87 protein-coding genes (1 of these 87 running past the window's edge) are annotated in these 115,343 nt (G+C 39.9%); 44 read left to right on the top strand and 43 right to left on the bottom strand.

Annotated elements, in window-relative coordinates:
- From BLS33_RS05640 to BLS33_RS05615, 6 genes are all read right to left on the bottom strand, one after another.
- A protein-coding gene (locus tag BLS33_RS05640) for an ABC transporter permease (protein ID WP_089887082.1) crosses the window boundary here: on the bottom strand, window positions 1–1,389 show its 5' portion. Its footprint begins 1,011 nt before the window's first position; the window shows 1,389 of its 2,400 coding nt (coding positions 1–1,389); its start codon is at window positions 1,387–1,389; the stop codon falls past the left edge of the window.
- Window positions 1,390–1,487: 98 nt separating this feature from the next.
- Entirely contained in the window at window positions 1,488–3,890 is a 2,403-nt protein-coding gene (locus BLS33_RS05635) for an ABC transporter permease (protein ID WP_089886426.1), read from the bottom strand.
- A 115-nt stretch (window positions 3,891–4,005) separates the two neighbouring features.
- Window positions 4,006–6,438: an ABC transporter permease gene (locus BLS33_RS05630; protein WP_089886425.1), complete on the bottom strand. Its 2,433-nt coding sequence runs from the start codon at window positions 6,436–6,438 to the stop codon at window positions 4,006–4,008.
- A gap of 36 nt (window positions 6,439–6,474) precedes the next feature.
- Window positions 6,475–7,170, bottom strand: coding sequence for an ABC transporter ATP-binding protein (locus tag BLS33_RS05625; protein ID WP_089886423.1), 696 nt, complete (start codon window positions 7,168–7,170; stop codon window positions 6,475–6,477).
- Window positions 7,171–7,317: 147 nt separating this feature from the next.
- On the bottom strand, window positions 7,318–8,568 hold the full coding sequence (locus BLS33_RS05620) for an efflux RND transporter periplasmic adaptor subunit (protein ID WP_089886421.1): 1,251 nt from the start codon (window positions 8,566–8,568) through the stop codon (window positions 7,318–7,320).
- A 142-nt stretch (window positions 8,569–8,710) separates the two neighbouring features.
- Window positions 8,711–10,054: a TolC family protein gene (locus tag BLS33_RS05615; RefSeq protein ID WP_218129541.1), complete on the bottom strand. Its 1,344-nt coding sequence runs from the start codon at window positions 10,052–10,054 to the stop codon at window positions 8,711–8,713.
- Between the two features lie 292 nt (window positions 10,055–10,346).
- Here BLS33_RS05615 and BLS33_RS05610 point away from each other — a divergent pair, with 292 nt between their 5' ends.
- The 6 genes from BLS33_RS05610 to BLS33_RS05585 all read left to right on the top strand — a co-directional run bounded on the left by BLS33_RS05610 (window position 10,347) and on the right by BLS33_RS05585 (window position 16,536).
- Window positions 10,347–11,708, top strand: a complete 1,362-nt coding sequence (locus BLS33_RS05610; protein WP_089886416.1) for a sigma-54-dependent transcriptional regulator — start codon at window positions 10,347–10,349, stop codon at window positions 11,706–11,708.
- Between the two features lie 72 nt (window positions 11,709–11,780).
- Window positions 11,781–13,133: a sensor histidine kinase gene (locus tag BLS33_RS05605; protein WP_089886414.1), complete on the top strand. Its 1,353-nt coding sequence runs from the start codon at window positions 11,781–11,783 to the stop codon at window positions 13,131–13,133.
- A gap of 33 nt (window positions 13,134–13,166) precedes the next feature.
- The gene (locus BLS33_RS05600) at window positions 13,167–13,760 is read left to right on the top strand and encodes a Crp/Fnr family transcriptional regulator (protein ID WP_089886412.1); all 594 of its coding nucleotides are present in this window, start codon (window positions 13,167–13,169) and stop codon (window positions 13,758–13,760) included.
- An 81-nt stretch (window positions 13,761–13,841) separates the two neighbouring features.
- Window positions 13,842–14,720, top strand: coding sequence for a pirin family protein (locus BLS33_RS05595; RefSeq protein ID WP_089886409.1), 879 nt, complete (start codon window positions 13,842–13,844; stop codon window positions 14,718–14,720).
- 16 nt (window positions 14,721–14,736) lie between these two features.
- Window positions 14,737–15,453: a pirin family protein gene (locus BLS33_RS05590; RefSeq protein ID WP_089886407.1), complete on the top strand. Its 717-nt coding sequence runs from the start codon at window positions 14,737–14,739 to the stop codon at window positions 15,451–15,453.
- Between the two features lie 156 nt (window positions 15,454–15,609).
- The gene (locus BLS33_RS05585; RefSeq protein WP_089886405.1) at window positions 15,610–16,536 is read left to right on the top strand and encodes a DUF5996 family protein; all 927 of its coding nucleotides are present in this window, start codon (window positions 15,610–15,612) and stop codon (window positions 16,534–16,536) included.
- A 17-nt stretch (window positions 16,537–16,553) separates the two neighbouring features.
- Here the strand turns inward: BLS33_RS05585 and BLS33_RS05580 are convergent, their stop codons facing one another.
- Window positions 16,554–17,645 (bottom strand): alkaline phosphatase family protein, encoded by a 1,092-nt coding sequence (locus BLS33_RS05580; protein WP_089886403.1) that lies wholly within the window; start codon window positions 17,643–17,645, stop codon window positions 16,554–16,556.
- Entirely contained in the window at window positions 17,642–19,225 is a 1,584-nt protein-coding gene (locus BLS33_RS05575) for a purple acid phosphatase family protein (RefSeq protein ID WP_089886401.1), read from the bottom strand. The genes BLS33_RS05580 and BLS33_RS05575 overlap by 4 nt, the downstream gene beginning before the upstream one ends.
- 15 nt (window positions 19,226–19,240) lie before the next feature.
- Here BLS33_RS05575 and BLS33_RS24805 point away from each other — a divergent pair, with 15 nt between their 5' ends.
- Window positions 19,241–19,408 carry a hypothetical protein gene (locus BLS33_RS24805; RefSeq protein ID WP_176801341.1) on the top strand — a complete coding sequence of 56 codons (168 nt, stop codon included), beginning with the start codon at window positions 19,241–19,243 and terminating at the stop codon, window positions 19,406–19,408.
- Between the two features lie 90 nt (window positions 19,409–19,498).
- On the opposite strand, the gene BLS33_RS05570 is transcribed toward BLS33_RS24805, so the two are convergent.
- From BLS33_RS05570 to eat, 7 genes are all read right to left on the bottom strand, one after another.
- Window positions 19,499–21,007, bottom strand: a complete 1,509-nt coding sequence (locus BLS33_RS05570; RefSeq protein ID WP_089886399.1) for a SusD/RagB family nutrient-binding outer membrane lipoprotein — start codon at window positions 21,005–21,007, stop codon at window positions 19,499–19,501.
- Window positions 21,008–21,017: 10 nt separating this feature from the next.
- Window positions 21,018–24,212 carry a SusC/RagA family TonB-linked outer membrane protein gene (locus tag BLS33_RS05565; RefSeq protein ID WP_089886397.1) on the bottom strand — a complete coding sequence of 1,065 codons (3,195 nt, stop codon included), beginning with the start codon at window positions 24,210–24,212 and terminating at the stop codon, window positions 21,018–21,020.
- A gap of 408 nt (window positions 24,213–24,620) precedes the next feature.
- A complete protein-coding gene (locus BLS33_RS05560; RefSeq protein ID WP_089886395.1) occupies window positions 24,621–25,985 on the bottom strand; it encodes an aldehyde dehydrogenase family protein in 1,365 nt (454 codons plus the stop codon).
- A 47-nt stretch (window positions 25,986–26,032) separates the two neighbouring features.
- Complete coding sequence (locus BLS33_RS05555; RefSeq protein WP_089886393.1) at window positions 26,033–26,815, bottom strand: gamma-glutamyl-gamma-aminobutyrate hydrolase family protein; 783 nt, start codon at window positions 26,813–26,815, stop codon at window positions 26,033–26,035.
- 9 nt (window positions 26,816–26,824) lie between these two features.
- Window positions 26,825–27,967 carry an iron-containing alcohol dehydrogenase gene (locus BLS33_RS05550; protein WP_218129540.1) on the bottom strand — a complete coding sequence of 381 codons (1,143 nt, stop codon included), beginning with the start codon at window positions 27,965–27,967 and terminating at the stop codon, window positions 26,825–26,827.
- Window positions 27,968–28,016: 49 nt separating this feature from the next.
- Entirely contained in the window at window positions 28,017–29,372 is a 1,356-nt protein-coding gene (locus BLS33_RS05545; protein ID WP_089886389.1) for a glutamine synthetase family protein, read from the bottom strand.
- 8 nt (window positions 29,373–29,380) lie between these two features.
- Window positions 29,381–30,694, bottom strand: a complete 1,314-nt coding sequence (eat, locus tag BLS33_RS05540; protein ID WP_089886387.1) for an ethanolamine permease — start codon at window positions 30,692–30,694, stop codon at window positions 29,381–29,383.
- A 201-nt stretch (window positions 30,695–30,895) separates the two neighbouring features.
- Here eat and BLS33_RS05535 point away from each other — a divergent pair, with 201 nt between their 5' ends.
- Window positions 30,896–31,372: an Lrp/AsnC family transcriptional regulator gene (locus BLS33_RS05535; RefSeq protein ID WP_089886385.1), complete on the top strand. Its 477-nt coding sequence runs from the start codon at window positions 30,896–30,898 to the stop codon at window positions 31,370–31,372.
- Window positions 31,373–31,441: 69 nt separating this feature from the next.
- On the opposite strand, the gene BLS33_RS05530 is transcribed toward BLS33_RS05535, so the two are convergent.
- A complete protein-coding gene (locus tag BLS33_RS05530; protein ID WP_089886383.1) occupies window positions 31,442–31,891 on the bottom strand; it encodes a 3-oxoacyl-ACP synthase in 450 nt (149 codons plus the stop codon).
- Window positions 31,892–33,616 (bottom strand): IlvD/Edd family dehydratase, encoded by a 1,725-nt coding sequence (locus BLS33_RS05525; RefSeq protein ID WP_089886380.1) that lies wholly within the window; start codon window positions 33,614–33,616, stop codon window positions 31,892–31,894.
- A gap of 217 nt (window positions 33,617–33,833) precedes the next feature.
- On the opposite strand from BLS33_RS05525, the gene BLS33_RS05520 reads away from it, so the two are divergent.
- The 3 genes from BLS33_RS05520 to BLS33_RS05510 all read left to right on the top strand — a co-directional run bounded on the left by BLS33_RS05520 (window position 33,834) and on the right by BLS33_RS05510 (window position 36,623).
- The gene (locus BLS33_RS05520; RefSeq protein ID WP_089886378.1) at window positions 33,834–34,997 is read left to right on the top strand and encodes a toll/interleukin-1 receptor domain-containing protein; all 1,164 of its coding nucleotides are present in this window, start codon (window positions 33,834–33,836) and stop codon (window positions 34,995–34,997) included.
- Window positions 34,998–35,157: 160 nt separating this feature from the next.
- Window positions 35,158–36,165 (top strand): hypothetical protein, encoded by a 1,008-nt coding sequence (locus BLS33_RS05515; protein WP_176801340.1) that lies wholly within the window; start codon window positions 35,158–35,160, stop codon window positions 36,163–36,165.
- A 29-nt stretch (window positions 36,166–36,194) separates the two neighbouring features.
- Window positions 36,195–36,623: a hypothetical protein gene (locus BLS33_RS05510; protein ID WP_089886373.1), complete on the top strand. Its 429-nt coding sequence runs from the start codon at window positions 36,195–36,197 to the stop codon at window positions 36,621–36,623.
- A gap of 41 nt (window positions 36,624–36,664) precedes the next feature.
- Here the strand turns inward: BLS33_RS05510 and BLS33_RS05505 are convergent, their stop codons facing one another.
- The 7 genes from BLS33_RS05505 to pdxA form a co-directional block, all read right to left on the bottom strand.
- A complete protein-coding gene (locus tag BLS33_RS05505) occupies window positions 36,665–37,780 on the bottom strand; it encodes an NAD(P)/FAD-dependent oxidoreductase (protein WP_089886371.1) in 1,116 nt (371 codons plus the stop codon).
- 291 nt (window positions 37,781–38,071) lie between these two features.
- Window positions 38,072–39,424, bottom strand: coding sequence for an acetyl-CoA carboxylase biotin carboxylase subunit (accC, locus tag BLS33_RS05500; protein ID WP_089886369.1), 1,353 nt, complete (start codon window positions 39,422–39,424; stop codon window positions 38,072–38,074).
- A gap of 95 nt (window positions 39,425–39,519) precedes the next feature.
- Window positions 39,520–40,011 carry an acetyl-CoA carboxylase biotin carboxyl carrier protein gene (gene accB / locus BLS33_RS05495; RefSeq protein WP_089886368.1) on the bottom strand — a complete coding sequence of 164 codons (492 nt, stop codon included), beginning with the start codon at window positions 40,009–40,011 and terminating at the stop codon, window positions 39,520–39,522.
- 48 nt (window positions 40,012–40,059) lie between these two features.
- Window positions 40,060–41,055, bottom strand: a complete 996-nt coding sequence (locus tag BLS33_RS05490; protein ID WP_089886366.1) for a beta-ketoacyl-ACP synthase III — start codon at window positions 41,053–41,055, stop codon at window positions 40,060–40,062.
- Between the two features lie 243 nt (window positions 41,056–41,298).
- The gene (gene rpmF, locus BLS33_RS05485; protein WP_089886364.1) at window positions 41,299–41,496 is read right to left on the bottom strand and encodes a 50S ribosomal protein L32; all 198 of its coding nucleotides are present in this window, start codon (window positions 41,494–41,496) and stop codon (window positions 41,299–41,301) included.
- 6 nt (window positions 41,497–41,502) lie between these two features.
- Window positions 41,503–42,036 carry a YceD family protein gene (locus BLS33_RS05480; RefSeq protein ID WP_089886362.1) on the bottom strand — a complete coding sequence of 178 codons (534 nt, stop codon included), beginning with the start codon at window positions 42,034–42,036 and terminating at the stop codon, window positions 41,503–41,505.
- 140 nt (window positions 42,037–42,176) lie between these two features.
- A complete protein-coding gene (gene pdxA, locus BLS33_RS05475; protein ID WP_089886360.1) occupies window positions 42,177–43,223 on the bottom strand; it encodes a 4-hydroxythreonine-4-phosphate dehydrogenase PdxA in 1,047 nt (348 codons plus the stop codon).
- A gap of 58 nt (window positions 43,224–43,281) precedes the next feature.
- Here pdxA and BLS33_RS05470 point away from each other — a divergent pair, with 58 nt between their 5' ends.
- Window positions 43,282–43,875, top strand: a complete 594-nt coding sequence (locus BLS33_RS05470) for a riboflavin synthase (RefSeq protein WP_089886358.1) — start codon at window positions 43,282–43,284, stop codon at window positions 43,873–43,875.
- 270 nt (window positions 43,876–44,145) lie between these two features.
- Here the strand turns inward: BLS33_RS05470 and BLS33_RS05465 are convergent, their stop codons facing one another.
- The 3 genes from BLS33_RS05465 to BLS33_RS05455 all read right to left on the bottom strand — a co-directional run bounded on the left by BLS33_RS05465 (window position 44,146) and on the right by BLS33_RS05455 (window position 47,496).
- A complete protein-coding gene (locus BLS33_RS05465; protein WP_089887080.1) occupies window positions 44,146–44,511 on the bottom strand; it encodes a DUF2237 family protein in 366 nt (121 codons plus the stop codon).
- Window positions 44,512–44,587: 76 nt separating this feature from the next.
- Window positions 44,588–45,676 (bottom strand): acyltransferase family protein, encoded by a 1,089-nt coding sequence (locus tag BLS33_RS05460; protein ID WP_089887077.1) that lies wholly within the window; start codon window positions 45,674–45,676, stop codon window positions 44,588–44,590.
- An 8-nt stretch (window positions 45,677–45,684) separates the two neighbouring features.
- Window positions 45,685–47,496, bottom strand: a complete 1,812-nt coding sequence (locus tag BLS33_RS05455; protein ID WP_089887075.1) for a sodium:solute symporter family protein — start codon at window positions 47,494–47,496, stop codon at window positions 45,685–45,687.
- Between the two features lie 138 nt (window positions 47,497–47,634).
- Between BLS33_RS05455 and BLS33_RS05450 the strand changes: the two genes are divergently transcribed.
- From BLS33_RS05450 to BLS33_RS05410, 9 genes are all read left to right on the top strand, one after another.
- Window positions 47,635–48,327: a sulfite exporter TauE/SafE family protein gene (locus BLS33_RS05450; RefSeq protein ID WP_394330897.1), complete on the top strand. Its 693-nt coding sequence runs from the start codon at window positions 47,635–47,637 to the stop codon at window positions 48,325–48,327.
- 67 nt (window positions 48,328–48,394) lie between these two features.
- The gene (locus BLS33_RS05445; protein WP_089886353.1) at window positions 48,395–49,783 is read left to right on the top strand and encodes an AGE family epimerase/isomerase; all 1,389 of its coding nucleotides are present in this window, start codon (window positions 48,395–48,397) and stop codon (window positions 49,781–49,783) included.
- A gap of 468 nt (window positions 49,784–50,251) precedes the next feature.
- Window positions 50,252–51,523: a Kelch repeat-containing protein gene (locus tag BLS33_RS05440; RefSeq protein ID WP_176801339.1), complete on the top strand. Its 1,272-nt coding sequence runs from the start codon at window positions 50,252–50,254 to the stop codon at window positions 51,521–51,523.
- Between the two features lie 637 nt (window positions 51,524–52,160).
- Window positions 52,161–53,360, top strand: a complete 1,200-nt coding sequence (locus tag BLS33_RS05435; RefSeq protein ID WP_089886349.1) for a Gfo/Idh/MocA family protein — start codon at window positions 52,161–52,163, stop codon at window positions 53,358–53,360.
- Window positions 53,361–53,441: 81 nt separating this feature from the next.
- A complete protein-coding gene (locus tag BLS33_RS05430; protein ID WP_089886347.1) occupies window positions 53,442–54,227 on the top strand; it encodes an SDR family NAD(P)-dependent oxidoreductase in 786 nt (261 codons plus the stop codon).
- 9 nt (window positions 54,228–54,236) lie between these two features.
- The gene (locus BLS33_RS05425) at window positions 54,237–55,148 is read left to right on the top strand and encodes an ROK family protein (protein ID WP_089886344.1); all 912 of its coding nucleotides are present in this window, start codon (window positions 54,237–54,239) and stop codon (window positions 55,146–55,148) included.
- A gap of 1 nt (window position 55,149) precedes the next feature.
- Window positions 55,150–55,950 (top strand): sugar isomerase domain-containing protein, encoded by an 801-nt coding sequence (locus BLS33_RS05420; RefSeq protein ID WP_089886342.1) that lies wholly within the window; start codon window positions 55,150–55,152, stop codon window positions 55,948–55,950.
- Window positions 55,910–57,298, top strand: coding sequence for an FAD-dependent oxidoreductase (locus BLS33_RS05415; RefSeq protein WP_218129539.1), 1,389 nt, complete (start codon window positions 55,910–55,912; stop codon window positions 57,296–57,298). The genes BLS33_RS05420 and BLS33_RS05415 overlap by 41 nt, the downstream gene beginning before the upstream one ends.
- 4 nt (window positions 57,299–57,302) lie before the next feature.
- A complete protein-coding gene (locus BLS33_RS05410) occupies window positions 57,303–58,274 on the top strand; it encodes a phosphotriesterase family protein (protein WP_089887073.1) in 972 nt (323 codons plus the stop codon).
- Here the strand turns inward: BLS33_RS05410 and BLS33_RS24635 are convergent.
- On the bottom strand, window positions 58,269–59,009 hold the full coding sequence (locus BLS33_RS24635; RefSeq protein ID WP_143017577.1) for a GntR family transcriptional regulator: 741 nt from the start codon (window positions 59,007–59,009) through the stop codon (window positions 58,269–58,271). The two genes, BLS33_RS05410 and BLS33_RS24635, sit on opposite strands and share 6 nt — an antisense overlap.
- Before the next feature lie 112 nt (window positions 59,010–59,121).
- Here BLS33_RS24635 and BLS33_RS05400 point away from each other — a divergent pair, with 112 nt between their 5' ends.
- The 7 genes from BLS33_RS05400 (at window position 59,122) to BLS33_RS05370 (ending at window position 66,602) form a co-directional block, all read left to right on the top strand.
- Entirely contained in the window at window positions 59,122–60,150 is a 1,029-nt protein-coding gene (locus BLS33_RS05400; protein ID WP_089886337.1) for a cobalamin-independent methionine synthase II family protein, read from the top strand.
- Complete coding sequence (locus BLS33_RS05395) at window positions 60,147–60,992, top strand: MBL fold metallo-hydrolase (RefSeq protein WP_089886335.1); 846 nt, start codon at window positions 60,147–60,149, stop codon at window positions 60,990–60,992. The genes BLS33_RS05400 and BLS33_RS05395 overlap by 4 nt, the downstream gene beginning before the upstream one ends.
- A 112-nt stretch (window positions 60,993–61,104) precedes the next feature.
- The gene (locus tag BLS33_RS05390) at window positions 61,105–64,044 is read left to right on the top strand and encodes a PVC-type heme-binding CxxCH protein (RefSeq protein ID WP_245731297.1); all 2,940 of its coding nucleotides are present in this window, start codon (window positions 61,105–61,107) and stop codon (window positions 64,042–64,044) included.
- Window positions 64,045–64,061: 17 nt separating this feature from the next.
- On the top strand, window positions 64,062–64,934 hold the full coding sequence (locus tag BLS33_RS05385) for a sugar phosphate isomerase/epimerase family protein (protein WP_089886333.1): 873 nt from the start codon (window positions 64,062–64,064) through the stop codon (window positions 64,932–64,934).
- Window positions 64,935–65,177: 243 nt separating this feature from the next.
- Window positions 65,178–65,354 (top strand): hypothetical protein, encoded by a 177-nt coding sequence (locus tag BLS33_RS24800; RefSeq protein ID WP_176801338.1) that lies wholly within the window; start codon window positions 65,178–65,180, stop codon window positions 65,352–65,354.
- Between the two features lie 47 nt (window positions 65,355–65,401).
- A complete protein-coding gene (locus BLS33_RS05375; RefSeq protein ID WP_089886329.1) occupies window positions 65,402–66,286 on the top strand; it encodes a phytanoyl-CoA dioxygenase family protein in 885 nt (294 codons plus the stop codon).
- Between the two features lie 82 nt (window positions 66,287–66,368).
- On the top strand, window positions 66,369–66,602 hold the full coding sequence (locus tag BLS33_RS05370; protein WP_089886327.1) for a hypothetical protein: 234 nt from the start codon (window positions 66,369–66,371) through the stop codon (window positions 66,600–66,602).
- Window positions 66,603–66,815: 213 nt separating this feature from the next.
- Here the strand turns inward: BLS33_RS05370 and BLS33_RS05365 are convergent, their stop codons facing one another.
- From BLS33_RS05365 to BLS33_RS05355, 3 genes are all read right to left on the bottom strand, one after another.
- Entirely contained in the window at window positions 66,816–70,343 is a 3,528-nt protein-coding gene (locus BLS33_RS05365; protein WP_089886325.1) for a VCBS repeat-containing protein, read from the bottom strand.
- A gap of 199 nt (window positions 70,344–70,542) precedes the next feature.
- Window positions 70,543–72,039 carry a RagB/SusD family nutrient uptake outer membrane protein gene (locus BLS33_RS05360; RefSeq protein ID WP_089886323.1) on the bottom strand — a complete coding sequence of 499 codons (1,497 nt, stop codon included), beginning with the start codon at window positions 72,037–72,039 and terminating at the stop codon, window positions 70,543–70,545.
- 18 nt (window positions 72,040–72,057) lie between these two features.
- Window positions 72,058–75,246 (bottom strand): SusC/RagA family TonB-linked outer membrane protein, encoded by a 3,189-nt coding sequence (locus BLS33_RS05355; RefSeq protein WP_089886321.1) that lies wholly within the window; start codon window positions 75,244–75,246, stop codon window positions 72,058–72,060.
- A gap of 319 nt (window positions 75,247–75,565) precedes the next feature.
- On the opposite strand from BLS33_RS05355, the gene BLS33_RS05350 reads away from it, so the two are divergent.
- From BLS33_RS05350 to BLS33_RS05325, 6 genes are all read left to right on the top strand, one after another.
- Window positions 75,566–76,501 carry an amidohydrolase family protein gene (locus BLS33_RS05350; RefSeq protein ID WP_089886319.1) on the top strand — a complete coding sequence of 312 codons (936 nt, stop codon included), beginning with the start codon at window positions 75,566–75,568 and terminating at the stop codon, window positions 76,499–76,501.
- The gene (locus tag BLS33_RS05345; RefSeq protein WP_245731295.1) at window positions 76,498–77,664 is read left to right on the top strand and encodes a PKD domain-containing protein; all 1,167 of its coding nucleotides are present in this window, start codon (window positions 76,498–76,500) and stop codon (window positions 77,662–77,664) included. Before BLS33_RS05350 ends, BLS33_RS05345 begins: the two co-directional genes overlap by 4 nt.
- Before the next feature lie 46 nt (window positions 77,665–77,710).
- Window positions 77,711–78,682 carry an RraA family protein gene (locus BLS33_RS05340; RefSeq protein ID WP_245731292.1) on the top strand — a complete coding sequence of 324 codons (972 nt, stop codon included), beginning with the start codon at window positions 77,711–77,713 and terminating at the stop codon, window positions 78,680–78,682.
- A gap of 55 nt (window positions 78,683–78,737) precedes the next feature.
- On the top strand, window positions 78,738–80,129 hold the full coding sequence (locus BLS33_RS05335; protein WP_089886316.1) for a mandelate racemase/muconate lactonizing enzyme family protein: 1,392 nt from the start codon (window positions 78,738–78,740) through the stop codon (window positions 80,127–80,129).
- A gap of 54 nt (window positions 80,130–80,183) precedes the next feature.
- Complete coding sequence (locus BLS33_RS05330) at window positions 80,184–82,163, top strand: DUF8034 domain-containing protein (protein WP_089886314.1); 1,980 nt, start codon at window positions 80,184–80,186, stop codon at window positions 82,161–82,163.
- A 228-nt stretch (window positions 82,164–82,391) separates the two neighbouring features.
- Window positions 82,392–84,413, top strand: coding sequence for a NosD domain-containing protein (locus tag BLS33_RS05325; RefSeq protein ID WP_089886312.1), 2,022 nt, complete (start codon window positions 82,392–82,394; stop codon window positions 84,411–84,413).
- A gap of 109 nt (window positions 84,414–84,522) precedes the next feature.
- Here BLS33_RS05325 and BLS33_RS05320 read toward each other — a convergent pair whose 3' ends face one another.
- A complete protein-coding gene (locus tag BLS33_RS05320; protein ID WP_089886310.1) occupies window positions 84,523–86,718 on the bottom strand; it encodes a PQQ-dependent sugar dehydrogenase in 2,196 nt (731 codons plus the stop codon).
- Window positions 86,719–87,435: 717 nt separating this feature from the next.
- On the opposite strand from BLS33_RS05320, the gene BLS33_RS05315 reads away from it, so the two are divergent.
- Window positions 87,436–88,644 (top strand): site-specific integrase, encoded by a 1,209-nt coding sequence (locus BLS33_RS05315; protein ID WP_089886307.1) that lies wholly within the window; start codon window positions 87,436–87,438, stop codon window positions 88,642–88,644.
- On the opposite strand, the gene BLS33_RS05310 is transcribed toward BLS33_RS05315, so the two are convergent.
- A complete protein-coding gene (locus BLS33_RS05310) occupies window positions 88,633–89,700 on the bottom strand; it encodes a hypothetical protein (protein WP_089886305.1) in 1,068 nt (355 codons plus the stop codon). The genes BLS33_RS05315 and BLS33_RS05310 overlap by 12 nt on opposite strands.
- Before the next feature lie 65 nt (window positions 89,701–89,765).
- On the opposite strand from BLS33_RS05310, the gene BLS33_RS05305 reads away from it, so the two are divergent.
- From BLS33_RS05305 to mcrC, 9 genes are all read left to right on the top strand, one after another.
- Window positions 89,766–90,758, top strand: coding sequence for a type IV toxin-antitoxin system AbiEi family antitoxin (locus BLS33_RS05305; protein WP_089886302.1), 993 nt, complete (start codon window positions 89,766–89,768; stop codon window positions 90,756–90,758).
- The gene (locus tag BLS33_RS05300; protein ID WP_089886299.1) at window positions 90,733–91,590 is read left to right on the top strand and encodes a hypothetical protein; all 858 of its coding nucleotides are present in this window, start codon (window positions 90,733–90,735) and stop codon (window positions 91,588–91,590) included. Before BLS33_RS05305 ends, BLS33_RS05300 begins: the two co-directional genes overlap by 26 nt.
- Before the next feature lie 87 nt (window positions 91,591–91,677).
- Window positions 91,678–94,875: an Eco57I restriction-modification methylase domain-containing protein gene (locus tag BLS33_RS05295; protein ID WP_089886297.1), complete on the top strand. Its 3,198-nt coding sequence runs from the start codon at window positions 91,678–91,680 to the stop codon at window positions 94,873–94,875.
- Between the two features lies 1 nt (window position 94,876).
- A complete protein-coding gene (locus BLS33_RS05290) occupies window positions 94,877–96,007 on the top strand; it encodes a Shedu immune nuclease family protein (protein ID WP_089886295.1) in 1,131 nt (376 codons plus the stop codon).
- A 70-nt stretch (window positions 96,008–96,077) separates the two neighbouring features.
- The gene (locus BLS33_RS05285) at window positions 96,078–96,929 is read left to right on the top strand and encodes a hypothetical protein (protein WP_143017576.1); all 852 of its coding nucleotides are present in this window, start codon (window positions 96,078–96,080) and stop codon (window positions 96,927–96,929) included.
- A gap of 410 nt (window positions 96,930–97,339) precedes the next feature.
- Complete coding sequence (locus BLS33_RS05275; RefSeq protein ID WP_089886289.1) at window positions 97,340–99,235, top strand: AAA family ATPase; 1,896 nt, start codon at window positions 97,340–97,342, stop codon at window positions 99,233–99,235.
- The gene (locus tag BLS33_RS05270; RefSeq protein ID WP_089886287.1) at window positions 99,232–100,149 is read left to right on the top strand and encodes a hypothetical protein; all 918 of its coding nucleotides are present in this window, start codon (window positions 99,232–99,234) and stop codon (window positions 100,147–100,149) included. The genes BLS33_RS05275 and BLS33_RS05270 overlap by 4 nt, the downstream gene beginning before the upstream one ends.
- 131 nt (window positions 100,150–100,280) lie before the next feature.
- Entirely contained in the window at window positions 100,281–102,911 is a 2,631-nt protein-coding gene (locus BLS33_RS24630) for an AAA family ATPase (protein ID WP_143017575.1), read from the top strand.
- Window positions 102,912–103,949, top strand: a complete 1,038-nt coding sequence (gene mcrC / locus BLS33_RS05260; RefSeq protein ID WP_089886285.1) for a 5-methylcytosine-specific restriction endonuclease system specificity protein McrC — start codon at window positions 102,912–102,914, stop codon at window positions 103,947–103,949. It abuts the gene before it with no gap.
- A gap of 355 nt (window positions 103,950–104,304) precedes the next feature.
- Here the strand turns inward: mcrC and BLS33_RS05255 are convergent, their stop codons facing one another.
- The 10 genes from BLS33_RS05255 to BLS33_RS05205 all read right to left on the bottom strand — a co-directional run.
- Complete coding sequence (locus BLS33_RS05255; RefSeq protein WP_089886283.1) at window positions 104,305–104,862, bottom strand: hypothetical protein; 558 nt, start codon at window positions 104,860–104,862, stop codon at window positions 104,305–104,307.
- A 205-nt stretch (window positions 104,863–105,067) separates the two neighbouring features.
- Entirely contained in the window at window positions 105,068–105,562 is a 495-nt protein-coding gene (locus tag BLS33_RS05250; RefSeq protein ID WP_089886281.1) for a competence protein CoiA family protein, read from the bottom strand.
- Between the two features lie 33 nt (window positions 105,563–105,595).
- Complete coding sequence (locus BLS33_RS25410; protein WP_143017574.1) at window positions 105,596–105,685, bottom strand: competence protein CoiA family protein; 90 nt, start codon at window positions 105,683–105,685, stop codon at window positions 105,596–105,598.
- Between the two features lie 1,045 nt (window positions 105,686–106,730).
- Complete coding sequence (locus BLS33_RS05240; protein WP_176801337.1) at window positions 106,731–109,469, bottom strand: CHAT domain-containing protein; 2,739 nt, start codon at window positions 109,467–109,469, stop codon at window positions 106,731–106,733.
- A gap of 293 nt (window positions 109,470–109,762) precedes the next feature.
- Window positions 109,763–110,890, bottom strand: a complete 1,128-nt coding sequence (locus BLS33_RS05235) for a tetratricopeptide repeat protein (RefSeq protein WP_089886276.1) — start codon at window positions 110,888–110,890, stop codon at window positions 109,763–109,765.
- Window positions 110,887–111,357 carry an RNA polymerase sigma factor gene (locus tag BLS33_RS05230; protein WP_143017573.1) on the bottom strand — a complete coding sequence of 157 codons (471 nt, stop codon included), beginning with the start codon at window positions 111,355–111,357 and terminating at the stop codon, window positions 110,887–110,889. Before BLS33_RS05230 ends, BLS33_RS05235 begins: the two co-directional genes overlap by 4 nt.
- 214 nt (window positions 111,358–111,571) lie before the next feature.
- Window positions 111,572–112,561, bottom strand: a complete 990-nt coding sequence (locus tag BLS33_RS05225) for a DUF4407 domain-containing protein (protein WP_089886272.1) — start codon at window positions 112,559–112,561, stop codon at window positions 111,572–111,574.
- Window positions 112,562–112,574: 13 nt separating this feature from the next.
- Window positions 112,575–113,144: a hypothetical protein gene (locus BLS33_RS05220; protein ID WP_089886270.1), complete on the bottom strand. Its 570-nt coding sequence runs from the start codon at window positions 113,142–113,144 to the stop codon at window positions 112,575–112,577.
- Window positions 113,145–114,080: 936 nt separating this feature from the next.
- Window positions 114,081–114,554, bottom strand: coding sequence for a DUF6730 family protein (locus BLS33_RS05210; protein WP_089886266.1), 474 nt, complete (start codon window positions 114,552–114,554; stop codon window positions 114,081–114,083).
- 11 nt (window positions 114,555–114,565) lie between these two features.
- Window positions 114,566–115,343: relaxase/mobilization nuclease domain-containing protein (locus tag BLS33_RS05205; RefSeq protein ID WP_089886264.1), on the bottom strand; the 778-nt coding region annotated here is incomplete at its 5' end.

Raw genomic sequence — 115,343 nt, 5'->3', positions numbered from 1 at the left:
ACCTTCTTTATCATAACCCACGGGTCGATTCTTGGCATGATTAATCTGCTGCATTACGATGATGGTTCCGATGATAAAGGCGACCGAAACCGTGAATTGAAGTACGACCAAAATCTTTCTTGGCAAGCCAGCGTGCTTTCCGGCTTTAAAAGTTCCTTTCAACACATCAACGGGTCTAAAGGAAGATAAATAAAGGGCAGGATAACTACCCGCCACCAGAGCCGTAAGTAGAATAAATACCACCGAGATCAACCAAAAAATACCACTACCCCAAGGAAAGGATATCTCTTTTTTGGATAAATCGTTAAATCCGTTCATGGACAATAAGACAATTACTACGGCAATAATAAACGCGAACAATACCACCAAGAAAGATTCGCTCAAAAACTGGTTGATCAATTGATTTCTTTGCGACCCTATTGATTTACGAATACCGACCTCTTTGGCGCGCTTTTCAGACCTCGCTGTACTTAGGTTCATAAAATTTATACAGGCCAAAAGCAATACGAAAGCGCCTATAATGCCGAAGAGCCAGACATACTTTATACGCCCACCTACTTGTTTTCCATTTTCAAAACTACTACGCAGATACCAATCTTTCATAGGAAATAAGAAAAGCTGCGGATTGAACTCTGCAGTATCTTCGTTTAAATTCTTTTTAACGTCTTTTATGGTTGCCGTAACCTTTTCAATAGTCGTATTATCGGCAATTTGTACGAACATCTGAAAAGAGTTGTTTCCCCAATGGTCAATTGCATTTCTCATCCATTCTTGGGTAGCGACCAATTTATCCCAAGGCATAAGAAATTCGGCATCGTTAAAGGAGTTATTGAAAGGAATGTCTTCATATACCGCAGTAACCATTACATCATATTGATTATTAACCTCAACCGTCTTTCCTATAGGTTCTTCGTCGCCAAAAAGTGCCTTGGCTACAGATTCAGAGAGCATAACGGAGTTTAGTTCGCGTAAGCCATCTTTTTCTCCTTTTAGGATATTCAATTCTAACATTTCTGGAGCTTCCCGCTGCATGAAATTCCCTGTTTTGGAAAGACTTTTTTCTTTGTATCCCAGATATCTGGAAATGTTCCATGAAGACATCACCAAGTGCTTAAAGTTGTCTGCATAACCATCGCGTAGTGCTTTTTCCAAGGGCCTAGGTATGGCAGGGCCCGTGCTGGTTTCTTGATTAAATGTTTGTGATTGGAAAACTTGGGCAATTCGATTATTGTTTTTAAAATAGCCGTTATGGGTAAGCTCATCTTGGATCCAGAGACCGATGATTAGCGTAACGGCCATACCTAAGGCAAGCCCACCGATATTAATTGCGGTATAGCCCTTGTTCTTCCAAAGGTTCCGCCAAGCGATTTTTAGATAGTTTTTGAACATGGTTTCTATGTTTTTAGTTGACCGTTGATGGTTATCCATTTATTGTTCACAGATGAATTCTGCCTACCGCCGAATGTTCATTGTTCATTGTTTATTTTTTATTCCGTACGCAAACTCTTTACCGGATTGGCATTCCCGGCCTTAATCGAATGAAAACTTACCGTGACCAAAGCTATCACCGCCACTATAAGTCCTACCCCAATAAAAGTCAACGGATTTATCGCTATTCGATATTCATAGTTCTGAATCCAATTTTGCATGGCATACCAGGCCAAGGGCATCGCAATTAATAAACTTATCAAGACCAACTTTAAAAAGTGCAGTGAAATCATCGAAACAATTTCATTTACTGAAGCCCCCATCACCTTTCGAATACCAATTTCTTTGGTACGCAATTCGATAACTAACATAGAAATAGCAAAAAGACCCATACAGGATAAAAAAATGGCGATTGCAGATGCGATTCCGAAAACTCTGGTCAACGTACTTTCCATCTCGTACCAGGCCTGAAGGTTTTCATCCAAAAATGAGGCATTGAATAACGATCGGGGAGCTACTTTTTCCCAAACCGATTCAAGCCGCTCCATAACTACCTGCGGATCATTGGTGCCGACTTTTAGAAATATATAATTAATGGTTTCATCATTCGAAAGATGGATAAGGATCGGTAGTTCTTTTTCAGACGGGGAGTAAGCGTTAAAGTCCGGTACCATGCCAATTATTTGATCGGCACCCTCGCCGCCAAGATATTTTCCAATGGGATCAGACTCCCCCATGGCCTTTGCAAAACTTTCGGTAACTACCACGGCATTTATGGTATCGGTGGCGAAGTTGGGATCAAAATCCCTTCCTTTTATAATTGGGATTTGTAATGTTTTCAGATAATCGAAATCTGCCAAGAGGCTGTAGGCCGAAATTTGGTTTTGATTGTAATCTAATCCGGTTATTGATGTCGAAGTTGTCCGATCCCTTCCCCTACCCAGATTTCCCCCTGCTCCTGCAATGGAGATTATATTCGGGTCTTCAGCAAGTTCGTTCCGCATTCTCGCCAAAACCGTTCGGCCATCTTCTTGGTAGCCTACAGGAATACTGATTACCTGCTCCCTTTCAAAGCCGATCGGTATTTCGCGTAAAAAATCAAGTTGTTGACTGGCTATCCAACTCACGCAGATCAAAAGACTCGAGATTGCGAACTGACTTACCAACAGTGTATTTCTCAAAGCCCCTGGTTTCTTTGTGGAGACATTGCCCTTCAAAATTTCGACCAATCCGAAATTGGCCATTTTAAGCGCAGGATACCCGCCGGCTATCAAAGTGACGACTATAAAGACAATGAGCATGATGACCAAAAAAGCAGGTTGGAATAGCGTTGCAATTTCGATTCCACCCCCAAACTGCGCACTAAAGGCCGGTACTAGCTGATAGGCAAGTCCCATACCCATTATAAACCCGAAAAAATAGAGTAGAAATGCCTCTCCCCACAATTGTAGAAAAAGCTGCCCTTTGAAAGCTCCCAGCGTTTTTCTTACTCCAAGTTCACGGCTTCGTTTAAAGGATTGGGCCATATTGAGGTTCACAAAATTGAAGCAGGCGATCAACAGGATAAAAGCCCCCAACGCCATGATGGCATAAACCAAAGCAATTGAGGCGCTCCGTTCCCCAGAAAAGTGCACATCTTCAATATTGGTTAGGTGTACCTTGAGCAGTTCAAGGGTTTCCATCGCTTCCGAATGCTCGGACTTCAGTTGTGCCAATTGCTCGGGATAGTATTTCTCTACGAAAGAGACCAATTTATTTTCAACTATCCCGGGGCCATGGTTCTTCGCAATCTTGACAAAGACATTGGATGCATTGGATGCCCAATTATTTTTATTCTCTGCATAACCATAGAGCGTTTCAATCCTGGTCACCGCATCAAAATGAATACTACTATTTTTTGGAGGGTCTTTTAATACTGCGGATACTGAATAGATTTGTTCTTGCCCTGGTTTTCCTATTTTCAAATCCTTACCTATAGGATCTGTCTCCCCAAAAATGGCATTGGCCGTACTTTCGCTCAAAGCGATATTATGCATGCCGGAAAGTATTGTTGCACTATTTCCTTTGATGACGGGAAAATTGAATATTTCAAAAAAATCGGGGTCGGTTCTAGTTATCAACCGTTCCATATTTATGTCCCCGTATGAAAAATTTTCGGGCATTGCCCTGTGGACAGTAACAGCCGTCTCGATTTCGGGAATTTCGGCTTCTAAAGCCGCCGCCGCAGGCAACGGCATTTGGGAACTTACTTCGGGTCCCTGAGCATTGTTTACAAAACGTGACGTTCTGAACAACTGGTCTTTTTCCTTATGAAAAGAATCGTAGCTTAGATGGAAATAAGCGACCAAAAACAACAGGATACAAATAGAAAATGCAACGGCCAAGCCTGTAATATGGATAAAGGAATGGAGCTTGTTCCGTTTTATATTACGCCAAGCGATTTTTAAATAGTTCTTAAACATGATGCTTGATTTTTGTCAATGTTTTTTGCTCTTCTTTAATTTTCAAACCCTCCGTTTTCCCACCAAAAAAGGGCGGGAATCCACCTCCCTTTGAAAAAAAGGAGGCGCTCAACATTTATTCGGTACGTAAACTCTTTACCGGGTTAATGCTGGCTGCTTTAATACTTTGGTAGCCTACGGTAAGTATCGCTATGGCCACCGCCAAAAACGCCGCTAGCGCCAAAACCCACCAACCGACTTCAATTTTATAGGAAAAGTCTTCGAGCCATTTGCTCATTGCAAACCAGCCCAGTGGTAAAGAAATAAGTACTGCAATACCTACTAGCCTTAGGAAATCAGTGGTCAACCGGTAGGTTATTTGGCCCACACTAGCCCCCAGTACTTTCCGAATACCGATTTCCTTAGTGCGCTTTTCAGCATTAAAGGCGGCTAAGCCAAAAAGACCGAGACAGGCAATCAAAATAGACAGCACCGTAAATACTACAAAAATGCGCCCTAATTTTTGCTCTGCCTGATAGGTAGTATTGAAGGAATCTTCCATAAACCGATAGTTGAATAATTGACCTGGAGCTATTCTGTTCCAGATATTCTCGATATTTCCAATCGCATTTGAAAAATCACCGGCTTTTAATTTAATGGCCATAGCACCATTAGAACTTCCCAGGAAAAGGCCTAAGGCACCAATGTCTTCTCGGAGCGATGCGAAATGAAAGTTCTTGACCACCCCAATAACGGTATAGAATATCGGACGTTCTTCACCAAGATTTCCCGATATCCGTGTGCCCAAAATATCTTCAGGCGCCACACCCAATCGAGCGACCGCCGACTCGTTAAGAATGGTCGCCGTAGAATCGGTGGGATGCCGCTTATCAAAATTTCTGCCCGCAATAAGCTGCATGTTCAACGTGGACAGGTAATCATGGTCTACCACCCAATTCTGCATTTGCAGTGCATCTTCTTGTTCGGTGGACCCTTCCTTAAAAAAGGAATTGTCATTTCGGGAAGAAGGCGTCGGCATAAAACCTGTCAAGGTCACACTTGAGACTTGCCCTAATTGTTCTATTTCTTCCTTTATGGATAGCAGTTTATTTCCTACAGCAAAAGTGTCATCGATAAGCAAGACCTGGTCTTTAGCAAAGCCAAGATCTTTACTTTGAATGTATTTCAACTGTTGAAAGACCACTAAGGTGCTAATAATCAGAAATACCGAGATAGCAAATTGAAATACGACAAGGGAATTTCGAATCTTTCCACCCCCCACACTTTGTTGTCCCCCGCCCTTTAACACCGTTGCAGCAACGAACCTAGACATAAAAAATGCGGGGTAACTTCCGGAAAAAAGACCTAGAAAAGCTACGGAAGCCAACAAAATCATCCAAAAAATGAAATTGGTGAAGGGTATAGAAATTGATTTACCTGAAAGGTCATTAAAGAAAGGAAGGGCAATCATAGCTATGGTCAAGGCCAACAGTAATGAAATAAAGGAAATTACTCCTGATTCGATCAAAAATTGACGTATCAGTTCAGATTTGTTAGAACCCAAAGTTTTTCGAATGCCCACTTCCTTGGCCCTTTTTAGAGAATGGGCCGTTGACAAATTCATAAAATTAATACTGGCTAAGAGAATTAAGAACAATCCGATAAAAGAAAGAATATAGACATTTTGAATACTACTATTGGCACTTAGCTCGGTACCCCTATTGGAATGCAAATGGATGTCGGTCAACGCAATGGTGCTATACCTCAAATAATTACCGGATGCCGCAAAAGATTCCGCGGTGATACCCGGATAGAATTTCTGCACGTACGGAAAGATATATGTTTCCAACATCGATTGCAGGGGTGCTTGAAAGTCTGCGATATCGGCCTCTGGCAACAATTTTACAAAGGTGAAGTAGTTATGACTGGTCCATAACATTTGCTGCGCATCGTCGAACCCTGCCATGGCCATAAACACGTCGTGGTCTCGAAGAAATGAGTTTTTTGGGAAATCTGGGATAACACCTGCCACGGTATACGTATCGGTATTGTTCAGCAAAAGTTGTTGACCCAAGGCATTTTTTACACCAAAGTGCTTTTCGGCCGCCGTTTTGGTAAGCACCAAGGTATTGGGTTCGGTCAGTGCCGAATTTACATCTCCTACGACCAAGTCTATACCGAACATTTTGAAGAATGTGGAATCGGCGAAAGCCACATTCGATTCTTTGGTATTGGCTTCAGCTTCCAGTTTTCTTAAGAGTAGACTACCTCGGTCCCTGATTCTTGTGACGGATTCAATTTGAGGAAAATCACGCTTGATCGCAGCAGCCATGGGAGCACCCACTACGGAGGCTTTCATTATAGAACCACCAAACTTTATGTCTGCATTTATTCTGTAAATGCGATTTGCATCAGTGAACATTTTGTCGTAACTGAACTCATCATAGATGTATAATGAAATAAGTAACCCCCCGGCCATACCAATGGCGAGCCCAAAGGTGTTCAAAAAAGTAAAAAATGGTTGTTTTTTAAGGCTCCTCCACGCTATTTTAAGATTATTTTTAAACATGATTGTTGATTGATTGATGAATAAAACTCCGTATTTCTATAACATTGCTCCCATGGCTCGGTTTTGACTTTCGGTTACTATTTGACCATCGAATAGATTAATGACCCTATGCGCATAGTGGGAATCACGATCAGAGTGGGTCACCATAACTATGGTCGTACCTTCTTGGTTCAGTTCGGTCAACAGATTCATAACTTCGATTCCATTTTTAGAATCTAGATTTCCAGTAGGTTCATCGGCCAATATTAACTTGGGGTTAGTGACTACGGCCCTGGAAATGGCAACACGCTGCTGTTGCCCCCCAGATAATTGCTGCGGGAAATGTTTTTCACGATGGGCAATCTTCATACGCTCGAGCACGACCTTGACCTTTTCCCTACGTTCGGCCTTGTTCATTTTAAGATAGATCAAGGGCAGTTCTACATTTTCATAAACGGTAAGTTCGTCGATCAGGTTGAAACTTTGAAAAACAAAGCCAAGATTCCCCTTTCGTAATTGTGTGCGTTGCCGTTCTTTTAAACCACCCACTTCATGACCTGCAAATTGGTAACTTCCTTCTGTGGGATTATCCAACATACCGATGATGTTCAACAAAGTCGATTTTCCGCATCCCGAAGGTCCCATGATAGCAGCGAACTCCCCACTTGCAATATTCATGTTCACGTTGTTCAATGCCAAGGTCTCCACTTCCTCGGTTCGAAAACTTTTTTTTAAGTTCTGTATTTGTATCATTTTTTGACTTATTTATATCTGTTTATATTTAAAGACGTCACGATTGCGCCCAGTGTGACAGTTACCTATTGATTTTTAAATTTTATTTTATGCCGAGCTCCGTTCTGGGTTTCTTTTTGTTGACATAGCTGCTGAGCGTTGTCAAGGCTACTTCAAGACTATTTTCTCAGCTTCACCAAATGAATCATAATTACTCGTTATCACTTTTTCACCTGCCTGAAGCCCTTCCAACACTTCATAATATCGTGAATTCTGCTTTCCGATACGAATGTTCCTTCGCAACGCCTCTTCTCCATCGGTTTTGACCACAAAAATCCACTGCCCTCCCGTACTTTGAAAAAAGCTTCCTTTCGGCAACAATAAGGCATCGCTTGATTCTCCCAATTGCAGTTTAATATTATAGCTCTGGCCCGTACGTATGGTCTCAGGCTTCGCATCGGTAAACACCAATTCTACTTTGAATTTTCCACTCCTTACCGTTGGATATATTTTTCGTAACCGAAGTGGAAACTCTTTTCCGTTGCGCTCCAACACGGCAATAAGATCTCTTTTGACACGATCTAAATAATGCTCGTCGATATCTGCCTCTATCTTGTAATCAGTGAGTACGTTAATCTCGCCTATGCGTTGGCCTTGGGCAATGTTCTGGCCAATTTCAGCATCTAGAAACCCTAATTGTCCGTCTGCCGGAGCTCGTACATTCAGATGATCTAAACGTTGATAGACCATTGACAATGTTTTTTGCATGCGTTCCAAATCGGTGTCCAAGCCCGATAAAGAAGTCTTTCGCAACTCATCATCTTGTTCGGTCTGCAGTTTTACAATCTCATATTGTTGTTGTGATAATTCATAATTTTCCTGGGACAATAAATATTCCTCCTTGGAAATCAATTCGTCTTCATACAAAGCTTTGTTCTGTTCATAATTCCGTTTTAGGCGCTGTAAATCATATTTAGCGGTTGCCAGCGACTTTTTACCTTCGACCTGTCTGGAATCAAATGTTAGTTTTGTAGACCGCAAATCATTCTGCTTAAGGGCCAAATTACTTTCACTGGCCAAAATTTGCTCGTATAAATTGGTGTTTTCCAATCTTAGGATGATATCACCCTCTTTGACCATGGCCCCCTCTTCAATGAGTTTTTCCATGACCCGACCACCTTCATAGGCATCCATATAAATAGTCGATATAGGGGCCACATAGCCGTTTATCGTAATATAATCATCGAATTTACCCTGCGAGACCTCAGCGATGGATAGCTTGTCCTTTTCCGTTCTAAAGGTAGAAACCGAACTACCGAAGACCAGCTGGTATCCCACGAATAGCAATAATAGTCCGAGCGCGATGTAACCATAATGTTTCGGTCTCAATCCCTTTTTCTTTTCAAGTTGTATGTCCATATTTTTGTTTTATTATTAAAGTCGTTATGGGAAGCGGTTACCGAGCTTTCCAAAGTGACACAAAGTCATCTGTTTAACCTATTGTAAAGGTTCAAAAGTTGACTTCACTGTGTTCGCAAAGACGTAGTTATCAACTTATTTTTCATTCTATATTGAATACTGGCAATCCTCGGTAAAAGTCTAGGGTGCTCTCATTAACCATGCCTCTAAACCTTACTTGTAAATTCTCACTTTGTGCTGCCGCAAATAAGGTTTTGGCCTGAAAAAGATCCAAAGCATTGATCAGCCCTTTTTCATATTTTTTTTGCGCAATATTAAAGGCCAATTCTTGTGCTTCGACTTTTTTATCACTCTGTTCACTTTCTACTTGAAGCGCTTGATGTGTTTGAACTAGTTGTTGTATAAGCTGATAGAGTTCCTGCTCTTGAATGTCCAAATCATTCTGAGCCCGTAAATACGCTATTTTTTGTTGTTTCACCCTTGATCTGCCCGACCATCGATCACTTATGGGAATACTCATGGAGAACCCCACATAACGCGATGTATTATCTTTTATCTGGGTAGAAAAAGGAATAATGCCATCATCATTCACATTGGTTTCAAAATATCCGGTTCCATAACCTGCGGCGAACGATATGGAAGGATAAAGATTTCCCCGCGCCATGGCAACTTCTTTTTTTGCGGCCTTTGTGCGTAGTTCTTGCGCTTTTATAATAGGAACAAAATTCTTCGCCGCCATGAAAATGGAGTCCGAATTCACTTCTAAATGACTGCTGTCTTGGGTTGTAGCTACAAAATTATCAGTTATACTAATGTTATTCGCTCCTTCGAGATTCATTTCTTGAATCAAGGAAAGTTTAGCGCCAGCCAAAAGATTTTCAGTTTGTGTAACGCTTAATTTATCGGTCAATAATAAAGATTCCGCCTCGTAAAGGTCAGACCCTGCTTTCATGCCCAATTCAATCTGCTTGGCGACCAAATCAAAATTCGTCTGTGAAACGGCCTCTTGTTCTTTGGATACAATCAATAGTTCTTCATAAAATCGAATATCATAAAAAGCCGACATCACCCTAAAGGCTAGCAAATATTTCTGTTGCAAAGCCTCTTCTTGAGTAGCTTTGTACAAGAATTTCGTCGCCTTAATGGCATTCATTTTTTGAAACCCTTGAAACAAGTCTATTGATGAGTTCAAAGAATAATTGTTAGAAAAGAAATCGGTATTGATAATATCGTTCGTATTCGGATCTGTAGACCGACCATACCGGATATTATAATCGGAATACCCACTTACGCCAGGCAATAAATTTCGAATTGACTGGCGATGATTTTCTTTGGAGGAATCTTCATTGTATCTGAAATTATTTACCGTAAGGTTGTGCTCGACAGCGTAAGCAATACAGTCATCTAAAGACCATATTACTTGCGAAATCACTGGACCTGTGGAACAGAAAAAAAGAAAAACTAAAATCAAAGCTCTAGAAATCATAAACATATTGGTATGCCACTACCTTAACTATTGTTATGCCACGAATACAACATTCACATTATCAGTTATTTATGCTATTTTTTTAGTTAGTTCAAATTCAATTTATGTAAAAATATTATACATGAACTGTCAAAAAATTTGACAGTTCATTAAAATAATAAATTTGAAATCGTAGTTTTGAGATGTCATTGCACGGCTCGATTTCACGACAAACAAGATATTGTACATCATAAGTACGGTAAGTAGATTGTCTCACTAGCTTCGCAATGGCGTTAATAATCACTTCTTCGGCATGTTAGACGCAAAAATACTGGTAATCGATGATAGCAAAAGTGTATTGAGCGCCCTTGAAATATTACTACAATTCGATTTCAAGATCGTAGAGACTATACGCAACCCCAATCAAATTTCGTCATTCCCAAACCTGCAAGAATTTGATATTGTATTGCTTGATATGAATTTTTCTGCTGGTGTAAATACTGGCAATGAAGGTTTATACTGGCTTCGGGAAATACGGAAAAAAGCTCCTCATATATCGGTAATAATGATGACCGCCTATGGTGCCATAGATTTAGCGGTCAAAGCCCTGAAAGAGGGTGCCACCGATTTCATATTAAAGCCGTGGAACAACGAAAAATTACTGGCAACCGTAAAGTCGGCCTATGAACTCCGAAAGTCTTTAAAAAAAATCGACGAACTAAAACAAGCCGAAAGCAATCTTAAACAGGTTATTAACCAAGATAGAAATTACATCATTGGCAATTCAAAGGCATTGACCTCTGTTTTGAATTTAAGTCGAAAAGTGGCCAAGACCGATGTTAATATACTGATTACGGGAGAAAATGGAACAGGTAAAGAATTGATTGCCCGTGAACTTCATCGCATGTCGACCCGCAACAATGAAGTCTTTATCAACGTCGATATGGGTTCAATTTCCGAAACGCTATTCGAAAGCGAATTGTTCGGTCATGTCAAAGGCGCTTTCACCGATTCTAAAGAAGATCGGGCAGGCAAATTCGAGGCTGCCAATGGAGGAACCTTGTTTCTAGATGAAATCGGAAATCTGTCGCTGCAAACACAGGCGAAACTCTTGTCAGCCATTCAAAATAAGGTAGTAGTTCGTGTGGGTTCTAACAAACCGATTCCAGTAGATATTCGATTGGTATGTGCTACCAATGGTAATTTGGATAAAATGGTTGCCGACGGACTTTTTCGTGAAGACCTATTATACCGTATCAATACTATACATATCGAAGTTCCTCCACTCCGAGACAGAGATGGGGATATCTTGATCTTAGCGGACTTTTACCTAAAGAAATTTGCCTCCAAATATGACAAACCAGGACTGCGAATCAACAACTTGGCACAAGAAAAATTAATGGCCCATACTTGGCCCGGGAATGTACGTGAACTTCAGCATACCATGGAACGCGCAGTAATACTGTGCGAAGGCAATGTTCTAAAGCCCAATGACTTTCTCTTACATGCTGGCGAGGTGACGACAATGAATACCGAATCAGTTACCTTAGAGGAGATGGAACACGTCATGATTATCAATGCGCTAAACCAACATGACGGAAACTATAGCGCCGCGGCCGATCAATTGGGAATTTCAAGACAGACCCTATACAACAAAATGAAGAAGAAACAATAAGCCGTTTATTGTTGGTGAACAAAAATTATAACACTTCTCATATTTGATACTGAAATCTGAATTAATAAAGAAATGGTAAGCAGACATATTTACTTGCAATTGATATTTCGCATCGTTGGCATTGCCATCACGGCATTGGCTTCTGCATTTTTCTTTTTTAAAGAGCAGTACATACTGGCCTCAATTTCATTTCTGCTACTCACCGCTCAAACTTCTTTTTTGATTCACTATGTAAACCAAACAAATCGGAAGATTGCGTATTTTTTTGATGCCATTAAAAATGAAGATTTTACGTTGCGTTTCCCTGAAAAGTTGAGCGTAAAATCGTTGGAAGAACTAAATCACAGCTTGAATATGCTAAATGCCATGATTCAAGACATCCATATAAAAAAGCAAATACAAGAACAGTACTATCAAGAAATATTAAAGCAGGCGGACATTGGCATTATGACCATTAATGACAAGGGCCATATATTGTATGCCAACCCCAAAGTGGAACAACTACTTAATTATCACCCGCTTAACCATATCAAACAATTGAATCAGGTAGATAAAAATTTATATAATCTTTTTGCCGAGTTACGACCATTCGAAAGAAAATTGGCACAACTCACCAATGAACGCGAAAAAAAACAACTAGCCTTAAAATCTACTGCCATTTCATTGGATAAACAGGAGCTCTTACTGATTGTAGTGCAAGACATTCATAAAGAGTTGGATGAGAAAGAAACTGATTCGTGGGTACGGCTGATCCGTGTACTCACCCATGAGATTATGAATACTATTACCCCAATAACCTCTATTTCAGAATCTGTTTTAAAATACTATAAAACCGACGATGAACTGATTCCTTTGGCGCAGCTCAACAAAAATCACATTCAAAATACTGTCAAAGGACTTGAAGTAATAAAAGAACAAGGGAGTGATTTGATGGTTTTTGTACAATCTTACCGAAGTCTTCTTAACCTACCCCCTCCGGATAAGACCTTGGTTCCTGCAAAAATTTTATTGAATCGTGTCAAAAAGGCATTGGAGTTTCAAGGAAGCAAAAAAAACGTTATTGCAATTGAAACTACTGTTCACCCACCTGAACTCGAACTATTTGTCGACGAAAAACAAATCTCACAAATACTCGTCAACCTCAGCAAAAATGCGCTTCAATCATTAAATGAACAAGAAAACGGCATTATTAAAATAGCTGCGGGCAAAAATAAAGAGAACCATAAATATATTGAGGTATGGGACAATGGTCCAGGTATACCCCCAGATTTGTTGGACGAAATTTTTGTACCATTTTTTACCACTAAAAACACAGGAACAGGAATCGGCCTGAGCCTCTCCAAGCAGATTATGCATTTGCATGGCGGCACCCTAAAAGTACATTCCATTCCAGATGTAGAAACATCTTTTGTACTCGCCTTTTAATCACTTATATTTATCATAGCCATTGCCAACAAGATGCCCGAAAACTTCAAAGCATATTTAAAAAACAGCTGGGGCCTGACCCAAGAGGAGGTCGATAGATTGAAAAATTTCATTAAAACCAAACCTGTTCGTAAAGATGAATATCTTCTAAGACAAGGCGAAATCTGCAAAATGACTTTCTTTGTAGAGCAAGGGTTGCTCCGCTTTTACGCTTTAAACGAAAACGGAAAGTCTGACATTCTCCAATTTGCACCCGAGAACTGGCTCGTTAGCGACCGAGGAAGCGTTTATTTTAATGAACCTTCCCATTATTTTATAGATGCCGTAGAAAATTCGACGGTGATACTCATCGATACACAATTTATAGATCGTATTTCCGAGATAAGCCCCTCTTTCAGAAAATACAACGAACGACTGTTACACAACCATATTCGTCATTTGAACAAAAGAGTAAGTCTACTTTTGGGGGCATCGGCCAAAACTCGGTATCTAGATTTTGTAAAGCTGCACCCAGATGTTTTGCTTAGGGTTCCCCAATGGATGGTGGCATCATATCTTGGTATAACACCCGAAAGCTTGAGTCGGGTTCGACGCGATCTGGCGTCCAAGAACTTTGGGGTGAAATAGCGAATACTCTAAAACCATTTCTTACCATACATCAATGCCAAGTTAAGTTTTGCTCACTAGATTTGAATAAAATTTAAAACAATGAGCACAAAAACAATAGAATTGATAGCAGCCCCAAAAGCGCCTCACTTTGTGGGTGACGGATTTCGAGTACATAACTTTATCCCCAGTGGCTTTCGTTTGGATATGGAGCGTATGAGTCCATTTATCCTATTGGATTACAACTCTAAATTCCATTTTCCTCCTTCTGAAAAACCTAAAGGCGTGGGTGTTCATCCACATCGAGGGTTCGAAACGGTCACTATTGCCTATAAAGGCAAGGTACAACATCATGACAGCAGTGGTGGCGGTGGCATAATTGAAGAAGGTGGTGTACAGTGGATGACTGCCGCGTCGGGCGTATTGCACAAAGAATACCACGAAGCCGAATTCAGCAAAAAAGGTGGCGATTTTCAGATGGTTCAATTATGGATCAACCTTCCGGCAAAAGACAAAATGTCAACCCCAAAATATCAAGGTTTTGCCAATAATAGCATCAACAAATACCAACTTGAGGAAAACCAAGGAACTATCGAGGTTATTGCAGGCCAATACAAAGACGTAACAGGTTCTGCCTCAACGTTTACTCCGCTACACCTCCTTAACGCAAAAATCAATAAAGGGGGTAAGGCTGATTTCGATTTCCCAGCACATTACAATACGGCTTTATTGGTCATTGAAGGTGAGGTTAAGGTAAACGACACCGATACGGTCAACTTAGATCACTTCCTACTTTTCGAAAATAAAGGGGAGACATTCCAGATTGAAGCTACGGAAGATGCCGTCATTCTGGTGCTAAGTGGAGAACCTATTAACGAACCGATTGCTGCCCAAGGACCGTTTGTCATGAACACACGAGAAGAGTTGATGCAGGCCATGAACGACTATAATATGGGCAAGTTCGGGTATTTAGAAGATTAATTTAAAAAGAAAAATAATGAAAACAGTATTTCATAGTGCGGACTCTAGGGGTCACGCCGACCATGGATGGTTAAATTCATATCATTCATTCAGCTTTGCCAATTACCACAATCCTGAAAGAATGCATTTTGGTGTTCTTCGGGTCTTGAACGATGATACCGTTACCGAGGGAAAGGGCTTCGGCACGCATCCTCATCAGAATATGGAAATTATATCGATTCCATTAGAGGGTGATTTGGAGCACAAAGACAGTATGGGTAACACTACGGTCATAAAAGAGGGTGATGTTCAGGTGATGAGCGCAGGTACGGGTATCTATCATAGTGAATACAATAAGAATGCCGATAAAGGTGTCAAGTTTTTACAGATTTGGGTATTACCGAATAAGCAAAACGTAACTCCCAGATACGATCAAATCGCTACGGGAGACCTCAAAAAAGAAAATGAGCTGTATCAAATCGTATCACCCAATGCATCGGATCAAGGGGTTTGGTTACATCAAGATGCCTGGTTCTACTTGGGAGATTTTGAGGCTGGAAAATCAGCGGTCCATAAAGTTCATCAAAGCAACAATGGCACATATGCTTTTGTTCTAGAGGGGGAAGTTGAAATTGCTGGTCAAAAATTAGGTAAGCGAGATGGTTTTGGGGTGTGGGACACCTCTGAATTAGAGGTTATAGCGATTAAAGATAGTCGAATCTTATTAATGGAAGTGCCTATGGAAATCGGTTAAAATAAATCGTAAATTCAACATAAGAATCTAGTTTTGAGAACCTGTCTCTTTTTCTGAGATAGGTTACATCACTGAAATTTTAATGAGATTATACAATGGCTATATCTGCCGTAAGCTTTTAAAAAAATGGTTTTAACGTGATTAAATAGTAGACAAATGAAAAATGCACTTCAGTTACCGTTACTCCCCTACACCGAAAATGTACCCCACAAATTGACGTTACATCTTTTTTTGCAGGTTATTGGAAAAATACGTCTGAAGATGACGCCACGTAAAAATCATTGGTGGTACATAACAGAATACATAGACACACAGGGAATCTCAACTGGCCCTATACCATATCATTCTGGAATGGATGCTTTTACCTTAACTATAAACGTACATACACATCGACTCGATGTAGCTACCACCAAGGGTGAAATCTTCGGGTTTTCTTTAATTGGTACTACAGTAGCCGATTTTTACCACCAGCTAATTGAAATACTTGAAAAAATTGGCGTTAAGGTTTCTATTGTAAATAAGCCCTTTGATTTACCTATTGACAAACCTTTTGGTGAACTGACCGAATACCATCATTACGATGAAGCCTATACTAAAGATTTATGGCAAATTTTAGTTTGGGTAGATGGGGTTTTCAAAGAATTTGGAGGACGTTTTTACGGAAAAACCTGCCCCGTACATTTGTATTGGCATTCTATGGATCTGGCAGTAACGCGGTTTTCGGGCAAAAAGGCCCCACCAATGGGGAAAGAAGCACGACTATCAGATAAAGATGCTTATTCCCATGAATGTATAAGTTTTGGCTTTTGGGCAGGTGATGAAAATATGCAAGAACCGGCCTTTTACTCCTATACTTATCCTGCTCCCGAAGGAATAAATAAAAAGATGTTACAGCCTGCCACTGCGGAATGGATCGATAGCAATGGCAGTCCCATGGCAATTTTACGATACAACGATTTGCTAAATACAACAAATCCGCGACAAGAACTTCTGAGTTTTTTGGAAAGCGCGTACCAGGCAGGAGCCGAACTTGCCCATTGGGATACCGATAAACTCGATGTGCCCGACTTACATGAACTATAAGCTAGAAAAACCCTTAATCAGTTTCCCCCTATATTTAATGGTTTTCCTGGCATTTTATTAACATCGGGATTTATCTTCAACAGTTTCAAAATACTAGGTGCAATTTGATTGGTATACAATTGCTCGTCTATCTTTAATTCGCCCTCAGCGCTCACACCTTTGCCAAATAGAATCATCCAAACTCCGTTGGCGCCCTTAATATCTCCCCCGTGACTTCGCCATGTATCCAAGGGATCTGTGCCCCTGCCGTGATCGGTGGTAATAATGAATGTGGTGTTGTTTTTATAGAACTTGTCTTGTTGTGTAAAATTCCAAAGTTCTTTGATCATGGTATCGGTGGCGTGGGCCGATTTCAAATAGGCTTCATAGTCGCCATCATGAGCAAAATCGTCAGTTTCACCATACGCGATATAAACTAATTCAGGATGGTCTTTTTTCATGGTCTCCAAAGCGTAATAATGCGTAAAGGCATCTAAACGAACGGTGCCCCAGGGGCTAGGCACTTTGGGCTGTAGTTCATTCAGAAATTTTTCGCGGTCCGTCAAATTGTTTCCTTTGGCAATTTCAAAACCGGCATTTACCGGAACACCTGAACGTTCTTCATTGACGATATAGGGAAAAACGTCCCAACTGCCGAACGCCGCGACTTTCCCTTTATATTTGTTCGTTTTGTTCGCAATTTCAAGTACCGTGGTATTCGGATTATTGATTTTCGCATTGCTATCAATACGCTCGTCGTCTGCCAGCCCGCTTAATATTTCGTTATATCCTGGATAAGAAAACCACATTTTATTGGTTAAGTCTACCTTGCTACCCAAGCTGCGATTACCATGCAATTGGCCTGTCTTAGCCAACTTGGACCAGAAAAAGGGGAGTAATGCGTCCCGTCTTTCTTCAGCAGTTTTCCTCCAAAACAGTTCTTTTAATTCTGTAGAGTCGTTAACATATTTCTCGTTGGCCACTAAAAGTGGGTCGGCCCCCGTAAAAAGCTCTTGCCAGCGAAATCCGTCCAACGTAATTAAAACCACTTTAGTGTTTTTAGATTGTTGGGCGGAAAGTGCAAGGGTAACCGTAGCCAAAACGGTAGTAAGTATCATTTTGATTTTCATTTTTCTCCCGTTTTAAAAGTTTTAACCGTCGACCAATCACTCCAATTCAAGTTTTGGTCGCGATAGCGCACCCTCCAGTAAAAGGTAGTATTGGGCTTTAATCGATGTGTTTTTTCATCGGTCAAGTCATCGTCTTTTTGTCGATTTTCTTTATAATACCAGTTTTCATATTGTTTCCAGCTATCGAATATCGGTTTTTCAAAACTGTTTGATCCAGACACCTGCCAATGTGAAGCGGCATGAAAGGTTCCCGGGTGGGTACTTTTAAATTCTCCAGCCTTTAAAACGGCGCCCGTTATAGAAACCTCAGATCCAGCAGGAGAAATGGCTTCGGGCGTAGTTGGTTTACGTTCTTTTCGCCATATGGTAATACTATCTCTCAATTCATTTTCTCGATGATGAATTGTATTGCCACGGCTGATGCGTTTTATGGTGAATTTTGGGTCGTTACGATTGCCATCAATTGAGACCATAACAAAACCATACTCATCTTGTGTCACCGTAAACTCATCATAGTCCCTTCCTTCAAATTCGCCCCAATTATCAATCGCACCTCCAGCTGAAGCTACATTGATCCAAAGGTGTTTATGGTCTTTTGATTGCCCTCGGGAATACCCGTGGGTATGTCCGAAAAAGTGAATACTGGGTTTTCCCGTTTTTGTGGAAAACTGCTCCAACTCTTTAACTATTTTTCCAGTAAAATCTTCTTCCCCCGGAATCCACAGTTCTGATTTATAAGGATGGTGTAATTGTGCAAAAACGAAATCGATTTTATCATCTTTCTCCGTATCTGTAAGTAGCTTCTTCAACCATTCGAACTGTTCAAATAGATCGCGGTACCCATCATTCGAATCTAAACCAATGACACGGGTATTGCCATAATCTTTATACCACCAATGTTCGGCAAAAGCGGGTGTTCCATTTTCGGGCAAACTGAAATATTTAAAGTAATAGACCGAATTGCGCTCATGATTACCAGGAACGGGATATACAGGAACTTCAGAAAACAACTTTTCCGCAGGGTTGAAAAAATGGTCTTTCCATTGATAGAATTTCGAGCCGCGTTCTACCAAATCACCAGGTATAAGTACCATGGCGAGATTATCTGGTAGAGACCCCCCAAACTCTTTTTCAAGATAGCCGATGACCCCATCATTCACAACTTCACTAAACTTATCAGGCTCATTACTGTCATACTGCATATCGCTCATGGCGACCAATTTAAAATCTTCTCCATCATTAGAAAAGGGAGGTGTCTTAAATTGAAATATATCTGAGCGGGTCTTTCCGGTACGCACACGATAATAGTATTCCGTAAAACGCTTTAACCCTTCAATTTTAACGGTGTGAACCTGTACCGCATCAAAGTTGATCGCTTCGGAGGTGCCTAACGCCTTTTTTCCCAATTTCGGACTAGTTCCCCATTCCACAATACTTTCCTCTACTGACGAAGTCTGCCACATTACGATAGCCGAATTGGGTTCTACATCTTGGATATAGGGTTTTATTTCCAATTCCTGTGCAATCGCCTGAAAACAGATGCCAGTAAATAATGAGAGAAAAACTACGCTAAATTTCATCTTTGTTTTTTATTTATGAACTCGTTAAAAAAATTATTTGCTGCCACAAAACATTTTGGCGCTTTGGATCAGCCAAATTATATCACTTCAACCAACGCCAAAATTTTCGAAGAAACCGAACTGGCTTACCTCGAAAAAGAGGAACGGAATTTGTTTTTGGTCGTTCGTGTTCTTAAAAGTTAAAGCTGACCAGAAAAACACATAGCATTTGCCAACGGCGATTGGCGCAACATGATACCATTTTTTCTGGTCAACTTGTACTTTAAGTTTGACTTATTGTAACCACCATGGCACCTGACGAATGCCATCGTTATTTGATCCGAATTGGCGTTCTATTGCCGCGGATACGTTCTCGGTATTTTGATTGTATTCACTCTGGGGATATATCCATCGTGTTGGAGGTGTGCCACTATCAGGAATCAAAAATTCTGGATACCCTGTTCGCAAATGTTCAAAATACATACGCCAACCCGTCTGATGGAATGAGGTAAAGTATTTTTGCGTTATAATAAGCTCCAGTTGCTCCTCTAAGGTGGTAGCATTGTCCCAATTGACCAAGTCTTCGAGAAGATAAGCATCTGCCTTACTCTCATCAACAAACGATGCATAGTCGTTTACACCAGTGGCATCTCTAGCATTGGATTGATAGAACGCAAAGGAAGCCTTTATACCGTTTTCGTAGTGTTCTTTTGCGTCTTCCGATATCCAGCCCCTGCTGGCTGCTTCTGCCAAGATGAACTCAACTTCCCAATACCCAAGAACATTGTGTGGCTCTGCCACAGGGTCGTCGGTATATCTGGCATTTACTTTTGAAGCATCGCCCGCCGCGGCCTTGTCGTTGACTTCACCATAAGGGGCGATCGGGTTTCCGCCTTCATAGGCATTGAAATCGTCGTCAAGCAAGCCAGCCTCCTTTGCATTTTTTGTAGTACTGCAAAAAATGAACAAACGGGGATCCATATGGTCTTGTAATTTTTTAATGAACGTAGAATCCATGTACATTCCCGAACCATAACTACTACTATTAAACTGGCTGTAGCGACTTCCGTCTTGATCGATGAATTCTAATTGGGCGTTGTCATCTAAAGATGTCATAATGGGTTGCCCACTATAAATCGAAGCAAAAGCCGCGGCAATGTTTAAATCCGCATCACTTTCTTGTTTCGAAAGCGTCATTAAAACTTTAAGACGGTATGAGTTGATCAATTTTCGCCATTTTGCGGGGTCGCCGTTAAAAATAATATCACCGGCAATCAATTCGGCTCCGCTAGCTAAAAGGGCATTGGCTTCTTCCAATTCTTTCAAGATGCCTTGAAAAACCTGTTTTTGGGTATCGTAGGCCGGTAAAAAAATATTTGTGTTTTCACCTTGCAAAGCCTCACTATAAGGTATATCTCCGAAAGTAAGGGTAAGCTTATAAAAATAATAAGCCCTAAAAAACATGGCCAAGGCGATGTACGTATCGCTTTCGATCCTTTGCGCCTCTTCCATAAGTTTCGTCACATTTCTAAGATCGCCATACTCGCCAAAACTGGCCCTGTCCCAGTTATAATATTGCCCATTATTCTCTCCATCGGTCTGCACCAACATTCTGCCAGCGTACATGGGGCCGGTGCCTTCTACTCCAAAAGCATTATAGGCCACCTGAGTAAGCAACAATTGCGGGTGGGTTTCACTTACGTTATTGGGATTCTCGTTGATTTCGCTCAAATCTTTACTGCACGCCGCTAGGGTCAGTACTATCAGCGATACAAAAACGGATGTTATTTTTAATGTTCTCATTTCTTTACGATTAAAATTTCATGTTGATACCCAAGCCAATAAACCTGGACGATGGATCTTGCAAGTTGTTTTCGTTTCCGAAATGTGTGCTCGGTTCGGGATCACCCTCAGATCTTCCGGTACCAAAATCGGGATCTACGATCGGGGCTTTTTTCCATATAAAAAGATTGTATCCACTCAGGGCCATGTCGATATGTGTAAGGCCTTTTATTCGCAACAAGTCGGTAAAATCATATTTTAAGGAAACACTCCTTAACTTAAAGAAAGTGCGTTCGAAAACATTGGCGAACTTTTCATTTTCGTCTTCGGTAACACGTGCTCGATAGGGGTAGTTTTGACTCCATGTTTGCCAGTTTACTTTTGTGGTACTGGGCTGAAAAACACGACTATCGGAAATCGTATTTCCATCAGTATCTTGAACCAATTCACCGCTAACAATATTAACCCCTACAGGCGTATAAACAGGTTGTCCCGCAGCATACTCCTCATCCCTGAATTCGGTTGAATTTGGATGCTTGCCACCCCACCACATTTTTTCTATAGTAGTAGAGTTAAATACTCCGCCCCAAACACCATCGATACCCACATCTAGCGCCCAGTTCTTATATTTAAAATTGTTTAAGAACCCTAGTTGCCAATCTGGTTCAAAATGACCTAGATACCCCGGGAAATTGTCTCGCACAGGAAGTCCATCGCTATTCAATATCAATTGACCGTCAGGAGCCTTTTGCCATATCGTGCCATAATAACTATCGGCGCGATCATTGAGTCTTAGATTCCCATAACGGTCTTGATCATCATAGATACCGCTAAGTTTCTTTACCCATTTGGTCCAGTTCAGGTTTACATTCCAGTTGAAATCATCCGTTCGGATAGGCGAGACATTAAGAGCCACCTCAAAACCATTGGTTGTATACTCATTGCCGTTTACCTTTCTTTCAGTAAAACCAGAGGCTTCTGATACCGGTAGGTTAATAATCTGATTGGTATCTACCGTGTTGTAATAGGTGAAATCAAGTTTAAACTTGCCCTTTAAGAACGACGTACTGGCTCCCATTTCAAAAGATGCTGATTTTTGAGGTTCTATTAACGGATTTACTAGCCCGCCAGGGTAGGTTAATCTCGGATTGGATCCAAAAAAGCCACTATTGCTATAAAATGAAGACAACTGATAAGGCGAAAGATCACTAGAAACTTCTGCCCAAGACCCAAAGACTTTTAAGTAATCAATTCCTTCGGGCATAGTGACAAGATTCGATACTACGAGACTTGCAGATACCGAGGGGTAAAAATAGGAGCGGTTTTCTTCCGGAAGGGTGGAAGACCAGTCATTACGTGCCGAAAAGTTTAAAAACAACGCATTGAAGATATCTACCCCTAAGGTGGCATAAATACTATTAATGCTCTTTTGCTGATAATACGTGGTGCCTTTTATATTGCCGCTGGTATTGTTTAAACTATATACAAAAGGGGCTACAAGACCGTCAGTCGCATTATATTCTTGTTGGTATTTTCTGTAGTGTGAAGATGCCCCTGCATTAACGTCAAAACCAAAGTTTTCGCTGAATTCTTTTTGGTACGTTCCTAAAATGTCATAGTCGACCAGAAGCACGTCTTGATTCCATGTTTTATAATCCCCTTCTCTAGGATCACCATAATTGAGATACGTTTTCGGACTTTGACGATCCTCGAATATATCCTTTAAAACAGCGGAACCCCTTGCCTGTAAATTAAATTCATCGGTTACTTTATAATTCAATTTTAACTGGCTATTGATCACATTGGCATCATATACTTGATTAAGTTCATGGGCCGCGAAATAGGGGTTATTGTACCAAGCATAGTTCCAGTTAGCCTGACGATATCCTTCTTGACCGGGAACATATAAATGCTCTCGAAGTTCTTTTCCGTTTACATCGTCTCCCATCCATATAAGGATTGTATACATATGGTTTTTAGGACCGTACCCATGTCGTGGGTAGTTGGGCGAATACACTTTGTTATAGGATAATTTACTGTCCAACGTTAATTTATCGGAGAGTATACTTGTCGATTTAAAATTCAACCCACCGGTATTCAAACTTGAATTCGGCACTCGGTCTTTTTGATAGGCATACGTTCCAGAAAGTCTGAAAGACCCTTTTTCTCCCCTATGGGAAATAGCGAAATTGGTGTTTGAAATATAGCCCGTCTGAAGGAAGTCTTTTAAGTTATCATGGTAATCCCAAGAAATAGGAACCCGTGAATACCGTGATTTGTCATCATAAAGTGTTCCAGCGACATCACCCCACCAAGGAATGGTCTCACCGCTTACATTGTCAAGAATCGGACTATTCCACTGGGGAACCATAGCCCCTGTTCCAAATTTGGGGCCCCAAATCATATCTCCATCGGAAATACCACCATCTTTACCATCCCAAAACTCATATTTACCATTCGACCCATTCCCATATTCAGTTTGTGTTTCAGGAAATACGGTGAACCCCGCAGTTACCATCATGTTGTGCGATATGGAAACTTCCAAGCCTTCGGTCTTGGCATTTTTAGTAGTAATCAAGATTGCCCCGTTTCTACCTCTAGACCCGTATAATGCGGATGCAGTAGTACCTTTCAATACGTTTACGTTACCGATATCATTTGATGATAAGTCAAAAAAGTTCGTTTCTACAGGAATTCCGTCGATTACGATCAGCGGACTTTTACCCCGTAATGAAAAGGAGGGCGACTGAAAGAGTCCTGTGGGATTGGTAACCGAAAGTCCGGCTACTTGCCCCGTAAACAAACTACCTACGTTCGGGGCCTTTACCTCTTCAATGGTCTCCACATCCATTTGTTGGGTAGCATAACCCAATTTCTTTTCTGCCCGGGTAATACCCAAGGCAGTTACTACAACTTCTTCCAATTGCTGTGAATCGGGTTGCAATACTATTGTAGCCGATGATTTTCCGGCGATATTGATCTCTCGGGAAACATATCCGATATAAGATACTTGAAGCACTTCATCGTTGTTAGATATTTCGATTGTAAAATTACCGTCAAAATTAGCGGCAACCCCCGTCGAACTCCCCTTGATTACAACAGAAGCTCCTGGTAAAGGAGTGTTGTTCTCGTCTAAAACTTTTCCCGAGAATATTTTCTGGGCGTGTGTTAAGGTCCCTATAAATAATATAAGAACCAGTGTTAACAGCGTTTTTTTCATTTTCATTGATACTGATTTTGGTTAATTATTCGTGGTGCAAAATTGTCTTGAAAAACTTCTTTAAAGGTTTGTTTTAGGTTAACAAAAAACCAATAAACCATTAAAGTAATTGAGTCCTATTTTATGATTACATTAATTCTTATCAAGTGTTTAGGTCACTTCATACGTTTATGTTATTAATATCAAGAACACTGTACTGCTTTTTTCTGGGGGGAACTTTGAAAATGTCAATGTTATTGACACAGGGTCGACACGTTTGTCTTAGCGCTTTTTTGAATTCAATTCGGCTTTACCTATTCCTAGTTGTTATGTACTACCTGGTAAATAGTAATATTTCTTTTTCCAAACAGATAAAAAAAGTATGGTTTTTAAGCTATAATTTTTCATTGAAATAGGGTTTGGCCATTTTATTTTCTATGATCTAAGGTGATATGATTTAGGTTGTACGAATGCACGAATGCCTTGCACGGACAATGTAGCTCCGAGACCTGAACTTTTTCTTCCGGACCATGGAACGTTCGGACTCACACGGTCACAACAGTTCCAATAAACGGTACCGGTATTCATTTGCCGAAGTACCTCCATAGCCCTATCTTCATTGGAGGAAAAAATGGCCGCTGTCAGGCCATATTCGGTGTCTTGCATCAACGCTACCGCTTCTTCATCATCTTTTACTTTCTGAATTCCGATGATAGGGCCAAAAGACTCCTCTTGCATTACTTTCATATCATGGGTACAATTAATCAATACCGTGGGCTGAAAATAATAGCCCTCGCCTTCTATGGCTTGTCCTCCTGTTTTCAGTATTGCACCTTTGGCAATTGCATCGCCCACCTGATCTTTGAGAACAGCTATTTGCTGTTCGCGGGTCAAAGGACCTAAAAATGTATCCGGGTTTGTGGGATCGCCCAAAACATACGACTCAACTTCATTAACAAAAGCCTCGACAAAGTCGTCATAAATACCTTCCGAAACATAAATCCGTTCTACGGCACAACAACTTTGTCCGTTATTATAAAACGCCCCTTCTGCAGCGTTAACCGCCGCCACCTTTACGTCAGGTACATCGTCGGCAACGAACAGGGGATCTTTGCCGCCCAATTCCAATTGTACGGGAACCAATTTGGAGGCTACGGTACTAGCAATTTTTTGTCCCGTTGCATGGGAACCAGTAAAGAAATACCCGTCGAATGGTTCCTTGAGAATGCGTTGTCCGAGTTTTCCATCGCCTATGGCACACATAAAAACATTTTTGGGTATACCCGCTTCATGCAAATACTTTTCGAACTGCTTGCCTGTGAGACTCGCGTATTCCGAAGGTTTGTACATTACGGAATTACCTGCTACCAAAGCATAAAGGAAAACATTGTACCCCACATTATAAGGGAAGTTCCATGCTGAAATATTAGCAATGACTCCCAAAGGTTCGTACACGATTTTTTCGTGTGTCGCTCCCGAATCTACCAAGTTCTCGTCGGCAAGCCATTTTTCTGCATTATTTTTTAAATGGTCGATTCGATTCTGTGCTCCGACAATCTCGTTCAACGACTGTTGCAATGGTTTGCCCGTTTCACTAGTAAGTATTGCGGCTAGCTCTTCTTTGTTGGCCTGCATCAATTCACCGAACTTTACGATACAGTCTAAACGTTCACGAACCGACAGACGAGACCATTCTTTTTGTCCTTTACGGAGGGTGTTCAGTTTGGATTTGATTTCCGAAGGACTATTATCCGTTAGTTCGGCTATAACTTTATTGGTTGCCGGATTCTTTATTTTCATTTGTGAATTTGAATTAATTTTCTGCTGTCATTTATATTTGAAATGACCTAAATATCTATTCCACTATTTTGATTCATTTGACTTGTTTCCCCCTCTTTTACATGTTGCAAAAAGGCTTCGTACAATATATTCGGGTCAATGAGTTCATCTTTCAATGTATTTGAAAATTCAGGATGCCACTGCACCCCCACCACCTTGCCAACAGGTTCTTTCGTATATCCGAACGCTTCTATTAAGCCGTCATTGGAATTCGCATAAACCTCTAGGTCATCACCCAAGTCTTTTATGGCCTGATGATGTACCGTATTCACATGTGGGTTTTTGATATCACCATAAAGCGAATGGAGAAAAGTGTCTCGAACAAACTGCACAGGATGTTTTATAGTATCGTATAACTCCGCGGATCTGTGGTCGTTGGCTTGTGGGAGCTGAGTGCCAATATCTTGGTAAAGTGTTCCCCCAAAATAAGCATTCATCAATTGAAATCCCCGACAAATGCCCAAGACCGGAAGTGAGTTCTTAATGGCAAAATCCAATATCTTGAGCTCATACCTATCTCTATGTGCGTCTCCTTTCCATCTACCGATGGGTGCCTCGCCATAGGTTTCGGGCGCCAAATCACTACCTCCTTGAAGAACGATGCCATCAACTTCCGCAAGAATTTTTTCCAAATAAACATCGTCAACATCAGGAATCAAAATGGGAAGAATACCTTCTTGTGCAACATATCGCGCCATATCATTTTCTATATAACTCAATGACTTTGGCCCGAATACCGTGCGTTCTTTATCGGGATACATAAAACAGGAAGTTATTCCGATTTTTACCATAGGTTGCTATTAAAGTGCTTTTGTATACAAGTTTTTAAAATCTTCTATCTTGACAGGTTTGGGGTTATTTGGGTGACAAAAATCTGCTTCTGCCAAAACCGAAAGTTGGTCGATATGTTCTTTCTTCACGCCCAAATCTGATAATTTTGTTGGAAGCCCAAGGCTATCGTTCAAGGCAAAAAGATGGGAAACCACCTTATTTCCTTCATTCGACCCCAACCCAAGAGCCAGAGCCATTTTATCAAATCGATCTTCGAAACCTTCGTAATTGAACTCCATTCCATAGGGTAAATTCACCGCATTCGCCAGACCGTGATGAGTATCGAACATACTTGATAAAGGATGTGCCAAACTGTGTACTACCCCGAGCCCCTTTTGAAAAGCTACCGCCCCCATTAGTGAAGCCAACAACATTTTTGACCGTGCTTCGACATCTGGATTATTGGTCGCCTTTTCCAAAGATTGTGCAATCAGGGCAATACCTTCGAGTGCTATGCCATCGCACATAGGATGAAACCCCTTTGCCACATAGGCTTCCATATTGTGAGTCAATGCATCCATACCGGTAGCTGCCGTGACGAAAGAAGGAAGCTCCATAGTCAACAGCGGATCGGCAAATACGATTCTTGCCAGTAACTTAGGACTAAAAAGAATTCTTTTCTTTTTAGTATCGTCTTCAGAGATAATGGCACTTCGCCCCACCTCACTACCTGTTCCGGAAGTAGTCGGCACCGTTATAAAATGGGGTACATCTTCGGTTACATATTTGTCACCACCTATTAAGTCGTCATAATCAAAAAGATCTCGCTTGTGGTTTACGCGCAACAGAATGGCCCGAGCTACATCTAAAGCCACACCGCCGCCAATACCGACAATACAATCACATTTAGAATCGTGATATGCTTCCCCGCCCTTGATTACATCAGATTTAACTGGATTTTTGTGCATATCGGTGAACACTTCCACCTCTAGACCTTGTCGCTCAACATCCTTTTTTATTTTCTTGAAAAAGGATAACTCGGCCACATTTTGATCGGTGACGAATAAGGGTTTTTTTAAATTGTGGCTCTTTAAATAGTCGGCCAGCTCATCGATAACACCGCTCCCAAAACGTATGGGCGTCGGAAAATTAAAAGTATAAGTCTGATTCACTTTTATTATAAATTAGGTTAAGAGGCTTAAAAATATATGTCTATTGTTTTTAAATAATCTCGAAATATCTTTTGGTTTCCCAATCGGTAACGGATGCTGAAAACTGTTTCCATTCCCATTCACGGGTATAGGTGTAATGATCGACAAATTCATCACCGAAAATTTCCTTGGCAATGGAAGATCCCTTCATTTTATTGGAAGCTTCCAACAAATTCGATGGCAACTTTCCATTTTTAAAATCCTCGTAACCGTTTCCAACTGTGGGTTCAATATTCAGTTCTAGTTTATGCTTTATTCCATACAATCCACTTCCGAGACAGGCAGCCATGGCCAAGTATGGGTTTGTGTCCGAGCCCACGACACGGTGTTCAATTCTTGTAGACTTTTCAGAGCCAACCAGTGGTCGCAAGGCGGTAGTTCTGTTGTCATGACCCCAGGTTATCGTTGTAGGGGCCCAAGCGCCTTCGACCAAACGCTTGTAGCTATTTATTGTCGGAGCCAACATTGGCAGTATTTCGGGCAAACAAAGTAATTGGCCTGCAAGAAAACTACGCATGACCGCACTCATATTATCCTTTTTATCCTTATCGTAAAAAAGGTTCTTATTTTTCTCTAAGTTCCAAAGACTCTGATGCACATGACCGCTACAACCTGGAAGTTCACTGCTTGGTTTTGCCATAAAGCTGGGCACTATTCCATGTTTATGACCAATTTCTTTTGTCGCCGTCTTGAACAAGACCGCGCGATCTGCAGCTTCCAATATGCCACTATATTGAATGGCGGCTTCGGTAACACCTGGGCCAGTTTCGGTATGGAGCCCTTCTAATGGCACTCCAAAATCACCCAACAAATCGAACAGATCTTGAAAAAAATCGCTGTTCTCGGATAATTTCAACAACGAATAGCCGAACATTCCGGATGTAAGCGGTTGCAGACCTGAAAAATTCTTTTCATGTACTGAACTTGAAGTTTCCTTATAATTGAACCACTCGAATTCTTGAGAATACATAGCGGAAAAACCCATCTCTTCACCTTCAGCAATCACTTTTTTCAATAAGCTTCTCGGGCACACAGGAAAACGTTTCGCACCTTGTGAAAAATCGGCTAAGAATAAGGGTGTTCCTCTTTCCCAGGGTATCGTTCTAAAGGTATTTAAATCGATATAAGCATTTTCATCACCATAACCCGTATGCCAACCCGTAACCTTTCCATTGTCGTACGAAAGGTCGTCCATATCCCATCCGAATACCACCGAACAAAAGCCGAAACCGTCATTTAAGGCACCGATAAACTTATCGATATGCATAAATTTTCCACGTAGCACACCGTCGATATCGGCAATGGCCAATTTGACCTTATCATGACCGCTCTCTTTTAATCTAGATATTATCTCTTTTTTGTCCATAGTAACTTTTACTCCATTTTATGATTGAGAAACAGTAAGAAATATATATAAGATAGACCAACTATTCCCATAAAAACTAGTGCGATATTAAAATTATAATACGTCATTGAAACAAAGGCAACAATAGCTATCACAAGCGCTGTTATTGGGAATAACGGAAACATAGGCACCCTAAAAGGACGTTCAAGTTTCGGTTCTTTTTTCCGTAGCGCAAAAAAGGAAAACATAGAAACGATGTAAAGTCCAAGCGCGCCAAAACAAGCTATGGTAATTATTTCACCTGTTTTACCAGTAAACAACGCCACAATTCCCACCAACATATTTACAATAAGCGAATTAGCAGGAGTTCTGAATTTGCTGTGTATTGCCCCTAAAATCTTTGGGGCATAGCCAACCCTACCAAACTCAAAAGTGGCCCTCCCTCCGGCAAGAATAATTCCATGAAAGGAAGCCACAAGACCCAAAAGGCCTATGCCTACCAAAAGTTTGTACAGAAAATGGTCATTTGAAACAACATAAGATATAGCCAATGGAAGTGGCGAATCGGAGGCGACCGTGCTACCAACAGGGTAAACCACGGCTTCCCAGCCAGCTACCCCAACCGCTGAAGCAAATGTGAGTATACACAATATGACCAAAGTCAAAATAGCCGAACCAAAACCAATCAAAATACTGCGTTGCGGATTAATGGCTTCTTCTGCGACATTTGCGACACCTTCTATGGCCAAGAAAAACCAAATAGCAAAAGGTATGGCAGCGAATATTCCTGAAAAACCATTGGGCAGCGGATTTGATTGAATATTTGCCCATTCAAACTCAGGCAAAGTAACCCCTGAGAATATTAAAAGTTCGATAATGGCCAAAACTGTAATTACCAACTCGAAAGTGGCGGCAATTTTAACACCAAGTATGTTAATTCCCGTGAAAACGAGATAGGCTCCAATAGCAAATGTCATCAAATCTATAGAGGGATAGATGAGATTTAAATAGGCTCCGATAGCCGCAGCAATAGCCGGCGGCGCAAAAACAAATTCAATATTTTGAGTAATCCCGGCAAGAAACCCCAAGTGTTTGCCCAAACCTCTATTCGCATATTCGAAAGCACCTCCTGCCTTTGGTATGGCACAGGCCATTTCGGTATAGCTAAAAGTAAAGGTGACATACATTATTATAATGAAAAAGGTGGCAATTGCCAGACCATAGGTTCCACCTTCTGCCAAACCTAGATTCCAGCCAAAATACATCCCAGAGATAACATAGCCCACACCTAGGCCCCATAACATTAGTGGACTCAGTACTTTCTTTAGTTTGGGTTGGCTCATTCTTTATATTTAGTTACTACCGTAAATCATGTTAAGAGAAAAACAATCAGTATAATAATACCTGAAATTAACTTTTTTTGGAATAGAAAACCTATTTATCCAAATTTTTAGTTAATTATGTATAAAATATTCTTAAATACAGCAAAATAATTCGGTATATATTATACCTCTTACGCTTTTTTAGACTAAAACTACTGTGAAATGAAACTTGACCGAAAAGACCTTAAAATATTGGACTTATTGCAAGAGAATGCCAATATTAGCAACAAACAAATTGCCTTGGCCACCAACCTCACTTTGACGCCGGTTTATGAGCGTATTAAGAAGCTAACCGCAATGTCATTGCTAAAGAAGAAAGTGTATTTATTAAACCGAAAAAAGTTGGGATTAAATGTTATGGTGCTGGTTTCTGTCAAAATTGAAAAACATTCTGAAGAAGGAGCGCTTTCCTTTATGAACGAAATAAAGAAATTTCCGGAAGTCGTAGAGTGCCTTCATGTAACTGGAGCTTTCGATTTTCAATTAAAGGTTTGCACCAAAGACATTGACCATTATCATGAATTTAATTTCAAAAAGTTGGCAACCATAAAAAATATCAGTCAAATGGAAAGTTATTTTGTAATGAAAGAAGTAATCAATACAACCAGGCTACCTTTATTCATCAATCAAAATCACTAATTACCAGCACGAACCTGCCAACTTCAAAGAAAAACTGAATTTAAGCACTTCACAGACCTTAATAAGGACCTAGAGAATGTCAATAATCGTTATCTCGCTTCCATTGAACATCACGATATCTTGCTTTGATTTCCCTATCAAGAGTTGGGCAATAGGTGTCTGAATCGATATACAGAAAACAGGTTGGCCTTTCATTTTATATTCACCCGTAGAAATTGCCAAAAAATAATCAGCTTTAGAGGTTTTTACCAAACTACCAAGTTGCACAACTTCTAAGTGACTCTTTAAAACAACCTTTGCCAAGGTTTGTTTCATTTTCTCAGCTTCTGCCAGTTGGTGCCCCAATTTTTCCCGCTCCAACTGCAACATGGCCCTCCCTGTTTCATGTTTATCGCCCGCACTACTTTTCGTCTCCGAGGTCAAAGACTCTTGAATTCCTTTTATGTTATTTTGAATTCGTGCAATCCTATCCTCGACAAACGCACGACAAAAATCATAGAGTTCTTGTTTAGTTGTCATCTAATGCAAGTCTCTTTCGACATTCGAACCTGAACCTCCAACTAGAAAATCAAGATCGGCGCCTTTATCAGCTTGCTCTACATGGTCGATATATATTTTTACATACCCCCGATTTGCCATAGGTTCTGGGGCTTTCCATGCCGCTTTTCGTTGTGCAATTTCGGCATCGGAAACATCTAAATGTAGTTTGCGATTGGCAACATCAAGTTCGATAAGATCACCGTTTTGTACCAAAGCCAAGGTGCCCCCGACCGTAGATTCGGGAGAGACATGTAGAATAACCGTACCAGCGGCCGTACCACTCATACGCCCATCAGAAATACGCACCATATCTTTAACACCTTGAAGTATTAATTTTTCGGGCAAATCTACATTGCCAACCTCGGCCATTCCCGGGTAGCCCTTGGGACCGACACCTTTTAATACGATTACGCTGTCTTTGTCAATATCAAGATGAGGATCGTCAATACGGTTGTGATAATCTTCTATACTTTCAAAAACCACAGCTTTACCCTTGTGTTGCATCAACTCCTTCGATGCCGCGGATGGCTTGATTACCGCCCCATTTTCACAAAGATTTCCTTTTAAGACTGCGATACCAGCCTCTTTTTGTAAAGGGTTTTCTAGGGTAGATATTACATCGGTATCATAGCAAACCGCATCCTCATAATTCTCAGAAAAGCCTTTACCGTTTACGGTAATACTATCTGAATGTAATAGTTCTTTTAATTCTTTTAGAACAACGGGAAGTCCGCCTGCATAGAAGAAATCTTCCATCAAGTGTTTGCCCGACGGTTTTAGATTGACCAAAAGCGGTATTTTGCTACCAATGCTATCAAAATCTTCCAATTTCAAATCGACCCCAATACGCCCTGCAATGGCCGTCAGGTGAATAATCAAATTTGTAGACCCTCCTACTGCGGCATTAGTTATAATCGCATTCTCGAAGGCTTTTCGTGTCAATATTTTCGATAGTTTTAAATCTTCCTTGACCATTTCAACAATACGCCTTCCCGAAAGTTGAGCAAAAAGTTTTTTTCGGGAATCAACGGCAGGAATGGATGAAAATCCGGGCAATGTCAATCCTAAGGCTTCAACCATAGTCGCCATTGTACTTGCCGTACCCATGGTATTACAATGACCAATACTACGGGCCACACAGACCTCGGCTTCCATAAAATCCGCGTCGGTATAACCCTCTAATTTCTGTCTTTCCTTTACCATCCAATTCATCGAACCCGAACCAATTTTTTCACCACGAAAACGGCCGCTCAGCATAGGGCCACCGGGCACCACAATGGTCGGAAGGTCAACGCTACAGGCTCCCATAACTGTTGACGGTGTCGTCTTATCACAACCTGTTAGCAGCACAATTCCATCTAACGGATTACCTCGAATGGACTCTTCGGTATCCATACTGGCCAGATTTCGAAAAAGCATGCTAGTGGGACGAATAAGTGTTTCACCCAATGACATTACAGGAAATTCCAGTGGAACTCCGCCAGCTTCCAAAATGCCACGCTTAACGATTTCAGCAAAATCGCGAAGATGACCGTTGCAGGGTGTAAGTTCAGACCAAGTATTGCAAATGCCAATGACCGGTTTACCTTCAAAATAATCGTCTGGATAACCTTGATTTCTTAGCCACGAGCGATGGGTAAAGTTCATTTTTTTGTCACTACTATTGAACCATTCACTGCTGCGGAGGTGTTTCTTTTCTGCCATGCTACTAAGCTATTTAATCCGTTGATATCTTCCAAAGATAATAAGATATGGACTTATTTATAAAAAACATTACAGAACGAATTATTTTATGTGCAGGCCATTCATATTTGGTATTTTTCTTCGCCCTGAGCGGATACCGAATAATTTTTGTAATTTGATATTAGAATCGTTCCCTCCAATCGATATCTAACATTTTAACCCATTAAATTTCTGTTTTATGCAGAAAGGTTCTGAAGTACCCTCCATTTATGTTTCCTATGCCTGGAATCCTGAAAGTGATGCCATAGTCGATGTCATTGAAAAAGAATTTCAAAAACGGAACATTCATATTCTCAGGGACAAAAACGACTTGCAATATAAAGGAAAGATCAAAGCTTTTATGGAGCGGCTGGGCGAAGGAAATTGCGTGATTCTTGTTGTCAGCAATAAATACCTTAGGTCTGAGAATTGTATGTTCGAACTCCTGCAGATTTTCAAGAATAAAAACTTTTACGAGCGAATTTTCCCATTAGTATTAGATGAGGTTAAAATCGCCAAGGCGTCAGATCGTATTGATCTTGTAAAATATTGGGAATATGAAACCGAAAATCTGGACATTAAGATTAGAGAACTAAAAGACCTTTCCAATATACAGGGGGTGACCGACGACCTTAACCTTTACACCGAAATACGACATAATATTGCACGGTTGACCAATATACTCAAAGACATCAATACCTTAAACACCAATCGGCATATTAACTCGGATTTTGAACAGCTCTATAGTCTTGTTCGCCAAAAAATAGATAAAGATTTAATCAGCAACGAAGAGCTCACAATTAACAAAGATAATTCTAAATCGCATGAGAACCATAATGATGGAAAATCTAACATTTTGGTCAGAATCAGCACAAAAATTTTTGGAACAACCACATTTCTAGAATTCTTTAAAAAAAACCAAAATGGTACAATTAAATTTGGCATAACTGCCATCATCGGTGCTTTAGCGCTGTTTCTTCTAGTTCCCCAATTCTTTGCGCTGAAAAACGATCCCTTAGGGAATAAAGCGCCATCCCCTTCCGTAATAGAAACGGAGGATTCTACGGTATTGGTAGAAAAAGATACAGTCGCAAACACAAATAGTCAAAAAGAAGAAATGGCAGGAGCTGCACCCGATGTAAGGTATACCGTAGATTTAGTCGTTCCCTCAAATATGGTAAATGCTGCTGTTTTTGTAGATGGCAAACCAGCAGATGTTGTAGAACGAAATTTACTCTTTATCAAGATTAGTATCAAACAGAAAAAAGGTAGCCATCATTTTGAAATAAAAGGTGAGACAGATAGCTGTATTACAGATAAGCTGATTTCAAAAGACAACGTTCAGCTCATATTATGTGACTAAAGTTTCAATTAATACGACCTCCCAAAGGAACTTCGGCAAAATTGCCCCATTCTTCGGAATAAAACAACTTACACAGAAAATAGGTCCAATCATACAATGATTTTGGCATTTGATTAAAAATTATAATACCTTGATTATGAACCCTCAATATAACAATTTTATGAAAATTGTTACGAGTATAATACTCATCTGTGTATTTTGTCTTACTTCAAAGACCGCTATTGCAATGAATCAACCAGATAATAATGATTCTATTGTATATGTTTGGGATTTTAGTGTGAAAGACACTTCGCTCAAAGACATCGGAAGTATGCTCACGGATGATTTTGAAACCGAGTTGATAAATTCAGGCCTTTATACGGTGCTAGAACGTCGGCATTATAATCGCGTATTATCACATCGAAATTTAGAAAACAGAATTGCCAACATTCAAAACCTGTCTACCGCCTCTAAAGACAGCCTTAAAGCAAACAAAGCTGGGGTTGTTATTTTCGGTGAGGTCAAAGATGATATCAATAGCGGGGTGTATGAGGTTACCGTCACCTTTCAAAGGTTAGATGAAATAATTTTACGAAAAGGTAGCATACTTATCGGTAGGGGACTGATTGCAGACAATCAAACACGAAAAAATTTCATGAAAGATTTGGTGGACCATGTACATGAAAAAGAACGCGGGGCCTTAAAGAAAAAACAATATGAACTGATTTCAGAAGTACTAAAGACGTATATGGTTCGTGCTAGAGATGTTCAAACACGTTTTGAAGATAGTGCACGCTTCGCCTTTGATGATCAAAATTATCTAGAAGAACTCGGGATAACGATATACGCCTATAACGACATTTTTGACACATTAACAGCAAACAGGGCAAAATATCACTTGGATTTCATACGGCATTGGGAAGAACCCAGAGGTCGGGAACTCGAGGCAATTTTGGGCGGCATTCTTGACAACATTCATATTACTTATATCCTTAGGTTGCGGCAAGTCCGATTGGCAATAGCAGAATATGGAAAAAGTAATGCCAGCAAAAAGGAAAAGAAAGAAATGCGAAAAGATATCTTAAAAAAAATTCAAGAAATCACCGATGACCTCGGTAGGCAAATCGATATCATGCATGGAAAGATAAACCCCTTTCTTTCCCATCTACAGGTCGAAATCAGTGGTTGACTTGCTATATAGAACCTAAATAGAAAATTATGAAAAAATCTAGCTTGCTTAAAATTATTACGTTTACCCTGTTAGCTGGCATAACAAGTTGTGGCAGTTCTGACAGCCCTGGTACAATATTTATTCCTGACTTCACAGCTACTTGGCCCGTGGAGGGTGATGAAGACTATTTTATGAATTTGCAGTATCCTTCTAACGACACCAAATATGATAATGGGCCACTACATTCGGGAGAGATTTTAGGTGAAGAGCAACATAATGATGGCGATGATCCTAGACATAACAATATTCTGAAAGGAATCTTTAATGGCCTTGATATTGAATTTACAATTGAACGCGAAAATGGTGACAAGATAGAGTATAAGGGGAAAATGACACCCATCAGTGAAACCAATCACTTCATAGTGAAAATAAGTCTTAATTCCCCTCAAGAAGGAGCGATGGTTTTATCGCGGTGAAGACAAAAAATGCTATCTATTTCGGCATTTAAAAAACCCAATCACAATAAATCAGCCAATTCTTTGCCGACTAGGCTGCCAATAGCAACGCCCATACCACCTAAACGTACGCCACAATAAACGCTATCCGATAGTTGTTGTACTATCGGCTTCTTTTCTTGGCCCACCCCCATTATACCGCTCCACCTTCGTTCGATTTCAAAGTGGGTATCTGGCAAAATTACTTCTGTAAGCAATTTTTCGAGTCGCGTTTGTATCTGTGCTGTTTCGCCAAAACTATCGGTTGTCTCCCCTTTAAAGTCGAGATTTCTACCGCCACCCAATAAAATTCGCCCATCAATATTACGGAAATAGTAATACCCTTCATCCAAATGAAAAGTTCCTTTGATATGTAAATTTGCAATGGGCTTGGTAATCAGCACCTGAGCGCGTGCCGGATTTACCTTTACCCCATCTATTAAATGTGCAGCAAAACCATTCGTTGCAATCAACAACTTTGTGGTTTCAAATTCAAGTTGATCGGTTTTGACAGATACAGCAGCCGTATGTTCAGAGAATTCCGAAACTGTTACTGAATTTAAAATACGTATTCCTTTCCTTTGTACCAATTGCAGCAGAGCGTCCATCATTTTCCCTGTATCGAGTTGTGCTTCAAAACTATTGGTAATATACTTTTGTTTAATTTTCTTGAAATGAAAGGAATTCGAATGCAGTTTGAAAACATCCTCCTTAAAAATGGAATATAGAAATTCATTTACCTCTTTAATTCTTTCGGAACATTGAGCAAATAATTCATGATGGGTTTCTAAAAAAAGCTCGTGCCCTCCATGAAGTTGAAAGGCAATGGCCTTATCACCCAAATTTTTGCGGAGTAGTTGAAGTCCTTCCCAACGTTTCTCAACCAATGAACAAACCTCTTCTTTTGAGTGCTGACGGAGATCCGACAAAATTTCGGAAATGCTCCCAAAACATGCAAATCCAGCATTTTTTGTGCTGGCCCCTTGGGGCAAAATCCCTTTTTCCAGTATTAGAATTTTTGCTTTCGGAAAACGATTCTTCAGTTGAAGGGCACAATTAAGACCGACAATACCGCTCCCGACAATGGTGTAATCAATATCGGATAGCCAAGTTTTATATTCCCAGTAGCTCAAATGCATACCCCTAAAATAGCAACTAAAATCTCAAATTCTTCTCGTATACTATTTTTATGTGCTGCTAAGCTTCTTATGCCTTTTAGACCGTATGGTCGGTTTTATTTTTAATGCACAGCCCAGTCTCGAAACGATTTCCCGTTTTGAGACATATTTCATCGATGAACATGATAATCAAAACGCGCAGGGGCTATTCAAATTTTAAAACCGACCACAAGGTTTGTAGGCTTAATTGAAAAACTAAGTCTCCTTTGTCGCGGATAAATCCTAATTAAAACTTTAGGGTTGAATTTTGCCCTATTCTTCAGGCTTGGGATTCATTTTAAAACTTTCCATGAAAGAAGTCGTATAATTTCCCGCCAAATAATCGGGGTGATCCATTAACTGTCTATGAAAAGGTATGGTCGTCTTAACACCTTCAATTACGAATTCATCAAGTGCCCGTTTCATTTTGTTGATCGCCTCTTCCCGGGTCTGCGCCGTAGTAATAAGTTTAGCAATCATTGAATCGTAATTGGGCGGAATCGTGTAACCGCTATACACATGGGTATCCATACGCACACCATGACCACCAGGAATGTGCAATGTAGTTATCTTGCCCGGGGATGGTCTAAATCCATGGTACGGGTCTTCAGCATTGATACGACATTCTATGGAATGTAATTTCGGAATGTAATTTTTTCCGGAAATAGGGACACCGCCAGCGACTAGTATCTGCTCTCTGATCAAATCATAATCAATGACCTGCTCTGTTATAGGATGCTCCACTTGAATTCGTGTGTTCATCTCCATAAAATAAAATTTCCGGTGCTTATCTACCAAAAATTCTATTGTGCCTGCCCCTTCATATTTTATAAATTCAGCCGCTTTTACCGCAGCTTTACCCATTGCATCCCTTAACTTATCGGTCATAAAGGGCGAAGGGGTCTCTTCGGTCAATTTTTGATGTCTTCGTTGAATAGAGCAGTCTCGCTCCGAAAGATGGCATGCCTTCCCATATTGGTCTCCAACAATTTGGATTTCGATATGACGTGGATCTTCGATCAACTTTTCCATGTACATACCTCCGTTTCCGAAAGCCGCCGTTGCTTCTTGAACTGCGCTTTCAAAAAGGTCTTCCATTTCATCTGCGGCCCAAACGGCACGCATTCCTTTTCCACCGCCACCAGCAGTAGCCTTTATCATCACCGGGTACCCCATTTTCTTGGCGACCTTTTTTGCATCTTCGACATCTTTTAGAAGTCCTTCAGAACCCGGAATGGTAGGCACTCCTGCCTTTTTCATGGTCTCTTTGGCAGAGGCCTTATCGCCCATTCGGTCGATATGTTCACCCGACGCACCAATGAACTTTATCTCATGCTCAGCACAAATTTTTGAGAATTTTGAATTCTCGGACAGAAACCCATAACCGGGATGAATCGCATCGGCATTCGTTATTTCCGCTGCTGCTATAATATTAGGTATTTTTAGATAAGATTCACTACTTGGTGCCGGACCTATACAAACTGCCTCATCTGCAAATCGTACATGCAAACTTTCTTCATCGGCCTTTGAATATACGGCAACGGTCTTTATACCCATTTCTTTACAGGTACGAATAATTCGTAATGCAATTTCACCCCTGTTTGCAATCAATATTTTTTTAAACATAACCGTTTTGAAATTTCAAATTACAGCCTCCAAATTCTAAATCTGTGAAATGGAGTTTGAATGTTATTCCGATTGCTATCGGATTGGGATTTATTTTAAGACGGATCTACCAAGAACAAGGGTTGATCAAATTCTACAGGAGAGGAATCCTCTACCAATACCTTGACAATCTTGCCCGATACTTCAGACTCGATATCGTTGAACAACTTCATGGCCTCAATCACACAAAGCACATCTCCTTTGGCTATTTCGCTACCGACTTCGACAAAAACAGGTTTGTCCGGAGACGGTTTTCTATAAAAAGTACCGATTATCGGTGACTTAATAGTAATATATTTAGAGTCTTCTTTCGCCGCTTCTTTCGCCGCATTTTCTGCAGTCTGTACGGCAGGTGCCTCAGGCTGTGCATGAGACATAGGTGCCATATGCTGACCCACAGGAATCTGTTGTACCATGGTAGTCGCTCCTCTATAATTGCCATCACCTGTGCGAATGGTAATCTTAATATCGTCTGTTTCTAACTTTACTTCGGTGGCACCAGATTTTGCTACGAACTTTATCAGGCTCTGAATTTCTTTAATATCCATGAAATTTGGTTTTATTTTATAATTTGGTTTTGACGGGGTTTTATAGCTTTAATTATAGGCCCATTTTAAATAGATGGAACCCCAGGTAAATCCTCCACCAAACGCGGCAAAAACGAGATTGTCCCCTTTCTTTAATTGGCTTTCATAATCATTTAATAGCAATGGCAAGGTCGCTGATGTGGTGTTGCCATAACGTTGAATGTTCATCATCACCTTTGAACTATCGAGCCCCATACGATTTGAAGTTGCATCAATAATTCTTTTATTCGCCTGATGAGGCACCAACCAAGCTACGTCATCACCGCCCAACTCATTACGTTGCATTATTTTTGCGGCTGCATCTGCCATATTAGTCACTGCAAACTTAAATACCGATTTTCCGTCTTGATAGATAAAATGTTGTCTCTTTCTAACTGTTTCTTCCGACGCAGGTAAAAGTGAACCTCCGGCATCCATCTTTAAAAAATTTCTTCCAACGCCATCAGATCGCAAGTACTCGTCTTGTAATCCCATACCTTCTTCATTAGGTTCAAAAAGAACAGCCCCTGCTCCATCACCAAAAATAATACAAGTCGTTCTATCCGTATAATCTACAATCGATGACATTTTATCTGCCCCTACCAATAGCACTTTTTTATATCTGCCAGCTTCTATATAAGCGGCTGCAGTTGACATACCGTACAAAAAACTAGAACATGCCGCATGCAAATCATATGAAAAAGCATTTGTTGCTCCAATACTAGATGCCAATAAGGCCGCCGTTGAGGCTACAAACATATCTGGAGTAGCCGTAGCAACCAAAACCAAATCGATTTCTTTGGGATTAATGGCCTTTTTTTGAAGAAGGTCTTCCGCAGCTTTTATGGCCAAATAGGACGTGCCTTCGCCCTCTTCCGGCTTTAAAATTCTTCTTTCCTTAATACCTGTCCGGGTAGTGATCCATTCATCGTTGGTCTCTACCATATCTTCCAACATTTTATTGGTCAATACAAAATTAGGCACATATGCCCCCACAGCCGTAATAGCTGCTGAAAATTTGTTCATGCTAAAGTTGTTTTTGTATCAGAAAACCTTCAAAAACATATCAAAAGTTGTGAAAATTAGTGATTTTTTGCGACTTTCTGATTAAAATCAGGATTTTTTAGAATTCCTATGAACATCCTAGAATTACCTTATAGCCCAACCTTGTAACAAGGTAAGGGTACAAGAAAAATTATCCTAAATTAGTTCAACAAAAAAACTCCCAATCTTGAAAGAGTGAGAGTTCTTATTTCAATGCCCTTGCTACTAGGCCTCGGCTTCTTCGGTCTTGTCAATCAAAACTTGACCTTTGTAATACAATTTACCTTCGTGCCAATGTGCACGATGGAATAAATGTATTTCACCAGTAGTAGGATCCGTAGCTAAAGTAGGAGCTACGGCCTTATAATGGGTTCTTCTTTTATCCCTTCTGGTTTTGGAAATTTTTCTTTTAGGATGCGCCATTTTAACTTATTTATCCGTTAATAATTTTTTCAGTGTATCCCATCTGGGATCGTTTTCTTCTTTATTCTCTTTGGTCTCTTTCGGTTGCAGGGCCGCTAGTTTATCAAGTGCTTCCGATTTAAGCGTCCCGTCTACCACACCTGGATGTATTCTTTTTTGAGGAACAGCTAACACCAACATCTCATAGACATATTGTGCTATATTAACTTGATGTTCGCCATGCGGAATAATCAAAAGCTCATCATCCTCGTCATTATATTCGTCACCGAACTTAACCACCAGCTCAAGCTTAGCGTCTATTTTTTGGTCAAAGGGTTCGCTGGTAAGATCACAATCGACATTTACCACCCCCAAAGCCCTCAAATCAAGCTCTAGCATGGTGCTTGTTTTATTCAAAATGACCGTAAGGTCAATATCGGCACCATTAAACTCATCATACTCAAAAGATTCAAAGAACTTTTTTTCAATTTTATACTTAAACTCGTGTTTTCCTTGCTTCAATCCAGAGAAAGGAATACTAAACTCCTTTTGCTTCATCATGTAACACTGCTATATTGTTAAGTACGCCCTTTCAAAGGCGGGGGCAAAGATAATATTTTTTTGGTAAAACCCAATTTCAAAAACAAAATATATGCCTACTCATGAGAAGATTTTGGATTACGAACCAACTTCTTATCAAATTAGCGTCTTATTTTCTGTTTCTGCAGGGCATTTTCGGTCAATTCTACATATTCCTTTCTGTTCCTAAAAATTTGTATCGCCATAAAAACGGCTTCTTTAAAAGAACTATGGTCGGCTTTTCCTTTTCCGGCAATCTCGTAGGCTGTACCATGGTCGGGAGATGTCCTCACCTTTGAGAGTCCCGCGGTAAAATTGACCCCTTTTCCAAATGACAACGTTTTGAAGGGTATGAGTCCTTGATCATGATATGCAGCAAGAACGGCGTCAAAATTCTTATAGGCATCGGAGCCAAAGAAACTATCAGCGGCGTAAGGGCCAAAAACCAAGTGCCCTGCATCATACATCTCTCGTATCACAGGTTTTAATACTTCTTCATCTTCTTTTCCGATAACTCCATTATCTCCGCTATGCGGATTTATGCCCAACAGCGCCACCTTCGGTCTTCGAATACCAAAATCCATTTGCAATGATTTCTCTATTGTCCTAACCTTAGTCCGGATCAAAATAGCATTTATAGCAGCTGGCGCATCTTTTACGGCCACGTGATCAGTTAGCAAACCAACTTTGAGGTCATCGGTCACCATAAACATCAAACTCTCTCCCCCAAGTTCCTGTGCCAGATAATCGGTATGGCCTGGAAATTTAAAATCTTCGGCTTGAATATTATTTTTGTTGATAGGGGCCGTGACGAGCACATCTATTTCTCCCTTTTTTAATGACTCAACAGCCGCCCTTAACGATTTTATAGCGTAATCACCACTTTCTTTTGTACCCTCACCAAATTGCACTTTAGGCACCTCTTTCCAGACATTGACCACATTTATTTTGCCGTCCAGCGCCTTTGAAGCTTCTTGCACTCCATTGTATTTAATATCCAATTCCAATTCTTTCATTTGAAAAGAAATGGTTTTGTTGGATGCAAAAAAGACAGGGGTACAAAAGTCGAGCATACGCGAATCTTCAAAAGTTTTTAGCGCCACTTCACATCCAATACCATTAAGGTCCCCGATGGATATCCCTAGTTTTATTTTCTCATTTTCCTCCATAATAGCCGTACCTTTGTCTCTTAATCGAATGCACAAAATTACTTAATTTAAACGGAAGATGTTTACGGGAATAATTGAAACTTTGGGTCTTGTCGACAAACTGGAAAAAGAAGGCAGCAACCTTCACATCACCATAGAATCAGAACTGGTCAATGAGTTACAGATCGACCAGAGTGTCGCTCACAATGGGGTTTGCCTAACCGTAGTTTCGCTCAATGTAGACACCTACACCGTTACCGCCATTGAGGAAACCTTGCTAAAAACCAATTTGGGCAAGCTGCAGGTTGGAGACAGCGTAAATTTGGAACTTGCTATGGTGCTCGGTTCGCGACTCGACGGGCATATTGTGCAAGGCCATGTCGACCAAACCGGAGTCTGTATTGCCACTGAGGAAAAAGATGGCAGTCATATTTTTACTTTTGAGTACAATCCTAGCCAAAACAATGTAACCATCGAGAAGGGTTCGATTACGGTAGATGGAGTAAGCCTAACGGTTATTAATTCTGAAAATAATCGCTTTAGTGTGGCCATTATACCCTACACCTACGAGCATACAAGATTTAACTCGTATAAAATAGGTACACAAGTGAATTTAGAATTTGATGTTATCGGAAAGTATGTGGCAAGGTTAATGGAAAAGGGAAATTTATAGTTCTTTCTTTAGCAAGGCAATTTCATGAGTAAGACTATACTCCCCGATATAGAATAAAAGTATGCCGCTAACTAAATTTTAATGGGATTCTCCATATTCGACTTATTGAGTTTGCTCTGTTTTTACTTTTAAACCCCTATTCTGTTAGTTTCTAGAGCTTGATATCCCATGATTTTACATTTGAGTTTTAATCAGGCAGCCTGTTGTAGTGCACAGGCCAAACGCCGGTCGATTTCGTTGGCATTTGCCATGACGTATGGAAAAAAAGGGCTAATATTTAAACTCTAGCAACACTTCGAAATCCGTATATTCTAAGGCTTTTTCATGAGTTGCTTCCAATACAATATTTGGGGCAATGCCTGATTCTTCGGCCTCTAGCCAGCGCAGAATGCACAAACACCATTTATCCCCTGCCTTTAGTCCTGGAAAATGCCATTCGGGTATCGGGGTAGACAAATCGTTGCCCTTTGACTTGGAGTACTTCAAGAATTCATCCGTCATGACAGCACAAACTATATGGGTGCCTAAATCCTCATCGCTTGTTTGGCAAAACCCGTCACGGTAAAAACCGGTGAGGGGGTCAAAACAGCAAGACTGTAGTTCGGTACCTAAAACATTTTTTGGTTTTTCTTTCATGGCCGCATTTAATTTTACCAACACTAAAAGTACTAAAAGAACAAATGTATATTCACATAAAGAACATTGTCTAGTATCAAACTTTGATGAAAATCCCCTTTTTGTAAAGTAGATATGCCAGTAGACAATAGAAAGTCACCACCGTTAGAGCATAAAGCAATGAGGACATTTGCATGGATAGAAAATCATGTATATAAATGGTCTTGAAAAACCAGCCGTGCATTGATGTACCATCGCTCACTTTTATTTGACCCAAAATTTTTCCTATAAAACTGGATAAAAAATAAAGAATGATCGCATTGGCCCCGGCATATCGGAAGATACTTCCGAAGCGAACGCCCCTGACATCCGTAAGATAATAAATAAGCGCTAGAGCCAAGTTGGCCCACCCTGCGGTTACAAGAACAAAACTACTTGTCCAGAGGGCTTTATTTATAGGAAAAAACAAATCCCATAAATGTCCGGCAATTAACATCGAACCTCCTATGCCCATTAAAATAGTGGCTTTTTTGGGTTGTTTCGACATCAATATCAATCCGGTAAAAACACCTAATAACGAACTCACAATAGCAGGAATCGTACTTAGCAACCCTTCGGGATCATAATCGTCTTTATAATTATGTGTGCCAAACACCTGAACATCTAAATAATTGGCTAGGTTGTTGGGTGCTCGTTCAAAAGTCGATTCCATACCGTTTACGGGAACGTACCCCATCAACAACCAATAGCTTATCAAAAGAAAAGCTGAAATACCTATTAGGGTTTTCCAATTGAAATTAATGAATAGAACAGCGGCAAAGAAAAAGACTACTCCTATGCGTTGTAATACTCCAGGGAAACGGATATCAGAAAAATCTTTTACAAAGGGAAAATAAATTGTAAACGCACCTAGAAAAAGCCCTAGTCCAATCAATTTCAAGCTACGAACGACTATTTTCTTATAGGTGCCCGCATTGATAGCTTTGTTTTTGTAAGCAAAGGCAATCGAAGTACCCACGATAAATAAAAAGAAAGGGAAAACAAGATCTGTAGGTGTATATCCGTGCCACGGGGCGTGCAAGAATGGGGCATAAACACTTGACCAAGTACCTGGTGTATTCACCAGAATCATCAAAACGATGGTCATGCCCCTAAAAATGTCTACAGATAGTATACGATCCCTCATATAACCACTTACAGAATATGGTCTTTCATTCGGTTCCAAGCCTTAATCAGGAGAAATCCTGAAATAGCAGCGACAACGGTCAAGACTATGGCCGGAGTTGTTCGACCATAAATCCAGTAGCCTGTTGCAAACATTATGGAATAGATCAAAACGCAGCCAATGAGCATTGCGGTAAGGCCCGAAGGAACACTCCATTTTTCCTTAGTATTGATGATTTCAACATTATCGGCTTCAGCTTCATTGACGACTTTGGACCAGCCTGGCCCACCTGGTTGTATTTTTTTGTAGAAATTGCGAAGTACCTCTTTCGATTCCGGTTGAGTCATAAAGGTCGCAGCCATCCAAATCGCGGTGGTGATTCCGACAATAAATAGATATTCGGCCCAATCAGGGAAGACCCCTGTCTCGGCAGCAAATAGGTATGGACCAAGTGGCGTCAATTTGAAAATAATCGAAATTATACCTGAGGCGAACATGGCCGTAATCTCACTCCATGCATTGATACGCCACCAGAACCAACGCAGAATAAAAATTAATCCAGTACCAGCACCAAAAGCTAGCAGAACATCGAACAATTGCAATGCGTTCTGCAAGGCCAGCGCCAAACCTGCACTTAGTACCATCAATACCACGGTAGAAATTCTACCCACGGCTACCAGTTCTTTTTCGGAAGCATTCGGTTTTACCTGTTGCTTGTAAAAATCAAATACAATATACGAAGACCCCCAGTTCAATTGGGTAGAAATAGTACTCATATAGGCGGCTATCAAAGAAGCCAATACCAGACCCAAAAGTCCGCTAGGCAATTTCGTTAACATTGCGGAATAAGCAAGATCATGACCCAATTTACTTTCGGCCACATTGGGGAAAGCCTCATGAATACTGGCAATGTCAGGATATACAACCAAAGAGGCCAATGCCACCAAAATCCATGGCCAAGGGCGCAAAGCATAATGCATAATATTAAAAAAGAATGTAGCTCCAATGGCATGATTTTCATCTTTTGCAGCAAGCATCCTTTGAGCAATATAACCGCCACCGCCAGGTTCTGCACCTGGGTACCAAGAGCTCCACCACTGAACGGCCAACGGAATAATAAACAAGGTTATCAATGCTTTTTTATTGCTGAAATCAGGAAGAATATTTAGTTTTCCAGCAACGTTCTCATGTTCTATCAAAGCCTGTATGCCTCCAACCTCGGGAATATTCACCAAATAATAAGCCGCTCCGATAGCGCCTCCCATAGCAACAAAAAACAATAGGAAATCGGTATAAACAACGCCTTTAAATCCTCCCAAAGCACTAAAAGTAACCGTTATCAAACCAGCACTGATAACCGTTTGCCAGGGCTCAAGCCCTAGCATAATACCTCCTATTTTTATAGCAGCCAAAGTAACCGCCGACATCGTAATAACATTGAATATCACGCCCAAATAAACCGCCCTAAATTTTCTTAAAAACCTAGCAGGTTTGCCACCATAGCGCATCTCATAAAACTCTAAATCCGTATTTACATTCGATTTACGCCATAATTTGGCATACACAAAAACTGTCAATAATCCTGTAATTAAAAATGCCCACCAGACCCAGTTTCCAGAAACCCCGTTTGTACGTACGATATCAGTAACCAAATTTGGAGTGTCAGTCGAGAATGTGGTCGCTACCATGGACAGCCCCAAAAGCCACCAAGGCATTGTTCTTCCCGATAGAAAAAATTCGGAAGAGTTTTTGCCGGATTTTTTGGAAACATAAACACCTATTCCAAGAACAAGTGAGAAGAAAACTATAATAAAACTATAATCAAGGGTACTTAGCTCCATAAAATGGTTTTTGGTTGATCGATAAAGATAAAATTTTTTAAGATACATTTGCCCTTTGACCACTAAACATCAATTTTGATATTATCAACACTATCGAATATTTCAATCATGGCCTGGGGCATGGCGGTTGCCGCGGCAATGGTTATCGGACTTTCCAAGGCTGGCATTAAAGGCATAGCCATTATAAACGTTACTTTAATGGCCCTAGCCTTCGGTGCGAAAGAGTCTACAGGTCTTGTAGTGCCCTTACTGATAGCTGCAGACATTTTTGCCGTTATTTATTACAATAGGCATGCCCGTTGGTACTATATTATACGTTTCTTACCCTGGATTTTGGCAGGAATCATTATAGGCGTACTTATTGGAAACGACCTCGACGAGAGTACGTTTAAAATAGGTATGGCAGTTATTATTGTGGTAAGTGTCCTGATGATGTATTGGTGGGATCGAAGAAAATCAAAATCTGTGCCGACCCACTGGGCCTTCGCAGGTACTGTTGGTATTATTGCCGGAATTACGACGATGATCGGTAATTTGGCGGGCGCCTTCAGCAATATTTACTTTTTGGCCATGCGCGTACCTAAAAACGAGTTTATTGGTACTGCGGCTTGGCTTTTTTTAATCATTAATGTTTTCAAACTACCATTTCATGTATGGGTATGGAAAACCATAACCCCAGAAACATTGCTTATTGATCTAAAATTGCTTCCGGGCATTCTAATCGGGGTATTCCTAGGGGTTCGGTTAGTTAAAATCATCAAAGAAGATTTTTACCGAAAAATGATATTGGTCCTGACCGCAGTGGGTGCCGTATTGATTTTGTTTCGGTAGTAGGTTAAAAACATAACCCAATTATTCTTAGTTTTATGATTGTCTCGAGTGCCTAACGAACCGTCATATGAAAACTCCTTTAAAACAACTTGGGCTTATGCTCTTCCTTCTCTTGATAGTACTAGCTTCTTGCCAATCGAAACAAGATAAGCAAGTCGAAGATTACCCGGAGATTTTACCAAAATTTGAACAAGAATTAAAAGACCTGGTGCAGGTTTGGTATCCGAAAACCATTGATAGTATTCACGGCGGGTTTTGGTCTGATTTTGATTATCGGTGGGAAAAGAAAGGAAAGCAGAACAAAATGCTCGTCAGCCAAGCACGCCATATTTGGACCTCCTCTATTTTGGCAGAATTTTACAAGGATGCGTACTACCAACAAATTGCAGCTCACGGATACGAATTTTTAAAAAACCATATGTGGGATACCATAAATGGTGGGTTTTATACCCTTTTGGGTACAGATGTAGATTCTTTAAAACTTCTTTCTACTGGTAAAAGCACCTATGGCAACGCCTTCGCCATTTATGGGCTTGCCACCTACTATTCGGTTTCAAAAGACGAATCGGCCCTTGATCTCGCAAAAAAAACTTTCTATTGGTTAGATGAACACGCCCATGACAAAACGTATAAAGGATATTTTGATGTCTTGAATCAAGATGGTTCTTTATTACTTGATGTTACCGAAAATGATAAAAATTACGATAATTTTATTCGAAAGGATTGGAAAGACCAAAACTCTTCGATTCATCTTTTGGAATGCTTAACGGCCCTATACCAAGTTTGGCCCGACAGGTTGGTCAAAGAACGATTGGAAGAACTTTTGCTATTGATCCGCGATACGATTGCCACAGAAAAGGGATATCTCACGCTTCATCTTCAGCGAGATTGGACTCCGGTTTCATTAAAAGATTCATCCGAGGCCTATAGAAAACAAAATTTTGGGTTAGACCATGTCTCTTTTGGCCATGACGTGGAGACGGCCTTTCTAATGTTGGAAGCGTCCCATGCGTTAGGGTTAAAAAATGATAGTATTACCCTAAAAAAAGCGAAAAAAATGGTCGATCACGCATTGGCCACTGGTTGGGATACTGAAATAGGAGGTTTTTATGACGGTGGCTACTATTTTGAACCTGATGTATGTACGATACAAAACCGTGCAAAAATATGGTGGACAGAAGCTGAGGGCTTAAATTCCCTACTCCTAATGTCAAAACTATTCCCTGAAGAGAAGCGCTATTACGAACTGTTTGAAAAACAATGGGACTATATCGACACCTATATGATAGACCATGAATATGGCGGTTGGTATGGAGAAGGTTTAGATTCTAACCCAAAAGCCAAATATGATGCAAAGGCACAAATATGGAAAGTCAATTATCATAATATACGTTCCTTGATCAATGTAATAAAAATGCTTCAAGGAGATTTCGTACTTACAAAAGGCTCTCACTGAATCAAAGTTCATGTAGATTCAGATACTTCAAAAAGCTTAATTGCTTTAAAAGCGATTGTTGCCCGTCAAATTCCTAAAACTTTATAAAAGCCCGAAACCCGGTTATTTTCAAGCCTCTATTTAAACTATGAATACTTCAGATTTCTTGGTAAGAACAGATTCATGATATAATCTTCTTAACCAGGCTATTCGCTATAAACACATGGATGCTGTGAAAACATTTAAAGTTTGGCCGGCCCTGGATGTATACTGACCTCCGATATAACGTTAAAAACCATTGAAGACAGCCCGAACAGTGATAATATTTCTTTATTTCCCTAAACATAATCATTAACCATCTAAAATTTGAAAAACCAGAAAACAGCGGATCAAAGCAAACCACTGATATATGATTATATACTTTTTATCATGATGTTAACCTTTGATGATGTGTTACATAAAAGGTATATGAACTTTAAAATCTATATCATGAAAAAATTGAAATTTACACTCGTTGCAATAGTACTCATACTAGCCTCTTGCGATAAATACGGTGATTATCCCGTTATAAAAGACAAGGACTCGATTTCTTTTAAGCTTGTCGATGTTTCTAAAGGCTTTTTAGAAGTACCACTAACACCAACCTTACGATGGGAAAAAGCGTTCGATTGCGGTTTTTGTCGGGTTACCTATGAGATTTATTTGGGCACAGAGAAACGTCCACAAACACTTTTGGCAAGTGGGGTGACCGAGAATAAATTCAAAATCCAAAGTCCTTTGTCTGCAAATGTAAAATATCACTGGTGGGTATTGGCTAGGGATAATCATGGAAACATAAAAATTAGCGAATTTGGATCTTTCACTACTAGAGGGTTGCATTATAATTCGGTAACTTCAGATGGTGCTTTTTCAAAGAGAGCCGATCATACTACTATTGTTTTTGATGATAAGCTCTGGGTAATTTCTGGTTATGAAGGTCATTATTACGAGACCGATGCATGGTATAGCAGTGATGGCGCTAATTGGTCAGCGGCAACTACATCGACACCATTTTATGGGCGGTCGGGGCACGCAACCGTAGTATTTGATAATAAAATGTGGGTTATTGGCGGATACATTGGAGGTGAAAATAGCAACGATATTTGGTATAGTTCCGATGGGGTAAATTGGACCGAAGCTATAGAACCTCCCTTTTCAGGGCGCGTTAACCATACAGCTGCGGTATATGATAATAAAATATGGGTCATTGGCGGTCACGGAAATTCGGCTGTCGGGGGCGAACTCAACGATGTTTGGTATACTACGGACGGAATTTCTTGGGTCGAAGCGGCTTCGGGCGCATCTTTTGAGGCCAGATCAGGTCATACGACAGTCGTTCACGATGATAAACTTTGGGTTATTGGAGGCAGAAAATCCGGAACTGGAAGTACTGGTTTGATGAATGATGTATGGTTTACTACCGATGGAGCCCATTGGTCAGCGGCTTCGCCATCCGCTGCTTTTTCAAAACGACAGGGACATACAACTGTAGTACATAATAATAAAATATGGGTTATTGGAGGCAAGTCGGCATCAGCCCTCGAAAATGATATCTGGTCAAGTGTTAATGGTATTACTTGGACGAGAGCGACTTCTTCAGCTCCTTTCTCAACAAGGCATGGTCATTCTTCCGCCATTTTTGATTCTAAGATTTGGGTCATAGGAGGTCAGCAAAGTAATTCCATATTAGATCGGGTAAATGATGTTTGGACTATAGAATAGTTACCGTACAAACGATAGCCAAGACATTGCATAGCGTAACCTGCATTTAAAAACCAAAGAGCGTACAAAATATACTCTTTGGTTTTTTAATGGTATTATGGAAGAAACTCCAATAGGTCCCATAATTTTTTGCTTTAGGAAAAAATTAAAGGGAGTGACATAACCAATGAGATGCAGCCTATTTTTTAAACCACCAAGGACATTAATTCTCATCAAAACTTCATTTCTAGCAATGATTTATATGTGATTCAGAAATATTATATCAAACCAATAGTAGTGTGCAATACCTCTCTTTGGCGTTGTCTATAAAACGCTTCTAAAAATGCTATGAAAGTGTCGCAATAGGGCAAATTCAAAATTTCTATGGGTATCCAATAATGACGGAGCATACTTCAGATACCTAGACGCTTATAATTGAATCTCAGGTGTAATATAAAAATGTCCCATTCGGAGACAAGTCCCTTTTAGAAATAGCTAACATTAAGGGTTTTATGAATCATTCGTGTCATGCAGAGGTTAAAATAACCAGAAGACCAAGTAGGAAATTCAACTTGTACGTACAAGTTGAATTTCTTACCTTTACCAAAGCAATATGATTAACAGAAATTTATTCCGATATAGATTAAATATATAGCATATGAAAATCGCCATGCTGGGCTCGGGTTTTATAGCCCGCTTTTATGCCGAATCGCTGCACGCCCAAAGACGCAGAGACCATGTTGTCATGGTCTATTCTAGAAATGAAGAAAATGCCAAACGCTTTGCCTCGGATTATGGATTGCCCCATTACAGCACATCCATGGAAGATGCCATTGCTCATCCTGACGTCGATGTGGTGCTGATTTCACTTCCCAACCATTTACATGAGGCCGCGGTACATGCTTGTGTAAAAGCCAAAAAACACGTTATCTGTACCAAGCCATTGGGTCGAACAGCTGCGGAAGCGAAACGTATGCTTGATGCGGTAGAGCAAGCCGGAATCTTTGGAGGGTATCTGGAAGACCTCTGCTATACCCCCAAATTTTTAAAATCGATGGAGAGTGTTAAGCGTGGCGATATCGGTCGCGTACTCTGGGCAAAGTCGCGCGAAACACATCCAGGTCCGCATAGTGATTGGTTTTGGGACAAGGAAAAGTCGGGTGGTGGTGCCATTATCGATTTAGGTTGCCACTGTGTTGAAATCAGCCGTAATTTTATCGGTAAGAATATAAAACCCATTGAAGTGATGTGTTGGGCAGATACGCAGGTACACCCAATTGATGCCGAAGACCATGCGATTGGCCTTGTAAAATATACGAATGGAGCCATCGGTCAGTTTGAAGTAAGCTGGACGTTCAGAGGGGGAATGGACCTCCGTGACGAGGTTATGGGTACTGAAGGTACTATTTGGGTCAATAGTTTTTTGCGTACCGGTTTTGAAATGTTCACCACGGGAAAAGGCGATGATGGCTATGTTGCCGAAAAAGCCGAATCTAACACCGGTTGGTTGTTTCCTGTTGGTGATGAAGCCCATGAACTCGGATACCCCCACATGTTTACCGACATGTTTAACGCCATTGAAGAAAACCGTGATCCCCTTGAAACTTTTTACGATGGGTACGTGGTGAATGCCATCTTGGATGCCGCCTTCAAATCGGCAGAAACCAAAACTTGGGAACCAATTGTTTTAGAAGATTGGCGGGGCGACGACCCGGAAGACAATCAAAAACATTGGGAATCTTATGATGTTGACCACTATTTAATAAAAAAAGAGATTTTGCCCAATGGAGATATTACACTCATCTTAAAACATAAAACATCAGGGAAAGTTTCCCAAAAAGTAACACGGGCAGAATAAAAAAATTGCAATGGACATTTCTGAAAATTCGATATCCGCATCATGCACTACCAAGATGTTAACTGTCTGAACTTAAAGACTATGGATTTTAAAAATACTTCATATATCATCATGGGCGGAACCACCGGCTTGGGACTTTCTGCAGCAATCGCGCTGAAAGAAAAAGGCGCTAACGTGCTGGTCGTGGGAAGAAATCTCGAAAGCTGTAAAAAGGCCGAGGCAATTTTGGGTCCTATTAACATTTCCCTAAGTGGCGACGCCACTGACCCCGAGACCGCGAAGACGGCCATTCAAATGGCTCATGATAAATTTGGCACTATCACCGGAATGTTTCATGTTGCCGGGGGAAGTGGTCGAAAATGGGGCGACGGCGCATTGGATAAAATCACCTTAGAAGGTTGGAACAAGACCATGGAACTGAACTTGACCTCGATGATGCTATCGAATCAGGCGATGGTCAATTATTTTTTAGAGCATCATAAAGAAGGGGCGATTCTAAATATGGGATCGGTATTGGGCTACTCCCCTTCCCCTAAATATTTTGTGACCCATGCCTATGCCGCGGCAAAATCTGCAATTATTGGTTTTTCGAAATCGATAGCATCCTATTATGCCGAACATAACATCCGTGTAAATGTAATCGCACCAAGCCTATTTATTACACCCATGGCGAAACGAGCTGCTGAAAATGAAGATATTCTATCTTTTTTAAAGACCAAACAACCTCTGGACGGTGGGCGCCCAGGGGCATCTGAAGACATTAATAGTGCCGTACTCATGTTCTTGCACCCAGATTCGAAATTTATAACGGGCCAAGTTTTAGCTGTAGACGGAGGATGGGCCTTGAGCGAAGGGCAATATCAATAAATTTCGGCAATGAAAAGATATTATCTGGGGATAGACATCGGGGGTACAAAAATAAAGACGGTCATTCTAGACGATAAAGGAAAAATTCTAGAAAATGGCGAAGTGTTGACCGAAGATGCATCCGCGGAGAAAGAACTTTGGAAGAGAAAAATAGTTCGGATTATTGAAGAGAAATCTGAACAATATGCACAAGGAAACTCCGATGCAGTCGTTTGTGGTATTTCTGCTCCCGGTCTTGTCGATTCTGAAAACACAATGACCCTACACATGCCCGAAAGATTAGAGGGCATAGAAAATTTCAACTGGTCCCAGGTACTCAAAAGAGATATTAGGGTTATCAACGATGGGCATTCGGCCTGTTTGGCAGAGTATGAATCTTTTTATCATGAAAAAGGAATTCAAAACCTATTGATGCTCACTTTGGGCACTGGTGTAGGTGGAGGGATTATTATAAACGGAAAACTCTATCAGGGAAATTTACAAAGAGCAGGCCATGTCGGCCATATGACCGTTGATTTTCAAGGCGCCCCTACCATGACCAATATGCCGGGCAGCTTGGAACATGCAATAGGTAATTTTTCGGTTTATGAAAGAACAAATGGCAGATTCAAAAACGTCAGAGAGTTGGTGAACGCTTATGAAATCGGAAACCCAAAGGCTCAAACCTGGTGGTTGGAATCTGTTCAAAAATTAGCGGTCGCCCTTGCTTCGCTGACTAACATTCTCTCTCCTGAACTCATTGTCTTGGGGGGAGGGATTACGGCCGGAGCTGGCAATTCACTTTTGGAACCCTTAAAAAAATTCATGTCCGATTATGAATGGCGCCCGGGAGGCTATCAAATAAAAATTAAAGAAGCAAAACTAGGAGGATACGCCGGAGCCATCGGCGCCGCATTCTTCGCCAAAAAAAATTCACACTAAAATGAGCTTAACACAACAATATTTGTCAAAAGGAAAAGATATTATTTCCACCATAGAAAAACAAGAATCAACCATTCAAGAAGTTGCCAAACTATTCGCTCAATCTATCTTGAACGGTCGTATGGTGCACCTTTTCGGGTCGGGTCACAGTCGCATGATGGTCGAAGAAATGTGGCCACGATACGGGTCGTTTCCCGGGTTCAACCCGATTGTGGAATTATCACTTTCCTTCCATAATTTGGTGGTAGGTGCCAACGGACAACGGCAAGCGATGTTCTTAGAGAATGTACCAGGCCTTGCGTCGCGTATTCTAAGAAATTTCGATACGAGTCCGCAAGATACGGCATTGATTATCTCCTCAAGTGGCTGTAATGTGGTTCCGATCGAAATGGCAGAGGAATTTCAAAAACGCAATGTCAAAGTGGTCGCCCTTGTCAGTAGTTTACATTTAGAAGGAAGCACCTCAAAAAAAGCAGATGGTAAAAAACTCATTGATTTTGCCGACTATATTTTAGATACTGGTGCTCCCTTAGGCGATGCCATGCTCTATATTGACGGACTTGATTCTCCCGTGGCCCCCGGTTCGACCTTGGGCGGAGTTTTAATCATCAATTCCATAAAAGCGGAAGTAGCCAATATTCTCCATAAAAACGGAAAATCACCTAAAGTCTTGAGCAGCGGAAAAATCGTGGGTGAACAAAGGGCCGTTGATTTATTCGAGTCGGCCTACGACGAACATGCGCATTTAATGGCAAAGCTTTATGAAAATGTCGGTCCGAAAAAGAACATTGATGACCTTTAGTTCTGCCATAGTCAAAACATACCAGACCGACATACTCATCATAGGCGGCGGTAGTGCAGGGTCTACCGCGGCAATAGCTGCATCCCAAGGAGAACACAGGGTAACACTTGTAGAACGATACGGGTTTCCGGGCGGTACCTCAACGCAAATGCTGGATACTTTTTATGGGTTTTTTACGCCTTCAGAAAGCCCCAAGAAAATAGTTGGGGGAATCCCGGATCGCATTGTCAATGAGCTCAATAAATCGGGTGATATTTTTCTTCGGCCGAACACCTATGGTGCAGGAACCGGGGTAAATTACAACCCAGAAAAATTGAAACAAGTTTGGGATAAGCTATTGCTACAAAGCGGCGTAGAACTATTTTATCATTCTACCCTGGTCGACGTTGAGAGTGCCGGTGAAACTTCTAACTGTATATTTTTCAATAAAGGCATGGGGTTTTTCTCGATCTTGGCCAAACGCATCATCGACGCCTCCGGGGATGCAGATTATTGCCATTGGGCGGATATACCCTATGAAAAAGCCGGTGAAAAAGATGCAGCCCAGAGTATGACGACTACTTTCCGAATGTCGAACGTTGAACATAATGAATACGATGCGGCCGGAGGAAAAAAAATGTTAAAAGAAAAAATGGCCAAAGCCTACGCAAAAGGTTCGCACCCCTTACCAAGAAAAGAAGGTTCGGCCCACGAGATGTGCCAACCGAAGTGTATTTCTACCGTTGCCGTTAAAGTAATAGACCTTGACCCTTTGGATGTGGAGGGCATCACCAAGGCAGAAATCGAAGGGCGTCGACAAGCCTTTATCTTCGAAGATTTCTTTCGAGCAGAAGTGCCAGGATACCAAAATGCAAAAATAATAGGACTCTCCAATCAAATCGGGGTAAGGGAAACCCGTAGGGTTTTTGGTGAATATCGATTGACCAAAGAAGATTGTATGTCGGCCAAAACTTTTGATAATCAAATATTTCTCTGTGGAGCACCCATAGAGGACCATAGAAAATCGGACAATGGCAGTTCAGAAACTTTTTGGGAATATGTTCCGAACGGAGGAGCCTATGGGGTTCCCTATGGCACCATCGTTCCCAAAGAAAGCATGAACACTTGGGTTGTAGGGCGCTGTTTTTCAGCGACCCATGATGCACATGCCTCTTGCCGCTCCATGGCTCAGACCATGAGTATGGGTCAAGCTGCCGGTTTGGCTGCGATACTATCTTTGGATACGGATTTGGATGCAAAAAATATCGATGTTCAAAAGCTACAAGATTCCCTCGTTCGATCAGGAGCCGTTCTAGAAATGCCTATTAATGTTGCAGATATTTCCCGAAATGGCTGGGCAAACAATTAAAACTATGTCCCAAGATTTTTTTAGAACAGTTTTAGGTGACCTCTCCTTTTCGGAAATGGGCTTGACCTATTCACATGAACATATCGTAATCGATGATGGTTATGTAACGGCCAAACACCCAGAGTTTCTATTGAACGATGTCGATAAAATTTCAAAGGAACTCAAGAATTTCCATGATGCCGGAGGAAGAACAGTTGTAGATACCATGCCAGCGAATTGCGGAAGAAATATTTTGAAATCCGTAGAGGTCAGCCAACGTAGTGATGTGAACATCATCGTACCAACAGGTATTCATTTAGAAATTTATTACCCAGAAAATCATTGGCGATACAGTATTTCCGAAGATAAATTGACACGCCTCTTTATAGCAGATATTGAAGAAGGCATCGATGAGTTGGACTATTCGGGGCCCATAATCAAAAGGACTTCCCATAGAGCGGGACTGATCAAATTGGCAACCGGAGACGGCCCTTTTACCGAACATCAAGAATTAATTTTCAGAGCTGCGGTCAATGCGCATTTGGAAACTGGCGCGCCCATCTTGACACACACAAATTTTGGAAGACAGGCACTGGAACAGGCCCGCCTCTTTAAAAAGCTAGGAGCAAACCTAGAACATGTCGTGTTGTCCCATGTTGATAGAGCAAAAAATGTAGCCTACAATCGTTCGGTCTTAGACTTAGGTGTGCGAATAGAATATGATAGTATCTTCCGTTGGAGAAAAGAGGAGCCCAATTATTCGTTACAATTGCTGGAGCAACTGCTGCCCTATTATCCTGACCAAATCGTTGTCGGTATGGACATGGCTAAAAACGCCTATTGGAAAAGCTATGGAGGAGGTCCGGGATTGAATTATTTAATCGAGACGGTTCCTGATTTTCTAAAAGCCAAAGGATTGGAAGAATACAATCAAAAGTTGTTTTTTGAGAACCCTAAACGTCTGTATTCTTTTATTGACCCTCCTAGAAAATTATAAGAAATAACTGTTCCGAATAGGGTAGTCTGTCGTATTGCAATAGAGATCCCCATAAAGATTTAAGCCAGGTTTGCTCGTTCGAAAACGTACCGATATATGTAATATAGGGCTTCCTTCTTGTATTCCAAGGTTTTTCGCCACCTCTTTACTAGCCGGAATAGATCTCAATTCCTGTTCAGCGCCCATAACCTCAATAAAATGATTTTGGCTGAGCGTTTTGAAAAAAGAACCCTCTATAAATGCATCGGAATCGATTAGCTGCAGTTCATTGCTAGCATACCAATTATTTTCTAATACCACTGGTCGGTCATTGATATACCGAACTCTTTGAAAATAAACACAATTTGATTTTTTTTCTTCTTCCGTCAATGAAAATGCAATAACTGGATTCCACTCCGTAATTTTTGGGCCCTTGGTAACTACCGTTTTCACTTTGTAATCAATAGAACCCGAAAAACCTTTTACCGTCAGAAGGCCCAGCGACTTTCGACGTTCCAGAACCTTGCTCCCCTTGCCCTGCTCCTTCTCGATAAACCCTTCCTTCAACAGTTCGTCCAAAGCCTTCCTAACTGTAGTTCTAGTCGTGCCAAATTGCCCACAAATTTCATTCTCTGAAGGCAAGTAGCTACCAACAGGATACTTTCCCGTCTGTATACGCTTTCTGATATAGTCTTGAATGGTATGGTATTTTCTATTTTTGATATTTCCTGTTTTCACGGCCACAAAGTTAGACATTGGCACCCTAATTGGGTATTGAAATGTATGAATTATAACTTGTACATACAAGTTGTTTTTGTTACATTAGCGTAGATTTTTTGTCCTGCAAAACACAACCACAAACCCTACCATGAGCAAAATTCCGATTAGAACAACCGTAATAGGAAGCTATCCTTTTCCAGGATGGCTTGAATTCGCGTCACAAAATCTCGATAAATTTGGAGCTGCAGATATAGAGGAAGCCATTGAAGATGCCGTTATTGCCGCCATACACGATCAAACGACCGCAGGTCTTGATGTTATCACTGATGGCGAACAGACACGTCTAGATTTCAATTTATCCTTTTATGGATTTATCAACGGTATTGAAAACAACCCCTCTGATACCAGAAAGTTCGGCCCTGCCGCACACGACCAACGAGGAAAAAACAATATCATTGGTGATTTGACCGCTCCGAACGGTCTGGGTGCAGTGAAGGAATTTGAAAGGCTCAAAAAACTGGCTCCGGCAGGCCCTACGCTCAAGGCTAGCATTCCAGGGCCCTATACACTTTCGGGCAGGCTGTTGCCCAACGATAAATATAAAGACCGTTTTGAGATAACCGAAGCTTTGTTGCCCATCATTAGTAATGAGCTCGAAGCTTTAATAGCTGCGGGGTGCACCGAAATTACGGTCGATGAACCTTCTATGAGCTGTTATGCCTATAAAGCCGATACGAAACGTTTTGTCGATATTTTTAACCGCACCGTAAAATCCATTAAGGGAAAATGCAACCTTAGTACACACCTTTGTTTCGGAAACTTTAAGGGTAGGCCTGTCGGTTATAGAAGCATTAAGCCTATGTTACCCGATTTTTTAGATATGGATGTAGATGAGATTCATGTTGAAATGGCCAATCGCGAATTTGCAGAAATCGAACTTTTGGCTCCCTTTGCCGAAAAAATGAACGTTGCCGTCGGAATCATCGATGTAAAAAACTATTATATAGAAACGGTAGCCGATGTGGTCGAACGCATCAACAGTTGTTTAAAATATGTGCCCGCGGAAAAGCTTTCCGTAGCTCCTGATTGTGGATTGAGCCAAACCGCCCGTTGGGCTTCACGACAAAAACTCATAAATATGGTCGCTGGAGCCAAAAAAGTACGTGAATCGTTATGAAAAATTTGATTCCCGCATTGAAAAAGGATGAAGCCCTTATTGCCGAAATGGATTCATTTCTTCATGAAAAAAAAGGCTTTCGTCTTTGGTGGCTGGGCCAAAGTGGTTACCTCCTACAATGGAACGGTAAGCGGGTGCTCATCGACCCCTACCTCTCAGATTCCCTGACCAAAAAGTATGCACAAACAGAAAAACCACACATTCGTATGAGCGAATTGGTGGCAAGACCCGAATTATTGCGGAATATTTCGGTAGTGACCTCAAGCCACAACCATACCGATCACTTAGATGCCGAAACCTTGGGCCCGCTTCTGAAAAACAATCCTCACATCAAATTTATTATTCCCGAAGCAAATCGTAGTTTCGTTATTAATCGGGTGCAATGTGATACGGACTTTCCCATAGGCATGAATGACGGAGATTCAATTTCAGTTGACGGTTTTACCTTTGTTGGTATTCCAGCAAAACATAATGAACTGGCTAGAGATGAAAATGGTAATTGCAAATTTATGGGCTTTGTCATTCAATTTGGTGATTATTCGATTTACCACAGTGGGGATACTTTGTGGTTCGAAGAAATGGATACATTGTTAACACCATTTGATATTGATGTGGCGATACTACCGATTAACGGGAACAACCCAGAACGCAAAGTTGCAGGCAACTTAAATCACAAAGAAGCTGTTGCATTGGGCAAGTCTATCAACGCAACATATGTTATTCCCTGTCATTACGATATGTTCAGCTTTAATACTGCGGATGTCAAAGATTTTATTTTTGAAGCCGAAGAAAAAAAGCAAGGTTATAAAGTACTCAAGGGAGGGGAGTGTTTTTCTGCTTAGCATGTTTTCAGGAAACGGCTTTCAGTAAAATTCTAGCTTTTTTGCCGCTAAGCAATCCTCAAAACCCAAATTACCCCATAGGGGCATAACCACCAATATAAATTGACGGACTATGAAAGTTTCCGAGCTCAGCAAATTGAAATTAAAAGGCTTTAAACAGCGTATGACTTTATTTGCTTTCGCTGTTGTCCTTTTGATCAGCATTATTTCCTGCACCGACAAAAGACTGTCGGATTACACCGTTCCCGAACTCGATTTTAAGACCATGGAAAATAATGGTTTCGTTGTTCCTGAGGGTTGGGAAGCTACGTTATGGGCCGAATCGCCAGCGCTTTACAATCCGACCAACATGGATGTAGATGCAAAAGGAAGAATTTGGGTCACCGAAGCGGTCAACTATCGTGATTTTAATAATGACCCTGAAAAGCGATTGCATTTCGAAAAAGGAGATCGTGTGATGATTTTAGAGGATACCGATGGAGATGGCATTAGTGATACGTCAAAAGTATTTGTACAAGACAAAGATCTGGTTGCACCCATGGGTATCGCCGTACTAGGAAACCAAATCTTTGTTTCCTGTGCCCCTTCGTTAATAGTCTATACCGATGAAAACGGAGATGATATACCCGATAAAAAGGAAGTTTTTTTAAAAGGATTTGGCGGATTGGACCATGATCATAGTCTTCATTCCCTCATTACGGGACCTGATGGCCGATATTACTTTAATACAGGTAACGCCGGTCCGCATAAAGTAACCGACAAGGCTGGATGGCAGCTGCGCTCGGGCAGCGTCTATACGGGTGGAACACCCTACAACGATAAGAACGAGCCTGCACAGGTTAGCGACGATGGGCGTATTTGGGTCGGAGGTCTCGCCTTGAGAGTAAAAAAAGACGGCACCGACTTGGAGGTTGTGGGGCATAATTTTAGAAACTCCTATGAAATTGCATTGGACTCCTATGGAAATATGTGGCAAAACGATAACGATGATCAAGTAGAAACCTGTCGGGTCACATGGATAATGGAGGGAGGCAATGCCGGATACTTCAACGCCAATGGCAAGCGTACTTGGCAGGCTGACCGAAAACCAGGTCAAGAAACCTTTACGGCACATTGGCACCAAGACGATCCCGGCGCAATGCCTGCCGGCGATAATACAGGTGCTGGATCCCCGACCGGGGTCGTAGTTTATGAAGGTGATGCTTTTGGACCAGAATATCGCGGCATGTTGTTAAGTGCCGATGCTGGCCGAAATGTTATTTTTGCTTATCAACCTTCAAAAAAAGGTGCGGGCTTCGAACTTAAAAGAAGAGACTTGATTACTTCGATGAAAGAATCAACTGAAGGTTATATTTGGAATGAAATTGACGGCGACAAGAGAAAATGGTTTCGCCCTAGTGATGTAGCTGTTGGCACCGACGGAGCCATCTATATTTCAGACTGGTATGATCCTGTCGTAGGCGGACATCAAATGAAAGATACTGTCGGCTATGGCCGTATTTACCGCCTTACACCCAAAGGAAAGCAATTAAAAAATTTAAAAATTGATTTGACCTCCACCAAAGGTCAAATAGCTGCTCTATTGAATCCAGCAATCAACGTACGGAATTTAGGCTTCGAAAAGTTGAGAAATCAGGGGGAAAAGGCTGTTCCTGAAGTAGCTAAAATTCTAGAATCCGACAATCCTTTGCATAGTGCTCGCGCAATTTGGCTCTTATCGCAATTGGGACCTCAAGGAACAGAAATTGTCGAAAACGTTTTAGAAAGTGAAGCGGACCCAAGGTTACGAATTGTTGCTTACCGAACACTAAAAAGTAGCCAAGATGACATTTTAAAATATGCGGCGATTGCAGCCGACGACCCTTCCGCTGACGTTAGAAGGGAGGTCGCCCTATCGCTCCGGGATGTGGCTTGGGATAAAAGTGGAAAGCTCATCAAAAAATTGTTCCAAAGCTACGACGGAAAGGACCCTTGGTACCTTGAATCATTGGGTATTGCTATGGATGGAAAAGAAGAAATGGCTTACTCCGAATTGCTTCCTGAACAACCAGTAAACCCTGTTGATTGGCCCGAAGAATTTGCTTTATTGGTCTGGAGGTTGCACCCTAAATCAGCGATTGTTGCTTTGAGGGAAAGGGCATTGTCCAAAAGTTTAGATGAACATCAAAGAAAAAAAGCGGTTGATGCCTTAGCCTTTATCAATGAAAAGGATGCGGTAACCGCCATGATAGCGATAAGTAAGGAAAGTGATAAAACCGCCATAAAAGAATTAGCTGATTGGTGGGTCGCCTTTCGAATGACCAACGATTGGCATACCTTATGGGACTGGCAATCGCAAGGTGAGGGAACTTTTGAAATTCCGACAGAAATTGCAACGCAGAAAGAAATTCTACTTGATGGTTCTAAAACGCTGAATGAAAGAATTGATGCCGGCAAACAAATGGCAGGCACATTAATTGGCGGACGCCTCTTAATAAACCTTGCTGCCAAGAATAAATTGTCCAAAGAACTAATCAATGCAGTCTCGGGTGCAATTTTCAAAAATCCGGAATTGGAAATACGTACATTGGCAAGCGAACATTTTGTACAATCTGGAGAAAAACCACTTTCCATTCCAAAAATATTGGCCTTAAATGGGGATAGCTCAGCAGGAGAAAACGTTTTTACATCCAAATGCGCAACATGCCATAAAAATGGAACGAGCGGTAACGACATCGGGCCTGATTTATCCTCTATTGGAGAAAAGTTCGATAAGGCCGCATTACTGGATGCAATCATTAACCCCAATGCATCTATCGTATTCGGCTATGAACCCGTAATGATAAAAACCAAAAGTGGACAGGCATTTTATGGTTTTCTATTATCAGAAGGGGAAACCACGGTTCTAAAAGACATGGGCGGCAAGCAAATAGTAATTGCTCCCGATGATATTGAAAGTAAAGAGGCAATGAAAACGGGCATCATGCCGAATGCAGCGGCATTGGGTCTAAAAGAACAAGACCTGGCAAATTTATCCAGCTTTCTATTGACATTGAAAAACAGCAGTCTATAATTGATAATAAGGGCCTCATGAACAAAAAATTAACCAGAAGAGACATCTTGAAATCATCAATCGGATTATTGGGGCTAAGCTATCTCGGAGCTTATGAAGCCTTTGCGTTTAATTCTTCAAGCCGATTTAACGTTGGCGCATGTGATTGGTCAATAAAACAGCATTCCAATATCGAGGCCATCGAAGTCGGCAAAAAAATTGGTCTAGACGGGGTACAGATTAGTTTAGGCACCTTGGACAACGACATGCACTTAAGGCAAAAGAAAATACAACAAAAATATAAAGATGCCTGTGAGAAAGATAACATGGCCATTGGCGGTATAGCCATTGGTGAGATGAACAGCATTCCCTATAAATCGGACCCAAGGGCCGAACAATGGGCCTCCGATAGCATTGACGTTGCAGAAGCCATGGGCGTAAAAGTAGTTCTGCTTGCGTTTTTTTCCAATGGCGATTTAAAAAATGACCCGGTCGGCACGAAAGAAACTATACGCAGACTCAAAAAAGTAGCCCCAAAAGCGGAAGACCATGGAGTTATTTTGGGTATTGAATCTTGGCTAAGTGCCGAGGAGCATATGGAAATTCTGGATGCCGTTAATTCCCCGAACGTACAAGTGTATTACGATGTTGCCAACTCTAATAAAATGGGATACAATATTTATGATGAAATCCGATGGCTCGGCAAAGAGCACATTTGCGAGTTCCATGCCAAAGAAAACGGATACCTTCTCGGCAAAGGAAAAGTAGATTTCGAAGAAGTTCGTAAGGCAATCGATGACATCGGGTACAATGGCTGGGTGCAAATTGAAGGGGCCGTACCTGAAAACGCCGATATGCTTGAGAGTTATCTCTTAAACAATAAATATATCAGGTCGGTTTTAAAAGATTAGACAACAAATAAATGCAGATTTACTCCTACTGATTCCATTTAATGAGATAAAGAAAAATGGCGAAAATGGAACTATTTTTATGATAACGCTAGTTATGATATTTACACATCGCCCAACTTTAATGTAGACCTTAATGTGGAAATATCAGATACTATTTTTACTGAACCTTAATCTTATGGAAGATTCCGTAATATGGTCTTTTCATACCTATTTGCAGAACCTGAAGAAGGAAACATTAGATTTATGAAGTCTCCAAGCGGTGCTGGAATAGGTAAACCTGCTTGGGACTTTCAGTATATCCTTCCTAATTTTGAGGCAGGGAAAGAATACTCTCTTAAATGGAGGGTGATTTACAAAAAATGGAGAGGTGAAAAAGATATAGAAAAGGAGTATCGGAGATGGATAAAAACATCAAAATAATCTACTCTAAATTTATGAAGGAATAAATTCGTATAAACCTATGAACAATGGCCAGAGCAAAAGATTTAGCAGAAAAACATAGGATGGTTTCCGATATGTTTAAACTTCCTAAATCAAAGGAAGAATGGGAACCCTATCGATTGACCGATGAACAGGTCGCACATTTTCATGAAGAGGGCTATGTTTCGGGTATTAAAATGTTGAACGATACCCAAATAGAGCTGTTAAGGAAAGATCTTGAGGAGATTTTAGATGCGCAACATCCGGCACACGAACTGTTCTATGAATTCCACAGTAATGAATCTACGGATCTGAATTCGGTGCTGTTCCATTCACTTGGGCATTGGCGCATAACTGAAGGGTTTCACGATATATTATGGAACCCTGCCTTCGTTATGGCCGCACATCAATTGTTAGCAAACAAACCAGTTCGCTTTTGGCACGATCAATTATTCTGTAAGCCTGCCAAACACGGGGGAGTGGTGGCATGGCACCAAGACTATTCGTATTGGACGCGAACTGTTGCTATGCAGCACCTGACCTGCTGGACAGGTCTTGATGATGCATCGATTGAAAACGGCTGTCTTCACTACATCCCAAAAAGCCATAAATGGGGATTGCTCGATGCCCCTGAACTTGCTGGGAACATGAATGGAATATTAGACTATTTAAACGAAGAACAAAAAGCTGATTTTAAGCCTGTACCCATTGAATTAAAAAAGGGATATGCCACTTTTCACCATCCATTAATGGTACATGGGTCCTATAAAAACGAATCTAATAGGAGCAGAAGAGCCTTTGTGCTCAACGTTTTTGCAGACGGAACCATTAGTAATACGAATGATGAGTTGTTGGCCGGTGTTCCGCCAATTCCAAAAGGAAATAAAATGGAGGGCAAGTTTTTTCCGCTACTCTTTGATGCTAAAATTTAGTTTATTGAGTTTCAACACATACAATCAAAACTAGTCCTAATATATAGTGTTTTTGGCTTTCTCGTAAGAAAGGGGGAATATCATGGATTTAGCAAACATCAACACCTTGCGAGAAAAAGGTTTGCTATTTCTAATGAAATGGAGCATTTTAAACAGTATTATGAGAAGAAGTAAATTTTCACCCGTGCATAACGCAAAGGCCTTAAAGGAGTTCGATAATGGTAAAAGTGTCGAGCAGAATCAGTCGGAAAATGGCGTAGTTAGGCTGCCCCAAGGTCACATCGATAAGGTAGTCCACGTTCATAACTTTTTTTGATGTTACAGCAGTCCTTTAATCTCGCAGAGCGGCCCCACCACGTTTTCGTTTTCTTCCATAGTATTTCTTTTTTTGGGTTTTGCCCAAAGTAGAGGTATGCTTACCGCCAAAGGAAATCTCTAGGATTCTGCAACGTTAAACATTGGAGGTAGATGAGTCCGTTTGGTCACAAACCTATGGGCTCCCTTGACACTTTAAGATATCGCGCCAATGCTATTGATTGGGTAGGTTTATACTTCTTGAATTGCCCGCTCGATTGTAAATAACGACAGAATCCATAGAAGGAGAAATCAACATGTCATCGAGTGATTGGGAAAGATATCCCTGACCAAGATAACGTTCAAATTTACTTTTAACGCCGTTGTTATAGTAAATGTTCGCCCAAACATCGTCCGGTCTTAGTGGGAATCTCGAAACTTCTGAATCCAAGTCGGACTTAAAAACACGCAGACTATCCGAATTCACTGAAGCAATTAGAAACCTGCTTCTATCAGTTACCCATCCTGCTAAAGCTCTAGCCTCTCCTTCGATTAAAAAACCAGATTTACCTCCTTGAACAGCTCTAAAATTACCGTTTCCATCACCACTTAGATAAAACCCCTTTGAGGTGTTATTCCAACCCGAAATGACTTCCATTTGAGAATTGTTCCCCACTCCAATTACATCGGGATAACCATCGGCATCAAAATCACCGATTTCAAAGCCGAATACTGGAGAAAATTGGGCCTCGATAGGGAGTGCCGTTAAAGAAAATTTACCATTGCCCAAATTTTCGATATAAGCTGATGAAAAGTAATTGGCCTCCATGACCACCATGTCGTCAGTATTGAAAGTTTCTAAAATCCTGCCGATATCTGCTTCGGCATATTCCCTATAGGAGGGAAATGCCTTGTTGATTATTGGCAATTGATCAATTAAGGCCCTTCTTGGTGCAATGGGATATTCCATCTCTCCAATATACCGTGTTATAATAGCATCCAAAGTTGAGTTGTTGTCAAAGTCTTTCACGTACATTCGAATAGGACGTTCTTCAGTAGCTTTTAAGAAATTGTTTTTTCCCAAATTGCCTACTATATAATCGATATCACCATCAAGATCTATATCGCAACCGACAATACTATTCCACCAACCTTTGTAAGTATTGAGTCCGTTTTCAACTTCCTGTTTTTTTAAAGAACTCCCAGTATTTTCAAAAATGGTTATTGGCATCCATTCACCGGCGACTATTAAATCAGAATCCCCATCGTTATCAAAGTCCGTCCACAATGCGGCACTTAACATTCCCACCGAATTCAATTGGGGGGCCAATTGTGATGTTACATCATAAAATCTGCCTTTCAGGTTTTCCAATAAATAATGTCTAGGTGCCGTTGGAAATTTACCAGGAACAATTCTTCCCCCTATAAATAAATCTAAATCTCCATCCTTGTCAAAATCGGCAGCCGTTACAGTAGAACCGCTGGATTCGATTTTGGGCAGCGCATCTTCGGCTAGTTCAAAATTACCGCTCCCGTCATTGTAATACAATCGATCTTGGTAATGCCCTTTTTCAAAATACTTGACCGAACTACCCCCACTTACCACATAAAGATCTAGATCATCGTCCTGATCTGCATCAAAAAATAAGGCTCCCATGTCTTCATAGAAATCAGAATCCGCTAATATTTTAGAGCCAAATGCACCATTATCTTCCTGAATGAAAAAGGTTCCTTTTTGCCCCCTTCCCCCTCCAATGTAGAAATCCTTATACCCATCTCCGTTGATATCGGCAATCGCTAGGCCCGGTCCATTATTATCATATTGCTGCAATAACAACGGCTCGTGTCTAAAATCACCGGCGACGTTATCCTTATGCAGATAAAGTGTGTTTATTTGCGTCGTTACCTCATTGAAAATATGCTTGTTTTCAAGCATTGCTTTTGAGGGGACTACGCGATTTTTTCCATATTGAAAGTCGAGTTTTGTACCAGCACTAATATTTGTACCCACCTCTTCTTTGCCATCGGGCCATGTGATTTTCAGAGAATCGATTTTTCGATTGCTTCCGAGCCCTATGTGTATACCAAGTTCAGAAGAGGACATATAGCCACGAACAGGGTAGTTTTCGTAATACCTAACACTCCCATCTGGCAAGGTTGCAGTGATTTTTGCACCAATGGCTTCCATGTTACCGTTTTTACCCAATAATTTGACCACCACACTTTTGTTGGTATTGTTTAGTTGATCAGTATTGTTTTTATAAATCGAGGCCGAAGCGTTTAGATTGTTCACTACTAAATCAAGGTCTCCATCGTTATCCAAGTCGGCATAAGCAGATCCGTTCGACATGGTTGGCTGATCCATTCCCCAAGCTGTCGTTTCGTCTTCAAAATGAAGATTGCCTTTGTTGGCGAACATATAATTGGGCAAACAGATACTATCTAAATTAACAAGTCTTTTGAGCAGGCTATTGATGGCCAACTCCCCAGAACCCTTTACAAAGAGATTGCTTTGATCCGTATATTCGATAAAATCCTGATTGGTAATATCCCTCCGAAAACCATTGGTAATGTAAACGTCCTTAAGACCGTCGTTATCAAAGTCTGCAATTAGGGGAGACCAGCTCCAATCGGTCTGATACAATCCCGTCAAACGCCCCACTTCACTGAAGCTATATTTTCCATCGGCATCCGCGCCACGATTTATCTGCAATGTATTTCTAATGAACTGGGGTGAAAACCCGTTTTGAAGTGTCCTTTTAAAGTATTCATAATTCATTTTAGCCGTCATCGTCTTTTGCCGATAATTTCCTTCCGGCAACATATCTAAGACTAGGATATCAGGCAGCGCATCATTGTTAATATCGGCTATATCAATGCCCATCCCATTTAGGGAGCATTGCTTTAGATAGTCCCCCAGCTCATTGGTAAAAGTTCCATTTTTGTTATTAATATATAACAGGTCGTTTCCAATATAATCGTTGGCTACGTAAATGTCCGGCCAACCGTCTTGATTAATGTCCAATATGGCCAATCCCAAGCCATAACCCTCAACTGTGATGCCTGCGGAATCTGAAACATTTTTATACAACGGATGTCCAGTGACACTGTTTATTCCCATATTCTCGTATAAACGATCGGTGCTAGGACCTTTGCCGTCTTTAAAGGTTTCCAATTTGCTTACTTGGGCGTACGATTCGTTGGCATGCTGCATTATATAAAGATCAAGATCGCCATCACGGTCATAATCGAAAAAGGCGGCTTGCGTCGACATACCATCATCGGCAATACCATAAGTTTCGCCAGATTCGGTAAAAGTGAGGTCACCATTGTTTATAAACAACTTATTTGTTCGGTTTTTTGCATCGACATCCCCACCGAAACAAAGATAAATATCCTTCCATCCATCTTGGTTTACATCAACAATCGAGACTCCGCTCGCCCATTGATGCGTGGTTATGCCCGCATTTTCGCTGATGTCCTCAAATGTAAACCCTCCTTTATTGATATAGAGTTTGGAAGAGACCATGTTTCCCGAAAAAAAAATATCGGAAAAGCCATCATTGTTGAAATCCGCTACCCCGACTCCACCGCCTGAATAGATGTACGGAAAATTAAAAAAATGCACGGAATCTGATTCCACAATTGTGTTGGAGAAATAAATACCTGAGCGATCAGGTGTTATAAGCTCAAAAATTGTTTTTTCTTTCTTACACGAAATGAAAGACCAAGCGAGAAGAAAAACTATAATAAAACGTTGCATGAATAAATCATTTGTACTGGTTTTTCTTGGTCATCTTTAAAGTCCTCCTATTGCCTTTTCTTTCGATAAGAAACATAGGCACTTTTCGAACAAAAAAAAGAGAACAACCATATCCCAAAGATAAAGTCTGGCTTTTGATTTGCCAGGCTTTACCTTTAAAATACTGCTGTCTTAGATATTCCGTACTGATTAAAATTTATCAAGGATATTGCGTCAAATTGGGCATCAAATCGAGTTCGGCAGTCGGTACTGGCCAAAACTCATGGGTACCTTGAACGTATCCGAATGGTGATAGTACCTCATTGGCTATGCCCCAACGTTGCAAATCGTAAAAACGGTGCCCTTCGAAGAGCAATTCTTTTCGCCGTTCCGAACGGATAAGCTCACGAAGACTTGCTTGATCCGTTTCTGGTGGTTCTGGAGGTGAGATTCCGGCTCTTTCCCGAATTTGGGTAATAGCCCATACCGCCTCTGTGGTACTGGCTGCCTCATTCTGCGCCTCTGCATAGTTCAGCAGTATCTCTGCATAACGTAATATCAAAAAATTAACTTCATAGTTATTGACCTGGGTCATATCCTTTCCTTCAGGAAGCCATTTGCGGGTACTGGCATTATGAAAATATGTGGGTCTCATAGTTCCGGTACCGAATTCTTCCTGTTCTCCCTTACCGACATCGATCATATCCGGAGGGTCTTGTCCAAGCAATAATATACTAGCTTTCCGCCGCACATCATTAGGGTCTGTAAATTGTTCGTAAGAGCTGGGGCTGGGAGAAAACCAATTTGCCCAACCATGTACCGGGCTCCACATCACAGAATAAAAATTTTCAGAATTTCCACTCCAAAAGGCAGGTGCTTGACCAACGGACTGGAATTCGAAGAGAGACTCTTCACTATTTTCCATAAGACCATTAAAAAGGTTTACATAATCATCACTGGCTACCAGTTTATATTTGTTCTGATCGATAACCTTTTTGGCTGCAGCTGCTGCGTCATCCCATTTGGATTGATACAAATAAACTCTGCTCAATAAGCCGTTGGCCGCTCCTTTAGTCACCCTACCTACCGGGTCTGATGCATTTGGCGGAAGCACATCTGCTGCATCCTTAAGGTCTTGTTCCATTTGCGCATAAATAACGGCACGGTCTGTCCGTCCCAATTCGGCGTATTCCTCCCTTGTCAGTACTTCCGCTGAAAAAGGCACATCTCCAAAAGCCGTTACCAGGTTGAAATAATATAGCGCCCTAAGAAATTTGGCTTCAGCGGCAAAACGATCCTTTACGCCAGCATCCATGTCTATTTCAGGTAATTTTTCAAGTAGAATATTGGCCCTGAATATACCCTTGTAGGCATCGTACCATCTGGCCGTCGAAAAAGGATTGTCTGGAAACCATCGAAAATCACTTGAGGCTCTAAAATAAGTACCGTAGTCTCCGTTATCCCCCGTTAGTTCTAGGATATCATCACTAGGGCAGTCACCCAAAACGTTTATCGCCTCTCGATATAACCCTTTTGATCCTACGATGTCATAAACTGCAGTTAATGCCTGTTCGGCGTGTGTTGCATTTTGGAAAAAATTTTCATCGACTACACCGTTCTTAAAATCTTTAGTCACAAAATCCTCATCGCAAGAAAGTAAGCAAAGGAGTGCCACCAAACTGGATGCCCATATTTTGAAGTTTGTTCTATTTTTCATATCTGTACTTTTTTCAATTTAAAATCCAACATTAAGACCTACTGACCACGTCTGTACTTGAGGGTAGAGATCGTTGTATATACCGGCAACGGCACTATTGCCTTCGTCAAGGCCTACTTCGGGATCTATTCCAGTGAACTTGGTCCAAGTTAAAACGTTTTGGCCCGATATATAGATTCTTGCGTTTGACATTCCCACTGTAGATAGTGGTTTTGATGGCACATTAAAGCCTACTTGTAGTGTTCTCAAACGTAAATAGGAACCGTCTTCGACCAAGTGATCGCCCAAAATAGTATTTTGGTTTGGATCCTGCACCTGCGGCCTTGGAATCGAGTTGCTAGTACCTGGCCCATTCCAAGCATTTACGACCACGCTACTCTTATTAAATGCTCGCCCAGAAGCTTCTATATTGGAACGGGCAATGTTAAAAATATCGTTGCCCTGCACACCGAAAAATTGTAACGACAGATCTACTGCCTTGTATCTGAAATTTCCGCCAAATCCATAAGTAAAATCAGGTACCGGACTTCCGATAATTTCCTTGTCATCGTTGGTTACCCTGCCGTCACCATCAAGATCACGCCATTTAAAATCTCCGGGGCCTGTTCCTAAATTTTGATAAGGTGTATCAGGATTACCATCGATGGCGTTTGCAGCATCGACTTCTTCCTGGGTTTGAAACAGGCCTTCGGTACGTCTTCCTAGAAAGACACCGAGAGGTTCCCCCGGTCGAATAACTACTGTGGCACCCGATCCTGAATAGGAGAAAGCGGCAATCTCATCACGGCCTCCCAAGTCGACCACTTCACTGTTAATTGTAGATAAGTTTGCACTGAAATCATAGGTAAAATCGTCTTTTCCGCCTTGATAACCCAACGAGAATTCAAGGCCTTTGTTGACCACCTCCCCAACGTTATCGACCGTTTCATTCAACCCTGACACCCCTGCAAGTGGCAAAACAAGTAACATATCGGTGCGCGATCTGTCATAATATTCCCCAGTAAAAGTTAACTTTCCGTTGAAAAAACTGGCATCTAACCCAAAGTTATACTCCGTCGCCGTTTCCCATTTTACATTAGGATTGGCTAAATCTTCCAGCGCGGCCCCCAGGGATGATACCCCGGTTTCATTTCCAAATGCATAATCAAACTGAGTGTTCAATCGCGCCAAATACCTGAAGTTACCGATAGCATCAGATCCTACTTGGCCCCATCCACCCCTTAATTTTAAATCTGTTATAGTACCATCAGGGTTCCAAAAATTCTCTTGGGAAACCCGCCAACCTAAAGTAAATGAAGGGAAAACCCCGAATTTGTTGTTCGGCCCAAATTTGGAGGACCCATCTCTTCTAACAGCCGCTGTTAACAGGTATTTATTGTCGTAGTCATACGTCAGCCTTCCGAACAAAGAGGTCAAGGACTCTTCTGAACTAGCACTTGTGGTTTGATCCTGAACCGCTCCTAGTACGATTTCCGTAAAAACATCAGTATCATAACTTGCGTTAGCCCTTAGTTCGTTGTATTCCGACGCTTGGGAAGAACCCCCAACGGTAGCCACAAAATTATGCTTTCCAATGCTCCCCGAATATGTCAACGTATTTTCCAAAGACCAAAAGAAGGAATTAAATCGGTTTTGGGTAATATTGGAAAGACCGCCTGAATTCAGAAGACCCTCTTCCCAAATCGGGGTGTAACTGTATACCCTATCATTTGAAATATCGGTGGAAAAGGCACTTCTAAAAACCAATCCTTTTAGGGGGGTAAGTTCCAAATAAACATTGCCGAGAAGGCGATCCGTAATATTCTCCCTTGTAGGTAATTCATATTGGGAAAGCGGGTTTCTGGTCCTTTCCAACCTCAAATCGGTTGGCCCGCCGTATCCTGTACTTGTCGATGGATCATAGATAGGAGTAGTTGGTATAGCTTGGTAAAGGCTTGTAAAGGCACCGTGAATAAAGGTTCGGTTACCCGCATTGTTGTCAAATCTCGACCCTCTACTGAACGCAAGGCTATTGCCGATTTTAATCCCTTTTGTAATTGTGTTGTCGGTATTTACTCGCACCGAAAACCTTTTTTGAAAGGTTTCAAGCATAATACCTTCGTTGTCGAAGTAGTTAAGGGAGGTATAATACCTGTGGTTCTCAGAACCACCGCTTACGGCCAATTGATGATCCGTAATCCAACCTGTATTTACCACGGCACCCAAATAATCGGCCCCTTTGCCCAACGCCGCCGGATCCGTAAACGGGGCATCTTCGCCTGCAGCGGTAAAGGCCAGGTTCATGTTTTCGGCAAATTGCTCGGCATTCATAGGAGGGGGAAGGTTACCAATTGGTTTCTGAAATCCGCCGTATACATTATATGTAACCTTAGGCTTTCCGACTTGACCTCGTTTTGTAGTGATCAATACCACTCCATTTGCAGCTCTCGCCCCATAAATTGCTGTCGAAGCAGCATCTTTAAGTATGTCTATTGTCTCGATATCATTGGGGTTTATACTTACCAATGGGTTTGAATTCTCGCTGTTACCCGATGGCACAACTACTCCATCGATCACGTATAACGGGTTGCTGTTATTAATAGATCCCACGCCCCTAATTCTAACGGCAATGCCACCACCAGGTTGACCACCGTTTGATGAGATATATACGCCAGGCACCTTGCCCTGTAGAGCGGCATCGAAAGTAGGCGACTGTACCTTGGCAAGTTCCTCTGCCTTGACCGATACAATGGAGCCACTGACATTTGATTTCTTTTGTGTGCCGTAACCCACCACCACGACTTCATCCAATTCGGCTTGTGAAGCTACGAGTTGTGCATCGATGTTGCTTTGCCCATTTACCGCTACCTCTTGGGCGGCATATCCTATATAGGAAAACTCAAGAATAGCATTCGCATTCTCGACAGCAAGGGTATAATTGCCGTCAAAATCGGTCTGTGTACCGTTCGTGGTGCCTTTTTCAACGACACTGGCGCCGGGTAGTGGCACACCCGAATCATCGGTCACAGTACCTGAAATTTCCTGCTGCACGGTCCCATCAATATTCGATACATGTTCTGATGTAGTTAAACGAAAAGCCTCGGTTGTGTTGGCATGCAAAGCCGTAGAAATAAGCAGCATAGCAAGCGTAATAAATTTTAATGGTTCGTAATGGGGATAATTTAAGCTATCCTCACAACTACGAGAGAAGGAAAGTTGATTTTTCATGTTGGCTGAAATAATTTAGGAGGTTAAAGTTGAAAATATGCATCTGTTAATAATTTCGTCACGTGTAGCTGTCAAATACATGCATTGGCTAATTGGATATGGGGGAGAGAAATTACCAACAAGCCAAAATAAAGGAGACACATGTAATTTTATGTATATTTCCAAATGTATATAGAAGTTTTTAATTATAAAAGAATATTTTTTTTATATTCATACTGTTTTAATTATATATTTATACATAATTTAATTATTTAACAATTTTAAATATATTCTTCAATTTAAAAACCTAGAAAGATAGGTGCTCAAAAGGCCATTTTCCATGAAAAGAAGAATATTTTCCACAAACTTCATAGGTGTTTCCGTAGGCACACTATGTATTCCATCTGTAATGTGGGCAAGCGAAAATAATGATGCCCGATTTGGAAAAATACCTAAAACGGATACACATGTACATCTGTTCGATTTGGAAAATTTGTCTTATTCCTGGCTGAAAAACTCTCCTAAAATCAACCGTAATTTTGATTTGCAGGATTATAGAAAGGCTACGAAAAAATCGAATATCGGAAAAATGGTTTTTATGGAAAGTGGGACGGATGCCGGTTTAGGGCTCAAAGAGGCTACTTTGGTAAGCAAACAGGCCCTATCCGAACCGAGAATTAAAGGAATAGTGGCCAAGGCAGACCTTATGCAAGGGCCTCGCACGGAAAAGGTGCTGGAGCAGCTTTGTGAGCTCCCTTTAGTTAAAGGCATACGAGCAGGCTTTCCTAAAGATGCGGCCACTTCCAATGCCTTTTTGAAAGGCTTTAAAGCATTGGCCGATCGCAAGCTAAGTTTTGATCTGTTACTCTCTCCGTCTCTTATGGTCGAAGCGGTTGAAGTGGCCAGGAAATTCCCTGATACCAATTTTATACTCGATCATATAGGCAATCCGAACGTTGCGGATGCAGATACTACACAATGGCGCAATGGAGTTGAAAAACTAGCGGAACTGCCCAACGTAAACTGCAAAATTTCTGGTATTATTACCCGTTTCGGGAAGGATTGGTCAGTCGAAAAAATCGAGCCCTATATCTTATATGTCATCGAAAAATTCGGGATGGATCGTCTCGTCTTTGCAGGAGATTGGCCTGTAGTACTAAGAGCCGGTTCCTATATAAGCTGGTCCAGAGCCTTTGAAAAAATAACCGGTCAGTTTTCCGATGAGGAATTGCACCACATATACCATAAAAATGCAGATCGCATCTATAAATTATGAAAAGGCAAAGCGATTTGAACTTTTGGGAAGCTAATATGGCTAAGGTTCTTTTCCTATGGTTTTTCATAGGAAATATCTCCATAACAAACGGCCAGTTAAGCCCTACCTACAATACGGCAAGAGCGGGGAAAATATTTCAGGTTTTTCAATTCCCCAGAAATCAAATTCCAAGAATCGACGGGAAGAAATACGATTGGGCAATAGTGCCCACAAACTACACTTACGCTACTGATCTTTTAAACGATACCGAAGACGGTATGGGAACTGATATCGACCCCAAAGACCTAGACGTAAAAGTGACCATTGGTTGGGTCAAGGGCTTGAACCGCATCTATTTTCTCTACGAGGCCTATGATGATTTTTGGGATTTTGAACGTTTCAACCCCGAGGGTTATATGAACGATATTTTTGAATTGGTAGTGGATGGCGATTTGTCCGGTGGCCCTTTTATTCAAAATCCCTTATATGATACAGAGCAGCTAAAATGGCAACCTCAAACCCCTTCTTATATAGAAAACCATTTTAATTTTAGTGGTGTACATGCGCAGAACTACCATATTTATACACCGCCTGTAAACAATGCATGGGTATTGGTGTGGGGGAGCCAACCATGGATTTCCGAGTTTCCGTATGCAAACCATGCATATGACTACAATTTTAAACATGGCGAAAGTGGTACTTTGGTTTTGGAAGGATGGATTACCCCATATGACTATGCACCTTACACAGGACCTAAAAATGCCGTGGAGTCAAAGCTAAAAGAAAATAAATTCATCGGTCTTTCATGGTCCATATTGGACTTTGATGGAGGAAAAAGGGAAGGCCATATCAATCTCTCCCACAATGTCGAAATGGTTAAAAATGCCTCCTATCTGTGTGCATTTCAATTGATGCCTTTGGAAAACGAATTTTTGGAGCCCATTAAAGCATCATGGTCGTACGAGGTTATCGACGAGGAAAAGGGAATAGTGGCCTTCAAAGATGAATCAATCGGAAAGATTGATAAATGGACTTGGGATTTCGGCAATGATGATAGCTCGACGGAACAAAATCCGATTTATCGTTTTAAAGAAAAAGGGGTGCGTAAGGTTATTACGCTAGAAGTCGAAGGGCCAGAAGGCAGCTCCAAACGTACCCGGTATTGGGAAGTGATGATTCGTTAATACCTTCCTATTTTCTAATTACGATAGTATTAAAAATATTGATTTTTTGAACTCTATTTTTTTAACCTTAATAATAGCGACCATGCGAATGCCATTGAAATATTTGCTGTTTCTTGTTCTATCCGTTTGTTTTTCGTTCTCGACAAATGCGCAATCTATTAACATGCCCAAAGAACGATTGATTGCACTTACACCGGAATGGAAAGGCGAACGGTTCGATGATGGCCGTCCAAAAGTAGCTATGGATATCGTCGAACGAATGAAGGCCATATCCTTGGAACAGGTCTGGTCGGTTTTACGCAATCATGGGTATATGAATCAATTTGCCGGAGAATGGAAAATGATCCATGAAGGCCAAGTCATGTCGGGCCGTGCCCTCACAGCACAATATATGCCCAAACGGGTAGCTGTCAGGGAGGTTCTGGAAAAGGAGGGTGAAACGGAAGGTAGAAGCGGCGATATGGTCAATTGGCCTATAGGCGAATTGGTCGAAGGCGATCTATACGTCGCCGATTCCTACGGCAAAGTAAATGAGGGCCCAATTATCGGCGACAATCTCGGTGTCTCCATTTATGCCAAATCAAAAAACGGGGTAGTCTTCAATGGGGGTTTGCGGGATTTGGAAGGCCTGGAAGACATTGAGGGGTTCAATGCCTTTGTAAAAAGCTGGCACCCCTCCTATCAAATGCAAATGATGCTTACGGGCATCAATGTTCCGATTATTATCGGTGAGGCTACCGTAATGCCCGGCGATGTAGTATTGGCCAAAAGGGAAGGCGTCATCTTTATACCTCCACATTTGGCAGAAGAAGTAGTACTTAAAGGCGAGTTTATAGCTCTAAAAGATGAATTCGGTCACCTATGTCTACGTGAACAACGCTATACATCCGGAGAAATAGATGGAGCTTGGAAGGAGGAAATCAAAAAGGATTTTTTGAAATGGCTGGACGCCAACCCTTCCAAAATAAGGATGTCTAAAGCGCAATTGGATGATTTTTTTAAGCAACGAACTTGGTAAGAACTAGCTAAATCCTATTGGCGTTACTTCAATTATAATTATAAAATTTTAGAAAATGAAAAAAATGAACCGCCGCTCTTTTGTCTCCACATCGGGGGCTGCACTTTTGGCTAGCATGGCTCCCTCTTATGCAAAGGGAGCAAATTACGGTCCTTCCATGATCTCCTTGGATGGCAAGAACCTTTCCTCGCCGGTAGACCGGGCGAACCGCACCCATCCTGCCGAAAATTTGGAACGTGAAAATATCACTATTACTGATATTAAGGTAACCCCCTTGTCGTATACACATGATGGTGATTACCTCTGGCGCTGTGCAGGCCTCTACGTGTGGAAGGCAGATGCCGCCCTCGTTCAAATATTTACGAACAAAGGCATTGTAGGCATTGCCGAAGGAAGTCCCTATCGCGGTCCGGACAAATTAAAGGAATATACGAATAGGTATATTACTCCAATGTTGAAAGGGGCAAATGTTTTCGATGTTGATTTTCTATGCAATAACCAAGGCCATAGTCACGTGGCCCAAGGTGCTTGGGCTGGAATAAACAACGCTCTTTGGGACATTATCGGAAAGGCCAAGGGCCAACCGGTCTACAAACTGCTTTCGAATGATGAAAACCCGTCCAATAAGGTAAATATCTATGCAAGTGGCGGCGTAAGCCATGCATGGTATGACAAAGGGGATGAGGACCTGATAGCGGAGGCCTTGCGATACAAGGCAGCTGGCTACGATACATTCAAGTTCCGCAATGGTACTTCCTGGAAGTATAGCAAGATGACCATGCCAAAATACATTAAGATTTTGGAACGATTGCGCAAAGCCGTTGGTCCCGATTTTAAATTGGTCATCGAAAAATTCCCGTGGTCGTTCGATACCATTATAAACGAATTATGCCCTGCATTGGAAGACCTTAAATTTTATTGGTTCGAAGAACCAGTAAGCCATACCGACCCCGCCGCTCTTGAGAAGCACATTGCCATCAACGAGGCCATGCCCTCCGTAATGGTATCTGGCGGAGAAAGCTGGTGGAATCGCTATCAGGTAGAACCCTATGTAAAGGCTGACGCAATGAATATCATTCAAACAGATGCCAATCTCTCCGGTATGTCCGAAGGCTGGTATATTGGGAAAACAATTCACGAAAACGGTCAAAAATATTGTCCTCACAATTGGGTTGGCGGGCTTACCACTATTGCCAATATCCATTTGGTGGCAGGCGTACCTTCCGGCCATATGTGCGAGCTTAACCAAACATATAATCCCTTGAAGTGGGAAATCTTTAAAGATCCTTACAAGATTGAGAATGGGGTATTGACCATTCCAGATAAACCCGGATTTGGAGTAGAAATTATTGAAAATATCGAAAAGAAATTTCCTTTTGTACCCGGGCCATATTACAAGGAAAATCCCGTTTTTAAAGGATTAGGGCTACCAATTTGGTGGAGCTAATGAATTGTCGATGCCATTGAAAAGCGGCACGCGTTTTTATAAAGCAGTATAGTTGTGACATATATCCAAAATTTATCGATAGCCATTCTCGGTCTCTTTTTTCTAAAAAGCTATGGACAAGTCGAAAGGGAACCAATTCCCGTCATAGAAGCAAACACAATCGAATCTCCCCCCGATTGGGCGATTATGCAACGGAAATTAGTGAAAGCCATGGAAGAAGCGGGAGACTTTTATTGGGACCGTTTCACGCATGAAGGTGGCAGCACGATTGGTGAAGGACCTTATGACGATCTCTATGAAATGTTCTATAACTGGCCCGATTTCTATATTGTTGGTGCACACCAGCGATTTTATAAAAGGGCCTTGGCTGCATACAACGGAATTACCCGAACCAATACCCCTTATCCTCCTGATAAGGGAGACTATCATCATCGGTTATATAAAGAGTTTCCGACCCATGACGATTTTTTTCATATTAGTGAAGGCATGACACTTTTTTACAACTTGGCCCTAGGAAATCCGTCCATTCCAGAAAATGTGGCCCGAGCAAAACGGTTTGCCGGATTTTATCTCAATGAGGATCCTGAAGCTCCAAATTTTGATGCTGAGCATACGCTTGTTAAATCGATTTTTACGGGAAGCAAGGGGCCATTGGCCACCTCAAGCGCTGTCTACAATTTGAGGTATGGACATGCGTCTCTCTATCCGATTGTGAAAGACTTGGATCCCGATTGGCATGAAAATCCGGCTCGCGCATCAGAAATACAGAGGCTATACGATAGTATAACTACCCGAACCGATGTGCCCGTAAACCTTGGAATAACCGGTCTGATAACCAATGCCTATTTATATACAGGTGAAGAAAAGTACAAAAAATGGGTCTTGGATTATGTGGATACATGGATGCAACGTATTGAACGGAACGATGGTATTTTGCCGGACAACGTAGGCCTTGACGGCAAAATCGGTCAGTACCGCGACGGCCAGTGGTGGGGTGGTCTCTATGGCTGGTACGGTCGATATGGCGTTATGATGATGTACGCCTCCATGAGCGTGGCCTCGGAATGTGCCTATCTTGTTTCTGGTGATGAAAAGTACCTTGGCCTTGTGCGATCGCAAATCGATCAGTTGCTAAAGCGAGCACAAACCACTAAGGAAGGTCAGACCTTGGTGCCTTATCGAAGAAACAAAAAAGGCTGGCACAGCTATAGGCCGATGATGATACGTGATATGGTACACCTTTGGCACGCATCTATGAACGATGCCGATCGGCATCGCATCGAACAAATGCATAAAGGACATAAATTCCGTCCATTGAATATGGAGGGACTATGGGGGAAGAATACACTCGACCACTTGGACAAGGAAAAATACGAACCAGGCGAACCCTTTGACTGGAGTAGGGAAATGGTACAAGGCGATCGCACCATGGGAAAAAGTGAATATGCCCGTTTTATGTTCTATACAGGAGAAAACCCCGATTGGCCACTGGAAGCTCTCAAGGCCGATTTTCAGGAAATGACGAACCGTATGGAGTTGATGCGAAACGATACACGAAAAATATCAGAAATCACTGGGGACGATACCTACCCTAACAACCCGATACTGATAAAGGCTTTGCAACAAACTACAATGGGAACACCGCAGACCATTTATTTTGGGGGACTGTTACGTGCTACGGTTCGTTATTTTGACGTAGACCGAAAACGACCGGGGCTTCCAGAAGACGTCTCCGCATTGATCGAAAAATTGGAAAAGAATAAGTCAACAGTACACCTCATTAACCTCAGCCCTGTTCACAAACGAAGACTATTTATTCAGGCAGGTGCTTTTGGCGAACACCAATTCACCGATGTTGTATTTAGTAAAGCCACAAAGAATGATGATGGCACTTTTTCAACGGAAGGCCGAAAACAATCGATTAATGGAAAATATGTTGAGGTTGTGATGCCCCCTGCAAGTTCCATTCAATTGCATTTGGGAATGCAACGTTTTGTAAACAAGCCATCTTATGATTTTCCGCCAATGGAGTAAAACCCATGGTCCACGTTTCATTAGATTCAGAATTAGTATAAATATATGGCAATCGGATAAATAATATAGGCTCTATTTTCAAACGGCTAGTATCTAGCTATTTCGGTATGGCCCTAAAGGTGAAAAACGAAAAATCATCTCGCTTCTCTTTGGGGTAAGCGAAGCTTACAGAAGGAGATTAAAAAGGAGGCGTTCAATTTTTATTTTTAAATATAAAATTCAAGTAAAATGCGAAAACATTATTTTCAAAAGGAAGACCTAAGTAAAATAACCCGTTTTAAGAGAAGTTTGTTGCAAAACCTAAGTGCAGGAGGGTTCATTACCATACTCTTTCTTGTCCCACAGCTTTCACAAGCCCAGAACAAGGTACAAGGCGAAAAGTTTATTGTCGAACCACCAACACTTGAAAATTTGGGGTTCGAGTGGTATATCGATGGTGATGATAACCGTAATGCTACAGTAAAGGTCGAGTATCGAAAGGCGGAATCGGGCAATGAGTGGAAAGAGGGAATGCCGCTCCTAAGAATCGGGGGGGAACATATCGAAAGAGCGGGAATCGATTACACGACCCCACATATGTTCGCCGGAAGTATTCTGGACCTCAACATCGGTACCGGGTATGAGGCCCGCTTTACATTGGAAGATCCTGATGGGGTCGATGGGGAAGCCGTTAAAGTAGTCATTGTTGCCACACGTGCCGAGCCCAAGGCCTACCGTGAAGGAAGGGTAAGACATGTATATTCCCAATACTATACCGGTGAGAAAGAAGAACCGAACTACCCGGGCCTGGTTTCTGCCTACGGCGGTTCAACCCACACCAAGGGGGATTGGTACGTCGTAGCCGAAGATCCGGTCCAGCCCGGGGATATTATTAAAATACATGGAGGACTCTATCAGGCTCCCCTTCTAAACTATCCCGATTGGAACAATATCCCATTCGATGGAACATATTGGTTCACGCAGAAAGGCACTGCCGAACGCCCAATCGTAATCGAGGCGGCAGGGGATGGCGAGGTCATCTTTGATGGTGCCGGAGCCCTCAATCTATTTAATGTCATGGCCACCGACCATCATACTTTTCAAGGGCTTACTTTTAGGAATGTCGACAGGGTTTTCGAAGCTGGTAGGAAGCATCTGGCAGGGGCAAGTAATTTAACGGTACGGAATTGTCGTTTTGAGAACGTCGGTGAGGGCATACGAACAGAATATGCAGGTTCAAAGAACTTCCTTATCCAAGACAATGTTATCCTTGGTCGCGACGACCGTTACAGATTGTACGGTTGGGCCGCTCATCGGGAGGGCCTAATTCCTTATGGAACGCACCTAATGGATTCTTATTATGGCATCAAAGTGTACGGATCCGGGCACGTAATCGCCTATAATTCCATTGCATTCTTCCATGATGCCATTGGTATATCGACCTATGGCACTCCTGAGAAAGAACAGGAATTAAAAGCAGTGTCGAACGATATTTACAACAATGACCTACACCTGTTGGTCGATGACTTCGTCGAGGCGGACGGAGGTGTGCACAATATTCGTGTCATGCGGAATAGAGGTGTAAACACTGCACAGAGCGGAATAAGTGCCCAACCCGTATTTGGTGGTCCTGCCTACTATATCAGGAATGTTCTCTATAATATAAACAAGGGAGGGGCACTCAAAATCCATGGAGGGGTGCCCGGCCTCACAGCCTATCATAACACATTCATTGCGGAAAACAACGGTGGTGGAGCACACCCAAATTCGAACTACCGGAACAATTTGTTTCTTGGTTCTGACGGGCCGACATACATTGCCAAATTTCCCTATACAACTACCTATTCGGTAGCTGATTACAACGGGTATCGGCCAAATCAAGGTCCTGAGAGTCTTGAAAATCAATATAGATGGTTGTCACCCAATGGGGAGGAAGTAGAATTTAAGACATTAAAGAGCTTAAGCAAAGCCAGTAGTCTTGAAAAGCATGGTATAATGGTCGATTATGATATTTTTGAGGATCTTCAGAAACCGGTCCAAGCACCGGTAGGCACACCGCTGGGTGATATGCCAGGTCCGGTTTATCATGCAGTAGACCTTAACTTTAAACTTAACCCTAAGGGAAGGGCGGTTGATGCCGGAGTCATTATTCCAAACGTAAATGATGGCTTCAATGGAAAGGCACCGGATTTGGGTGCACTCGAAGTAGGCGGTCCAGCTGTTATCTACGGAGCGCGTTACCTTGACCCCGGTCAAGAGTTCTACCGCTAGTGATGAACCTTCCTATCAAACGGAACCGGAAGGCGAATGTACTACGGCCATGTAACGATTTGTGAACAAACCGTCCCGAAGTTTTCCGATTTTGGACTGATTTTTTCTTCTATTTGAAACTCAAAATATAGCCCGCAAGTGCTCTGGCCTCTTCTTCACTCAAATGTGCATTTGCGGGCATGATAATATTGCCCGACCAGTTCCCCGTTCCTCCATTAATAATTCTTTTGGCGAGTGAGTCCAAGGCGTTATTGTCCTTGGCATACCGTTCAGCAATTTGGTCAAAGCTTGGGCCGATTATTTTTTCATCGGGCCGGTGGCAGGTCAAACACGTTTCACCTAATAAAAGTTGACGCCCTTTTTCAAATTTGGGTTGTACAGGGAGCCTTTCCTTCCAAAGAGCCACCGATTCACGCAGCTTGGTATTTCCGGAATTTGGTTGTTGTTTGCCCTCAACATAACGAATACGTTTAATAGAGGCATTTTCATTTGCACTATAGCTTTGACTACCATATTCAAGCAGGTACAACGAACCGTCCGTACCAAATTTCATGTCAATGACTTTATTATAAAAATGTTCGGGTAAAAAAGGCACCATATTTTTTACTTGGGTACCACTTTCGTCTAGGTCAATACTCATCACCCAATTGCGCACCCAATCAAAAATAAACAACCGTTTATCGTAATACCGGGGAAATTTATCGGATGATTCAGGATAATCACTTGTATAATAGCGGGGACCGACCATGATTTGGATTCCACCACTTCCTGTATAGGGGAATACAGTGCTCGCCTTTCCCTTCGGATACCACAAAACTGGTTTCTTAATTGGAGGCAATTCTTCTAATCCTGTATTGTTGGGAGATTTATTTACAGGTCTCTCAGGGTCGAATGGTTCACCTACTTTCTTCGTATCATAATCATAATCATTGTACATCTTATTGTCGGCCACGGCATAGGGCCATCCGTAAAAACCTGCTTCCTTGGCAATGTTCACTTCATCATAGCCCTGCGGACCTTTTTCACCTTCTGTCAAAGCATCTGGGCCAACATCTCCAAAATATAGAGCATCTGTATGCGGATCAAGACTGAACCGATATGGATTTCGGCATCCCATTATAAAAATCTCGGGTTTGGTTCTATCCAAGGACTCGGGATACAAATTGCCTTTAGGAATGGAATATGTACCATCGGGTTCGGGATGTATACGAAGGATCTTTCCAAAGTAACTATTCGTATTGGCCGACGTGCGCTGTGCATCGGTAGCCACATTTTCTGGTCGCTCGTCTATCTGGGCATAGCCCGCTATATCCGCGGATTGTAGTGTAAAATCACCCATGGAAATGTACAGGTTTCCTTTTGTATCAAAACCCAAGGCATTGGTACCGTGCCAACCGTTTTCCTTTACTAAGGGGATTTTCATCACGATTATCTCCGAAGACATTTCAAGCTTACGGTCAGTGATCTTAAATCGTGAAATACGTTGATGGGTTGAATCGGCTCGAGACAAATAGGAGAAATAGATATAGCCGGTGGTTTTGAAATCCGGAGCGATTGCCATACCGTTCAATCCATTCGATTGTGAAGAAATAACGGGTAATTGGGCAATCCTATCAACAGTTCCGGTATGCTTATTGAACATATTTATAGCTCCTCGTCTTTCAATAAAAACAACATCTCCATTAGATAAAACTTCCATCTCCAAGGGCTCATCCATGGACACATGCAAGGTGTCTATCTCAAACCAATGGTCAGGCGGTGCCACAGGGGTTTTAATGGATGTATAGTCTACTTTCTTGATTTTAGCTAACGCAATATCCATAGCCGCAATAACCATGGACGGATTTGCTACTGAAATAAAACTTCCCCTACCAAACTTTTTGACGATAGGTTGCTTCACAGAACTTCCGTGGCCAAAACAACTATATAGCAGGTCGCTTTTGTAGCGATTAATTTCCGATGTACTCAACCCTATTCCCAATATAGTACCGCCAGCCTCCAAATAGCGCTCTATTATGTTTATTCGACGTGGATCGAATTGATCGAGGGACAAACCGTCCAAAATTAACACATCCATTTCAGAAATGGAGTCCTCTTGTATTATCGCAAGCTCGGAGGTGGTTTCCAATTTGTAGGGCCGGTCATTAAAGACGGTCATAATATCCGCTTCAAGCGCTATTTTAGAAACATTGGGCGAAATAGTTAAAATATGAATTTCTTCCTTGGACTTTTGGCAAGAGAAATTCACAAGGATGATAATAATGTAGGAAAAGAATAGTAAATATGTAATTCGCTTGCGAATCATACTCAAACTTTGGTATTGGTCATTTGAGCAATAGCTCTTTCAAATATAATGAAAGGAAATGGTTAATTAAGAAAGGTGTTACCCCTGTTGTATAAGTTGACAGCATAGATGTCACAATCATCGTCTTCTCTAAAGTCATTGGCCTATATTCCGATTATTGTTGTATTTAGTACTTATCCATTCAACCACCACGAGTAAGATCATATTAAAAACAGGAGGAAACACAATATACTGGTTGGTATCAGCTGGGAATATTTTCCGCAAAATACTTCAAAAGAATAACTAAAGGTTTTAGCCAATACCGTAATTAACGAGCTTTGAATATGGCAAAGTTCTGTAAAACATGTTTTATTTATGTGCACCATAAGTGGCGGAGAGCCAACTGCCTTTTTTTCAGCCCTATCTTTTCACCAGCTCACGGTAGAAATAAATAAAATTGGAAAGAATTGTACCTGACCAAATGTTGTACCCGCCCTAAAAAAGAAAAGCTCCCGATTTCTCGGAAGCCCCGTCTTTGTTGTTGTGGTCCCACCTGGGCTCGAACCAGGGACCACCTGATTATGAGTCCAATTATTTCCGTTTTCATTTATTGCCATTTGCCTTCTTATAGTCTGATTTTCAGCATTTTATGATTTTTTATTTTGCAACAAATTTCTTTTATTTTACCTTTAAAAGGCAATTTGTTGTACCTATGTTGTACCCGTTTTCGCAGACCTCATGATAAACGTCAAGACAATTTTACGAAAAAAAAAGCTTTCTGATGGAAGATATCCCATCTGTTTGAGGGTAACCAAAGACCGAAAATCGAAATATTTCAAAACCATTTTTAATGCCCACGAAAATGAGTGGAATTCCGGTGCCGGAAAGTTCAATAAACGCAACCGAAATTATCTTCAGAACAATCGATTGTTGCATAAATTTCAGGACAAAGCTTTGCAAATTCTTGGTGAACTTAAAATTGAGAGAGACGATTTCACCTTATATGACTTTGAACGAAGGTATCGGGTCGACAATAATCCGGTCCAGAATAACATTTTTATCTTTTGGAATGAAATAATTGAAGAGATGAAATCTGCCGGTAGAACGGGAAATGCAAAAGTAAATAAAGATACTTCCGATTCCATCAGAAAGTTTCATAACTCTACCCGATTGACGTTCAAAGAAGTATCCCCAACATTTCTGAACAAATATGAAGTGTACTTAAGGTCAAGGGGAGGCAGTGATGGAGGTATTGGTGTCCGTATGAGAGCTATCAGGGCACTTTATAATTTTGCTATAGAACGAAACGTTGTCAAGGAACAGTACTATCCCTTTAAAACGTACAAGGTTTCGAAATTGAAAGGTAAAGGGTTAAAAAAGGCCCTGAGTATTGAACAGGTGAAGAAAATTGTGAAGTTAGATTTGAAAAAATATTCCTTTCTGACCAACAGTAGACACTACTTTGTATTTAGCTTTTATACCCGAGGCATGAACTTTGCCGATATGATGAAACTGGAATGGAAAGCTATAGATGACGATACTATTTACTATACTCGATCCAAAACCAAAGGAAATTTTACAGTAAAGATTCTTCCGCCGGTTCGGATAATCTTAGATTTTTACAAAGAGTATTCTTTGGGAACAAAATACGTATTCCCAATTTTATTAAAGGATGAATTGACGCCCAACCAACTTGAAAATAGAAAACACAAGACCCTCCAGCGATACAACAAAGAGCTAAAAGAGATTGCTAAAATCTGCGAAATCGATAAAAATTTAAGCAGCTATGTGGCTCGGCATAGTTTCGCCAATTGTCTCAAGCAAAAAGGAGTTGCAACTGATGTCATCAGCGAATCTATGGGGCATCAGAACTTGGCGGTTACGCAGGCCTATTTAAGGGAATTGGATAGTTCTGTCTTGGATGAAGCTGCAGAATTACTGCTTTAACCACTTTTTGTCTTTTATTGGATTCAACCTGATTATCACTTTCTTGGCCCAAGCTATATAATCCTCAATATTTTTATTCATCTGATTTTCTAGAATAGCTTGCTTTTCCATTTCATTGACATACCGTTCTAATAACAATGCTTTATCCCAAATTTCGGCATCTGTAAACAATTGATCGATTTTGGCTTGTTCCAATTCTTGTTCTTCCTTGATTGCCGCTAATTTTTGTTCATCCAGTAATCGTTTGTTCTCTTCGATGGCCTGTTGCGCTCTTAAGTCGTGCCAATATTTACAGTCCTTTTCTATCCAAGCTATTATTTCCGGCAGGCATTCTTCAAGCTTGCGTTTATCTGTGTCGATCCATCTTTTATGATTGAATGAGGGACCGACCTGAAATTCTAGTTTATTGGATTGCTCCCAAGATTCCATACTCCACCCACTTTCATCTTTCTCTCTTATTCTATATACTTTCTGTCTGAGGTTTATTTCTGCCTTCTGACCAAACATTGCCACATGGCAGCTACTATATTCAAATCTTATGGTATGCCCCATTGCTTCTACGAGACGGATTAAGGTATCCATAAATCTGAGCGCCCTTGACCTTAGTATGGAATCGGTGTGGATTGGCAATAAGTTATGCTCCTGGGAAACTTGCCAGAATTTAAGTTTTTCCTTACTATTATCAATATTTTCCAATAGTTTCTTTGTGGCCCTGACCATTGGATGATATGTTACGATTCTTCCCGGTACTTTGAATTTTAAATCTTTACGTTGTTCAAGTTCAAAGGCTCGCTTATGGTAATCGGTTCTGAATTTTCTAGTCTTTAGATTTATCGGATAATGATCATTTTCTATTTTTGGCAGCGGAGTTTTATCTACTTTTTTATTGAACCTAACTTTTGACCAATAGCCCCTATTGGGCAATGGTATTTCGTTTTCTATACAAATATCTTTTAGTCTTTTTGGCTCTATTTTAAACTTCTTTGCCAGCTTACTTATCGGTTGGTCCCAGACCAAGTGATACAATTCCTGTCTATTTAGTATACTATTTTCCATTTAAGTATTAATTTTCATTATATTTGATTGTTCATGTTACATGAACATTGTAAAAAAATGAACAAATGCTGAGTACGCTCTATTTAATTGAATGGTTTGAGACCCTTGATTTTAAAACAGAGGTATACTATATGTCTCATGATAAAGAAACAGATGAAAAAATTTATGCCATAAACGATGAGCATGTATTCGTTGAATTCAAAAATGAAGTAAGACCTCAAAATGTGTATCAGTTCATTAAGAAAAGAAGTGAAAATCTACCTGTATTGGTAGCTTCCAAATATATAACACCGAAAGCAAAAGAAGCGCTAAAAAGCAAGGGTATTAACTATATCGATAGCTTCGGAAATACATTCTTGAATCTTAACAACCTCAAGCTCTATATAGAAAAGAACAATTCAAGACCGGTGCACAACCAATACTCAGAAATTTTTACTCCAACAGGGGGGCAAATTCTTTTTCAATTGCTTCAAAATCCGGAATTGATAAATGCTACATACCGTCAACTAGCAGAAATAAGCTGCGTCTCATTAGGCAGTGTTGGCAAAACCATAAAGGGATTATTAAAAGAAGGTTTTGCCGTTAAATGGAATAATACTAAAAAATATCAACTAATTCGAAGAGAGGAACTACTTGAAAAATGGGTTGCCTTGGTAAATGAAAAAATCTTGCCAGCTCATAAAATAGGCAATTACAGATTTAGTACTACTGAGCATTTTAAGATTAAGGATATCGGTCCTCGCCTAGAGAGTTGCTGGGGGGGGGAATATGGCGCAAAAATAATTACTAGTTATTTAAACCCTGAACAATACTCTCTATTTACAACCAGAGAAAAAGCTGATTTAATGCGCCGTTTTAAAATGGTTCCAGATGATAGTGGAAATATTAGTGCATACAAGTCATTTTGGAAACCAGAAAGTATCAAACTACATTTCAATTATGGCGAAACTGCTGTAAATTCCTTATTAGTATACGCCGAACTCATATATAGTGGAAACGAAAGAAACATGGAAACCGCCCAAATAATCTTTGATGAGTATATCAAACCTAACTTATAAAGACTATTCATTTGCCCACCACGGTGAGGTCTATAAGATTTTGGAAGAAGTCTTTACAACTCACCATATCAAATACTACCTGATAGGTGCGAATGCCAGGGATGTACAACTTTACAAGGTCGGCATTAAACCCGCACGTAATACGGCAGACATTGATTTTGCAGTCATGGTGCCCGATTTTCAAAAATACGCTATGTTGTTTGATGAAATTTGTCGTAAAGGATTCAGAAAAACAAATGAAAGCTATCGATTGCTGTATGATAAGACGAATACCATACTCGACCTACTGCCTTATGGAGAAATTGAGCAAGATCACACCGTGAATTTTGATACACGTGACATGTCATTATCTGTTCTTGGTTTTAAAGAGGTAGGTGAACAAGCTGAAGAGGTACTTATCAAGGAAGCTGGTTTTTCATTACCCACTTCACCCGTAGTGGGATTGATAATTCTAAAATTGGTATCCTGGAGTGATAAACAAGATAGAACTAAAGATTTAGAGGACATCTCATTACTTCTCAACTCCGGGTGGGAATTCTATGAGACTGAAGCCTATGAAAGCCATTTAGATCTTTTTAATGATGATTTTGAAATGACCACTGCAGCGGCCAGGATCATAGGTAGAAAAATGAAACCGATTTTAGCATTGAACGAAAAATTGTATCAAACCATAATTAATACCTTAGAAGCTGCGATTCTGGAAAAAACCAAAGCAAATACCACGGAGGTCATTCTTGCCATGAATATGAAAAAATCTTTACAAGAAGTTCAGTATATTTTAAAAGAAATCAAACAAGGGATTATCGAAGATACCCCTGAACAACGTATTTGAAAATACCATTTACCAAGTGTTTTGATTGATTTTTCCTTCAACAATAAAAATAATCTACTTTTAGGAACTAAACCTGACCAAAAATAAATGCCATTATTCCAAACTTCGGTACTAAAAAAATACCTATCTCAACAAGACCATAGAGCTGTAGAAAAAGCCTATCGGAAATATTCAAAATATTTTCTCAACGCAGAGATACAGGAAAATATACGCAGTAGCAAGGAAGAGCAATTTCAAGCTACTTTTCTTACCGAACTGTTTGTGAATGTATTTGATTATACCATAAATCCTAGTCCTAAATACAATCTAACCACAGAGTACAAAAACGAAAAGAACAATCGGAAAGCAGATGGTGCCATACTAAACGATGCTACAACGCTTGCCGTCGTAGAGCTAAAAGGTACTAATACCAAAGATTTGGAGAGTATACGACGCCAAGCGTTCGATTATAAAGTAAATCATAAGGGTTGCCGATATGTGATTACCTCCAATTTCGAAAAGTTGCGGTTTTATATCGATGATGCCACTGCTCACGAGTCTTTTGACCTATTCCAACTAACACCGGACAGATTTGCTCTTTTATATTTGTGCTTGTATAAAGATAATCTGCTTACTGGCGTACCGTTTAAAATCAAGCAGGACTCATTGGTCAAGGAAGAGCAGATTACTAAGGAGTTTTATAACGATTATTCGCTTTTCAAACGGGAACTTTTTCGCGACCTGGTAAAACGGAACGCCAAAAAAATTCGAATAGAAAGACAGCAGGAATTAAAGGAAATATCTACCAATCTTGCCTATCAACAGGAATTGCAAGGTCTGGAAAAAAACGTAAAACTGGCCCTGTTTAAGAGGTCACAAAAACTGATAGATCGCTTTCTGTTTGTCTTTTTTGCGGAAGATAGAGGCCTTCTCACGCCCAACTCTACCCTTCAAATACTTGAAAAATGGAAGGCAGATATGGACTTTGGGGATGAACGCCCTTTGTACAATTTGTTCAAGCAATATTTTAACTATTTGGATACCGGAAGAAAAGGAACGTCTAGCAGGGCAGAAATTTATGCCTATAATGGTGGCCTTTTTCAACCGGATTCTATTCTTGACGGTTTAGAAATCGATGATAATCTGCTATACCGCCATACTCTAAAACTGGCCAAGTATGACTTCGAAAGCCAAGTAGATGTCAACATTTTGGGACATATTTTCGAAAATTCCCTTAACGAGATAGAAAGCGTCAACGCAGAAATCGAAGGTGCCCAGTTCGACAAACAAAAAAGCAAGCGTAAAAAGGACGGTGTCTTCTATACCCCCAAATACATCACCAAGTACATTGTTGAGAATACCATAGGCAAACTGTGCGAAGAGAAGAAGGCAGCTCTTGGTTTTAAGGAAGAAGAATATTTCAGGGGCCGAAAACACCGACAGAAAGCCACCGTTCAAAAATTGGTAGATATTCTAGATGAATACCGCGATTGGTTATTACAATTAACTATCTGTGATCCCGCTTGTGGTTCTGGGGCATTTCTCAATCAAGCCTTGGATTTTCTCATCAAAGAACATCAATATATCGATGAGCTTAAAGCAAAAGTGTTAGGTGGCGGTCTCCAATTTCCCGATATTGAAAACACCATATTGGAAAACAATATTTACGGCGTAGACCTCAATGAAGAGTCCGTCGAGATTGCCAAACTTTCACTTTGGTTACGTACCGCACAACCCCGTCGAAAATTGAATGATTTGAGTAGCAACATCAAGTGCGGTAATAGCTTGATAGATAGTAAAGCTATTGCTGGAGAGAAAGCCTTTCACTGGGAGACTGCTTTTCCTAAAGCGTTTGCAAATGGTGGTTTCGATGTAGTAATTGGGAATCCACCTTACGTTGATCTTAAAGCCTTAGATAACAGTCTTATAAAACATCTATTCAGTAAGTATAAAACATCAAATAACCGTATAAATTTATACTCAACATTCATCGAGAAATCGACTTCATTACTTCGAGAAAAAGGTTATTTGTCATTCATAATTCCATCTTCTTTACTAACTCAGGATTCTTATAAAAAGCTACGAGAACTTTTGTTAGATAAGACTACTATAGAAAATATAGTAAGGCTTCCAAATGAGTCTTTTGGTGGTGGGGCGGGAGAAGTAAAGGTGGACACTATTATATTAACTTTTGGAAATGGCAGATACAAGTCTGAAACAGAAGTCATAATATATAAAGGTTTTGATAGGATTACTGAAATTGCAGATTACAATGCCGACATACACTTCTTTACAGATTCACAAGAATGGAACAAAGATTCTGAAAATATTTTTAGGATTAATGTGGATAGCAAGACTATTGGTTTGCTCGAAAAATGTCGAAGCGACACCGAAAAGCTGAGTGATTGTGTTGATTTCTGCTTAGGATTGACACCTTATGATAAGTACAAAGGTCATACTCAAGACCAAATCAAGGGGCGGGTTTTTCATTCTGACTTTAAAAAGGATGAGAGTTTCAAAAAACTTTTGGCTGGAAATGATATTGTAAGGTATAATGTGGAATGGGGTGGTAGGGAATGGATAAGCTATGGGGATTGGTTAGGTGCTTCAAGAGAAAAAAGATTTTTCACAGACAAAAGGATTCTTGTCAAGCAAATTATCGATTGGAGCGATAAAAGAATCTGGGCAGCCTTGACTGAGGAAGAGCTTTATAATACTCAAAACGCATTCAATTTGTTGGCTAAGGACGACTATGAACCAGAGTTCATTCTAAGCTTAGTCAATAGCAAATTGATGTCTTTCTATCACAAAAAACAGTTTTTGGAAGAGTACAAAGATCGCTTTCAGAAAATATTGATTAAGGATGCAAAAGAGTTTCCGATAAAAAAAGTCTCGAAAGAAAATCAAATGCCATTTGTTCAACTAGTCAAAACAATAGTTGATACTGTCTCTAAAAAAAGAGATTTGATACAGAAGTTTGTAAGTTATTTGACTTCTAAATTTAGTCTCGCTAAAATTTCGCGTAAGATTGAAAACTGGCATGATCATGATTTTGGAGATTTCATTAAAGAACTCAATAAAGCGATTAAGGCCACTAATAAATTACGAGAGAAAGCAGGACAAGCTCCAGTAACCACCCTTACAAAAACTGACGAGTTTGAGTGGTTGGATCTATTTGAACAAAACAAGAAAAAAGCCCAAGATTTACAAACACAAATTGATGCTATCGAGCAACAATTAGATGCAATGGTGTATGAGTTGTATGGGTTAACTGAAGAGGAAATAAGAATAGTTGAACATAAATAATATGTTAGGAAATAGAAGAACTGGGCTTGTCCCTACCGAGGACGACATTATCAACAATTCAAAACCAAATCACTTGTATAGTCATGAGTTTGAGAAAGGAAGGTTTTTTCAAGTAGTACATGAAGATGAGGAAGGGTTTGAGATTAAACTGTCGACCAGAACTATGCTCAAGGCTGTTTATATAAAAGAAAAAAATGATATTGAGGGAATTGAGATTATAAAACTTATTGGTAAAGATGAGAAGCAAAAAATTGGTTTTAGTAAGTTTAACTTAGCTCAACTTAAAGCTTTTTTGAGCTTTTTGACTCAAACTGATTTATCCGCGATTTCTGAAAAACGCATTAAAATTGCCGATTCCGAACTTACACCTGAAAACATCAAGCTTATAAAAACACTTCTTGCCAAAGATGGTGGTCAAGAGGTAGTTGAATCCGTTATAAAAGAAGGAATCATAACATCTCGCGATATTGTTAACGTCGCTTTTAGGAAAAGAGGAGTAGATTATTTTAAGAAGTTGTTAGCAAATTCAGAATATTGGAAAGAATATAGGGAACTTATCCAAATGCCTAATGCAAAAGAAGAATCAACTTGGCAGGCGTTTTTTGAGCGTAACGAATGGATTTTAGGGCTTGGAATGGACTACAAATTTCAAAGAATATTACAGAAGGAGGCAAATGTTTCAGATCAAGACTTATCAAGCGGAAATTCTGTCATAACAGATTTTTTACTGTCCGATTCTAAATTTGTAACCTTCGTTGAGCTTAAAAAACCTACAACGCCTCTCTTTGGCAAAGACAAGAATCGTTCAGGAGCATGGTCGCTGTCTAGAGATTTACAAAATGCCTGTTCTCAAATTTTAGAACAAAAAGCGGCAGGACTGATAAAGTTTGACAAACCGCAGGAAGACGGCGACGGAAATTTAATTGCTGAAAAAGCATACGACTCTAAGACTATTATAATATTAGGAAATTGGATGGAGTTAGAAAGTTCTGAAAACTATCAGGAATCAAGAATAAAGAAAAAAACACTTGAACTATACCGAAATGATAGTCGGAATATTCAGATACTTACCTATGATGAATTATTTGAACGCGCGAAATTCATAGTAAACAATCTTAAAAAAAATGATTGACCAAAACCTTTGCCAGGATTCATTTGGTGATTCAACGGGGATGGGACATGAAACTACTCAATTAAGCTTTATGAAATCGCATTTTTTATTTTTATTGACAATTCTATACCCCTTAGCTATAGAGGCTCAAGCAGATAAGGTTATGGGTGAAATAGAGGATGCTTTTGAAGAATACCAATCTGCATTTAAGAAAACCCAACAAGGCATTTATTATATCGATCAAGCTTTCGAACAGTCGACTATTTCAGATATTCAATATGAGGCCAGTAGTGCTGAAAGTGAGATGTCAAGTGCAAGAACTAAGGCAGGCTACGCCGAAGATGAAGCTGATGACGCAGAAAGCGAAGCCAGTAATATAGACTGTGATGATGTAGAAGACTTTGCCGCAGATGCAGAAGACTATTTTTATGAGGCAAAAAGAGCTTTATCGAATGCTGAGAGCGAACTCTCTAGCGCGTCATACGAAGAAGACCCTGATTATCTAGCAGATTATTTGAATAATGCCAAAAGTTACGCAAACGATGCATTATCAAAATTAAATGAAGCGGTAGATGAGTTGAATGCTGCCGTCAAATCTCTTCAAAATTGTGCCGGCGGCAGTATTGACTCTGAGGGCAGCTCAATTAGTTGCGATGCCTTTCAAGATTTCATACTAGACCATGGATATCGAAAAGGTAGCGTAGGAAATTATACTTTGGATTCCGATTGGCTGACAGAAGTGGCCGCTTATGACTATGACTATAAAATATATGTGGTTGCTAAAATAAAAGTGAAAAACAGCTATTCATCCCGTTCCTATATTTTTTGTGATATTCCCTCTAGTAAATGGTCAAATTTTAAGAATGGCGGTTATGGAGAGCGTGAAACCTATGGTGAACGCTTTCACGATAATATTATGGAATATGTTTGTAATTGCGAATGAACATGATTTGAAAATGAGCTTTCTTGTTGTAAATGTTGGTTTACAGAATGAGTAATTTTAGGTTGGTAAAAAGAGAGATAAATAGTATGAGTGTAATAATTAGAAACAGGACTATAAGGCCGAGTACTAGAGATGCTAATTCCCCTTATCGTATCAAAGTTGAGAACGCTAAACTTAGTGATGAAATAATAATATTTATTGACCACGAATCTATGGACTTTAGAGCCATATATAGGTGTAAAGGTGATTTGTTCCAAGAATCTGATTCAATTTATTTTAAAGTTGAAAGCTTAAATGGTAAGAATTTAATTAAATGGAGGAATGAAATAACACCGGAACTAATAAGATGAAAAAAAGAATAAGCAATCGACTACTTGTGAGGGGGGGGAAACAAAATACAGGAAGTAGAAATGGAGTTATTAGCGGTATACATAGATAATCATTTTCTTTTCAAAGAACCAATATATCTAAATTTTGGCGGTGAATTCACTTTCAAATTTGAGAAGGTTGAGGGACTCGTAAAAATTACAAATAACGAAAATACTCGGCATATAAGGGGGTTTTATAAAAAAGGCGTATCCAATATTAGTGCAATAGTTGGTAATAATGGTGTGGGTAAGACCTCTTTAATGCGGATTCTAAATCAAGAACCCAAATCTAATACATTGGCTGTTTATGGCAAGGAGAATAAAATTTTTATCCAGAATGCAACAGATAACCAAATTGGTGCTGATTTTGATTTTAAAGATATAAATTATGAAGATTGCCCATTCCCGCTTTATTACTCTAATATTCTTGATTATACGCTAAAAGACTTCAACAGCATAATCTCTGAATCTAACCAAATAAAGGATAGTCTCACTGACTATTATTATGACACTATAATCCGACAAGTATTTTTTTTATTTAATAAAGGTGAATACCTAAGTAAAAAATATCCGGAACTTCCGATTTATCAAGACATCTCGGTGTCAATAAACAATTTATCTAAATCACAATTTTTAGATTCTCCTTTTTATAAGGAAGCTACAATTGGTAAATCAATATCGGAACAACTTAAAATGCTATGGAATTCATATGGCTATGAATCCGAAGAAATGATTCATAAAAATGAAGAGTTTCTGAAAAACTTTGAGGTTTTTGTTCTTTCCCTTTTGGTCACCGACGATACATTCGCACAGACAAATGGCAATGGATTTTCAATTGGTTTCGAGGATATACTTAAACAAGAAAGTTTTGAGAAAAAGTTGGAGTTATTTCTAAAGAAACGACTGGATAACATTGATGGACCACTATTTGAAATTTTGGATGAGAAACTAGGAGTTAAATTCGATAGTATTGAAGAATTAATTGATAACGTCAGAGCTGATAAAATATCTCAGATTGCAGGTGGGTTTGACTTTAATAAAATTAAAAATCATGCGATTCAAACAATTGTTAGATATAATCGAGTTTTTAAGTTGTATGATTTTATTAAGAAAAACAATCAAATTTTTCAAAATTCCAAAAAGAGCTCAGAACTTATACTAAAAGTAAATGATGAAAAGACTCAAGAGATATTAAAAGAACTCTTTTTATTATATCAAAATGTGTATGAAACTTTTCAGTATATACAATTCGAGTTTCGCGTTTTTAATGTCAGTCCTTCACGCAAAATGTCTACAGGTGAACAGGCAATACTAAATTTGTATGGCGCTATCTATACCTTCACCTTAAAAGATAAGCATCACTTTCGAGAAAAGAATTCGTATATATTACTCTTAGATGAACCAGAACATGGTTATCATGCTGTTTGGAAGAAAAAATTCATTTGGACTCTTAATGAAACTCTTCCAGCTTTATTCTCTAATTTAGAACAAAATCCATCAGTACAAATTATTTTTACTACTCATGATGCATTAACCTTGTCAGATTTACCTAATGATAAGATTAGTTATTTGAAACGATTAGATGATGATTCAATTAAGGTTTTTCACCAAGATGATTTAGACAGACCCAGTAAATCGTTTGGTGCTAATATTACAGATTTATTAGCTGATTCTTTTTTTGTGGAAGATGGCCTGATAGGTGATTTTGTCAAAGAAAAAATTCAGGATACTATTAAATGGCTGAATGATATTGACAGAGATATTGATAGGAAATTATATCATAAAAAAATAATTAAAATAATTGACGAACCAATTGTACAAAGAAAACTTTCTGAAATGTATGATGAAATTTTTAGAGAAGATTTGGAGCTAGAGATTATTGACACTCAAATTAAATTTTTGGAGAACCTCAAATCTAATAAAGATAACAGGCCATGATTTTTTTAAACCCGGAATCTTTCAAGATAAAAAGTGCCAAACATCAGCATTTAAAAGAAATGTTAGACTTATTGTTTATTCGCATAGATAAAATCGATAATGATTGTGTCAAATCTTGGTTTGATTTTTTTGTGAATGATTATTTGGAAGTCTTGATTTCTGGTGATATTAACGCAGCTTATGAATTAAGTGCGAGACTTAATTCGGAAGTAAGTGGTAGTTCTTTTCTTTTGAAATATGTCAAACAAGTATTTAATTATGATTGGTTTATTTACAAAACAAAAACAAGGTATTCTGGATATGATTTAGCTAAGAATCTTGATGCCACCACTTGCACCTATTGCAATAGGAATTATACCGTAACAGTAGCTTCAAAAAATGGTAATAAAATTACAAGACCACAGTTTGACCACTATTTAGATAAATCAAGACATCCTTTTCTAGCACTATCTTTTTACAACCTAATCCCTAGTTGTTCAATATGTAATTCAAGTGTTAAGCATGGTTTGGAATTCAGCTTAAATAAACACGCTCATCCCTATCTAGATGAGAGTATTAATAATTTTAGATTTTCCTATGAATATTCCAACGATCCTTACCATAAAAATGGGCTTAAAATAAAAACGGAAGTCCATCAAGACTGGTATGTCAAGAATTTGCTAACCGACTTAAAAATTGATGAAATTTACAATGCTCATACCGATATTCTTTTTGAACTTTTAAAAATAAAACAATCCTATTCTGATAAATATCTTTCAATTCTAGAAAAAGAGGTTCTTAATGGCTTAAAAGTATCTCGATCTGAAGTCTATAGGCTTGCTTTTGGAGTATTCTATGATGAGCCAGATTTTGATAAACGCCCGTTTAGTAAGTTCAAAAAAGACATCCTCAAAGAGTTAAATATTATAACCTAATATAAAGTTTCAAACGGAAAAAATAAAGCGATCTATTCTTGCGTATCATGACTTGTCGGCAAAAGGTATCAGTAAATTGAATGCAACAATAATTTTACAACTGTAGTTGGAAAAACTGTAATTAAAAAATCATGGTAAAACAATTTCAATATATTAAGGATTTAGCATCACAATACCATATATACAGTACAAAAAGTGAATTGCTTTATGAGGCAATCAATAATCTCGGAATAGAGCAAGTTAATAGCTTTTATGAAGATTACTCCAATCTAGAGAATGGTTTACGACCAGTAAACCTTCTACGTGCTGAAGTGGCAAGATTTATGCTGGATGGCATAATAATTACTCCGAAAATTGTTGAAGACATTAAGGATAAAATTCGTTCAAAACAATTGGAGGCATTTGATCATTTACCGAACACTATAATTGAGGAGTTAAAACAGTATCCTGTTGGAAAAAGAGATATGTTCGCTAATTGGCAAAACCCATGGAAAGTTTTTCATACTTTTTTCTATAACAAATGGGAGCCAACTAGAGAAACCGTTCAAAATTATCTACAACAAATAGCGGAAGATATTATCGGTCAATTGAAACTAGAAGATTATACGTATCACATAGTGGATTTTCAGGGGCCTTCCAATTTTGGACAAGATTTTTGTTGGTTAGCGGTATTTCCAAACATCAAGAAAATTCACAAAAATGCCTATCAATTCTTTCTTGCAATAAGCAATGTTCCGGAAGTTGGGAGGATTGCAGGTCACGATATTAAAAATCCCGAAACAAACATCCTTGAAAAAATTCAGAATTATGATGAGGTAATAAATACTTTGAAATCTCAAAAGTCAGAAATAGTTAAGCTTAATAAAGAAGCCAGAAATTATTTTAAATTTTCACCCGGAAGTCAAGCTTCCGAATGGGAAGAATTCTACAACAAGAAACTTATAGCTATAGATTATAGTCATCTCCCTTTGAAAGATATAACGAACATTAAGAGCCTTCAAGAGCTTAATTTAGAAGCAGGTCTTCCTGAAAAGAGCCAATCCAATCAAACATGGAATTTATGGTTCTTTAAGACGGCAAATATTGGTGATGTTGTTTTTGTAAATAAGGGTATAAATACTTGTTTAGGAATTGGTCTTATTGATGGAGAATATTATTATGACTCCTTAAAAAATGGATACAAGCATCGTAGAAAAATAAATTGGTTGACAAATAGAGTATATCAATATAAATCGAGAAGTCTAAAAGGGTACAAAAGTTTATTTAGGCCAGACACTTTTAGCCCAACCAAAATTTGGAGCTTTCTATTGGATGAATATGTACGTCTTTATCCCGAATTAAAAGAAATATTCACAGGTCAAAATCTTATTTTTGAGTCAGTAAGTATCACAAGTAATAATATCGAATCTGGGGATTTAGAGACACAGGAAGAATTGGATGATGAAGAACCAATTAATTTCTGGTGGCTAAATTCCAACCCGAAAATATGGAGCATCACCAACCATCAAGAAGGAGAGAAACAAAAATATACTACGCACAACGAGAAAGGTAATAAAAGAAGAATCTATAAATACTTCGAACAAGCTAAACCAGGAGATCTTATTATAGGCTATGAGAGTTCACCTACAAAACAAATTAAGGCCATATATGAGATTACTAAAGGAATTCACAACACGGACGTTGGAGAAGAAATTGAATTTGAATTAATAGAAAAGCTTGATATCCCCGTCAGTTGGAACGAGCTTAAAAATATCAACGGTCTTCAGGAATGCGAGGTATTTAAAAACAATCAAGGTAGTCTATTTAATATTTCGGAAGAAGAATACGATATAATCAGAGAAGTAATAGACACTAAAAATATTATCACAGACCTTCGACTTAAAAAAGGTAATAATAAATACTCATTTAAGGACGATAGCGACAAGCCATTTATTAGTGAGAAGAATTTCCTAAAAACAGTATCATTACTAAAGCGTAAGAAAAATATAATTCTACAGGGACCTCCGGGAGTTGGCAAAACCTTTATTGCCAGAAAATTAGCCTACGAAATAATGAAAGAGGTTAACAATGCACATATAGAAATGGTTCAATTTCATCAATCTTTTAGTTATGAAGATTTCATTCAAGGTTTAAGACCAACCCTAAAAGGGACCTTTGACCTGAAAGATGGCATATTTTTTACTTTTTGTAGAAGAGCCCAAGCCCATCCAGACAAGCCTTTCTTCTTTATAATAGATGAAATCAACAGAGGTAATCTCAGTAAGATTTTTGGAGAACTCATGATGTTGATAGAGGCTGACAAACGCGATTCAGCATACGCACTAAAATTAACTTACGCCGAAGATGAGGAAGATCGTTTTTATGTGCCGAACAATCTATATATAATTGGCACAATGAATACTGCAGATAGATCCTTAGCAATAGTTGATTATGCACTTAGAAGGCGTTTTGCCTTTATCGGATTGCAACCCGATTATGGCACCAATTTCCAAGAATTCCTGAAAAGCAAAGGTTTGTCAAAAGAACTGGTAAACCATATAAGTATATCTCTTAAAAAAGTAAATGATAAAATAAAGTCGGATAAAAATTTAGGCGAAGGTTTTCAAATTGGTCATAGCTATTTCTGTGGATTTGAATCAGGTGAGAATGAAATGGAATGGTGGCAAGGGATACTTGATTTTGAAATTCAGCCTATGTTGGAAGAAATATGGTTTGATGAGGAAGATAATATTTCGGAAACAATTAGAATCCTTCAGCGTTAAATGCATATACCAATTGAAAATATATATTATTTACTATGCTATGCATGGAATAAGTTAGAAGAAAAAGAGCGCGTAAATATTTCGGTAGATGACTCTATGGAAATAAAAGATTTATTTGCCAAAATATTAATTAATGGCACAAGGATTCTTTTAAAAAGAGGCATCGATAAAAGCTACGTCGACCGCACACAGGAAATAGTTGGCGTTAAAGGGAAAATACAAATTAGTGCAAGCTTGAAAAATAACCTGTTAGCTAAACAAAACACTATATGTTCATTTGATGACTTCTCCTCGAATATCTTATTAAATCAAATCCTAATATCAACTATCAGTAATTTAATACGCATTAATGGTCTAAATAAAGGTTTAAAAGCTCAACTTATTGGTTTGAAAAGAAAATTCAATGGAATCGATGTAATAAAAATTACTAAATCTCATTTTAAACAATTCCGAATTAATCGAAATAATCGATTTTATCATTTTCTAATGAATGTTTGTGAAATCATATATGAGAACACGATGCCTTTAGAAAATTCCGATTATTATGAATTCACGGACTTTACAAGGGATGAAAATAAAATGAATCAACTTTTTGAGGCATTCATTAGAAATTTCTATAAAATTGAACAGAAAAAGTTTAATATAGTAAAGTCAGAGATTATAAATTGGCAGCTAGAATCTATGATGGATTCTAGATATCTTCCTCAAATGAAAACGGACATTACACTTATTAATAAGCATGAAAAAATTATTATTGATGCCAAATATTACCGAGAGACCATGTCATTTAATTATGATACGGAGAAAATAAAATCCAATAACCTGTACCAATTATTCAGTTATCTTTTGAATCAAGAAGATAATACAGAAAGGAACAATCTAGCCAAAGGAATTTTGCTATATCCAACTATAGAAAAGGAATACAATTTAAATTTTAGATATAAGAGGCACAATATTGAAATTAAAACACTAAATCTAAATAATTCTTGGCAGAGTATTTCCCGAAGACTCCATCAGATTATAGGATACCCAAGTTAAATTGTATTTAGTAATGTTAATGTTAGATAATAAAAAGAATAAGAAACGTACAGCCTGATTAAAAAAATGGTTGTTTTATAGAGGTTTTGTAGTCCTACCCTTCGAGCAACTTTAAATCAAAAAATTCAAAAAATAAGCAACAGACACTAACAAAGTCCCAAATCTTACCATAACCTGACCGCGCACGGATCCTGTGGAATTTTTGTAGTGTTCCGGCAGATAAGCGTCAAGCAAAAATTCCATAGGGCGCACTTGCTTACTTAAATTTAGCACGAGGTTTCTTTTTCTCAAGGTTCGTGACCGCGCGACGGCAAAAATAAAGGCATGGGGCGCTTTTTAGATTTTACTTGACTCATTAATCTACATTTTCAAAGAATTTGATGGCATATCGACAATAGTCTATTATCAATTCTTTATCGGTTTCAAATTCTTTTCGGCTACCAAGCCAATTTCTACATTTTTCATGAATTACTTTACCTGCTTTCAACTCTTTATAGGAAATACATTTAATGTGTTTAGGGGAAAGTAAAACAAAGAGAGCATTTTCAAAGGGGTAATCGCCATAAGACTCAATATCCTTTATGCTAAGACTACCATTCTTTCTAAATTTAACTTCAATAAAATGTGCTTGCTTGTCTTTAAAAACTACAAAATCTGGCATTTGGCGAATATTCTTTGAGACATCACCTCTAACACCTTTCAATAAATCGGAAATACCTGGTATTGAATTTTCCATCCCGTACTTAAACACCTGAAAACCCAGTGAAATAAAAAGTTGTTCAACAATGGTTTCTGCAATTCTACCCTTGATTACTCCGGACACCCATGGGTTTCCATTCTGTTTTTGAAAGCAATCTTTGCAGTGGCCATTATTAAATTTGGTATAGGCCCCACATTCGATACATTCTGGCATAGATTTTAAAAATATTGTTGAAGTAATTATTATTCTACCAAAATAGAAAATACCGAACAGTTTAGCAATTGTTAACGGTATGAATAAGGAATTTTCTTATACAATCGAGAAAAAAGGGTAGTTTGCTCACTTTTCCAGCCATGCCCTTTTTCGAAGGTCGCATTCATTTTTTTGCATGCTTTGGGATCGCGTAGACTGAAAAATTTTAGGTCAGCCTTACCCCTTTTGCCATTTGCTCGTTATAATATTCGTAATCCCCTCCGTATTTATCTATAAAACTGGCTTTGGAGACAAATTCCCCTATACCGTGTTTTGCTCCCATTCCCTCTTTGATCCAAAATAAGGTCTTCTCCCCAAAATCAATGAAGACAGGTCTCTTAAACATAAACCAGCACTTTCGGGCATAATGCCAACAAAAACGCTTTTTGCCTTTTTGATCGTTCGTTAAATTGTGTTTAACATTCCATTTATAATTGTAGTCGTCCAGTTCCCTAATAAAGAAGTTGTCTTTGAAATGGACTCCATTTATGAGCCAAATCATGCGTCGACCGTAGAATTCCTCTCCTTTTCTAATCACGTCCTTTTGGATAGGGGAGTTTTGAAGCTCTATTACTACCTCGCTTTTCGTAAATATATCGGCTATATGCCATTTATCATTCTTCCTAACAACAATCTCGGCATTATCCTTTCCAAACGTCATTTTCCAATGTAGATGCCAGTATGATTCAGGCTCCTACCATGTGTCGCAATTTTCATCCCTGAAATGAGCCCAATGCCATACTTTGACCTCTCCGCATTTGGACAATACCCGGCCTCCACACATTGGACATTTGCCGTTTGAGTTTGGTTTTGGCCCTACTTTTACGTTATCTACGATAGCTCAGAACATACTTCGCTAAATCAGACAACAAGATAAGGAATAAGAAAAAGGCCTAAAGGTTCAGATGTATAAATCTAAAAAATTTGCCAAAAGTGCACATCGTTGAGAGGTTCAGAAGGTATCGATAAAATTTAAGTGTTTAAAATTTCCATATTAACAAGGATTTAGTTAAATGGTTATATAAGATAAATGTGCTATTAATTGCCTCATCCCAAATCCTTAACCTTAAAGTTTGCGCCTGGATCGTGTGGAATTTTTGTAGTGATTCCGATAGAAAAACGTAAAAGTAAATTTCCATAGGGCGCACCTTACTTTTGATTTGGACAACTATCTTTTCCTTAATCCATTTCTGGTATGATTCGCAAAACTCTGCCTTCTTATCAAAGTGTCCTCTCAAGTTTGAGATTACCCGTTGCTCATCTTCGGTAATTGTTATTTCTGGGAAATTCCTTATTTAGGTTACATCCAAAGACTGGGCAAGTTTTGTTTCAATCAAAGCCCATGAATAAGAAAAAATTAATATAAGGGTTACCTTATTGGGACTAGCGGTATAAACTAATAAAACCATTAGTTCAGATGAAAACACATAACTTAAATTTACCGGAAAGCAAGAAGAAAATAACTTGGAAAGTTCAGAGTGAAAAACTCCACAAATCTGCGGAATTATCCTATCAGCATTCGACACATTCCTTCAAGAGGTCACGACAGAGAAACATTTCGGACAAGGATATTTCCTTAGCTATAGAATATGGCGAGGCTTATTTTAAGCAAGGCATGATATTTTATGTTATAGGAGAGAATTCTATTCCTAGATACCTGAACTTAAAACATAGGCCCAAAAATATTGTAATCATCGTGTCTGGAAACTCTAATTGCTTGATTACCTGCTATCGATCAAAAAACCCTTTTAAGCATATAAAGAAGAAACAAAATCATCTAACGAACAGGCGGATAGATTTGGCCGCATAGTTCATGACGAAAGAGCGAATTAGTTTATCAACTCAAAGCCAGCCCAATAATAGGGGTCAGGGTATTTTATACTTATTTCTCTCTGTGCCAATTTAAGAGCCTCATTTTTTGGAGTCCCATTGACATAATAATCGTAAAAACTAATCATAAGTTCAGAGGTTTGTTTATCGGGAACTTGCCATAGGCTAACAATTATTGATTCGACCCCAGCAATTTTAAATGATCGCTGAAGCCCAAACACCCCCTCACTGCTCATGATATCCCCTAACCCACTTTCGCATGCTGAGAGCACCACTAAATTAGTATTGGAGAGATCCATTTGTGAAATTTCCATACCCGTTAAAAGCCCATCATTGCCATAATTACCACCCTTTTTGCTGTTTACTCCAGCTAGAGCCAAGCCAATTCTGGCAAGAGGATTACTGTTTGAGCTAAGTCCTTCATTTACACCAAAAATATCTTGAGCAAAATAATTTTTTAAATAATAACCATGTGTTGCAAGATGTATGATGTCATAACTTCTCCCGTCAAGGTTTTTAAAGGTTTTTTCAGTTGCAGCTTCTTTAGTGAATATCTTTGTGTGAGCCGCCACACCTCTGCCGGAAATAACACTATCAATTTTCAGCACCTCATCTTCAGTATATTCCAAATTGGAAAAGGTATTTATGCTATACGGGGAACGGCCTTCCATTTTTTTTGGGGTTTCTTTATCCTTTTTCAGGCCATAGTCTATGCCACCAAACAATGCTGCATTAATCGTCCCATTTGAATCCGCAGCGTTTTTTAAGATATCTCGTGTACTACCAAATATTTTATAGGATAAGGGACTGCCTTTAAAAATTGCAGGAAATGATAGGTTGTGTAATAATCCACTAAGAGATATCAACAACTCTTTTTTGGAATTGATAGCGGACTCAACAGGAGCAATGATAAGGCTATAAAGGGAATCTGCTTTTTGCACGTATAGCTGATTGATGCGTTCTTTACTATTGCCTTTGACATTAAGGATTGATTTCAGCTTTTCTTCTTCAAAAAGACGTATTGCCTTTGGGGCGGGCATATTTTTTTCTAGAACAAGCGCATAATAAATTACCTCTTTAGTGCCCAATTTTTCTACATTAATAAATTCAACAGCTGCTTGAGAAGAGTCAAGAGAATTTGCCACCTGTTGCCAATGGGTTTTTTTCGTTTTGAATGGAATGTAATCGGAATCTTCTTTTATGATTTTTAAGAGCTCTAATTCTCTTTTGTGATTATCTGATTTTTCTTCGTTGGAAAGATTTGATATAGATTTTCTATCCATTATATCAGCATATTGATTTTTTATTTTTTCATTCGCAATTTTTAAATACGCTCTCAGATTTTTCCTTGCATCTAAGGCAAAATTTTTGATTCCTAGCACATTATCATAAACAGCTACATAGGCCTTATCAGAATTCTGCTCGAGATATGCCGAATTTAATGCTCCCAGATACTTGTTCATATAGATCGCATAGTATTCTTTTTCTTCTTCTGTGAAGGCCACAAAACTTGTGTTAATACTCTCAAATATAGATTGGCTTATTTTCTGAGCAAATTGATAGTCAAAACCTTCAAGTTCACTTTTAATTAGCAGCTTATAAAAGAGGAGCTTCTCATAGACTCTTCTGATTTTAAAGCCAGTTACCTCCATGAGACTTAGTGCCTCTTCCACATACGGATTCGCTGTTTCAAAATCTCCAATGTTCACATAGTAATCGGCAAGAGCAAAAAGGTCTTGAATGTACTCTGGACTCTTCTTCCCCGCATTTTCTCTTGATATGTCGAGTTTTTCTGTAAAGCAAAGCTCAGCCTCCCGAAGCATCTTGATTTCAATTGTCGTATCCTTATGGGAGGAGAAAAGGTCCAAAAAACTAGATGATATTAATCTTTCATCACCCTGCCCATAATGACTCGCAAGAAGGAGGTATTTGCCCTTTATACCTAAAAATTGGCTTTTAAATAAGTCATTTTCGATTTTATCTAAGACAGTTTGTGCCTCTACTAAAACATCAGCTGCTCTTGTAAAATTTTCGTGATATAGGGCGTCAATAATTGCTAGGTTGAGCAACTGGAAATAGAATGGTGAATCAAGCTTGTCAGGACTTTGTTCTCTAAATTTATCAAGGGATTCTCGATAAATATCGAAAGCTTTTTCATGGTCTCCCACTGTTATCGCTCTATTGGCCTTAAGAAAAAATCGAGAAAAAAGGACATCTTGTATTTCCTGAGAATCTATATCAGCTTGAAGCTTTTCAAGGGAACTATAGTAGTCATCGGCCTTTGAATATTCCCCTTGAATCTCGTAAATATGGGCGATAGACGATAGTGGATAAATCTTTAGATCTGTGCTTTGGTCTTTAATTAGATTGTTTTCAACAATATCAAGAGCTTCTTTAAACTTTTCAATGGCATTCTCGGGCGAATCCAGTGTATTGTATAGGATATCGCCATAATTGATCGTTGCGCCATATAGTGAAAGCAAGCGTTGTTTTTTGTCATATGACCATAAACGATAAGTACTAGTAAGAAGAAAGAATCTGGATGGGTCTACATTTGATTCCCTTTCATATGATTTTTTTGCATACCTCACTGCTTTCTGAGACTTGCCTTCTTCCAAATATTTCCTAGTTTGATTTATGTATCCATACTTCTTGGACAGATCGGAATTTAGAAAAAAACTAATGCCATTTGACCAAAAATGATTAAACAAGGACATGAATGATATAAAAATCAACAATCCAATAAATGACAAGGCACTTTTCTTGTTTACCTTTTTGGTGAAAAACCCAACAATGAAGTAAAAAACCATCACAGTAGCGACTATAAGAATTACCAAAACAATCACCACCGTAATTAGCGTACTTAAGATATCAAAGAAGTATCCGATTCCAAAAAATCCTTCCGGGTTCGCAATGTACCAGGAAAGGTGAACAAGATTTATTGCAAAGTATATCAATAGCGCCAAAACCAACCAGAAAGTTATCCGGTTCAATATTTCTTTCATGATGTAGGGGTTAATTTATTGAGAGGTTAAGGCCACCTCATCTGTTGAAGAATTATTTTTGCTTCCTCACTATATTCCAAACCTTCGCTAATTATCGAGTTAAAAATCTCTCTTGCCTTTTTACGTTCCCCCATTTTCAAATTGGCTAAAGCCAAATTATACTTCACGGCCCCCTTGATTGTTGATTCTTTATCCTTCGCAAGGTTTTCTAATGTAGAAACGGCCCTTTCGACTTCATTTGAATTTAAGCTTGCTACAGCCATATAAAATTGCAGTTCTGCCTCGTTGTATTTAGAACCCTGTTTTTCAAAAATCAGTTTTGCTTTATCAAAATTCCCTTCTTCAAGTAGACGCAATCCATTTACGATTTCTTCTTCGTCAATAATCGAATAATTAAGTGGGCCTTCTTCTATTCCTCTTGTAGAAGGATCCACGCTGTATTCCTGTTCATTGTCTTGCTGTAGACTTGATTCTTTTAAGAATCCCTGCCCTGAAAACTCATTAAACAACTCTTCATTCGACTTTTTCCCAGGCTGCCATAGGAAGAACCCAAAAATAATTAAAGCTGCAACACTTATAGTGTATTTTAGCCAAGGAGTGATTATTGTTTTGCTTTTAGAGGGTGGTTCTGAAACCGCTGCTAATGGGAGTTCGGTATCCCAATTTTTGAATTGATTTCTAAGTTCCTCCCTTGATGCTTCTGTAATAACATCCTGAATCAAATTGTCCTCAAACTCGAACATCAAATGTCCTTCCTCCAGTTTTTTTTCATCACCCAAACGCGGTATTTCTTCTTTCCGTCTAAGCCCAAGGTCTTCTCGAAAAGAATGTATTTCTAACTCAGATAGGAAATATTTGTTGTTTTTTTCAAGGAAATATTGGATAGAAGGATGTTTTTTGCCTTTTGAATAGTCTAGAGCCAGACGTCTTATAAATTCTACATATAGATTTGGCAATTGATCAATTATCTGCTCAGGATGTTCAAAATTCCGCTCTATGATTTTATTAAGGTAATCTCGATCCTGATCGTAGTTGAGGAAAGCATCTTTAATAGCATCCCAATTAACCACGTCACTAGAGACATCAAATTGTGGTTCCCTACGACCAGCGTCATAGATTAATTCTTGAACGATATTGAGCGCTGGGTCTATCAAGTTACTTGAAGTATATAATTAGTTGCTATTTTCTTTAATCGCTTTTGACATTTGCTTTTTTGCACTTTGGTGGTTTCATCATTCTCATAGCTAAAGAAATCTGTCAATTGTTTGATAGAATTTTTTTTGTACCAAAAGAGCTTCAACATTTCAGCACATTTCCCTCCTCCTCTAGAAAGCTCTTCAAACGCCCATTTGAGGGCTTCAAATTTCCTATCCTTTATATTTTCTTCACCTAAATCATCAGAGATGTTGGGGTCAAAGTCACCCTTTATCTCTGTATGCTTGGGATTGTCTCTTAGTTTTTTTAAGAGCATGTTACGACAAACTGAATTGACATAGGTTTGAATAGAGCAGCTTAAGGTAAATGAATTGTCTAGAATTTTTTCATAGAGTACAATTAGGGCATCCTGATAGATATCATCTAAAGAGACCTGAGGAGTGCCTAGATTTATTTGTTTTCTCATAAACCCCATAGCAAGGGGCTTGCAAGTCTTATAGACACCCTCGAAACAGCTTCGATCATTTCGGATGAGAATAACTTTTTCTTGATCGATGTGAGGCATATAAAAACAGAGACTTGAAATCCTTTCGGAGTCAAGTTATAAAAATTTCTGTATTCCAGTGCACTCTGAACCTCTTTTGGCAATTCCAAAATTTAAGCGAATCATACAAGAAAGACTAAATTACAAAAGAGGCATCTTCATTTTCTTTTACTAAACGGCTCACTGCCCTTGTAGAACTTAGGTATTTTTCTGGCTGTATAAATCTGGATTTATTTTCAAGTACTTTCCGTATATTTTCCTCTTGAATCTTATCCTTGGCTATTTCAATCTGCTCGTCAATAGATTTTCTGCTACTTACTTTTACAATGATGACAATGAATTCAGTCAAGAACAAGAGGCCTGTTATTATTAGATAAACCACCTTCATATAGCTATTGGATGCGATTAGCTCATGAAGAGCCTGAATGCGCAACAACAAAGAATTTCCATTAAAGTCTTCTGCTACTTGGGATTTTGCAGATTGTACAGCCAAATTGTATTCGGCTTCTAAGGCATTTAATCTAGCATATTCCTTCTTATAATCCTCTCCTAGTTGGTTGGCAATCTTCTCCTTGAGATCAGTAATGCTACTTCTTCCTCTAATGAGGCTTCCACAAGTTCCATCGGCCTCACATCCAGTTCTTTCTAAAGCGGTGAGCCAATTTGACTTTTTCTTGTTGACAATGGCCTGCAGTTCATTTACCTTGTCAAAGAATCGATTATCCATATCGTCAACAGCCATCTCTATTGATGATAATTTGTATTGCTCTATTTTATTGTCTATGTCATTTTTAAAAATCACTTGATCCATTCCAACGGCTCCTAAGGATGCAATCAGAAACCCTAGTAAAATTCTAAACAAGACAATAAAGAAATTACCATTGGACATTAGAATGGTTCTTTCTATAAGAAAAACAATGGTTCCTGTCATTAGTCCTGTTACAGTCGCTATAAGATAAGTTTCTCCAAGTACATTTCTAACCAGTAAGAAACTCATCAACGACCAGAGGATTACGGGAATAATCAAAGCAGTGCCTTTGAGAACGACACTTCTTTTTCCGCTTGGTTGAAATGTTCTTGTATATCTAGGGTCTTCCCCGATTATTTTGCTATAAAATGTCAACATAATTAACTATTAATTAAATTCCTAAGTGTGTGTTAAAGAGTTCTTTTTCTGCCAAATAATCTTCCAGCCCTTGCATAAATCCAAGATGATACGTGTGTAAAGCCGGCATGACCCACCCCTCCTCTTCAACGGATAAAGCCTTTTGTTTTTCTAGGTTTGCAATGGCTGAATCTAATGCTTTAACGACATTTTCTAGTTGACTTTTTATGCTATCTGAAATTCCCGATACCTCCACAAGGGTGTTTATCGATTTAAGCTTTCGCTGCTGTTTTTCCTGAATTAATTGATCTACAATAAACAGGAACTCTGATTTGATTTTGCGCTTGTAGATCATCAGGGCCTGGTTTGAATGTTTGGTATAACCATCATATTGGCCTCGAGACATATAGTCTTCTTTGAGAAAACTCTGTATTTTACCTTCTTTGGTGTTAAAAGTTTCAATTAATTGAGCAGGCGGATCAGTATCTATAAATAATTCCCGAGATGGAATAATGGTCGGTGATGTTCCATCGCTGATGTTTTGTGATTGAACTGATAGATCGTTTTTGTTTCCTTTTTCGAAAAATCTTGAGAATAGTTTCATTTGGCTTTATTGATTAGATTTTATAAGTTGGGATTTGATATGTTTTATGTCCTTCTTTATGACAGCTATCGCATAAGGTGATTAAGTACTTATCTGGATAGTTCCAAGGTTCCTGATGCCTATTTTGGCTAATGATAAAATGGTATTGTCGATGGTGTACCTTCAGGTTTTGATCATTGTCGCACCAAGCACATTTAAATTGATCCCTGGTTAGGATTTTCCTTCTTTTGGTTTTCCACCGGGGATGATTCAACAAGGTTTGATAGTCTGTTTTCATTTGTGTTTAATTCATTTTCTTATTTATACCGAGAAATTGAAAAGGTAACCCTTGAATTCTTTTCTTTTTTTGAAAACATTGTCTCGCCCAACCTAAAGGCAATCAACACGCTTTTCTAAGAGAGAATACCGTGACGGTTATCTTGGCACCATAAATTTTGATTTGGTATTGGAGAAGGAGCTATTGTAAACCCAAGAACCCAGGCCGGGTCTGCCTAACGAGATTTAAACAAATTATAGTTGTCCCTTCGAAATGAATTCCCAAAGTAATAAGAAATGGAAAGCAAGGGGATGGGAGATTTTGACTATATCACCGATGAGGATGGTAGAACTAGTGTACAAAATAATGGCGTAATTCGGTAAATCGAATCTTTATTCGGATTACAAGTCTTCTCTTTTATAAAGGTTGACCTTTTTCGATAAATGTATTTAGGAGTTTCCGTAGTGTTCTTTGGGACATATATATCTTCCCAAAAAGTGTAAATACTTGAAAGATTCGTGTGGTATAATTATTTGTTTAACCAGCTTTCTGTTAAATCAAATTGATTTGTATATCCTCATTATCCCAAATCTTACCCCAAAATTTTGCGCGTGGATCCTGTGGAATTTCTTCCGCGTTCCGGTAGATAAGCGAGAAGAAGAAATTCCATAGGGCGCACCCTACTTTTGGTTTGAAATACTGTCTTTTTGCTTTATCCATTGCTGATAGTCTTTATAGTGCTCGGGATATTGGTCAAAATAGTCTCTTAACTCATGGATCACCTGCTGCCCTCCATCGGCAAAGGCCCTTTTTTGTATATCGTCTATTCGGGATACCTTAAATGCCAGATAACCAATAATGACCAAGGAGATAAGCCAAATCAAAAATAGAAGCCCAAGATTTAGTTTTGGAATCAACCTTGCTTTGGAAATCTGTTCCATAATATCGTCAATAGATTCTTGAAGCCTTAAAGTTTTGACCTTCTCCGAGTTCAGGTGCTCCTTGAGCAAATACTCGATATCCGAAGTATCCGGTTTTATGCTGATATTATCTACATTTTGAGTCAACCGCTCCAACCTGCTAATGGACTTATTGAACCCGTCCAGCTCGTCGGTGAGCAATTCCATAACTTCGTCCAGTTTTTTATATCCCATAGCTTTTTGTTTTAGTATCCGATTCCTCTATCGATGGCCCTTTTGATTGTTTTTTTCAGCATATTTTTGGCCATGCTCGAAGCCAGGTTGGCACTCATTTCCAAGGTTTTTCCCAGTACCTGGACCGATTTTCCTACCCCCACTGTTTTTCCCATGCCCCTGTTTCTTGAAAGTTGCCCCATTATTCTTCCCCCGGACAGGGAACGGTGCACTTCGCTTGCCTTGAAGTTATGCCCTTGGTATTTAAACCGGAATCCCTGTAATTTGTTCGCCCTGTTGATACTGGGGATAACTTCTACGTTCCTTTCTTTCATTGCCTTGATATAACCATCGAGCGTTTGTGGCCTTTCGTTTTCCATTACCCTATGGTGTATATCCTTTATTTCATGGCGTATGTGTATGGAATCCAGTTCCTTTTCCAGTTGTACCTCTTTGACGGTGGTCAGCCCCATGTCCTTGGCCACCTTTTCGGCGGCCCATTGGCTGCGTTTCCCTATAAAACTGTCATTGTAGGCCTTGCCATCAAAATCGATGCGGTTGACGTATAAATGGACGTGGGTATGTGCCTTGTCCCTGTGGACAAAAGCGATGGCCTGCCGTTCCCCCAATTGCATTTCCTTGATAAACCTTTGGGTCATTTCCCTTAACTGCACCTTGGTCAGGTTCCTTCCATCTTCTTGGGTAGGGCTAAGGACAAAGCTCAGGGTGTTCTTTTGGCAGCGCGTGTTCTGTTCCTGGATAATCTTGAATTCTTCGGTCACCTGTTTGGAATCGTTTCCGGCCAAATGT

The organism is Kriegella aquimaris, assembly GCF_900103215.1.
Lineage (GTDB): Bacteria > Bacteroidota > Bacteroidia > Flavobacteriales > Flavobacteriaceae > Kriegella > Kriegella aquimaris.
Note: the sequence above shows the minus strand (reverse complement) of the source record. Positions and strands in the feature narration are given on the sequence as shown.

Excerpts from the sequence above, each read along its gene's own strand:
- BLS33_RS05590 (WP_089886407.1), top strand. The coding sequence starts at position 14,737 with ATGAAAACAGTATTTCATAGTGCGGACTCTAGGGGTCACGCCGACCAT.
- BLS33_RS05225 (WP_089886272.1), bottom strand. The coding sequence starts at position 112,561 with ATGTTGACATTTTATAGCAAAATAATCGGGGAAGACCCTAGATATACA.
- BLS33_RS05420 (WP_089886342.1), top strand. The coding sequence starts at position 55,150 with ATGAGCTTAACACAACAATATTTGTCAAAAGGAAAAGATATTATTTCC.
- BLS33_RS24630 (WP_143017575.1), top strand. The coding sequence starts at position 100,281 with ATGGTAAAACAATTTCAATATATTAAGGATTTAGCATCACAATACCAT.
- BLS33_RS05490 (WP_089886366.1), bottom strand. The coding sequence starts at position 41,055 with ATGAACAAATTTTCAGCAGCTATTACGGCTGTGGGGGCATATGTGCCT.
- BLS33_RS05615 (WP_218129541.1), bottom strand. The coding sequence starts at position 10,054 with ATGATTTCTAGAGCTTTGATTTTAGTTTTTCTTTTTTTCTGTTCCACA.
- BLS33_RS24805 (WP_176801341.1), top strand. The coding sequence starts at position 19,241 with ATGAACTCGTTAAAAAAATTATTTGCTGCCACAAAACATTTTGGCGCT.
- BLS33_RS05440 (WP_176801339.1), top strand. The coding sequence starts at position 50,252 with ATGAAAAAATTGAAATTTACACTCGTTGCAATAGTACTCATACTAGCC.
- BLS33_RS05305 (WP_089886302.1), top strand. The coding sequence starts at position 89,766 with ATGCTGAGTACGCTCTATTTAATTGAATGGTTTGAGACCCTTGATTTT.
- BLS33_RS05570 (WP_089886399.1), bottom strand. The coding sequence starts at position 21,007 with ATGAGAACATTAAAAATAACATCCGTTTTTGTATCGCTGATAGTACTG.
- BLS33_RS05600 (WP_089886412.1), top strand. The coding sequence starts at position 13,167 with ATGCCCGAAAACTTCAAAGCATATTTAAAAAACAGCTGGGGCCTGACC.
- BLS33_RS05400 (WP_089886337.1), top strand. The coding sequence starts at position 59,122 with ATGAGCAAAATTCCGATTAGAACAACCGTAATAGGAAGCTATCCTTTT.
- BLS33_RS24800 (WP_176801338.1), top strand. The coding sequence starts at position 65,178 with ATGAAGTCTCCAAGCGGTGCTGGAATAGGTAAACCTGCTTGGGACTTT.
- BLS33_RS05535 (WP_089886385.1), top strand. The coding sequence starts at position 30,896 with ATGAAACTTGACCGAAAAGACCTTAAAATATTGGACTTATTGCAAGAG.
- BLS33_RS05315 (WP_089886307.1), top strand. The coding sequence starts at position 87,436 with ATGATAAACGTCAAGACAATTTTACGAAAAAAAAAGCTTTCTGATGGA.
- BLS33_RS25410 (WP_143017574.1), bottom strand. The coding sequence starts at position 105,685 with ATGTGTGGAGGCCGGGTATTGTCCAAATGCGGAGAGGTCAAAGTATGG.
- BLS33_RS05565 (WP_089886397.1), bottom strand. The coding sequence starts at position 24,212 with ATGAAAATGAAAAAAACGCTGTTAACACTGGTTCTTATATTATTTATA.
- BLS33_RS05295 (WP_089886297.1), top strand. The coding sequence starts at position 91,678 with ATGCCATTATTCCAAACTTCGGTACTAAAAAAATACCTATCTCAACAA.
- BLS33_RS05515 (WP_176801340.1), top strand. The coding sequence starts at position 35,158 with ATGAAAATTGTTACGAGTATAATACTCATCTGTGTATTTTGTCTTACT.
- BLS33_RS05625 (WP_089886423.1), bottom strand. The coding sequence starts at position 7,170 with ATGATACAAATACAGAACTTAAAAAAAAGTTTTCGAACCGAGGAAGTG.
- BLS33_RS05605 (WP_089886414.1), top strand. The coding sequence starts at position 11,781 with ATGGTAAGCAGACATATTTACTTGCAATTGATATTTCGCATCGTTGGC.
- BLS33_RS05350 (WP_089886319.1), top strand. The coding sequence starts at position 75,566 with ATGAAAAGAAGAATATTTTCCACAAACTTCATAGGTGTTTCCGTAGGC.
- BLS33_RS05325 (WP_089886312.1), top strand. The coding sequence starts at position 82,392 with ATGCGAAAACATTATTTTCAAAAGGAAGACCTAAGTAAAATAACCCGT.
- mcrC (WP_089886285.1), top strand. The coding sequence starts at position 102,912 with ATGCATATACCAATTGAAAATATATATTATTTACTATGCTATGCATGG.
- BLS33_RS05300 (WP_089886299.1), top strand. The coding sequence starts at position 90,733 with ATGAGTATATCAAACCTAACTTATAAAGACTATTCATTTGCCCACCAC.
- BLS33_RS05620 (WP_089886421.1), bottom strand. The coding sequence starts at position 8,568 with ATGGACATACAACTTGAAAAGAAAAAGGGATTGAGACCGAAACATTAT.
- BLS33_RS05530 (WP_089886383.1), bottom strand. The coding sequence starts at position 31,891 with ATGACAACTAAACAAGAACTCTATGATTTTTGTCGTGCGTTTGTCGAG.
- BLS33_RS05525 (WP_089886380.1), bottom strand. The coding sequence starts at position 33,616 with ATGGCAGAAAAGAAACACCTCCGCAGCAGTGAATGGTTCAATAGTAGT.
- BLS33_RS05220 (WP_089886270.1), bottom strand. The coding sequence starts at position 113,144 with ATGAAACTATTCTCAAGATTTTTCGAAAAAGGAAACAAAAACGATCTA.
- BLS33_RS05270 (WP_089886287.1), top strand. The coding sequence starts at position 99,232 with ATGATTTTTTTAAACCCGGAATCTTTCAAGATAAAAAGTGCCAAACAT.
- BLS33_RS05465 (WP_089887080.1), bottom strand. The coding sequence starts at position 44,511 with ATGAAAGAAAAACCAAAAAATGTTTTAGGTACCGAACTACAGTCTTGC.
- BLS33_RS05395 (WP_089886335.1), top strand. The coding sequence starts at position 60,147 with ATGAAAAATTTGATTCCCGCATTGAAAAAGGATGAAGCCCTTATTGCC.
- BLS33_RS05460 (WP_089887077.1), bottom strand. The coding sequence starts at position 45,676 with ATGAGGGATCGTATACTATCTGTAGACATTTTTAGGGGCATGACCATC.
- BLS33_RS05360 (WP_089886323.1), bottom strand. The coding sequence starts at position 72,039 with ATGAAAAATAGAACAAACTTCAAAATATGGGCATCCAGTTTGGTGGCA.
- BLS33_RS05345 (WP_245731295.1), top strand. The coding sequence starts at position 76,498 with ATGAAAAGGCAAAGCGATTTGAACTTTTGGGAAGCTAATATGGCTAAG.
- BLS33_RS05290 (WP_089886295.1), top strand. The coding sequence starts at position 94,877 with ATGTTAGGAAATAGAAGAACTGGGCTTGTCCCTACCGAGGACGACATT.
- BLS33_RS05355 (WP_089886321.1), bottom strand. The coding sequence starts at position 75,246 with ATGAAAAATCAACTTTCCTTCTCTCGTAGTTGTGAGGATAGCTTAAAT.
- accC (WP_089886369.1), bottom strand. The coding sequence starts at position 39,424 with ATGTTTAAAAAAATATTGATTGCAAACAGGGGTGAAATTGCATTACGA.
- BLS33_RS05510 (WP_089886373.1), top strand. The coding sequence starts at position 36,195 with ATGAAAAAATCTAGCTTGCTTAAAATTATTACGTTTACCCTGTTAGCT.
- BLS33_RS05370 (WP_089886327.1), top strand. The coding sequence starts at position 66,369 with ATGGATTTAGCAAACATCAACACCTTGCGAGAAAAAGGTTTGCTATTT.
- BLS33_RS05425 (WP_089886344.1), top strand. The coding sequence starts at position 54,237 with ATGAAAAGATATTATCTGGGGATAGACATCGGGGGTACAAAAATAAAG.
- BLS33_RS05250 (WP_089886281.1), bottom strand. The coding sequence starts at position 105,562 with ATGACGTTTGGAAAGGATAATGCCGAGATTGTTGTTAGGAAGAATGAT.
- BLS33_RS05450 (WP_394330897.1), top strand. The coding sequence starts at position 47,635 with ATGGTTATCGGACTTTCCAAGGCTGGCATTAAAGGCATAGCCATTATA.
- BLS33_RS05415 (WP_218129539.1), top strand. The coding sequence starts at position 55,910 with ATGAAAATGTCGGTCCGAAAAAGAACATTGATGACCTTTAGTTCTGCC.
- BLS33_RS05555 (WP_089886393.1), bottom strand. The coding sequence starts at position 26,815 with ATGGTAAAAATCGGAATAACTTCCTGTTTTATGTATCCCGATAAAGAA.
- BLS33_RS05560 (WP_089886395.1), bottom strand. The coding sequence starts at position 25,985 with ATGAAAATAAAGAATCCGGCAACCAATAAAGTTATAGCCGAACTAACG.
- BLS33_RS05580 (WP_089886403.1), bottom strand. The coding sequence starts at position 17,645 with ATGAAAATCAAAATGATACTTACTACCGTTTTGGCTACGGTTACCCTT.
- BLS33_RS05430 (WP_089886347.1), top strand. The coding sequence starts at position 53,442 with ATGGATTTTAAAAATACTTCATATATCATCATGGGCGGAACCACCGGC.
- BLS33_RS05610 (WP_089886416.1), top strand. The coding sequence starts at position 10,347 with ATGTTAGACGCAAAAATACTGGTAATCGATGATAGCAAAAGTGTATTG.
- pdxA (WP_089886360.1), bottom strand. The coding sequence starts at position 43,223 with ATGGAGGAAAATGAGAAAATAAAACTAGGGATATCCATCGGGGACCTT.
- eat (WP_089886387.1), bottom strand. The coding sequence starts at position 30,694 with ATGAGCCAACCCAAACTAAAGAAAGTACTGAGTCCACTAATGTTATGG.
- BLS33_RS05520 (WP_089886378.1), top strand. The coding sequence starts at position 33,834 with ATGCAGAAAGGTTCTGAAGTACCCTCCATTTATGTTTCCTATGCCTGG.
- BLS33_RS05545 (WP_089886389.1), bottom strand. The coding sequence starts at position 29,372 with ATGGACAAAAAAGAGATAATATCTAGATTAAAAGAGAGCGGTCATGAT.
- BLS33_RS05410 (WP_089887073.1), top strand. The coding sequence starts at position 57,303 with ATGTCCCAAGATTTTTTTAGAACAGTTTTAGGTGACCTCTCCTTTTCG.
- BLS33_RS05335 (WP_089886316.1), top strand. The coding sequence starts at position 78,738 with ATGAAAAAAATGAACCGCCGCTCTTTTGTCTCCACATCGGGGGCTGCA.
- BLS33_RS05635 (WP_089886426.1), bottom strand. The coding sequence starts at position 3,890 with ATGTTTAAGAACTATTTAAAAATCGCTTGGCGTAATATAAAACGGAAC.
- BLS33_RS05390 (WP_245731297.1), top strand. The coding sequence starts at position 61,105 with ATGAAAGTTTCCGAGCTCAGCAAATTGAAATTAAAAGGCTTTAAACAG.
- BLS33_RS05375 (WP_089886329.1), top strand. The coding sequence starts at position 65,402 with ATGGCCAGAGCAAAAGATTTAGCAGAAAAACATAGGATGGTTTCCGAT.
- BLS33_RS05630 (WP_089886425.1), bottom strand. The coding sequence starts at position 6,438 with ATGTTTAAAAATAATCTTAAAATAGCGTGGAGGAGCCTTAAAAAACAA.
- BLS33_RS05365 (WP_089886325.1), bottom strand. The coding sequence starts at position 70,343 with ATGCAACGTTTTATTATAGTTTTTCTTCTCGCTTGGTCTTTCATTTCG.
- BLS33_RS24635 (WP_143017577.1), bottom strand. The coding sequence starts at position 59,009 with ATGTCTAACTTTGTGGCCGTGAAAACAGGAAATATCAAAAATAGAAAA.
- BLS33_RS05445 (WP_089886353.1), top strand. The coding sequence starts at position 48,395 with ATGAAAACTCCTTTAAAACAACTTGGGCTTATGCTCTTCCTTCTCTTG.
- BLS33_RS05470 (WP_089886358.1), top strand. The coding sequence starts at position 43,282 with ATGTTTACGGGAATAATTGAAACTTTGGGTCTTGTCGACAAACTGGAA.
- BLS33_RS05320 (WP_089886310.1), bottom strand. The coding sequence starts at position 86,718 with ATGATTCGCAAGCGAATTACATATTTACTATTCTTTTCCTACATTATT.
- BLS33_RS05230 (WP_143017573.1), bottom strand. The coding sequence starts at position 111,357 with ATGAGAAAACAAATAAATCTAGGCACTCCTCAGGTCTCTTTAGATGAT.
- BLS33_RS05210 (WP_089886266.1), bottom strand. The coding sequence starts at position 114,554 with ATGGGATATAAAAAACTGGACGAAGTTATGGAATTGCTCACCGACGAG.
- BLS33_RS05480 (WP_089886362.1), bottom strand. The coding sequence starts at position 42,036 with ATGATGAAGCAAAAGGAGTTTAGTATTCCTTTCTCTGGATTGAAGCAA.
- BLS33_RS05275 (WP_089886289.1), top strand. The coding sequence starts at position 97,340 with ATGGAGTTATTAGCGGTATACATAGATAATCATTTTCTTTTCAAAGAA.
- BLS33_RS05595 (WP_089886409.1), top strand. The coding sequence starts at position 13,842 with ATGAGCACAAAAACAATAGAATTGATAGCAGCCCCAAAAGCGCCTCAC.
- BLS33_RS05285 (WP_143017576.1), top strand. The coding sequence starts at position 96,078 with ATGAAATCGCATTTTTTATTTTTATTGACAATTCTATACCCCTTAGCT.
- accB (WP_089886368.1), bottom strand. The coding sequence starts at position 40,011 with ATGGATATTAAAGAAATTCAGAGCCTGATAAAGTTCGTAGCAAAATCT.
- BLS33_RS05435 (WP_089886349.1), top strand. The coding sequence starts at position 52,161 with ATGAAAATCGCCATGCTGGGCTCGGGTTTTATAGCCCGCTTTTATGCC.
- BLS33_RS05455 (WP_089887075.1), bottom strand. The coding sequence starts at position 47,496 with ATGGAGCTAAGTACCCTTGATTATAGTTTTATTATAGTTTTCTTCTCA.
- BLS33_RS05385 (WP_089886333.1), top strand. The coding sequence starts at position 64,062 with ATGAACAAAAAATTAACCAGAAGAGACATCTTGAAATCATCAATCGGA.
- BLS33_RS05310 (WP_089886305.1), bottom strand. The coding sequence starts at position 89,700 with ATGGAAAATAGTATACTAAATAGACAGGAATTGTATCACTTGGTCTGG.
- BLS33_RS05255 (WP_089886283.1), bottom strand. The coding sequence starts at position 104,862 with ATGCCAGAATGTATCGAATGTGGGGCCTATACCAAATTTAATAATGGC.
- BLS33_RS05585 (WP_089886405.1), top strand. The coding sequence starts at position 15,610 with ATGAAAAATGCACTTCAGTTACCGTTACTCCCCTACACCGAAAATGTA.
- BLS33_RS05505 (WP_089886371.1), bottom strand. The coding sequence starts at position 37,780 with ATGCATTTGAGCTACTGGGAATATAAAACTTGGCTATCCGATATTGAT.
- BLS33_RS05575 (WP_089886401.1), bottom strand. The coding sequence starts at position 19,225 with ATGAAATTTAGCGTAGTTTTTCTCTCATTATTTACTGGCATCTGTTTT.
- rpmF (WP_089886364.1), bottom strand. The coding sequence starts at position 41,496 with ATGGCGCATCCTAAAAGAAAAATTTCCAAAACCAGAAGGGATAAAAGA.